The following is a 115,343-nucleotide window of genomic DNA, read 5'->3' as shown; positions in this document are numbered from 1 at the left end:
AGCTACTCGCTCCTCCAGCCCGCGTACCAGCTCGAACTGCTTGACGCGTTCGGCCGCCTCACCGACCTGCGCAAGAAGTACCTCGAGAAAGCGGAGAAGGTGCGCGAGCTGCGGTCGCAGTTCAAGAACCTGGCCGACGCGCGGGCGGCGCGCCAGCGCGAGCTGGCGCTGGTCCGGTTCGAGCGCGAAGACCTCAACGCCGCAAAGCTCACGCCGGGCGAGCTGCCGGCCCTCGTGAAAGAGCGCGAGCGGCTCGTTCACGCGCAGAGCCTCGCCCAGTTCACGAGCGGGGTCGCGGCCCGCCTCGTGGACAACGACGGGGCCGTTTCGGAAGTGGTGAGCCGCCTGATTAAAGAGGCGCACAAATGGGCGTCGTTCGACCCGAAGCTCGCGGAGGTGAGCGAGCGGCTCAACGCCCTGCGCCCGGAGATCGACGACCTCGCCGACACGTGCCGCGACCTCGCCGAGCGTTTCGAGGCCGACCCCGAGCGGCTGGGCGAGGTCGAAAAACGCATCGGACTGCTGAAGAAGCTCCAAACCCGCTACGGCAAGACGCCCGACGAGCTCCTCGCGTACCGCGACACCCTCGACGAAAAGGAAGCGGAACTTCAGGAGCAGGAAGACAACCTGAGCGGAATTGACGGCCACCTCCGCGCCGCCTACGCCGAAATGCGCGACGCCGCCAACGTCCTGAGTAAGGGACGGGCCAAGGTGGCGAAGAAGCTCGCGGGGGACGCACAAAAGCACCTCGCCGACCTCGGCATGCCCAAGGCCAAGCTCGACGCCGTCATTGAACTCATCAACCTGCCGGACGACCCGATGGCGGGCGACATCCCGGCGTTCGGCATCGATCAACTGGAACTGATCCTGATGGCGAACCCGGGCGAACCGGCCCGGCCGCTCCGGAAGGTGGCCAGCGGCGGTGAGCTGTCGCGCACCATGCTGGCGCTCAAAACGGTGCTGGCGGCGCACGACCCGGTGCGCACGCTGGTGGTGTTCGACGAGATCGACTCGAACGTCGGCGGCCGGCTCGGGGACATGCTCGGCCAGAAGCTCTCGACGCTGGGCCAGTCGCACCAGGTGCTGTGCGTGACACACTTGCCGCAAGTGGCGAGCTACGCCGGGTACCAGTGGACCATCCGTAAGGAGTCCACCACGAAGCGCACCGCCACCACGATCACCCCGTTGCTGACCGATGAATCCCGGGTGGAAGAGCTGGCGATCATGCTGCGGGGCGAGTCGCGCAGCGAAACGACCCGCAAGGAGGCGGCGGAGATGCTCAACGCGGCCAAGCTCTTGCGGGCAGGGTGAGAGGCGGGAAGAGATTGGCCGCAAAGACGACAGGAAGCAGAAGAGGTTTGGCCACAAAAAAGCACAAAGGGCACAAAAGAAAACCAATACAGAAGAGGGAGTTTAAAAGCACTTCTCTTTGTCTTCGGTTTTCTTTTGTGCCCTTTGTGCTTTTTTGTGGCCAAACCTCTTCTGCCTCTGTTGCTGATGCTCTTCAGCTTCTCGGCCTTACTCCGGCACGGTCAGCACTTTGATCTTCGGTTCGCCGTCGCACATCGGCACGACCGTCGCGAGAAGCGTTTGCGTGTGCTTCTCCTTCATGTGCGCTTCGATCCCGGGAATGCCCTTGAAGCTCTCGTACATGATGTACGTGGTCGGGTCTTCCGTATCGCGGTTCAGAACATAAGCCACGCACCCCGCCTCTTTGCGCGTGGCGGCCAGGCACGGAACGAACGCCTCTTCGAACTTCTTCTCGTTCCCGGCCTTGACCTTGAAGGTCACCAGGATCGCAAACGTCTTCTTCTCGTCCTTCAGCTTCGACTTGAGCATCTTCACGATGGGAAGCTCTTCGTCGGCCGCGTTCGTGCGGGTGCCGGCAGCGAGAAGAAGCGTAAAGGGGGCCGCAAACATCAAGGCGCGCAGCATGGGTAAAATCCTCCGTGTCAGAGAACCGGGCGCCGCTATCGAACCACACCGCGGCTCGCATTGCACGCCGAAAAACTGCGGTTGCGAGGGGCCGGCGGTTCGGAGACAATTCCTCCCCACAAGCTGGGAAGGGATTTCCGGATGCGCCGACTGAACATCGCCGTTCTCGACGAAGAACTACCGTTCCCGCTCACGTCCGGGAAACGGATCCGAACCTTCAACCTGCTCGCACGGCTCGCCCCACGCCACAACGTGACGGTGCTGTGCCACCGCAACCCCGACCGCGACGAGGCGCTGGCCGCGGAAGAAGCGTTCCGCGACGCGGGCATCGAAACCGTCGTCGTGGACCGCGCGGTCCCGTCGAAGTCCGGCCCGGGGTTCTACGCGCGGCTCGCGGGCAACTTGCTCTCCCCCCTGCCCTACTCCGTCAGCACGCACACCTCGCCCGCGCTCGCGGAAGCGGCCCGCGCGTTCGACGCGGAGCGAGACGTTGACGTGTGGCACTGCGAGTGGACCCCGTACGCCCAGGTGCTGCGCGCCGCCCTCGGCCCGAAGATGGAATCGGCCCGGTGGACCGTGATGGCCCACAACGTCGAATCGCTCATCTGGCGGCGGTACGCCGAAACCGCCGAGAACCCGATGAAGCGGTGGTACATCCGCCAGCAGTTGCGGAAGTTCGAGCGGTTCGAGCGGTGGGCCTACGCCGCCGCCACGACCGCCGTCGCGGTCAGCCGCGAGGACGCCGCACTCATGCGCGCGGAGTTCGGCGGTAGGCGGGTGCGGGTGGTGGAGAACGGCGTCGATGTCGCGTACTTCCGACCGCAGCGCGACGTCGAGCGCACCCCGGCACAGATGCTCTTCATGGGGAGCCTCGACTGGCGCCCCAACCAGGACGCCGCGGCCCAGTTGCTCACACACATCCTGCCGGCGGTCCGGGCGGAAGTGCCGCACGCGACGGCCGTTCTCGTGGGCCGGCGCCCGCCCGAATGGCTCCGGGCGCTGGCGGCCGACACGCCCGGGGCGGAACTGCACGCGGACGTTCCCGACGTGCGGCCCTTCCTCGCCCGGTGCGAGTTCCTCACCGTCCCGCTGCGGATCGGCGGGGGGTCGCGGCTCAAAATCCTCGAGGCGCTGGCCGCGGGCACGCCCGTCGTCAGCACCCGCGTCGGAGCGGAGGGGTTGGAACTCGAACCGAATCGCGACCTGCTCGTCGCGGAAACGCCAGAAGGAATGGTGAACGCGACGCTTGCCGCGATCCGCGCCGGTGACCAACTCCAGGACACCGCCGAGAGCGGTCGGCAGCGGGTGCTGGCGCGTTACTCGTGGGATTTGCTCGCCGAGCGGCTGGACGATGTCTGGACTTCGGCCGTCCGCCAGCCCGCCTACGTTGGGTCATAAGCCGCGATTTCATAAGAATCTGCCTGCCGATCCGAACGCCCGCGATTGTAACATTTCGATTCCGCACAACGCCCATACGGCCTCACTCGTCTAAATGGTGACATTCAACCCGCCCCGGACTTCGGGGCGCGTCGCGTTAATCTCCGTTCTCAAAGGAAGCTCCCATGTCTAAGGCGAAATGGCTGCTGTGGGCGGCGCCGGTGGCGGGCGCGGTGGGGCTGGGCGTGTGCGTGGACCAGTGGCTCAGCGCCGCCGGCGAGGCGAAGCAGGACTTGAAGCCGGCGGTGACGCTGCCGATCAGCCGGGTGGTGCTGTTCAACAGCGGGGTCGGGTACTTCTCGCGATCCGGCGAGGTGGAGGGTGACGCGCGGGTGGACCTGACGTTCCCGGAAGGGGACGTGAACGACCTGCTCAAGAGCATGGTGCTGGAGGACTTCAGCACCACCGGGCGGGTGAGCGCGGTGAGCTACGACAGCCGGGAGCCGATCGCCCGCACCCTGTCCAGCTTCGCCATCAACCTGACCGGGAGCCCGACGCTGGCGGGGATCCTGGGGCAGTTGCGCGGTGAGCGGGTGGAGGTGGCGGTGAGCGCCACCGCGGCGAACCAGCCGGGCAAGCTGTCCGGCACCATCGTGGGGATCGAGAAGCAGCGGGTGCCGGCGGGCACCCAGGTGCTCGACGCCGAGGTGCTGAACCTGTGGTGCGCGGAGGGGCTGCGGGCGGTGAAGCTGGGGGACGTGCAGACGCTGCGGTTCAGCAACCCGGTGATCGAGTCCGAGTTCCGCCGGGCGCTGGACGTGCTGGCGCTGTCGCACGACAGCCAGAAGAAGGCGGTGAGCCTGCACTTCGCGGGGGACGGGCGGCGGCGGGTGCAGGTGGGGTACGTGACCGAGGCCCCGATCTGGAAGACCAGCTACCGGCTCTTGCTGGACGCGGGCAACAAGGAGAAGCCGTACCTGCAGGGCTGGGCCATGGTGGAGAACCCGACCGACGAGGACTGGGCCGGGGTCAAGATGGCGCTCGTGTCGGGGCGCCCCATCAGCTTCAAGATGGACCTGTACAACCCGCTGTACGTCAACCGCCCCACCGTCGAGCCCGAGCTGTTCGCCTCGCTCCGGCCCGTTACGTACTCCGGCGGGTTCAAGGATAGCAACGGCCTCGCGTACAACGGCCCCGCGGATGCCAAGGCTGCCAAGCCGATGATCGCAGCCGCTCCGGCGGCCCCGCCCGGTTCCGGCGGGTTCGGTGGCGGTGGGTTCGGTGGTCCGGGCGGTGGACCTGAAAGCCGAATGCGACTGGCCGACACCGACGAAAAACGAGATGCCGCCGACCGCAAGCGATACGCCAACGACTTCGGCCGCGAACTCGCGAGCAAAATGAACCAGGGAGTGGTGGGCAACGCGGCCACGTCGGGCGCGCTGGGGGACTTCTTCCAGTACACGATCGACCACCCGGTGACGCTGCCGCGGCAGAAGAGCGCGCTGCTGCCGATCGTGGGCAAGGAGGTGGAGGGCGCGCGGGTGAGCATCTACAACCCGGCGGTGCAGGCCAAGCACCCGCTCCTGGGGCTGCGGTTCAAGAACACGTCGGGGGCGCACCTGAACCAGGGGCCGGTGACGGTGTTCGAGGGGAGCGTGTACGCGGGCGACACCCGGGTGCTGGACGTGCAGCCGAACGAGGAGCGGCTGGTGTCCTACGCCATCGACCTGGGCACCGAGGTGGACCCCACGGCCGGGGCCGGCAAGCAGCAGATCACCCGCGTCAAGGCGGTCAAGGGGATCGTCCACACGGTCACCCAGGTGACCGAGGAGAAGACGTACCGGATCGCCAACCGCAGCGCCACCGACCGCACCGTGCTGATCGAGCACCCGAACCGCACGGCCCAGCAGGTGAAGCTGGTGGACACCCCCAAGCCGGTCGACGACACCCCCGAGGTGCTCCGGTTCCAGGCCCCCGTGGCCGCCGGGCGGACGACCACGTTCACCGTCAAGGAGCAGCGCGACGTTGCCACCACCATCGCGCTGAGCAACGGGGCCGAGGACCAGATCCGGTACTTCTTGAGCCTCAACGAGGCCACCCCGGCGCTCAAGAAGAAGCTGGCCGAGGCGCTGCAGATCAAGGACGGGTGGGACGGGGCGGCGCGGGAGCTGCGGCAGGTGCAGGAGGAGTTGCGGCGGCTCACCGCGGACCAGGACCGGATTCGCAAGAACCTGCGCGAGACCCCGCGGGAGGCCGAGGTGTACGCCACGTACCTGAAGAAGCTGTCCGACCAGGAGAAGGAGATCGACGCGCTGACCGCCAAGGAGAAGCAGCACACCGCCGCCGAGTTCGCCGCCCGCAAGAAGTACGAGGACTACCTCGCCAACATCTCCGACTGACCGAGATGCGCGAATTTGTGTCGTTCGAGTTGTGGTTTTCAATGTGGCCCGCTCGCTCCGCGAGCGGTGCTCCTGGCTTGGTTACCGATGCCCGTCCTCAGCCGAGCCCGATTCAAGTGCCGGTGGACGAGCGGACCGTACCAAGAACCAGTGGTAAAGTGGGTGACTGGTAGTGACTTCCTTTCGGCCGATGCGGACCTCGTTTTATGAAGGCGAGTCTTGACGGGATCGACAGGATAAAAACAGATTATCTTGAAATCCTGTTTATCCTGTCGATCCCGTCAAAACTCGCCTTACTCCCTCCATCGAAACTCTATGCCACATTGCCCCGCCTCGGTCAGACCGCGCCCCGAGCCGGGCTGTTCCGCCGCGCGTTTTAAAAGTCCCAGCCACGCGCCCCAAAAACTACTCGTACAAAAACTCGAACCGTCGCAACAGGTACGTGACCACCGCGCGCCACGCCCGCACCGTGTACTGCGGGTCGTCGGCCAGCGCCCCGCCCTGTCGGCACCCGTAAGCCTCGCGCTTCTCGACACCCTTCGCGGCCTTTGCGTCGGAAACGACCGCCGCGAACAGCTTGAACGTGCGGCTCACTTCACTCGAATCGACGGCGTCGTCTCGGCCCAGGACGCGCCGGTGCAGGTACGCGATCGCGTGACGGATCTGCTGATCGCCTTCGGCCGACGCGCCCGGAACCACCCCGGGCTCGATCCCGGGGAACAGCACCCGCTCTTTCGCGGGGCGGGCGAAGTCGCGGGCCACGTTCTTGCACGCCACGTCGTTCGACATGATGCGCTGGATCGCGCCCATCGCCCCGCTCGGGTCCGCCGGACGGTCCGTCGTTTCCTTGGAGTCGATCGCACCGTATAGTGACGCGATTTCACCTTCGAGCCGGCTCCAGCGCGTGCCGAACACGGCGGCGATTTTTCGTTCGAGTTGCTCAGGCGTTAGCATTCGCACCACACCCACATCGTCCAGTTCGGTCCGGCGAGTCGGGTCCTTGGCAACAGTCGCGAGCCCGTCGGCCCGGTAGAAGTCCGATGCGATCCACTCCTTGAACGCCACTTTGAGGTTAAAGCCGCTCTTCGCGAGCTGCGCCGCGATCCGCTCCACCTCCTTGCGCTGCGTGAGGTACGCCCGCACGCGGGCCGGGTACAGCGGGTCTTCGATGTCCTTCGGTGCCAGAAGCGCCCGGCGCCCCGTCAGGACGTAGTACACGTGTTCCGTCATCGTGACCGCGAACCGCGGGTCCTTCGCGGTCCGCTCGCCGAGCCACTGAAGCGCCCGCCAGCGCTCGGGCGCGGGGAGGTCTTCGCCCTCGAACCCGGCGCCGAACATGTCCGTGAACCAGCCGCCCTTGCGCTTCCCGTACACGCCCCGTTCGGCGAACCGCCAGTAGTCCTGAAACAGCCCCGCGACCGGGTCCAACGTCTTGTGGCACACCGCGCACTCGGGCGCCTGCATCGTCGGCACCGCGAACTTCGTTTGCGCGGTCGCGGCGTCCGAGACGCGCGCCGCCAGTTCCAGCACATCCACCCCGAGGAAGTGCTGGTAGTACATCCTGGCCCGGAGGCGGTTGCGGTTGGTTTCAGTCGTGGGGTACCGGGCGAGGTACTGGAAGGTACTGAGCAGCCCGGCGTGCGGGTAATAGCCCGTCGCGGAGTCCTGGTTCTCGGCCTTGCTGCGCCCCACAAGCGCGTTCAACTTCACCGGCACGAACTCGAACGGGTCGTTGGGGTTCTTGAACTGCCCCTTGAGTTGCTCGAAGACCCCGTAGCCGCGCGCCGAGTACGGCGACACAATGATGTAATCGGCCGTCACAACTTCCGTAAACGGTCGGTTGTTACGGACGATGTACTCGACCAGTCGCATCGGCTCTTCGAGCAGCGACTTGCGGTAGTCGGCGGCCAGTTTGTAGCCCGCCTTGCGGCGCTCGGCCTCGTCCTTGATGTGGCCGAGATCGAACTTCTGATACCACAGTCGCGTCTTCTCGAAGTGCTCGTAAGAGAGGACCGACTGGTCCGGATTTCCGTCAACACCGGCCGTCAGGAATACGTCGTTGAAACCTTCGCGAAGCCGCAGATAGAACGCCTCTTCCTTCATCAGCGCGTCCAGAACCGCAGGCAGCGCTTTGCGGCCGTCTTTTGCGACCGCGGCGAGTTCCGCATCGGTCGGGAGGCGGCCCGCCAGTTGCAACGTGACGCGCCGGAGCAACCGGGCGTCGTCCAACATCACGACCCCCTCGAAGAACGGCGGCGCCTTGGGATCGAGGGCGAGTTCCGCGCCCTTCGGGTTGTTCACCCGGCGCACGAAGGCGCTCAGCACGCGGTACTCGGCCGAGTCGGCGGTAACGATTTCGCCGCCGCCGTGGTCGAGCTTCCCGAGCGGTTTCAGCAGTAGCCGCGACTGGCCCTTGGCGTCCTTCTCGGTCGTGGCCGCGAACCTGGCGAAGGCGTCACGGTTGTGCCGCAGCGCCTCATCTTGTGCGGCGCCTTCGGCTTTCCGAGGGTCTTTGAGTACGAACTTGCTGTCCGCCGCATCACCGCCAGGTTTGTGACACGTGAGGCACTTGCCCGCCCCGACCTTGGCCCACACCTCGTCCCGGAAGTACGAATCGGGTTCTGCCGCGCACGCGGCGCCGGTGTAAGGCTTTTTTTCGTCGGCGCAGATGGACGCGTAACCGAAGGCGGTCACGACAAGAGCGAGCAGACAGGCGCGGAGAGACATGGGATCGGCTCTCGGAGCGGGAACGGGCGCCGGGCCGTTCAATCGTAACCGACACGTCGGCACGACCGCAACGCGGGTCCGCTCGCGACGGAGACGATCGTTCTCTGTGCGGATCTCGTGCGAAGAGGTATTTTAACCGAAGCGGCCCGGCCGGTGAGGCGCTTCACAAGGGTTTGACGTGCAGATCGATCTGTCGGAAGTGGTGCGTATGGTAACGGCCGGCGCACTGGTCGCGGCCGGCGCGGTGCCGGTCGGTTTGGTGGCATACGCGTTCCGCCCCCGAAGCGAAGCGCTCCTCCCGCGCTGGAAACCCTTTCCGGTCCCGTGGAGCGGGTTCGAGGTGACCGTCATATTCCTGGCGATCGTCTTCGTAATACCGCCCACAGCTCTTCAGTTGCTCGACAGCGGCGGGTTCTTCCAGTTCGTGTACGGAGACGGGTTCCCGCCACTCAGGGCGAAGGATCTGCCGGCCGAACAGAAGGCCGAAGCGTGGACGCTGCGCGGGTTGTGGGCAGGCCTGTTCGCCCTCCCAATCGTTCTCGGGCTCCTTGCACTCGTGCGTTACTCGCTCCACGCGCGCTGGCGCCCCGCTGCCAACGGAAGCGTACCGAGCAAAATCACGCTGGCGGTCGCCGCGTGGCTCCTGGTCACCCCCGCCGTGCTGTTGTTGAACGCGGTCGTGAACGCGGTCGCGGTTTCCATCGGCGTGCCCCCCGAAACGCACTCGCTGACCAAACTGGGAGAGCGTCCGCCGCTCGATCAGATTCTGCTCGCGCTGGGGGCGTGTGTGGTCGCGCCGCTGAGCGAGGAGGTGCTGTTCCGCGGGATCATACTGTGGTGGGGCATGGGCCGAATCCGCTTCCCGGGGCTGGGCGTGAAGCCGGTGACGGGAATCCGCCCCTGGCTCGTGATCCTCGTGGCCGGGCTGGTCACCGCGGCCGGACCGGGCGGGGAATCGCTTGGCGGGAAGTGGCAGGCGGTGACGTTCGCGGCGGTGCTGGTGGTGGGGTTGGCCGTGCTGTACCGGGTCAAACGGACCGGGATACGGCGGGCGGGCGCGGTGTACGCAACGGCCGCGTTTTTCGCACTGGTCCACCCGACATGGCCCAACCCGATCGCGCTGTTCGCGCTCGGGCTGGCGCTCGGCTACCTCGCCGCCCGCACCAACGGGCTGCTCGTGCCGGTACTCGTCCACTCGCTGTTTAACGCGGTGTCCGTGGTGTACGTACTCCGCGGGTAAGCCCACGAGTAGCCGGGAAACCGATCCGGCCGACGGTGTCCGTTTTGATTCCTGTCTTTGTTGCACAGACATTCCACTCTGTGCAACAAGAGACAGATGCAACCAATCAGCGGATCGTGAATCAGGCGGCCCGGCGCGTCTCAACCGTCGGTTGCGGGAGCCCGAGCACCTTTCGGTACACGCCATACGTTACCCGCGCGCACTTTTCCCAGGTGAACGTGGCCGCGTGCGCGAGACCGCGGCGCCGGTAGTAGCTCAGGAACTCGCGGTCGTCCGCGATCCGCAACAGCGCGTCCCGCCACCCGTCCAGATTGCAGGGGTCGAGCGTGAGGGCGTTCGAGCCGACCACCTCGCGCACCGCGTCGGCCGTCGAGGTGACGGCGGCCGTCCCGCACGCCATCGCCTCCACCGGCGGCATCCCGAACCCCTCGTAAAAGGTCGGGTACAGCAGCGCCTCGGCCCCGGCGTACAGCGCCGGGAGGTCGGAATCCGGGACGTAGCCCAGGTGAATCGCCCCGCGCGGCTTCGCCTCCGAGTGGAACAGTTCGCGCTCGGCCTCCGCCTTCCACCCCCACCCGCCGGCCAGCACTAAAGGGCACGCGGCCCGAACCGGCGCGGGCAGATCGCTGAACGCCCGCAACAGAGTCGCGATGTTCTTCCGCGGCTCGATCGTGCCGACGTATAGAGTGTACCGCGGCGGCAACCCGTACTTCGCCCGGAGCGCGGCAACCGCTTCCGGCGTCTGCGGCCGGAACTGCGGCCCGACCCCGCACAGCATCGCCGTCACCCGGTCCGGCGACAGCCCCAGGTAGCGCTGCGCCTCCGCGCGAACCGCCTCGGTCCCGACCAGGACGTGGTTGGCGAGTTCGAGCCCGCGGGCGAACGCCTTCTCGTGCGCCTTCACCCGCTCCGCGGGGTGCCACTCCGGGTGCAACAGCACCGAGAGGTCGAAGACCGTAACGACCAGCGGCAGGCCGGTCTGGAAGGGGACGAAGTTGGGCTCGTGGTACAGGTCGAACCGGCCGGTTCGGGCGGCCCACTGAAAGTGGGTCGCGTAGCCCAATTTCGCCGCCGCGCCGGCGGTCCGCTTGGCGAACTGCTTGAGCGCGCTGGGTTCGCGGGCCGCGCCCCCCGGGGCGCCCCCGTCGGTGCGGAAGAAGCGCCCCGCGGCGCGCGAGACGCCGGCCCCGGGGTACAGCCAGAAGTTGTCCGCGGGGAACGTCGCGACCAGTGCGGCGTGCAGGTTCGCCGCCGCGTGCGCGATGCCGGTCTTCGGCTTGAGAGTCGTTACCCCGTTAAAGAGGACGCGCACACAAAACCCTCTGAGTTACGCGGCCTGGAGTTCTTCTTGCAGCACGCCGGCATTGGCCGCCGACGCCGCAATGTACTGCTCCACAACCACCCCCGGCGCCCCTTCGGCCCGGATCTGCCCGTGCTCCATCCAGATCACCCGAGTACACATGTCCAGAATCGCGTTGAGGTCGTGCGCCACGATCACCATCAGGCGCGAGGACTTCATCAGCTCCTTCATCCGCGCCTTGGCCTTGTTCTGGAACGCCAGGTCGCCGACCGCGAGCACCTCGTCGATCAGCAGCACCTCGGGCTCGATGGCCGTGGCGATGGAGAACGCCAGCCGCATCTGCATCCCGGCCGAGTAGTTCCGCACCGCGATGTTGAGGAAGTCCCCGAGTTCCGAGAACTCGGCGATCTGGTCCACCTTGTCGCGGACGCTGGTCGGGGTCTCGCCCTGGAGGTACGCGCGGTAGAGGATGTTGTCCCACCCGCTGGCCTCGAACTCGAACCCGAGGGTGATGTCGAACAACGAGCAGATCTTCCCCTCGACCTCGCGGGTGCCGCCCGTGGGGGGGTACACCCCGGCGAGCGTCTTGAGCAGCGTGGACTTGCCGGCCCCGTTGTGCCCGATCACGCCGATCCGGTCGCCGTCGCGGGCCGACAGGTTGATGCCTTCCAGCGCCCGCACCCGCAGGGCCGGGTTCCGGGAGCCGAAGAACAGTCCGCGGACGAGGTATTCCTTGAAGCTGACCCGCTTCTGCTGGTGCGCGGTGAACGTGACCGACACGTTCTCGAGTTCGATCTTCGCCATGGCGGCAGGTCTCAGGAGTCAGAGGGCAGAGCCACAGAGGTAAGAGAACAGAGCCGCAGCGGGGCGGCCCCGGCGTCCCGGTCCCCGGCCCCGACTTACAGGTGGAAAATCACCTTCTTCTGGAGCCAGCTCACGATGCCGACGGCCAGCGCCACCAGCACCGTGGTGAACGCCAGCGCCGCCAGGTACGCGCCGCCCCACTGGGCCAGTTGCGCCCCGGTCGGCACGCCGATCAGCAGCGGATCGCGGATCAGCGTCAGAAACATGTTCACCGGGTTGATGTCCGCGAGCCAGCCCAGCCCGCGGTCGTCCAGTACGCTGCGCCGGTACATGATCGGCGTGAGGTAGAACCCGATCTGCGCGCCCACCTCGAGCAGGTGCGCCACGTCGTGGAAGAACGCGGTGAGGAACGCGCCGATGGTGGCGACCGCCCACGCGGCGACGACCGCCAGGAGCAGCCCGGGGACCGCCAGCAGCACCCCCACCAGCACGCCCGCGTCCTGCTTCCAGACGGCCACCAGCGCCACCACCACCGTGAGCGCCAGGCACGCGTGCGTGACCTGCCCCAGGACGGTGCGGAGCGTGTAAATCGTGTACGGCATGGGGCTCTGCCGGATGTACGACTCGTTCAGCAGGAACGCCTTGCTGCCGAGCGTCGCGGCCTCCCGCAGGAACGCCCACACGGCCAGCCCCGCCAGCGCGTACGCGGCGTAGCCCACCGGGTCCCCGCCCCCGAACAGTTGGCTGAACACCACCGTGAACACCGCCGTCATGGCCAGCGGGTGCAGCAGCGACCAGCCGATGCCGAGCACCGACCGGCGGTAGCGGAGGCGCAGGTCCAGCTTCACCAGCGCGAGCAGGAAATGACGTGCGGTCCAGATGGCGGACAGGTGGCGGAACATCCGTGCTCCCACAGGCAACCGGTCGCGGCGGGCGAGGCGTATTGGGCGCGCCCGACCCGCTCGGGCTGGAGAGATTAGCGACCCCGCCCGCCCCCCGCTAGGCCAACTTCCCGGCACAGCCCACGCGACCGCTACAGGCTAACGCGACCGGTCACCTTTTCCCCGGCTCACGCGGCGAGTAAAGTGGCGCGGTTGTACGGGGCGTTCTAGCTGTATGGGTGGGCGAGACACTCGCGGTTGTGCCCGGAAGGGGTCTGGGATGCGGAAAGACGAATTTAACGACGTGGCCGAGGGCGACTGCGTTCAGGTGCTGAACACCTTACCCGCCGGGTGCGCGGACCTGGTGTTCGCCGACCCGCCGTTCAACATCGGCTACCAGTACGACGTGTACGACGACAAGCGGGCGAAGGCCGACTACCTCACCTGGACCGAAAAGTGGCTCGCCGCCGCGGTCCGGGTGCTGGCGCCGCACGGGTCGCTGTTCCTGGCCATTGGCGACGAGTTCGTGGCCGAGCACAAGGTGCGACTCGACGCGCTCGGACTCACCATGCGGAACTGGGTGGTGTGGCACTACACGTTCGGCGTGAACTGCTCGAAGAAGTTCAACCGGAGCCACGCACACATTCTGTATTACGTGCGCGACCCGAAGAACCATCAGTTCTTTCCGGACGAGGTGCGGGTGCCCTCCGCGCGCATGACCACTTACGCGGACAAGCGGGCGAACCCGGTCGGTAAGCTGCCGGACGACACCTGGGTGCTGCGGCCGCAGGAGTCCGACGCGCACTTCGCGCCGGACAGCGACACGTGGCACGTCCCGCGGATCTGCGGCACCTTCCACGAGCGGAACGAGGCCGGCCACAAGTGCCAGATGCCGGAGGCGGTGCTGGACCGCGTCATCCGGGTGGCATCGAAACCGGGTGACCTGGTGCTGGACCCTTTTGCGGGCAGTGGCACCACGCTGGCGGTCGCGAAGAAGTTGGGCCGCCGGTACTTCGGGGTGGAGCTGTCCGAACAGTACGCGGACGGCGTGCGGAAGCGGTTGCAGATGATCGAGTTCGGAGAGGCGTGTGCGCCGGCCCGCCCGGTCCCGGCTGTGGCGCCGGTGCGGAAGCGCCAGCCGTTGAAGCGGTAAGGAGTCAGGAATCGCCCGAGCGCTCGGACAGGAATTTTGCTGGCTGTAAGCGCCACCCGCCTGCTGACACAGGCGGGTTGGTGTGCGTTTACTGATCTTCGGGCGGCTTCGTGCCGCTGGCGGGCTTCACCTCGCCGGGCGCGACCGGTTTCGCCCGGTTCGCGTCGCTGTTCGGCCGCGGCACCTCGGTCCCGGGTTTGGGCTGTGCCCCTTCCAGCCGGGCCAGTTTCTCGCGGCAGTCCTGGAGCCCCTTCTGAAGCTCCTTAAGCGCCTCGTCCACCTGCTTGTGCTGCGAATCGCGCAGCGCCTTCCGCTCCAGGTCGGACAGCTTGTTCCGCTCCACGTCGGTGCTCAGCTTTTGCAGGTTGTCGTGTACGATTTTCAGGTCCGCGAGGGCGGTAGTGAGTTTTTCCTTGAGCGACTCCATCGCCGCGACGTCTTTTTTGACCCCCTCGACCAGTATCACGCGCTCTTTGAGCACCTCCAGCGCCGCCGCGTCCTTCTTCATGGCGTCCGCGTGGGCCGCCACTTCCTTACGCATGGCATCAAGGGCGGCGATGGTGTCGCGCTTCGACCCGTCCACCGTGGCGGTGTTGGTGTTCACCTTTTCCTTAACGCCCTCCAGTTCGACCTTGATCGTGTCGATGGCCCGCATCCGCTCGTACTGGGCCGTCGTGCGGGTGTTGAACTCGTCTTTTTTCACGAGTTCGGCCCGCGCCTCGCGCTCGCGACTCACTTCCCCGCGCAGCTCGATGATACTGGACGACGTGTTGTTGTAGAGCGTGACCGCGACCAGCGCCACGATGCTCAGGATGGTGCCGCCGAACACCCGCCAGAACACCGAGATGTGCTCCTCGTCCTTCTTGGGCGGCGCCTTGTCGCTGCTGGAGTCGGCCGCGGACCGGGTGGTCTCGTAGGCGGCCAGTTCGCCGGTCTGTTCAAGCGACTCGTCCGTCTGAACGCCGCGCTTGGTGCTCATCGCATCCCTTCCTTGGTTACTTCGGCGGCACGAGAGGGCCTGCCGCGTGTGCCAGAATGTGGACCGGCCGGTATAGCCGAGGTCCCCCCGCTTCGCAACCCGACCTCCGCCACCACCGACCGCCGGAACCGCGCCGCGGTCCGCCTTGACCGGGAGCCGCGCGCGGCGATACCCTGGGGTTTGACACACGTCACGACGCGCAACGGAGGCGCACCGGTGAGCGAATCAACTTCCCCGTGGGCCGGTCGGCGGGTGCTGGTGACCGGGTGCACCGGGCTCCTGGGCGCCGCGGTGTGCCACGAACTGTTCGACCGCGGGGCCGCGGTCGTCGGGTTGATCCACGAACGTTCCGGGGCGGACATTTTTGCGCCGGGACAGGGCGGCCGCGTCCACTTTGTTCGCGGCCGGGCGGACAACGTGTTCCGGTTGCACTCGGCGATGGCGGTTCACGAGGTGTCGGCGGTGTTCCACCTGGCCGCGGCCGAGCCGTTCGCCGCGGACCGGGGCACGCCCGCGGTGCTCGATGCCGTGCGGCTGTACTCGCGCCGGGTGCCGGTGGTGGCGGCCCGGCCGTTACAGCCGTTCACCCTGACCGGGCACGCGGAGCCGCTCGGCGGGCTGAGCGTCGCGCGGTTCGGGGCGGTGTTCGGCCCCGGCGACCGGAAGGTGTTCCGCACGGCCCCCGCAACCGCCCTGGCGCTCCACGGGGGCGAAGGGCTGCCGCCCCTCCTCGACGGGCCGGCGACCGACCACGTGTTCGTGCGCGACGCCGCGCGGGCGTGCCTGCGGGTCGCGGAAGATGTGGCGGTGCGCGGCCCCGGCGATTACCCCTTCCGGAGCGGCTGGGTGCTGAGCGACCGGCGCTTCGGGGCGGCCATGCGCGACGTGTTCAACGGCGCCGCGCCGACGCTGCCGGACGTGGCCCCGCCGGCGAACCCGCTCGGCTGGGCGCCCGAGACCTCATTTACCGAAGCGCTTCAAGAAACGCTCGACTGGTACGGCACACTCGCCCGCCCCGGCGGGCGGGCGCGCGCCGCCGCGTAGCCGGGCCCCGCCGGTCCGGGCGCGCACTTCCGGCCCGGCGGAACAGGCCGCTTCGTACAACATCCCCACGTCACCACCTCACCAGGGATGTTCGCGATGTCCTCCCCGACACTGGCCGCGCGGCTCGCCGGGTACGCCGCCGGCCTCACGTTCGAGTCGCTCACCCGGGAAGCCGTCCACGAGACCAAGCGGCGGTTCATCGACTCCTTCGCCACCGCCATCGGCGCGATGCCGGCCGAGGCCTACGCGATCGCCAAGAAGTGCGCCGCGCGGGTCAGCAGCACGCCGGGCGCGTCGCTTCTGGGGGGGGGGAAGTCGAGCATCGAGTGGGCCACGTTCGTCAACGGGCTGCTGATCCGCTACCTCGACTTCAACGACACCTACCTGAGCAAGGAGCCGGCGCACCCGAGCGACAACCTCGCCGCGGTGCTGGCCGTCGGCGAGGCGGTCGGGGCGGGGGGCAAGGACCTCATCACCGCCGCAGTGCTGGCCTACGAGATCCAGTGCCGGTTCTGCGACGCCGCGAGCCTGCGCAAGCACGGGGTCGATCACGTCACCTACGGCGCCATCTCGTCGGCCGTCGCCGCCGCCAAGTTGATGAAGCTCGATGTCACCAAGCTGACCCATACGGTCGGGCTGGCGGGCGTGTGCAACGTCGCGCTGCGGCAAACGCGGTCGGGCGAGCTGAGCATGTGGAAGGGGTGCGCGTTCGCCAACGCGGCCCGCAACGGGGTGTTCGCGGCCACCCTCGCGGCCGACGGCATGACCGGCCCGGCCCCGATCTTCGAGGGCGACCTGGGGTTCTTCAAGCTGGTGGCGCGTGAAGCGTTCACCCCCGCCCCGTTCGGCGGCGAGTCGGGCAACGCCGACGGGTTCATGATCAACAAGACGTACATCAAGTTCTGGCCCGCCGAATATCACTCGCAGAGCGCGATCGACGCGGCCCTTCAGATCCGCGTAGAACTCGGCGGCGACGTGTCGCAGGTGCAGCGGATCGACATCGCGACGTTCGAGGCCAGCTACAACATCATCGGCAAGTACCCCGAGGCGTGGGCGCCCAAGACCCGGGAGACGGCCGACCACTCGCTGCCGTACTGCACCGCGGCGGCGCTGTACGACGGCGACGTGTACCTCGAAACGTTCGACGAGCCGCACTTCACCGACGCCAAGCGGGTCGCGTTCACCGGCAAGGTGAAGGTGACGCACGACGGCACGCTCGACCCGCGGTACCCGCACGGCATCCCGAACCGAATCACCGTCACACTCAACGACGGCCGCACGCTCGTTCGGGAAGTGGAGTTCCCGCGCGGGCACGCCGGAAACCCGATGACCGACGCCGAGGTCGAGGCCAAGTTCCGGCGGGTCGCGGAACCGCGGTACGGGAAGGCGCGGGCCGACGAGATCCTGGCCCGGTGCTGGGAGCTGGAGACGCTCACCAGCGTGACGGACCTGATCGCCCTCGTCGATTGAATCGGCGGCGCCCGTGCCGGGCGCGGGCCGGTGAACCGAGATTGACCGTTGACAACGGGCTCCGGAAGTGTTCGTATCAGGCCTCCTGCCCGAACCACTCTTCCGGTTCCCGTGCCAATGAAGCCGCTCTGCGTTACCGCACTGCTCGCGTGCGTGGTCTCGGTCGGTCGGGCCGAGGACGTCAAGAAGCCCGCCCCGGCCGCGCCCGCAACGCGAACGATCGAGTTCAACCGCGACGTGCGCCCCATCTTCTCGGACGCCTGCTTCGCGTGCCACGGGTTCGACCCGAAGGCGCGCAAGGGCAAGCTCCGGCTCGACGTGCCCGACGGCGCGTTCGCGGAGCGCGACGGCGCGTTCCCCATCAAGCCCGGCGCCCCGAACGCGAGCGAGGTGTGGAAGCGGATCGTCACGGACGACGCCGACAGCGTGATGCCGCCGCCGCACACGAACAAGAAGCTCACCGCGACCCAGAAAGAAACGATCCGGCTCTGGATCGAGCAGGGGGCGAAATACCAGAAGCACTGGTCGTTCGAGCCCGTTGCCCGGCAGTCGGCTCCCGGCGCGGGGCACCCCGTGGACGCGTTCATCCGCGCGCGGCTCGAAAAGGAGGGGCTGAAGCCGACCGCCGAAGCCGACCGCGAGACGCTGATCCGCCGCGTGTCGTTCGCCCTCACCGGGCTCCCGCCGACCGTCGCCGAGGTCGACGCCTTCCTCGCGGACAAGGCCGGCAACGCTTATGAAAAGATGGTAGACCGCTACCTCGCCAACCCGCGGTTCGGCGAGGAGATGGCGCGCCACTGGCTCGACGTCGCCCGGTACGCCGACACCCACGGCCTCCACCTCGACAACGAGCGGCAGATGTGGAAGTACCGCGACTGGGTGGTGAAGGCGTTCAACGACAACCTGCCGTTCGACAAGTTCGCCACGTACCAGCTCGCCGGGGACCTGCTGCCGAACCCCACAAGCGAGCAGCTCACCGCGACCGGGTTCAGCCGGTGCAACGTGACGACCGGCGAGGGCGGGTCGATCGACGCCGAGTGGCGGTACCGCAACGCGGTGGACCGGGCGAGCACCGCGACGCAGGCGTTCCTCGGCCTGACCGCCGGGTGCGCCGTGTGCCACGACCACAAGTTCGACCCGATCTCGATCAAAGAGTACTACTCGCTCTACGCGTTCTTTTACTCCGGCGCGGACCCGGCGCTGGACAGCAACGTCAGCACCACCGGGCCGTTCGTGAAGGTGCCGACGCCGGCCCAGCAGGCCGCACTCGAGGCCGCCGCCAAGGCCGAAGCCGGCGCCCGCAAGGCGCTCGAAGAGGCCGCCGCAAAGGCGGAATACACGGACCCTGCGGCCACCCCGGACGCGCCGGCGGTGGCGGTGCGCGAGGTGCTGCTCGACGACACGTTCCCGGCCGGGGCGACCAGCAGCAACACCACCCGTAACGCCGCCGACTGGGTGACCGCCCCGGCGTTCGGCGCGAAGTCGGGCCGCCGCGTGCTGCGCCAGGCGAACACGTTCTTCCACCAGGACACGATCCAATTCCGGAACCCGCTCCGCGCCCCCGCGGGCGCCCGTTTCGAGGCGTGGGTGTACCTCGACCCGAAGCAGCCGCCCGGCGCCGTCACCGTCCAGTTCGCCGGCGGGAAGAAGGTGTGGTGGGGCCAGGAGCCGACCGCCGAGTCCCCTTACGCGCGAGGCGGGCTGGGCACACGTGTCGGCGACCTCCCGAAACCCGGCTCGTGGGCTCAGCTCGCTCTCAACGCTGAAGACCTGGGTTTGAAGGGAGAGCAGCCGGCCCCATCGCTAACGCTCCAGGAACACGGCGGGGTGGTGTACTGGGACGCGGTCGCGCTGACGGGCACGAGTAACCCCGCGACCGACCCGCGGACGTCGTTCCAGGTGTGGTGGAAGGGGCTGAACGGTAAAGCGCCGCCGGGCCTGCCCGCCGGTCTGAACGCTGTTGTTGCCGCCGGCCCGGCGAAGAACCCGAAGGCCGAGGACGTTGCGAAGCTGCGGGCCTATTATCTCGCGCATGTCGCCCGCGGCGCCACACCCGCACTCGCGAACCTTCAGCGAGAGTGGGAGGCGGCCCGCGCCGAACACGCCGTCGCCGCGGACGCGATCCCCGGGACGATGGTGTTCCGCGACCTGCCGGTCCCGCGCGACTCGTTCGTGATGCTCCGCGGGCAGTATGACAAGCCGGGCGACAAGGTGCAGCCCGGCGTGCCGGCGGCGCTCCCGCCGCTCAAGCTCGCCGACCCGTCGAAGCGCGCGACGCGGCTCGACCTCGCGAACTGGATCACGTCCCCCGAGAACCCGCTCGCGGCCCGCGTCGCGGCGAACCGCCTGTGGCAGCAGTTCTTCGGCGTCGGGCTGGTGAAGACCAGTTCCGACTTCGGCTCCCAGGGCGAACCGCCGAGCCACCCCGAACTGCTCGACTGGCTGGCCGGCGAGTACCGCTCATCCTGGGACACCAAGAAGTTCGTAAAACTACTCGTCACCTCGGACGCCTTCAAGCGCGACGCCGCCCAGCCGCCCGCGGTGCGCCTGAAGGACCCGGAGAACCGGCTCCTCAGCCGGGGGCCGCGGTTCCGGCTCGACGCCGAGCAGTTGCGCGACAACGCCCTGTTCGTGAGCGGGCTGATGAGCCACGAGATGGGCGGGCGCGGGGTGAACGTGTACCAGCCGCCCAACATCTGGGAGCCGGTGGGCTACGCCGACAGCAACACCCGCTACTACCTCCAGGACCACGGCGCGGCGCTGTACCGGCGCAGCCTCTACGTGTTCATCAAGCGCACGGCCCCGGCGCCGTTCCTGACGAACTTCGACGCGACCAACCGCGAGCAACTGTGCGCCGGCCGCGACCGCACCAACACGCCGCTCCAGGCCCTGCAACTGATGAACGACGTGCAGCACTTCGAGGCCGCACGGGCGCTGGCCGAACGGGTCCTCACCGAGGGCGGGAAGGAGGTCGAGGAGCGGATCGCGTTCCTGTACCGCACGGTGCTGAGCCGCCGCCCCGACGCCGAAGAGGTGAAGCTCGTCGCCGCCGCCCTGGAGCGACAGCGGGAACTGTTCGCGGCGAACCCGGTCGGCGCGAAGAAGGTGGTTCACGCGGGCGAGTCGAAGCCGAAGGGCGCCGCGGCCGACGCGGAAGTGGCGGCGTGGACGATGATCGCCAACCTCGTGCTGAACCTGGATGAAGCCGTGAGTCGGAACTGATCGGCGCCGGAGCGCGGCCCTCTGGCCCGCTTTGCTTCGCAGTTGTGGTCGCGTGTGACAATACCGCAAAGCGATACTACCGGAATCGCGAAGCGGGCCAGAGGCCCGCGCTCCGGCATCCCCTCCACCAAATGGCCGCCATGCACCTTCTCAACGAACAGCAAGTCGACCTCACCCGCCGGCAGTTCTTCGGTTCCACGGGCATCCGGCTCGGCGGCTTGGCGATGGCGCTGCTCGGCGCCGGCCGCGCCCGCGGCGCCGAAGCCGCGCCGCGCGTCCACCCGCCGCTGCCCGGGTTCCCGCACCACACGCCAAAAGCGAAAGCCGTCATCTACCTGCACCTGAACGGCGGCCCGAGCCAGCTTGACACCTGGGACTACAAGCCCAAGCTGGCCGAACAGTTCGACAAGGACCTGCCGGAGAGCGTCCGCAAGGGCCAGCGTATCACCACCATGACCAGCGGGCAGTCCCGGCTCCCGGTCGCGCCGTCCATGTTCAAGTTCGCGCAACACGGTCAGTGCGGGATGTGGGTCAGCGAACTGCTCCCGCACACCGCGAAGTGGGTGGACGAGATCGCGCTCGTGAAGAGCGTTCACACGAACGCGATCAACCACGACCCCGCCTGCACCTTCGTGATGACCGGGAGCGAAACGCCGGGCAAGCCGAGCGTGGGGTCGTGGCTCTCCTACGGGCTGGGGAGCGAGAGCAACGACCTGCCGGCGTTCGTGGTGTTCACGCCCTCTTGGAGTTCCGGCGCCGCGGCGCAGGCGCTGTTCTCGCGGATGTGGGCCAGCGGGTTCCTGCCGGGCAAGTTCAGCGGCGTCGCGCTCCGCAGCGTCGGCGATCCGGTCCTGTACGTCCAGAACCCGGACGGCGTGGGCGCGGGCAACCGGCGCGCGATGCTGGACGCGCTGGGCGCACTCAACGCACGCACGGCCGAGAAGTACGGCGACCCCGAGACGCTCACGCGGACGGCTCAATACGAAATGGCGTTCCGGATGCAAACGAGCGTCCCGGACCTGACGGACTTATCAAAAGAACCGGCAAAGACGCTCGAAATGTACGGCCCCGACGTGAAGAAGCCCGGCAGCTTCGCCGCCAGCGCGATCCTGGCGCGGCGGCTCGTGGAGCGCGGCGTTCGCGCGGTGCAGATCCTCCACCGCGGATGGGACCAGCACGGGAACCTGCCGGGCGAGATCCGTTCGCAGTGCAAAGACACCGACCAGCCCACCGCGGCACTGCTGGCCGACCTGAAGCAGAAAGGGCTGCTCGACAGCACGCTGGTGGTGTGCGGCGGCGAGTTCGGGCGGACGGTGTACAGTCAGGGCGGCCTGTCGAAGACGAACTACGGTCGGGACCACCACCCGCGGAACTTCTGCATGTGGCTGGCGGGCGGCGGGATCAAAGGCGGGCAGGTGTACGGCGAGACCGACGACTACAGTTACAACGTGACCGACAAACCGGCTCACGTGAACGACCTGAACGCGACCGTTCTGCACCTCATGGGCATCGATCACAAGAAGTTCACCTACAAGTTCCAGGGGCTCGATCAACGGCTCACGGGGGTGGAAGAGCAGCACGTCGTCACGGACCTGATCCGCTGACCGGACTTTCGGCGCGCGGGTTGCTGCGTATGCGGCACCAACTTCACGACGGCTGTCGTCGCGAACCGGCCCGCACGGGCACCCGCTTTCCGGATCGACCCGACCGATGACCACGCCGACCTCAACCCCGAGCGACGTTCTGCCCGCGCTGACCGAAAAGACTGCGGGTGCCGCTCTCCCGCCCCCGCCGGGCCTCCGCGTGCTGTGTGTGGACGACAACGTGGACGCCGCCGACTCGCTCGGGGCGATCCTCGAAATGGTCGGCTGCAAGGCCCTGGTGGCCCACGACGCCGCGTCCGCACTCGCTCAGGTCGAGCAGTTCAAACCACAAGTGTGTGTACTCGACATCTCGATGCCGGAGATTGACGGCTGCGAACTCGCCCGGCGGCTCCGCGAGTTGCCGGGGAGCGAGGAACAGCTCTTCATCGCTCTAACGGCGTTGGGCGACTACAGCTCACTCGAACGCATGGCGGAAGCCGGGTTCGACCTGCACTTCACGAAGCCGCTCCCGCCGGCCGAACTGTACGAGGTGCTGAACCGGTACGCCGAGAAGGGCCGCCCGGGAATGTAACGCGAACCGCGTGCGAGATCCGCCCCGATCGCGTTCCCATTCTTTTCGCCTTAAGATACGCTCGCACGGCCGGGAGATGTGCCCGAAGCACCCGCGTGCGTTTCCGGGGCGGGTTTGGTACGCTCGCAGCATGTCACACGCACCCCCGAACTGGGTCGCGGAAGCGGCCCGCCTGCCGATCGCGTTCGCTCAGGTGCGTGAAGACCCGCGCATCGATCAGCACGTCGTAAGCCGCGCCGGAGGCGGCGCGCGGGTGTGCATGGTTGCTTCCGGCGGCTGCACCGCGGCCGTACTCGCGACCATGCCCGGTGTCGCGCGGCTGCATCTCGTGGACGCGAGCCCGGCGCAACTCGCACTTGCACGGCTAAAATTGCGTCTGCTGGAACGGCACAGCGTTGTCGATCGGCTGGCGCTTCTGGGTCACGGAGAGATGCGGTTCGACGCCCGGCGCGAGATCCTCACCGCCGAGTTGGCCGCGCTCGGGTACGCGGCGGATGCACTCGGACTGCCCGAGCGGGTTCTGGCCTTCGGCCCGGACCGCGAAGGCCGCTACGAGCGGTGCTTTCAGGCCCTGAACGCCTCACTCTTGAACGTCCGTGACGAGCTCCGGGCCGCACTCGCGCTGTCCGCCCCTGACGAGCAGGCGCGGCGGACGGCTCCCGACACGGCACTCGGACAGGCGCTCGATGCCGCGCTCGGCTCCACCCTGAGTCTGCCGAACCTGGTCGCGCTGTTCGGTGAGGGCGCGACCCGTAACCCCGTGGAACCGTTTTCGAGACACTTCGCACGGCGCGTCCGCCACGCCCTCGCGACGCTGCCGGCCGCGAACAACCCGTTCCTCTGGCAGATGCTTCTCGACCAGTACCCGGCCGCAGGTCCTGCCGACTGGCTGCGGCTTCCGGCGCCCGCATACCCGCCCGAAATCACCTGGCGCCAAGCGATGATGGCCGACGCGCTCCGCGAATCCCCCGGCGCGTTCGACGTGGTCCACCTCTCGAACATTCTCGACTGGCTCTCACCCGAAGAAGCCACCGCAACCCTCGATGTGGCCGCGAACGCGCTGCGCCCCGGCGGTTGGGTCGTGATCCGGCAATTGAACTCGACGCTCGACATCCCGGCGTCGGGGCCGATGTTCGCCTGGGACGACACCGCCGAGTTGCACGCGCGCGACCGGAGTTTCTTCTACCGAGCCTTGCACATCGGGCGGAAGCGATGAACGTTCATCACCTGACCGCCGCACCGGGCGCCGACCTCGCCGCGGCACTCGCGCGGTTCGAGGAGCAGTTCACGTACCCGCTGGGCGCGGGGCGCTCGTTCCGCATCTCACACGGCGACGATTACCCGCGCTTCTTTCGCGCGATCGGGGACGCGGCGTGCTTCGTCGCCGAGCGCGCGGGCGAGGTGCTGGGCGTGATCGGACTCGCCCGGACGCGGGTTCGCGGCCCCGGCGGCGCAGAGCGCCCTGCGATTTACGTCGGTGATCTGAAGTTGGCGCCCGCGGCGCGGGGCGGCCGCGCCCTCCCGCGCCTGGCAGAAGCTGCCGCGGCATGCTGCGCGGGGAAAGCCGAGCGCGGGTTCGGGGTGGTCATGGACGGTACGCCGGTCACACCCGACCGCTACACGGGGCGGCTCGGCGTTCCGCCGTTCCGTGAAGTCGCCCGGGTCACGGTCTTGCGCATCCCCGCACACACGGCGCCGGGCGCGGCGTGGGAAACCGACGAGGCGAGCGGCCGCGGGCTCTTCGCGGAGCTTTCGTCGGGGCACACCGGTACCGCCGGCGGCGTGCCCGAAGCGCGTTCGCAAACCGACCCGACGTGGCTGGCGGCACCGGACGGGTCCGCCGTCGGGCGCCTCGAAGACACCCGGCTCGCGAAGCGTTTAATCGCGACCGACGGCGAGATGATAGCGGCCCACCTGTCCTGTACCGGGTACGCAAACCACCGCTCGCTCGCGGCCCTACTCCGAACCGCGTGCGGGGCGGCCGCGCGGCGCGGGTTCCCGGCGCTGTTCACCGCCGTCCCGGCAGACGAAGCGGACCCGGTGCTCGCGGTTCTGGACGAGCCCGGAACGGTCGTCGCCCCGGCGACCGTGTTCGCGTCGGGGTTCGAAACGGGGTGCCGGTGGCAGATCAACACCGCGGAGATTTAGCCCATGAGCGAAGTCAGCCGCGCACCGGGCGTCACGGCCCGTGCGACCGAGGTGCTGGAGCGGTCCGGGATCATGGCGAACCCGTACTTCCGCGACCTCCGGAGCGGAACGATGTCCCTGGACGCGTTCCGCCGGACCCAGGAACAGTTCTTCTTCGCGGTCACGTTTTTCCCGCGGCCGATGGCCGCGCTCGTGGGCCGCATCCCGGACCCGAAGCAGCGGCTCGACATCCTCCACAACCTGGTCGAGGAGCACGGCGAGTTCAACGAGAGCCAGTTCCACCACACCACGTTCCAGCAGTTCCTGCGCACCATCGGGGCGGCCCCGGAGCGGCTCGACGACCTCATGATCTGGCCCGAGGTGCGGGCGTTCAACAGCGTGCTCACCGCCGCCTGTGTGCTCGACGACCTCGACATCGGCGTGGCGTGTATGGGGGTGATCGAGCAGGCGTTCGCGGGCATTTCGGCCCTGATCGGCCGCGCGGTGGTCGATAACGGGTGGGTTGCGGCGGAACAACTCGTTCACTACAAGTTGCACGCGGAGATCGACGAGCGCCACGCCGAAGAGTTCTTCGCAGTGGTGGAGCCCGGGTGGCAGAACGGCACGCGCCGCTACTTCGTCGATCAGGGCCTGGAACTGGGCGCCTACATTTTCGACCGCATGTACCGCGACCTGCACGCCGCGACCGCCTTGCGCGAGCAACGGTATCACACCGGCCCGCACGACACGACCGGCTCCGGCCCGGCGCTCCGGGCCGGGTGATGGTAGCGCACAAGACGATAACATTGGCACATTCGCGATTCCCGCAAAGAAGAGCCGTATTGGCGCACCTCCGGAGTGCCGCTATCGTCCAATTACAATGCCAACCCTGGGTCAGCCGATTCGGCCGATCTTGATGGTGAAATTGCGCTGGGATTTGAAATGTCTGCTCTTCGCGCCCCGAACCTGCGTGCCCGACTCAGAGCCGAGGCGCTCGAAGACCGCCTGACGCCGTCATCAACCGTCACCTCGGCCGAACCGCCCACGGAAGTGCGCATTGAAGGCGAGGACGCATTCGCCTTTTACCCGCGCGCCTCGGTCCCTTCCTTCGCCCAAGTCTTTGCGGGCTACGACGGGGGAGGTGCGGTGGCCGCTAGCGCTGATGTCAGCGGGGACGGCGTTTGGGATTACGTTTTCATGGCCGGCATTAACGGGCACGTTAAAGTGTTCGACGGCCGGACCGGCGCGGAACTGCGCAGCTTCATCGCGTACCCCGGCTACACCGGCTCGGTCTCCCTCAGCGTTACCGCCACCAACGGTAATGGCCCCAGCGACATTGTGACCGCGGCCGGCACCAACGGACACGTCCGGGTGTTCGACGGCCGAACCGGGGAAGCAGTTCGCTCGTTCTTCGCGTACTCCGGCTACGTCGGGTCGGTCAACGTCCTGTCGGTCGATGTCAGCCGAGACGGTGTTGCCGACATCGTAACTGGCGCGGACGTTAACGGGCACGTCAAGGTGTTCGACGGCCGGACCGGCAAAGAGGTCACGAGCTACTTCGCGTATGCGGGGTTCACCGGCAGCATCGGCCTGGGTTACGAACCCGCACTCGATGGCGGCAACGACATCAGCACCTTCGCCATTGGATCGACGCACCGGAAGCTTTTCGACGGGATGACCGGAGCCGAGTTGCGCAGTTTCCTGGACGCGGACATGGACAACCGTCCGGACGACCACGTCTGACCGCTCAATGCACTTGCTCGCCAACCCTTCAATCGCGCTGCGGTTTGCAACGAAAGTACGCAAACCCGCTCCCGAACTGCGGTCGGCCGGATCGCGCCCGCCAACCCCTGCGCTCAACTTCTGGTAGACGATAGCCGCTGATGGCTCGGTTCACGTCATCAGCGACGTTCGAGCACGAACCGACGGTTTCGGTCCGAGACGTTGCCACAAGCGGTTACAAAATTAGACTTTACCGGCGTGGCAAATGGTGGCTCCGGCGGGCAAAAATATCAGGAGATCGTCCGAATGTCTTTTCTTCCTTCCCCTCTGCGTGCCCGGCTCAACTGCGAGCCGTTCGAGGACCGAACGGTGCCCGCGGCCGGGGTGATGGAGATCTCGTTCGCGGGTAATGCGTTTGAGACTCCCGGTGCCGCCGTCAACGTGACCGTCATTCGCACCGACGGGTCCGATGGCATAGTGTCGGCCACGCTTACCGCGACCGGCGGCACCGCGACTTCTGGAACCGACTTCGCCGCCGGGCCGTTCACCGTGACGTTCGCGCCCGGAGAGGTGACGAAGGTCGTTACCGTCCCGGTTACTGACGACACGCGCAAGGAGCCGACCGAAACCGCGACGTTCACCCTGTCGAACCCGACCGGCGGGGCGACGCTCGGCACGTCGGTGTCGGCCACCGCTACGATCTTCGACGACGACGGAACGCTGGTCGCATCGGCCCAGCCCCCCTCGCAGTTCGCCTCTCCCCAACAGACGACGGTGAACATTTCCGCTGCGAACGCGAGCGAGATCCTGCCGACCGGGTTCCGATCGTCGTTCGTCCCGTTCGCCGGGTTCAACGGAACGTTGTCGGTGGCCCTCGGGGACATCAACCGCGACGGCATCCGGGATGTGATCGTCGGCGCGTCGGTGAACGGGCACGTCAAGGTGCTGGACGGGGCGACGGGGGCCGAGCTTCGCTCGTTCCTGGCGTACCCCGGGTACCCCGGGGCGGTGCGCGTGGCCGCGGGTGATGTGAACGGTGATGGAGTCGCGGACATCATCACCGGGGCCGATATTAACGCGCACGTGAAGGTGTTCGACGGGGCGACGGGTGCCGAACTGCGCTCGTTCCTGGCGTACCCGGGCTTCCCGGGCGCGGTGGACGTGGCCGCGGCGGACGTGACCGGGGACGGAGTCGCGGACATCATCACCGGGGCCGGTATCAACGGTCACGTAAAGGTGTTCGATGGGAAAACCAACGCCGAGGTGCGCAGCTTCCTGGCTTACTCCGGGTACACCGGGCCGGCGCTGGTGGCTGCGGGGGACGTGAACGGGGACGGGTTCGCGGACATCATCACCGGCGCGCCCGCCGCCGGACACATCAAGGTGTTCGACGGCAAAACCAACGCCGAGTCGCTCAGCTTCCTCGACACCCGCACGACTCCGACCGTTGCGTTCGTCGCCCTGGCGGCCGTCGACGCCGACGGGGACGGACTGGCCGACATCATCGCCGGCGAGTCCTCGATCTACGGATCGTACAACGGGCGAACCGGTGTCAAGCTCCCGATCAGCGGGAGCATCGACCGGCTCAACACCAACTTCGTGTCCGTCGGCTGACCGGGCCGCGGCGCTACTCGCCACCCGCGGGTTTGATAGGCTTGCGCACCTTGCGGGTGGTGTAGCCGCCGTAGTTCTTCTTCAGGCTCCCTTCCTTGCTGATGCGCTCGGGCGTTACGTACACCGTGAACTCACCGCCCATCGCGCGGCTGCACGCCACACACACCTGCGTCTCGGGGAGCGCCTGAAGGCGCTCCGCCGGGATCTCGTTGCCGCACCGGGCGCACGGTTGAGGGGTCGTCATCGGTACCGTCCTCCGGAAGTCGAGATGCGGGCCGGCGCCCCGCGGCCGGTCCGCCAGTTCTGTAACGCCGAGCGCCGGCGATTTACTCCCCTCAAGCACCCGAAACGGGCCAAAAAGGCTGCGAACGAACCAAATCGTTCGCGGCGCTGTCTTCCGAATATCGGCGGTCGCTCCGGGCGCGCCGCCGGGACTCTAACCACGTACCCGTGGCTGGTTGTAACGTTTGAAAACGAGCCGCGACCGCCCGGGAGCGGGTGACGTATCCCGCTCCCGGGCGGTCGCGGCTCGTCAAGAAAGCGGCACCGCAGATGGGTTCATGTATCAGGCGTGTTCGATGATGGCCGGTTCGATACAACGATGCACGAAGTGCCATCGCGCCAACACTCATTATCCAAGACAAATCAATTTGCCTCTGACGTAATCTGCCGGGCGGTTAACGCGAACGCCAGCTTGCGCTACCGAACCAACGATAATGCGGTTTTAGAAGCGTTCGTCCGCGACGACCGGCGGTCCCCGTACCCGTGGAAGCGCCTCATCGCCGCCGAAGCGGCATTCCAGATGTATCGGGACCAGGCGGCGGGTGCCTCCGCATCGAAGTATGGTGCGAACCCGAAAGGAACCAGTCCTCGGCCCCACGAGATCGCGGGTCTCACCAGTTCAACGCCGACGGCTGTGGCCCCGGCCCACAAGCACCGCAACCCAATTGCCAGACGTATTTGCCACACTCGCGCCGGCGCCGTACTCGCCACACTCTCGCGCGAGGTTATGGCAAGCGTGCCCGCACTCTGCCCCGTGCAACAGGTCGAAGCTTCTGCCAGGTAAGCACCGGGCACGGAAAGCGACGCGGCCTCCGCGGGTTGTGGTTGCGCGACCGTCTTGCAATCACAACCCGCGGAGACGCAAACCTCACACTTAATGAAGGGTATCAGGCTTAGGTCTACCGGTCAGAAGTCGTCAGGTCAGCAAGTCATAAAGCCACAGGGCTTTTGCCCCTACTGAATTTGTGACGTTACGACATTCGACGAGCGAACTTTTGACCGGAAGTCCTTATAGGCGGTTCGACCGGATACGTTCCTACGGCAGCAGCTTCAGCGTGCGCGACTTCGCCACCGCTTCGAGCATGGCGACGAACTCCGCAGCCGGCTTGGCCCCGAGGTCGGTGCCGTCGCGCAGCCGCACCGCGACCGCGTTCGCTTCCATTTCCTTGTCGCCGATCACCAGGATGTACGGGATCTTCTGGAGCTGAGCGTCGCGAATCTTCGCCTGCATCCGCTTGTCGCCCAGGTCCACGTCCACGCGGTAATCCTTGTCGAGGAGTTCGTCGCCGAGCTTCTGCGCGAACGCGAAGTGGCGGTCCGCGATGGGCACGATCGCCACCTGCACCGGCGCCAGCCACACCGGGAACGCGCCCGCGTACAGCTCGATCAGGTACGACATCATCCGCTCCATGGTGGAGATCACGCCGCGGTGGATCATCACCGGGCGCTTCGGGGTGTCGTCGCTGTCCTTGTACTCCAGCTCGAACTTCGCCGGCAGGTGCTGGTCGGCCTGGATGGTGCTGAGGGTCTCCTCGCGCCCCATCACGTCCTTCACCTGCACGTCGATCTTCGGGCCGTAGAACGCGGCCTCGTTCCACGCCTCGAAGAACGGCATCCCGCTTTCCTGCAGCACCTCGCGCAGCATCTTGGTGCTGCTCTCCCACATGGCCGGGTTGTCGACGTACTTGTCCGACGGCGGGCCGTCCGGGTCCGCGTTCTTCGACAGCCGGAACCGGTACTCGGTGATGCCGAGGTCCGCATAGGCCTTCTTCATCAACTGAAGCACGCCGGCGATCTCGTGCTTCACCTGGTCCGGGCGCACGAACAGGTGCGCATCGTTGAGGGTCATGCACCGAACTCGTGACAGGCCGCCGACCACCCCGCTCCGCTCGAACCGGTACATGTTGCCCAGTTCCGCGATCCGGATCGGCAGGTCGCGGTAGCTCCGGGCCTTGCTCTTGTACACCTGGATGTGGTGCGGGCAGCACATCGGCCGCAGGCACAGCTCTTCGTCGTCGTTCCCGCCCTCCCCCATGTCCATCGGCGGGAACATGCTGTCCTTGTAGTGGTCCCAGTGGCCCGAGATCTTGTACAGTTCCTTCTTCGCGATGTCCGGGGTGAACACGTGCAGGTATCCGGCCCGGCGCTCGTAGTCGGTGATGAAGGTTTCGAGCAGCCGGCGGATGGTCGCGCCCTTCGGGAGCAGCATCGGGAAGCCCGAGCCGAACACCGGCTCGTTGGCGAACAGGTCCAGTTCGCGGCCCACTTTGCGGTGGTCGCGTTTGGCCGCCTCTTCGAGCCGCGCGAGGTGGGCTTTGAGGTCGTCGCCCGATGCCCACGCGGTCGCGTGGAACCGCTTGAGGGACTTATTCTTGCTGTCCCCGCGCCAGTACGAACCGGTCACCTGCTGGATCTTGAAGCCCTTCGGGTCCAGGTCGTTGGTGGCTTCGACGTGCGGGCCGCGGCACAGGTCGACGAAGGTGTCCTGCTGGTAGACGGTGAGCACCGGCGCGGCGGCGGAGGCGTTGCCGTACTCGTCCTGTCCCTTGGTGAGGCCGTCGATCAGTTCGAGCTTGTACGGGTTGTCCTTGAACAGTGCGCGCCCCTCGTCGGCGCTGATCTCGCGCACCTTGAAGGCGTGTTTGCCTTTGATGATCTGCTTCATCCGGTTGGCGATCCACTCCAGCTCGCCCTCGGTCGGGTTCACGTCGAGGTCGAAGTCGTAGTAGAAGCCGTACTCGTTGGGCGGCCCGATGGTGGGTTTGGCTTGCGGGAACTTCTCGACCACTGCCTGCGCCAGCACGTGCGCCAGCGAGTGCCGGAGCTTGTACAGCGCCGGGTCGTAGTCCTTGGGGATGTACTTTTCGCCCGCCGCCTTGAGTTCCGCTTCGGTCGCCATGATGGAGATGCCTTTTCGTGAGCGGCACCCGTGGCACCCGGACGTACAGCCGGAACCTCCCGGGCGCCGCAGAGAGCATGTTACGCCGAAAGGGACCGCCCGACAGGTAGGGCAGGTTCACGAGCCCGATGCACGAACCCACGAGTTCACGTTTCCGAAGCCGGAAGGCGTGCCTCGCACCGCCAGTGCCGCGGAGCTACCACAACTGATGGCAAAAAAGTGGCTTCGAAGTGGCACGTTGGCGGCGGTGCGGTGACGCCAAACAGGGCTCCAATTGTATCGGTTGCATCGGTTGAAATGGGCCAATCAGAACGTTGAGCGACATCTCGGGCGCGTGTTGCGTCCAAAGTTCAAATGGCACGGAGTGCCCGGCCGGGCGCAGCCGCGGCTGCAAACCAATGTGGGATATTGAGATGCGCCTTGGTTACGGTCGACAATTGGGACAGCCTCCCTCCGCACCGGTCGTCGCTGCCATCTGATGAGTAGGGAGCGGCGTTCCGCTCAAACCGCGCGGCACAGCTTCACGGCCAGTTTCACCGCCTGAATTAAACTGGAAACGTCCGCGACGCCCTGCCACGCGATGTCGAACGCCGTGCCGTGATCGACACTGGTGCGCACGATCGGAAGCCCGAGTGTCACGTTGACGGCATCCTCGAACGCGAGCGCCTTCAGCGGTATCAGCCCCTGGTCGTGGTACATGCACACGTAAGCGTCGCACCGCGCACGGTGCTTCGGCAAGAAGGCGGTGTCGGGCGGGAGCGGGCCGCTCACGTCGATGCCCTTCGCGCGTGACGCCTCGATCGCGGGCACGATGAGCCGCTCCTCCTCGCGGTCGCCGAACAGCCCGTGCTCGCCGGCGTGCGGGTTCAGCCCGCACACCAAGAGTCGCGGGTCGCGCCCGCGGATGCGGCGCATCGCGTCCGCGGTCAGTTCGATCGTGTCGCAGATGCGCTCGACGGTGAGGAGCCCGGGAACCTCACGGTAGCCAACGTGGACCGTAACGAGGCTGCACGTGATCGCTTCCGCGGTGAGCATCATGCACGACCGCTCGGCGGTCGTGCGGGTCGCGAGGATCTCAGTATGACCCGGGAACGGGAAGCCCGCCGCGTGCAACGCCTCCTTGTGCAGCGGCGCGGTCGCGATGGCGTCGATCCGACCGACCAGGGCGTCATCAATGGCGGTGGTAAAGTAGCGGTAGGCAGCGGCCCCGCACGCCGCGGACACGCGCCCGGGTACGATCGCGTCGCACCCGCCGTCAACCGTGGCGAGATCGCGAACGGCGGCCGGATCGGGTTCCGGCCAGTTCAAGTGAGTCGCAACGCGCCGCAACAAGCCGAGGGCGCCGTACACAACGGGCTCGCACAGCTCGCGAACCTCTTCGCTCCGGAGGAGCCGGAGGCACAGCTCCGGGCCGACCCCGGCCGGATCGCCCATGGTGACTGCGATTCGCGGACGTGCGGACATCGTGCTACCGTTTCTTGCGTGCGGATCGAACGCGGGCGTCGCACGCGTCATTGTACGGCCCGCCGCCTTCCCTTCCGGAGGCCCGCTGTGGCCGGTTCACTCATCCCGGCCTGCGCGACCGCCGCACTGCTCGCGCTCACTCTGGTGAGGTTGGCGTCAGCGGTTGCCGCGGCCGAAGCATCGCCCGCGCAAGGCGTCAGAGCCGTCGAGGTAAGCGGTGACGTGTTCAAAATGGCCGACGCATCGGCCGGAACGGATACCAAGGTGGAACCCGCGGACCGGCGCGGCGCCACCAGGTGGCACGGCGCAGTAACAGCGGTGACCACCGGCAACCAAAATCGGGTACCGACCGAACGCCTCAAGGAAATCGAGAAACAGAACCCGGACCTGTTCACACTCGCATTATCAGGGCACACAAGTGCAGTAGCGGCGGTGGCCGTCACGCCCGACGGCCGGACGCTCATCTCGGCGGGCAACGACCGCACGGTTCGCCTCTGGGACGCATCAACCGGGAAACCGCTCCGGGTGCTTGAAGGGCACACGGCGTGGGTCGGCAGCGCGGTGGTCACTCCCGACGGGTCGAAAGCGGTGACCGCGGGCGGCGACAGTACGATCCGCATCTGGGACCTGAAGACCGGCAAGGAGCTCGCCAAGCTCAACGGCCACGCGGCCGCTGTCCGGGGTCTGGCGCTGACCGCCGACGGTAAAACGCTGATCTCCGGGAGCAGCGACAAAACGTGCCGCGCGTGGGATCTGGTAGCGTGTCAAGAGGTAAAGCAGTACGGGGCCGCAAAGGCTTCGGTGGAAAGCGTGGCGGTAGCTCCGGACGGGACGCACGTGCTGGCCGGCAGCGGCCTGGGCGCCGTCACCGTATACGACGCGCAAACCGGCGACGTGGTCGGCGGGTTCGACAAGCACAACGGTACCGCGGTCAACACGATCGCGGTCACTGCCGACGGGGAGGCAGCGGTCTCGGGCGCGCGCGACAAAACCGTTTGCGTCTGGGACGTGGCTTCGGGGCGAGAACTGAAGCGACTCGAGGGGCACAAGGAACACGTGTACCACGTCGCGCTCAGCCCGGACGGCAAGCGGGTCGCGTCCGCGAGTTACGACAGAACGGTACGCATCTGGGATCTCGCATCCGGTCGGGAGTTGAAGCGGTTCGAGGGTCACAAGGACGGGGTTCAGGGCGTGTGTTTCACCCGGGACGGACGGTTCGTGTTCTCCGCGAGCTGGGACAAAACCGTGCGTCGGTGGCGAGTACCGCCCGGCGAGGCGGGCTCCAAAAAGGTCGATTGACGTGCCCGACGAGCCGGCGCGTGAACGCGAGGTGCCCTTCGGTCGGCACCCACGCGGACGCGAAAATCATCTACGGCCCGTGACGCCACGCCGAACGGAACGAAACGTTTGCGCCCGTCGGTCGCGACTCACGCCGGGGCGAACGATTTCGCGACCAGCGCAAATGGCGCGCCTGGTGTGCGAAAAACGCGCCCACGGGCACCGCCCTGCACCTGCTCCGTTCTCGCCCTGTTCTACGCTCGAAACGATCTCGCATTCACTCGGCCCTGCTCGACCCTGCTCGGCATCGCGGAGGCGTTTCCCATGACCACCCAATTCGGTGCCACCCTGGACGCCACCCCGTCACCCACTTTTGCCCCGAGCACCACGTCTGCGGTGTCGCACAACGCGCCCACGGTGCTGCTGGTCGACGACTCGTCCGTCCAGCGCCGCATCGTCCACTCGCTGCTCGACGCGGCCGGGACGTGGAACATCATCCAGGCCACCGACGGGCTCTCGGCGCTCAAGATGATCGAACAGGCGCCGCCCAGCCTTGTGCTCACCGACGTGTACATGCCCAAGATGGACGGGTTGGTGCTCGTCGAGCAGATTCGGGACCGGTTCCCGAGCGTGCCGGTGGTGCTGATGACCGGGCACGGGAGCGAGCAAACCGCGGTCGACGCGCTGAAAGCCGGGGCGTCCGACTACATCCCCAAGCGTGCGATGGTCACCGACCTCGGACGCATCCTCGAGCGCGTCCTCACCAACGCCCGCGCCGAATCGGACCGCGTGCGCCTGCTCTCCGGCATGACGAGCCAGATCAGCCGCTTCAAGCTCGAGAACGACGCCCGACTGGTCGGCCCGCTGGTGGCCCAGTTGCGAGACGACCTGCTCGCGGTGGGGGTGTGCAACCGGCACGGGCTCACCCGGATCGCCATCGCGCTTGAGGAAGCGCTACTCAACGCGATCTACCACGGGAACCTGGAAATGAGTTCCGACTTAAAGGAGAACGGGGACGAAGCGTTCCTGGCGCTCGCCCGCGAGCGCCGCACCCGGCCCCCCTACGCCGAACGGCGGGTACACGTGGTGGCCCGGATCAGCCCTGCCAAAGCAACGTTCGTGATCGAAGACGAGGGGTCCGGGTTCGACCCGGCCTCATTGCCCGACCCGACCTCGCCCGAGTGCGTCGACCGCCCGAGCGGGCGCGGGCTGTTGCTCATCCGCTCGTTTATGGACGACGTGAAACACAACGCAATCGGCAACCGCATTACGATTATCAAGCATCGTTCTGAATAAAAGCCGGGGGCTTTGGAACCGACCGTCCGGGGCTCACCCTCCCAAACGGTGAACCGTGATGCGGTTGTGCCCGACACTGGTAATCTGATCGCCTGCGGCCGAGAGGGCGAAGTCGTGGACGTGCATCGGCAACTTCTCCTGCCGCAGTACCTTCTTGGCGGCCGCGTCGAAGAAGCACAAGAACCCCTCACCGGCGCCACCGGCGCCGAGCAGCCACGAGCCGTCCGGCGCCCACGCGAGCCGGTTCACGAGCCCCACGAACTTGTCGCCCGGGAACTCCGCGGTCTGCTTCCCGGCCTTCCAGTCGAACACCTCCACCCGGGCCTTGCCTTCGAGGTGGTCGATGTTCCCAACTTTACCCATCCCGCCCACCGCGAGCGATCGGCCGTCGGGCGAAAACGCAAGGGACCGCACGCCGCCGATCGAGTGCAGCCGCTGCACCTTGTCCCACGTGTACATCACCGGCGCCTCGCACGAGCCGAGTCGCGTCCCGGTCTTCGCGTCCCACACGACCACGTGTCCGACCTTGTCGCCCGTCGCCAGCAGCGCCGAATCGTTCGAGAACGCGACGGCGTAGAGCATCGAGGCGAAGTCGTGCGGGGTCTTCTCCTTGTGCCCCTTCAGTGTGTGGACCAGTTGACCGGTTTTCGCGTCCCACACCTTACAGAGCATGTCGTCGGCAACGCTCGCGATCAGCTTCCCGTCCGGCGAGGCAACCACCTTGCGGACCCACTTCGCGTGAGCGTCGTGAGTGCGAACGATTTTGCCCGCGGCGGTGTCGAACCAGGTGAGCCGGCCGTCGTAGCCACCGCTGACGAGTGTGGCACCCGCGAGCGCGACACCGGTAACGTAGCTCTCGTGCGCGTACAGCTCCTTGGGCTCGAACTTTGGGGCCGCGAGATCGGCTCGATAGACCTTGAAATCCGACCCACCCAGGTACGCGACATCGGCCCCGTCGGCGCGGGCGACCGCGAAGGTGATGGTCGGTCGCGGGAGGTCCTTCACCTGCTTCAGCGTGTCCGGGTTGAGAGCGTTCATGTGAGGTCGGAGTTGTGTTAAGGTGGAGCGGGCCGCAACGACGGAGGGCGGCCCGCGGGTGACTCACTGAAGCACTTCTTCGATCGCGTGGACGCCGGGGTTCACTAGCGGCACCGGGCGGCTGCCCACGTAGTAATTCTTCTCAGGGTCGACGCCCAGAGCCGAGTAGATCGTGGCAAACAGGCGGCCGGCGTCCACTTCTTCTGCCGTCACCGTCTGCCCCTTCGGGTCGGTCTTGCCGTACACCGCGCCGCGCTTGATCCCGGCCCCTGAGATCGTACAGCTCCAGGCGCTCGCGAAGTGGTCGCGCCCGAGGCTCGCGTTGATCGCCGGCGTCCGCCCGAACTCCGCCAGGGTGACGACCATCACGTCGTCCAGCAGCCCGCGCTCGCCCAGGTCGTCGAGCAGCGTGGCCATCACGTGGTCGAGTTCCGGCACCATTTCCTGGTGCGTTTCGAAGTTCTGCCCGTGGCTGTCCCACCACGCGCGCCCCACCCGGACAAATGGCACGCCGGCCTCCACCAGCCGCCGGGCGATGAGCGTCTGCTCGGCGAACTGCGTCGGCCCGTACCGGTCGCGCACCTTTTGCGGCTCCTGCGTCACGTCGAACAGCTTCTCACTGGCCATGATCCCGCGGACCCGCTGGTACGCCTCGTTCTGGCTGCTCATCGTCTCCGAGCTGCGCCCCTGGCCGAACTGTTTGCCAAGGAGGTCACGGAGGGCGCCGCGCTCGACGTGGTCCAGGTCCGAGATGCCGTCGAGCTTCTTGATGAACTCGGGGTAGTTGTTGGTGGTCAGTTCCATCGGGGCGTAACGAGCGCCGAGGAACCCGGCGGTGCCCGGGGCCATCCCCCGGCCCTCGGTCTGGGTGTAGAATGTGACGTAATCCGGCACCTTGCTGTCCGCGCGGCCCATCTCGCGCGCCACCACGGCGCCGAGGTCCGGGTAGCGAACCGCGGCCTCGTCGCGGCGCCCCTTCATCATCGTCACGGCGGCCGACCCGTGGTCGCCGTTCTTGGTGTTCAGCCCGCGGATCACGCACGTGGTCTTCATCCGGGCGGCCATCTTCGGCATCAGTTCCGAGATGCGTAACCCGGGCACGTCCGTCTGGATGGAACGGAACGGCCCGCCGGTGCTCGCGCCGGGCTTCGGGTCCCAGGTCTCGAGCTGCGACGCGCCCCCCGCGAGCCACAGGAGGATGACCCGCTTCTGGGTCTTCTTCAGCGCCTTATTCACGTCGGCGGCGGCCAGCGCGTTGAGCTGAGTCATGTCCGCCGCAAGAGCAGCCCCGGCGGCCAATGCGCCGCCGATGAACGCGCGGCGGTCGACGGCGTGGTCGGCCGAGCGGCAGAAGGTGTTCCGGGCCATGCGAGGTGCTCCTGTGCGGGCGGGCGCCCGCCGGGTGAGTGTGTGCGGGCGGTCAGTAACTGAACCGGAACTCGGGGGCCGTTACGAGCGCCCATAAAATCTGCTTGTGGGCCTCGTGGGCTCGGTCCTTTCGCTTCTCGACGTATGCGACCAAGGCCCCTTCTTCTGCCTCGGTCGGCGCGCGGCCGTACGCGGCCTTCACCAGGAACGCGACCGCTTCTTTCGGCTCCGTCATCCCCTTCGTGCGCCCGAGCGCCGAGCCGCCGCCGTCGGTGAGCAGCTCCTTCATCACGCGCTCACCGTTGCTGAACAGCAGCGCCTCGCCCACGCCGATCTGGAAGTTGTCCGTCGGCTGCGCGAGCACGGCCGCGAAGCCGCGTGCGGACGATTCGATCTGCTCCAGCCGCTTTTCGAGTTCGTCCGGCTTCAGCCTGTCAAAGCTCGACGGGTCGGCGGCGGCGATTTTGAGCGAGGTCGCGAGTTGGAGCGGGGTCAACGGCTTGAGCCGGGCGACGGCATAGGTCTTGAACGGCGGTGCGCCCGCGGACTCTTCGTACTTGCTGCTCCGCGAGTAGGTTTTGCTCATCACGATGCCGCGGATCAGACGCTTGAGGTCGTAGTTGTGGGCCGCGGTGTCGCGGCTCAGCCACGCGAGCAGTTCCGGGTGACTCGGCGCGTTCTCGCTGTGCATCTGGTCCAACGGGGCCACCAGCCCGGTGCCGAGGAGCCGGTGCCACAGCCGGTTGCTGATCGACCGCGCGAAGAAGTCCGCGTTCTCACCCTTCAGCGCCACCTCGACCAGTTTGGCCCGCGCGCTGAATTTCGGTGCGGGCGGCGCGGTCTTGGCGGTCTTGGCTTTGTCGAGCGCCTCTTTCTCGACCTTCTGCTCGGCGGCGGTCGCCTCCTTGGCGGTCGGGTCGTCGACGGCGGCGCCCGTCAGGAACATCATCTTTGCGGTGCGCTCGGGACCCTTGGTGGGCTTGTACTTGACAACCCCGTACCCGCGTTCGGCCAGAAACCCGCCGTTATCGAAGGTGCGGGCGAGGAACGCCTTCATGCCGTAGAAGTGGTCCTGGGTCCACGCCTCGACGTTGGGGTGGTTGTGGCACTGCGCGCAGCTCACGTTCACGCCGAAGAACGCCACGCTCACGTCCGCGGTCAGCTTGTCCGCGTCGCCGAGCCGGCCGCGGAGGAACTCGGCCGCGCCCTTCAGCTTCGGGTCGGCTTCGTCGGGCAACATGACATCACGGAAGATCTGGTTCCAGGGCTTGTTCTCGTTGAGGGCGCTCGTGAGGTACGCCCGGAACGCGGCGCCCCCGCGGCGGTCCCCTTCGGGGCTCAGCATGACCTCGAACTGGGCCGCCTGGTGCCGCACGAACCCCGAAGACGCCATGAGCCGGTCCACGAGCTTCGCCCGCTTGTCGGCGTCGGTGGACTCGATGTAAGCGTCGACCTCGGCGGTCGTGGGAATGCGGCCGACGAGGTCGAGCGTGAGCCGGCGGATGGTGGTGGCGTCGTCCGCTTGCGGAGCGGGAGTGATCCCGGCCTCGGTAAGTGCGGCCCCGACGAGCAGGTCAATGACCTCCTCGATCGGTTTCGACGCCGGGGGCAAATCGCCCGCGCGAGCGAACGCAGGCGCGAGGGTACAGGCGGCCGCGAGTAGCAGCGAGCGGAGCCGCATAAAGAGTGCTCCAGGTTGAGGCGGGATCGGCAGTCGTGGCGGGAGTTCGGCGCACCGAACCTACGGAAGTATAACACCGGCGCAAACCAACGCCAGCGCAAACCAGAAAGGAGCGAGGTCACGCCACGGTTTGCAGTAGGCCTTGCGGTCCTCGGGGCACGGGATAGGAAAAGCGCGGGGCGATTTCGCCGCAACTCTCGTGCGGGGCGAGTCATGAGCACACCGCGTTTCACGGCCGAGGAACTCGACCGCCTTCGAGCACTGGCGGCGGAGTGGGGCAAAATCGTTTCCAAGCGGGCGTTCGGGGACGACGGGCCGGGATTGGACGTGGACTTCCGGACGATGGAGCAGATCGCCACCGCGGCGGCACAAGGGCTCACCGAAGGTGCCCTCCAGCAGATGCTCCACCAGCAGGCCCGGAAGGTGCCCGAACAGGTTCCGTGTCCGGTGTGTGGCGAGCCGTGCCCGACCCGACCACACACCCGCACCCTGGCGGCCCAAGGGGCCACGGTTCAACAGGCCGAACGGATCGCCCATTGTCCCGCCTGCCGGCGGGACTTTTTCCCCCCTGCGGCTGGCCCTCGGGCTGGATGAGCACGGGTACAGTTCCTCGGTCGTTCAACGCATCGTCACGGCCGCCGCCCGGTTCTCCTCGTTCCGGGATGCCGCCGAGGCGGTGCGGATGACCGGGGTCACGATCAGCGACAACCAGGTGCGCCGACTGGCTCACGAGGTCGGGCACGAGTTGATCGCGCGGCGCGATCGGAAGGCGGTCGAGCACCGGCGCCGCCAGTTAGAGCCGCGGACCGCGGTGGTGCCCGTGGCCGTGGTGGTCGAGGTCGATGGGGGGCGCATCCGCACCCGCGCCGCGGGCGCCGGCCCGGGTGTTCACGAGGCCCAGAACAAGGAGGACAAGGTGGCGTGCCTGGCCACCCTGAGTGGCCCCACGTTCGCCACGGACCCGTGCCCCGAGCCGCCCGAGTCGTTCCGCTGCCCGCGCCGGGTGCGGCGCCTGGTGCAGCAGATGAAGGGCCCGGCGGGCGAGGTCGCGCCCCCGGAAACCGTGGACGAATCGACGCCCCCGGTGCCGGCCGGGGAACCCGAAGGGGCCGAGCGGTGGTCCCCGACGCGGTTGGTGCGGACGTGCGTGGCGAGCCTGGAGGGGAGTACCGCGTTCGGCCCGATGATGGCCGCCGAGGCCCAGGAGCGGCGCTTCTATGAGGCCCCGCGTCGGGCGTTCGTAGCCGACGGTCAGGCGTACAACTGGACCATCTGGCGCGGGTACTTTGGTGCGTTCGAGCCGATCGTGGATTTCCTGCACGCGGTGTGTTACGTGTTCTCGTCGGCCGCGGCCGTGAGCCCCGATGAGGCGTCGGGTTGGTCCCAATACGTGGCCTGGATGCGCGCGTGCTGGCAGGGTCGCGTTGGAGAAGTGCTCACCGAACTGGATCAGTGGCAGGCGCGGCTGGGTGAGCCCCCACCGGGTGAGGCGGCGACGGCCGAGGAGCGCCGGGACCCGCGCCGGGTGGTGGCGCACGCGCGGACCTACTTGGGGAACAATCGGGATCGCATGGCGTACCCGCGATACCGGCGCAACGGGCTACCGACGACGAGTAGCTTGGTCGAGTCACTGGTGGGCGAGATCAACGCCCGGGTGAAGAGCACACAGAAGCATTGGACCCGGCCCGACGGTGCCGAATCGATCCTGCAACTGCGGGCCGCCGTGCTGAGCCAAGACGACCGGCTCCCACGGTTCTTCGCCGAACGGCCGGGCTCCTCGTTCCGCAAACGAGATACACTCTGCCACAAATCAGAGGGTGCCACAGCACAAACCGTGGCGTGACCTCGAAAGGAGCGGCGATCGTCCAACGGGCGGTGGCGCGCCCCCGCCCGCCGGGGTGAAAGGTCACGGCGCGGCGGCCGCGGCGGCGCGCGCCAGAACGTGATCCGGTGTGGCAGACTCGTCCGGGCTCGCCGGGAGGGTCACCCGGAACGTCGTGCCGACGCCCGGCTCGCTCTCCACCGTAATCGTCCCTTTCAACCGGGCCATGTACTCCTTCACGATCGCCAGCCCCAGCCCGGCGTGAACGCCGGTCGCGGTGCGCGAAGAGTCGGCCCGGTAGAACCGCTCGAAGATCCGCTCCCGCACGTCCGCGGCCATCCCGATGCCGGTGTCGCACACCTCGAAGACCGCCGCCGGGCCGTCGCGCCGGGCGACGAGTTCGATGGTGCCGTCGGGGCGGTTGTACTCCACCGCGTTGTGGAGCAGGTTCATTAGCACCTCGCGCAGCTTGCCCGCGTCGGTGTCGAGGCGCACCTCATCGTCGACGCGCACGGTCAGGGTCACGTCGTTCGCGGCGGCCAGCGGCCGGATCACCGCGGCGCACCCCCGCGCGAGCTCGCCCGCGTCCGTGCGCACCACTTGCGTGTGATCGTTGCCCGCGTCGAGCGAGGCCAGCGTCATGATCCGCTCGACCAACTGCCCGAGCTGGCGGGAGATCAGCCGGCACTCCTCAAGGGCGGTGCGGTACTGCTCCGGGCTGCGGGGCTTGCGCAGCGTGACGTCGATCGTGGCCAGCAGGGACGCGATGGGGGTGCGCAGCTCGTGTGAGATGTCGGCCACGGCCTGTTTCTCTCGTGCGAAGGCACGCTGTAAGAGGGTGAGGGTCTGGGTGATGCGGGCGTGGATCGGGGCCAGCTCGCGGCCCAGCTCCTCGGGCCCCACGGGGAGCCGGAAGTCCCTCTCGGATACCCGGCTAACGGCATCGGAGAGGGTGCGAAGCGGGGACAGCCCGCGGGCCACGATGAACCACCCGCCGAGCACCAGCGCGGCGAACGTGGCCGCCCCGATGGTGACCAGCCGGGCACGAAGCTGCGCCAGCTCGAGCTGCGTTTCCGACCGCACCCGGTCCAGCTCGGCGTCGTGGGCGGCGCGCGCCGCCGCGAGCCCGTCGTTCGGGATCACCGGGGCGCGGGCGAGCTGAACGACCACCCGCAGGGACAGGTGCGGCCCCCGCGGCACCGCGCGGAACTGCACCGGCGCGGCGGTCAGCACGGGGGGCGGCGCGAGCCACACGTCGAAGAGCATCGACCGCCCGTTCGGGCTGGTCGCGCTCGTCACCCGGCGCAGGGTGCCCTCCGGTGTCTCCACCTCGTCGATCTTCGGCTCGGTCTCCCGGTCCGCGTGGAGCCACTCGGGGTCGACCGGCAGTTCCACGCGCGCGTTCCCGATCCGGGCCGGGTACGCGACCGTCACGAACTGCGCGGGGCGCCGGAACGGGCCGCCCGCGAGCGCGATCTGGAACCCGCCGGGGTGGTCGTCGTCCTCGAACGCCTTGCCCAGAGCCTCCGCAATCCGGGCGAGGGCGCGCGGGCCGTCGTACTCGATCCACCCCGGGAACGGGTTGTACCGCCGCGGGTCGTTGAACACCCGCGGGTCGGAAGACGACGCGCCGCCCGCCGCGCGGGGCTCCAGGGCCGAAATCAGGACCCAGGTGGCGAGCGGGTCGGGGGCCGCCGCCGCTTCCAGGAGCGCGACCCGGAGCCGGAACGCGCGGGCCTCTTCTTCCGGCGCCTTCACCGGCGCCGGAGGGTCCACGAACCGCCCGCCGCCCCCGCCCCCGCCCCCGCCCCCGCCGAGCGGGCGCGGGCCGGCCCCCGGTCCCGGCCCGGGCCACGGGCCGAAGGTGGCCGCGGCGATCGACGCCCCGGCCTGAATCGCTTGCCACTCGGTCACGGTGAGCCGGCGCTCGTTCTGGCCCAGAATCGCCGCGAGTTTGTACTGCACTTCCTTCGAGAGCACCTTCGCTTCCGCGAGCAGGTCCGCGTCGAACTTCCGCCGCGCCTCCTCGGCCCGCCCCTTCGCCTTCTGCTCGCTCAGCTTGAACCCCTGCTCGATGCGCCCGGCCTCCGACGCCTCGCGGTTGCGCACCGCGGCGTTGGCGAACCGGTCCACGAGCCCGCCCACCGCGCTCAGCGCGAGCGCGAGCAGCACCAGCAGGTAGCCCAGCAGCGAGCGGCGGATGGAGCGCATGGGAGTCGGGTCGAAAGGTAAAAGGGGAAGGCACGGGAAGGCGCCCGCGATCGGTCCGGGGCGGCGACGGCCCGCCGCCCGCGGTTGCGCCCTTCCCTGTTGCCTGTTACTTCGCCGCCGCCGGCGGGTCGTCCTCCCCGCGGAGCATGTACCCCTCGCCCCAGCGGGTGAGGATCAGTTGCGGATCGAACTCCTTGTCCACCTTGTTGCGCAGGTAGCGAATGTACACGTCCACGACGTTCGACGTGTTCTCGTCGTACTCGTCGTACAGGTGCTCCCAGATCATGCTCCGGGTCACCACCTTGCCGCGGTGGAACGCCAGGAACTCCAGCAGCGCGTACTCGCGCGGCGTGAGGTGGATCGAGCGCCCGGCCCGGCGCACGGTGCGCGCCGCGGTGTCGATCTCGAGGTCGTAGCACCGCAGGACGGGGTCCTTCTGCTGGTGCCCGCGGCGGATCAGCGCCCGGATGCGAGCGAACAGCTCCTCCAGGTCCAGGTTCGCTTTGCTCAGGTAGTCGTCGGCGCCGGTGTCGAGGCCGGTCACCTTGTCGGCCGTCTCGGACTTCGCGGTCAGCATCAGCACGTGGGTGTTGACCCCGGACGCGCGCCACCGCTTGAGCAGCGACAGGCCGTCCACCTTGGGGAGCATCACGTCGAGCACGACCACGTCGTACGCGGTGCTGCGGCACTTGACGTCCGCCTCCTCGCCGTCGGTCGCGACATCAACGGCGAACCCCTCTTCCTCCATGCCCTGGCGCAGCGCCTTGGCAAGCGGCTGGTGGTCTTCAACGAGCAGCACACGCACGATTCGCCCTCGCGGTCCGGAGCAACCCACCCGGATATCTGAGTTTACCCGGTCGCAATGAGTTGGGTATGAGAAACGAAACGCGAAACCCGGTTCGACCTCACCCCCGAAAACCTGATGAGAAACCGGCCCCGCCGCTCAGAACACGCCCGCCGGAGCGGTTTTCAACGGTCCGCAAATCCGTGAACGGGTTGAGGATCGGACGGCCTCGCGCCGGCGGCGGGCGCCCGGCAATCGCCCCGCGCGAATCGATCAAAACGCCACGCAACCGAAAAGCCAGCTAATCCGCATTACTCATCCAATCACACAAATCCGATCGACAATCCGTCGCGAGGAATTACGATCCCGCCAACCAGTCAAACGATTGCAATTCGTCTTCCTTCGCGTCCTCAGCCCCAGTGTCAGTGATACCGGAGGTCCGAACTACCACGGCGATCATTCTGAACCGCGTGCCCGCCGTCTGTAACTCGGGCGAGAGGCAAATACCCCGCCCCAGACCTATTAACACAAACACCATGATAGCAAAACGTTACGACGCATTGCTCATGTATCTCCAAGACACGTTTCGGTTGCCATCGAAAGCGTCCGCGCGGGCCAGGGTGAGCGATTCGTGGGTAGCCCGGTACCAGTTCGTTGGTAGTTCGTGACCTGTCGGACGGCAGCGAATGTCCAGTCGATGCCCCATTGGGCGTTACCCGCGCAGCCTTTCAAGCACTGAGCTGGCGAGCACGTTAAAAGGCAAAAAAGTGCTGATCCGTTGCCTTTGAACGTGCTCCATTTGCCTTGTGTGTCCCGAAAGGGAGCGCCGGACGGAACACGGGGCGGAAGCGCGGTGCCCCCACGCCGCCCCTAACTCACAGATGGCACCGCCCAGAACGGCGATGCGTCGCCTCTGATACTAAACGGCGACCGGCCCGCCGAACGACGTACCGTAGCGAATCTCGTTGTTTCAAGCTGGGCCGATGTGACAGGTCAAAAGTGCGATGGGCGGTGTTCCTCTGGAACCGCGGACACCTCGTCCGCTGCTCCGAGGTGGCAACGCTCGGCGTGGATGTCCGCACCACGAAACGGCGTGCCGTCCGCGCTCTCGGAAGTGTGCCACTACCCGCGGCACAACCGCTACCCTCGCAACCCGAGGCACCCGGCGCCCGCGGCCACAATCAGGCACGCGACCAGCCGCCTCGAACCGAGCTGTTCGCCGAGGAAGAGCCAACCCAGGACGGCCGCGACCACGACGCTCGACTCCCGCAGCGCCGAAACCTGCCCCATCGGACTGATGCTCGCCGCCCAGATGACGATGGCGTAGGCCGCCAGCGACACCACCCCGCCCGCCGCCGAGCGCATCGAGCCGGAATCGAGCCGAACGGGTCCACGCGCCCAGACCGGCAGCATGGCCAAACCGTTGAAGATGAACAGCCATGCCGCATAAGACCAGGCGTTACCCGACGCCCGGCTCCCGAGGCCGTCAATAACCGTGTACGCCGCGATCGTCGCTCCCGCCAGGGCGGCGGGGACGATGCCACGGGTGAACCCGCCCTCTCGTCCCTCACGTGCCAGCCCGAGAATCCCCCCGCAAACCAGAGCGATGCCGAGGAGCGTGAAGGCGTCGAGTTGTTCACCCGCCACGACCGCCGCGCCGGCGGCCACCAGCATCGGCGAGGAGCCGCGGGCGACCGGGTACGAAACGCCCAGATCGCCGTGCCGGTACGCCAGCACCAGCAGGAAGTTGTAGGTGACGTGGAGAACGACCGAAAGGAACATGTGGCCCCAGCTCGCCGTGTGCGGGAGCGGCAGGAAGGCGGCCCACACCGCGGACGCCAACCCCGCCGTCGCGGCCATCACCGTGATCGAGCGCATCCGATCGCCCCGCCCTTTCAGCAGGGCGTTCCACGACGCGTGCAAGAAGGCCGAAAAGAGAACTAAACCGGCGACCCACGGGTTCACAGTTCAACGGCCCCCTCGGTTCCACTTTGCGTTGAGGCAGTTTACGGAAACCGCGCTCGGGGACGCGGCGGCTCGCGCCTCCTGACCTCGACGCGCCGAGCCGTTCTGCTTGCCCTCCCCAGGCTCTCCGCAAGCCGCACTCGGCGAACAACCATCCCGGAGAAGATCGTCATGGAGAAGGTGCAGGGTATCGGCGGGGTGTTCTTGAAGGCCCGCGATCCGAAGGCCCTCGCGGCCTGGTACCGGGAACATCTCGGGCTCCCGGTCGACGCGGACCAAACGTTCGGGGCGCTGACCTCGACCGGACCGGGCGAGATGACCGTCTGGGCCGTCCACCCCGCCGACACGCAATATTTCGGCCCCGGTGCGGCGACGTTCATGGTGAACTACCGCGTGAAGAACCTCGACGCCATGCTGACGCAACTCCGCGCCGCCGGCGTGAAGGTCGAAGAGAAGGTCGAGGACTACGACTACGGACGCTTCGGCTGGGCAACGGACCCGGAAGGGAACCGCTTCGAGTTGTGGGAGCCGAAATGACGCGACCCAAGAAGCGGCATCAGCTCACCGATCGGCCGTTCTGCCTCCTCCACCAACACGCGATAGCGCGGAATGTGCCGTTCGTAGGGCTCTGCGGCCGTCGCAGTGTGAACGGACCGGCTTACATGGAGGCAATGCGGGGCGTGGCGGCAAGCAGCGTGATGCGCGAGCGCGCGTGATGATCCCAACAAAATGAGCCGTGGCAACGAGTGGCCCCGGAAGTGCATAGAGGCTCGCTGACCGAGGTCAGTTACACTCTTATCACGTTCGAGGCCGTCATGGTTCGCTGGGCTATCCTGTTCTTCATCATCGCGCTGATCGCCGCCCTGTTCGGGTTCGGTGGAATCGCGGGCGATGCCGCGTGGATCGGAAAGATCCTGCTCGTGGTGTTCCTGATCCTGGCTGTGGTGTCGATGCTGTTCGGTCGTAAGGGTCCGCCGGTGTCGTGACGCGCCGACGTTCGGTTACAGCGCCGGTCGGCATCCGTGGGACCAGCTCCCGCGGGTGCCGACCGGTTTTTGCGCGCTCACCAGCGGCTGCGTTCCACCTCGATCCGGGCGTCCTGGCCCCGGCGTTCCAGCATCCGAACGACGCGCTGGGCGTCGTCCCGGTCCCGGTAGGTGCCGTAAGTGTCCCAGTGCCCGTGGTGCCGCACTTTCACCTCGAACCGCACGTCGCGGCGGTCGTGACGATCGAACACGTCAGGAGCGGCGTTCGCGGTCGAAGCCACGCCGGCGGTAGCCCCGGCGGCGAGCACGGCGGACAGGATCAGCTTGCGGATCATGGCTCTCTCCTCGTTGCGGGTCGGCTTCTGTCGGCCCTTGTGCGAGAAGAACGGTGTGCAGTTGAGGTGTTGCGCCCGGCGAGTGGCGCTCTCATTTCCAGTTCATGGCGGCGCTCGTCCCGGAGCCACTCGATGGGCGCCGCTGTGTTATTCATTCACGTTCCGGTTACCGGTGTCCGTTTTTGGTCTGGGTGTTTGTGGCGCCGACGTTCCGACCTGTGCGGCGCGTGATGGCCCAATAGCCCGAAGGGCGAACCGGTTCACTCGCCCGCCTCCGCCGGCACCTCCGGTTCCGGTTCCGCGACCGCTGGCGCGATCACGTTACCACCGGAGTCGAGGTGGATGACGGACTCCCGCCCGCCTTTGAGCACGTGAAGGTCGTAGACCCACACCCCGCCCTCGACGCGCTCCCGGAGCCAGTTCCCCTCGGCGCCTGCCGCCAGCGCCTCCACGGCGGGGCGGACAAGGGCGGGGATGCGGGCGGCCCGCTGCCGGTCGCCTTCCGCCCCGTACCCGCTCGGGAGCTGAAGCCGGGTCCGAACGTGATCCGCCACGGGGGGCGCGACCACCGAACAAACGAGGAGCAGGAAACCGAATCCGATGTATCGTTCGGGGTGGCGTGTCATGGCTGTTCTCCTGCGGCCGGCGGGGTCGCCGTGTACGACCGTCAGCCGACCTTCAAGGTGCAGGGTAACGCCGCGAACTAATGTGCCCGTGAAGTGCGGATAAAGTTCTCTTCATCTGCCAACGCGGGCAGGGCGACCCGGAACCGGGCGCCGCCGTCCGGTCGGTTCTCGGCCACCACCCGGCCCCCGAACGCCCCCGCGAGGCGGGCCACCACGGCCAGCCCGAGCCCCGAACCGGGGAGCGCGGTCGCACGCCCGGAGCGGAAGAACGGCTCGAACACGTGCGGCAGGTCCGCCGCATCGATTCCCGGCCCGCGGTCCTCGACGGCGATCACGGTGCTCGCGCCCTCGGCAAACGCGCGAACGACGACGGGCGTGCCCGGCGGGCTGTACTTGAGCGCGTTATCGATCAGGTTCCCGACCAGCTCGCGCAGCAGCGGGGGGTGCGCGGCCACGCGAAGCGCGGCTCGCGGTTCGGGCTCGAAGGAGATGTCCCCGTGCCGCGCCCGGGACGTGAGGCTGGCGAGGAACTCGGGCACCCACTGGCGGAGGTCAACGGGTTCGGTCCGGGGCGGCGGGGCGTCCGCGTCGGATCGGGCGAGGAACAGGAGCGCGTCGACGCTTCGGGTCAGTTCGGCGGCCTGGCGCCGGATCACGTCCAGCACGCGCTCGTACTCCTCCGGCGGCCGCGGACGCCGGAGGGCGACTTCGACCTGTCCGAGAATGGTCCCGAGCGGGGTGCGGAGCTGGTGGGAGGCTTCGGCCGTGAACCGGCGCTCGCGCTCCAGGGCCGAGCGCAGGCGGCCGAGCAGGTCGCTCATGGCCGCGTGCAGCTCCTCCAGTTCGCCCTTCGCGCCCGGCGGCGGGAGCCGCGCGCCGGTGTCCTCGGCGCGCATCGCCCGCGCGGCCCCGGCCATCTCGGTGAGGGGGCGCAGCGCCCTCCGACAGACCCACCGCCCGGCCGCCCACGCGCCGAGCCACACCGCCAGAGACACGACGGCGAGCCCGGCCGCCAGCGCGTTGAGCGCGGCGTGCAGCGGCCCGGTCCGCACCCCGGCCGTGAACACCAGGGCCGGGTACTCGCCCTTCTCGGTTTCTTCCTTCGTCCGGTCGCGCGTGAGGAGCCGGCCCGCCGCGCCCGGCGGGTGAACAAGCCTGCGCGACAGCACCCACCCCTCGGCGAAGGGCTCGTCCGTTCCCGGTCCGGATGCCGCAATCAGTTCAGCGGTACCGGGCGCCGGGCTCCGATCGACGGGCGCCCCGCGGGCGTCGGTGACGTACCAGTAAACCGTACCGCCGAGCGGCCCCGGGCCGAGGGACACGTCGCGGTCGGACGGCTCCCATTCGACCGCGTCCGCTTCGATGTCCACGGACGCCACCAGAGTGGCCGCCGACCGGTCCGCGGACGCTACGGCCGCGTGGTGCACGTACCCGTGCGCGACGGCGTAGAGCGCCGAGCAGAAGACCAGGAGGACGGCCGCGAGCGCCGCCTGCGAGAAGAGGAGCAGCCGGGTGGTGAGGCTCACGGCGCGTCCCCGTCGGTGGAGAACCGGTACCCGCGGTTGCGGAGCGTGTGAATCAGCCGGGGGCCGTGCCCCTCCAGCTTCCGGCGGAGGTCCTTGACGTGAACCTCGAGCGTGTTGGAGGTGCCGTCGTACCGCTCGTCCCAAACGTGTTCGTAGATGCGGGTGCGGGTGAGCACCTGGCCGGGGTGCCGCAGGAACAGCACCAGCAGCGCGTACTCCTTGGCGGTCAGGTCGAGCTTGTGCCCGGCCCGCTCGGCGCGCTGGGTAGCGAGATCGACTCGAACGTCGGCGTGGGACAGGGTCGTGCCGGTGACCGCGGCCGGTCTCCGTGCGAGCGCGCGGACGCGGGCCAGGAGTTCGTCGAACGCGAACGGCTTGGTGAGGTAGTCGTCGGCGCCGGCGTCGAGCCCGGCGACCCGGTCGGGCACGGCGTCCCGGGCGGTGAGCATCAGGACCGGGGTAAAGCGTCCCGCCGCGCGGAGCCGCTTCAGAAGAGACAAGCCGTCCTCGCCCGGCAGACCACGGTCGAGCAGCACCACGTCCCAGTCGGCGGTCGCGAGCGCGTGCCAGGCGGCGCGTGCGTCCGCGGCGCTCTCGACCGTAAACCCCTCTTCCCGGAGCCCGCGAACCACGAAATCCGCAAAGTCGGCCTGGTCCTCGACGACCAGAAGTTTCAGGCTCATGCGGCGCCTCACGCGGGTGCGGGCTGACGCGCATTATAGGGCCGCGCCCTTCACGCTACCGCTGGCTCGCTGATACGCGCCGGGAGTGAGCCTGACACCTCCGCGGAGCCGGACCAAACCGCCAACAGCAGGCGAGCCAGAAGCCCGCGCTGCGGCGCCGGCCACAACACCGACGCGCATCGGGTCACAAGCCCAAAGCAGCGACCGACCGGGCCGCAGATCAGCTCGCCACAACCGGCAGCTTGCGCCGCCCCAGGCCCTCGGCGTCGGTCGTTTTGGGAATGCGGTGCTGGTTCTCGCTCTCCCAGCGTGCGAGTTCTTCCATAAGTGCGTCCACGATCTCGGCCTCGGGCACCCGGCGCACCATCTCGCCGTTGCGGAAGATCATCCCCTGCCCGTTGCCGGCGGCGATGCCGATGTCCGCCTCGCGCGCCTCGCCCGGGCCGTTCACGATGCACCCCAGCACGCTGATCTTCACCGGCAGCCGCTTCCCGTTCAGCCGGGCCTCGAGCTTCGCGATGATGTCTTCCAGGTCGATCGCCAGCCGGCCGCAGGTCGGGCACGCGATCAGCTCGGGCCGGCGCACCCGCCGCTGGGTGGCCTGGAGGATGTCGAACGCCGCCGCGATCTCCGGCACCGGGTCGCCCAGCAGCGAAATGCGAATCGTGTCGCCGATGCCGTCGAGCAGGATCGGCGCGAGCCCCGCGGCGCTCTTGGTCACCGCGTACGGCGGCTTGCCGGCTTCCGTGATGCCGATGTGCGTGGGGTAGTCGCACATCTGCGCGAACAGCCGGTACGCCTCGACCGCGACCAGCACGTCGCTCGACTTCAGCGACACGATGATGTCGTGGTACCCCTCGCTCTCGGCCACCTCGATGTAGCGGAGCGCGCTCTCGACCATCGCCGGCGGGCACGGGAACCCGTACTTCAGGTTCACCTCGGTTTCCAGGCTCCCGGCGTTCACCCCGATCCGCATCGGGATGCCCTTCTGCTTGGCCTTGCGCACGATCTGCCGGAACCGGTCGTGGGTGGTGTCGCCGGCCTTGTTGATGTTCCCGGGGTTGATCCGGATCTTGTCCACCGGGTGGTCGAGGGCGGCCAGCGCCATCTTGTAGTCGAAGTGGATGTCACAGATCAGCGGGATGCCGACGCGCGCGCGGATCGCGCTGAGGGCGCCGGCGTCCTCGGGCTTGGGGACCGTCACCCGCACCAGCTCGCACCCCGCCTCTTCGAGGGCGTGGATCTGCTTCACCGTGGCGTCGACGTCGAAGGTGTCGGTGGTGGTCATGGACTGAACCCAAACCGGGTTCGAGCCGCCAAACACGCGGGTGCCGACTTTCACCTCGCGGGTCTTGTGCCGCGGCTTGCCCGGCACCCGCGGGGCAGCCTCGAGGCGCGAAATGTCGAAACGCGAGCTGGTGGCCATCTTCGGTCCTCGGAGTGGATCTCTCCCCTCATGCTAAGTGTGCAACCGCAAGCGCGGCAACGCCAACACCGGTCGGGCGTCCTTTTCGGCGGGACCGGGGTGACGACCGCCCGACCGGGCGACGGCCGTGCCGGCGGCGAACCGTGCCGGTACGGCCGGTGAGGGGAACGGATTCGGGGCCGCCCCCCCAACAACTTACGGCGATCCCGACGCGCGGACCGCGGCCCACGGGGCACCGTGAAGGGCGGGCACGTCTCGGGGCGCGGCGCGAAAATTCGGGCGGCGGCGGCGCGCGTCGGTAGCCGGAACGTCTATTCGTTTGACCCGACGAGCGGTTCGATCTACACCTGTAGAGCACCGATCACTTACAGTTCATGCACCGGCACGGCCGCTACCACCATGACCGATCAATCGCGCCGCGCGCTGCTTGTGACTCTATTCACCTCGGACCGGCTGCCGCCGATGCCGGCGGTGGCGATGCGCGTCTACCAGCTCGCCGAAGCGCCGGACTGCGACCCGGCCGAGCTGGCCGGCCTGCTGTCCACCGACCCGGCCCTCTGCGCCGGCCTGCTGCGGGCCGCCAACTCGTGCGTGTACGGCCTGGCCCGGCCCGTTTCCAGCGCCGCCCGCGCGATCCAGGTGCTCGGGCGCCGCGCCGTGCGCGCCCTGACCCTGTCGCTGTCGGCCCCCGGCCCGCGGGGCCGCGACCCCGGCGCGCGGGACTACTGGCTGACCTCCATCGGCGGCGCCCTCATCGCCCGGGAGCTGGCCGCCGCCGGTGACCGCCCGGCTCCGGACGAGGACATGGCCGCCGCGCTGCTCCGGGACGTGGGGGCGGAACTGTTGCGGCGCACGTTCCCGGCGAAGTGGATCGGCCTCCGCCGGGCCGGCGCCCACCCGCAGCTCGCCAACACCGCGGCCGAACAAGCGGTGTTCGGGGCGGACCACGCCGACATCGGGGCCGAGCTGCTCAGCCGGTGGGGGTTGCCGGCCGACGTGACCGAACCGATCCGCCACCACCACCACCCGAACCAACTCCCAGCCGGCCCGCTGGGGTCCCGCGCCGAGCTGCTCTGGCTGTCCGACTGCCTGATGCGGCTCGACGTGCTGGCCGACCACCCGAAGCTGATGGACCCGGTGCTCGAAGCGGCGCAACGCGACCACGGGCTCGATGTGCCCGCGCTGAGCGCGTTCCTGACCGCGATCGCGCCGAAGGTGGAAGCGTTCGCACAGGCGCTCGACGTCGGCGCGGTCCAGTGCCCGGACCTCGCGGTCGCGATCGCGTGACGCCCGGCCGGGTCATTCCGTTCGCGAGTGGGCGGCCGGTGGCGCGTCGTCGTTGCGACCGGGGGCGGCGCTTTCGTTGCTTCGGTGGCGCTGCTCGCGCGAGTTGTAAACCGCGGTCGCGCAGATCGCGCCGTACCCGAAGACAACGACGGCGAGCCCGACGGCGGTGAGCGCGGCCCACAGCAGAAGGGTCATCGCGACGTTCGCGGGGCTCGGGCGGGGCGTTTCACCGGTCGACATAAGGCTCTCCGATCGTCATTCGTAACCGTAATCCGGTCCTCACAATAAGAGCACGGCGCCGCAGTCCGCCGGGCACCAGCTTCGGCCTGGGCAAGCCGCTCAGCGGTGCGCCGAACGAAGCTCCGGGCGGAGCGGCTCGCGCGCGACGAACAGTCGTCGCTAATCCCGCCCCGGAACGACGGAAGTGAGCACCCTGGAGCAGCCCAGCGGAGGGAAAGCCCATTTCACCAACCCGACACCGTGGGCGTACCACGAGGTGGTCGTAACCAGACCGCACCTGTCGAAGTACTGCTCGTCCACCCGCACGGTCTCGAACGAACCGGCGGGTACGGTTATCGTCTCGACGCCGCGGACGACCCACCTGAACGCCCCGGCTGACGGATCTCGCCCCACACGTCGCCGACTTTGAACGGGGTCAGCACTTCCGGGACGGGATCTGGAAGCCGTACTCCTTCGGAGCTGATGCGTAGTACGCTGGCGGACGTGACGCGGCGTTCTTCGACGCCGGACGGGGAGCCTTTGTGCGTGCGCTTCGTCGTGACAATGAACGCAGCCCCCTGCGGCTCAACCTTCGTAACCGTAACCCGCTCTTCGTCTCCGTCGGAGTCGTATACGCACGTTGTACCGACCCAAATCGGAAAGTAATACCGCTGCGGTGCCGATTTCATCAAGTGCGCGGGTACCGGGGCGGCGGGGGCTACGGCTATCGGCGAGAGCGCGACCGGCAGGGACCAGGTCAGGGCGGCCCCGACCACCGACACAGTCAACGAGCGAAGCATGTCACGAGCTCCGTGAGCCTACGAACTCGAAGGTACCACTGTTCCAACCCAATGAGCAAGCGTTTCTCACGGTTGCTGGCGGGCGTTGTGCCGCAGAGATCGGCGTCGAAGGCGGGAGGCTGGACTTGGCACGGGCGGCGCATCAGCCATGCTGATCTGGTCTCATTCACGTTCCGGCCGGCACTTGCGGCACCGGATGGTGTGCACGGACCACCCCGGGTGCCGCGCCGGAACAGCGGCGGCACCGCCTTCCCGCGCCGCACCATCGGGATGATGAACCGGAGCTGGCGTCGGGCCAACGCGTTGGCCACCCGGGCCGAGTCGAACCCGCGGTCCAGGAGCACGTACCGGACCTTCACCCCGGCCCACCCGAGCTGGGCCCGGAGCCGCTCTCCCCGGGCGTCAGGTGTGTCCCCGGGGCGCATCCCGGTGAGCCCCAGGGTGTGCCGGTGACCGGGCACCAGGGCCACTGCCGTGGCGTACCCCCAGAACCACTTGGCCCCGTCCTTGGGCTTGCCCCCGACCACTCCGGGTGTGTTCTCGTAGTCCCCGTCGAACGGCCGCGCGTGGGTGCCGATGGCGATCGGGATCGGGTGCTCCCGGAACGACCGCGGGAGGTGCCGACGGAACCCGGCAGCCAGGTACCGTTCCAGGGTGTCCCGGTCCCGCGGCAGATCCCCGGCCCACGGCCGCGACCCGCCGGGCGACCGCCGAGAGGGCCACCCGCAGGGCCGACGCGACCCGCCGGCACCGGGCCACCGCCACCCGGGTCACCGACGCACCGTCGGTCCGGTGCAGCACGCCGGCCCCCCCCGGCCCAGGCGTGTTGGCTCCGCACCGCAACGGCGGTACATCGGGAACGGCGCATGGCAAACCCCGCTCAATGGGTTGGGCGCACAAACCATGGTCACGGAAACTCATGCGCCGCTCAACCACCGTGGCAACTACTGATTAATATCCGTGCGACCCTCACACGACTCACAGACATGAATGTCTGTGTACAAAAAACCAAAGCAGGCACTAGTAACCGGATCGTGTGTCTGTTCCCCGACCGCACCTGCTCGATCGCTGCCGTTCCGGTTTCTCAATTCGCTGTCGTGTATCCACGTGGCGCTGTAACGGGGGGTTACAGCGCCACGTGGATACACGAGGTGATCTACAACGGCCCCTAACAACAGAATGGCAGGCACACGGTTTTCGCACGTACAAGGGAGCCCACCGTTCTCAACAAATGCTGCCATATCAACGTTTTACAAACACTTTAACGTCACCTTCAGCGATCTTGTCCAAGTTAGTCCTTGCGCGAAGCTCCACCAACTCAGGCGAGTCGACGACGTACGAATTTGACACCTGTATCAGTAATGGCACGAGTCACGCGGAGTGGCTGGCCCCCAGCAGGTGACTACCTGTCCCCCCAGTCCGTGACCAGTCCGTGACCAGTCCGCGGTACTTCCGAGGGTAGCTCACCGCGGTCGGTGGCGACTGAGGTCTCCTGGCTCAACCGAACAGCGCCGCAATCGGCTTACCGTCGTCGGTGATCGGCACCGGCCGCGGGCCGCCCGCCAGCGCCTTCGCCGGGTCGATGCCGAGGACCGCGCAGATGGTCGCGTGGCAGTCCGGCACCGGGACCGGTCGTTCCACGATCTTCTTCGCCAGATCGTCCGTTACGCCGCAGGCGCCGCAGTGCTTCAGCCCGCCGCCCGCGAGTAGCAGTGAGAAACACGTGCCCTGGTGCCCGCGTCCCCTGCCGCCGTCGAACTCCGCCGGGCGGCCGAACTCCGTGCCCCGCACGCCGCGGGTCGGCCAGCAGGCGGTCGACCGCGTTCCTCGGCGTGCCGCCGCCGGTTCGCCGAGGAACGCGGCCACTTCTTCGGCCGTCGGAACAAAACCGACCGTGTCGAGCGTGACCCGGCGCAGGAACGTGAGGTCATCAGTCAACTCGGTGACGCGCCCCGGGCGCTCGGTATAGAAAGCACCCTCCGCGATCCACTGTTTGAGCAGTGTGACCTACGAATCGCTCAGGCGGCCAAGCTCTTGTCGAGCGACAGCCCCGCCTTCGCCTTACCCCTTGATGGCAGGAGAAGCACTTCGCTTCGAGGATGGGCCGCACGTCCCGCGCGTCGCTCACCGTACCCTCTTTACCGGTAACCGCGTTAGCAGCCGCGATTTTGGCGCCCATGAAGTGATCGATCGCGTTGTTCGCGGGGAGCCCCTTCGGCAGTTCCGGCACGTCCGGAGCAGGAGTCGTATCGAGCCACTTGTTCGCTGCGGCACGGCGCGCATCCCGTTGGGTTTTGGACTGCGCGAACGCGGTGATGCGGCGTTCGGCTTCCAACTTCGCCACGCGAGCCTATTGGGCCGCGGCAAATCGGCCCCACGCTTCGTCCGTGTACGGCACCGGTTTGCCGCTACTGAGCAGGAAAAAGAGCCGCTGACCGTCAGGCGAAATCGCGACGACCGTTTCGCCGAGTTCGGGCCGGCGGGCGCGCTTGCTCATCAGCCCGCCGACTACGGTTTTCAGCACAACGAGGTGTTCGGTGCTCGCAGACTTAAACGTGCGCCACGCTTCGCGGGTGCCGGGCGAAGCGAAGCGGAAGTCCGGGCCGAGGTCGAGGTACGGTTCCGGGCTCGGGTCGCGCCCGTCGGAGCCGTCGCCGAGGCAGGGCGGGAACGGCGTCGGGAGCACGAGTTTGCCGCCACGAACAGCCTCGCCGCCCCGCGCCCGCGCCCGCGCAGGAGCAGCCGGTGTGTCCCGGCGAGCAGCGTCACTCGCGCGACCGCGCGAACCAGAAACGGGTTCGGGCGATCCGCTCGAACGCCGGGCAGCCGTTGGCACAGGGCGGGTGCACTGTGCTACGTCCTAACGGCCCGAACGCAAGTTACCCGGGAAGCACCGCGACGACTTCGATCTCGACCAGCCAGTCGGCCACCGCCAGCGCCGCCACCCCCACCAGCGTGCTCGCCGGCGGGGTCTTCTGGTTCAGGTACTTGGCGCGGATCTCGCGGATGTGCGGCAGGTGCTCCGGCTTCAGCCCCACGACGTAGTAGGTCACCTTCACCACGTCGTCGAAGGTCGCGCCGGCGGCCCCGAGCGCCGCCTTGAGGTTCTGGAACACGTGCTCGACCTGCGCCCGCACGTCCCCCTTGCCGACCACCTCGGCCTTCTCATTCAGGCTCACCTGCCCGGACACGTAAATCGTTTTCCCGGCGGGCGCCACGACCACGTGGGAGTACCCGTTCGCGGGGTTCAGTTCGGGCGGGTTGATGTACTGCTTCTGCACGGCTCGGTTCCTTCGGAGAGATTAACGCCGCGGCTGATTCTACGAACGCGTCACGCGAGCGCCTCCTTGATGACCTTGCCGAACACGTCGGTGAGCCGGAAGTCGCGGCCCGCGTGCCGGTACGTCAGGCGCTCGTGGTCGAACCCGAGCGCGTGCAGGATCGTGGCCTGCACGTCGTGAACGTGAACGCCACCCTCGACCGGGTGGAACCCGAGGTCGTCGGTCCGCCCGAGCGTGACGCCGGGCTTGATACCGCCGCCGGCCATCCAGATCGTGAACGCCTGCGGGTGGTGGTCGCGGCCCTGGCTGCGGCCCAGCACTGGGTTCGATTCCACCATCGGGGTGCGGCCGAACTCGCCGCCCCACACCACCAGCGTGCTGTCCAGCATCCCGCGCCGCTTCAGGTCGGCGACCAGCGCCGCGGACGCCTGGTCGGTGGTTTTGCAGTTGTTGCGCGAGTTGCCGGCCACGTCCGAGTGCGCGTCCCAGCCCTCGTGGTAGATGTTGACGTACCGCACGCCGCGCTCGACCATCCGCCGCGCGAGCAGGCACGCGCGGGCGAAGCTCGGTTTGTCCGGATCGACGCCGTACAGCGCGAGCGTCTCCTTGTCTTCCTTCTTGAGGTCGGTCAGTTCAGGCGCGGCGGTCTGCAAGCGCCCGGCGGTCTCGTAGGCCGCCATCCGCGTCGCGATCTCCGGGTCGCCGACCGCACCGAGCCGCTTCCGGTTCAGATCGGCGACCAGATCGAGTGTGTCCTTCTGAAGGGCCGAATCGAAGCCGGCCGGCGGGTTCACGTTGAGGATCGGCTCGGCCCCGTTGCGGAACCGGGTGCCGGCGTACAGGCTCGGGAGGAACCCGCTGCCCCAGTTGGCGGCCCCGCCGCTGATCCCGGCGCCGGTCGAGAGCACCACGAACGCGGGCAGCTCCTTCGTCTCGCACCCGAGCGCGTACAGCGCCCACGAGCCGATCGACGGCCGGCCCGGCTGGCTGAACCCGGTGTTGAAAAAGATCTGCGCCGGGGCGTGGTTGAACTGGTCGGTGTGAACCGCCTTCAGGAGGCACACGTCGTCCACCACCTTCGCGAAGTGCGGCAGCACCTCCGACACCTCCGCGCCGCACGTCCCGTGCTTGGCGAACTTGAACCGCGGCCCCAGCACCGCGGCGTCGGGCCGGATGAACGCGTACCGCTGCCCCTTGATGACCTCCGCCGGCAGGGGCTTGCCTTCGAGCTTCGCCAGTTCCGGCTTGTGGTCGAACAGGTCGAGCTGGCTCGGCGCGCCGGCCATGAACAGGTGGATCACCGCCTTCGCCTTGCCCGCGAAGTGCGGCTTCTTGGGCGCGAGCGGGTCGTTCGCCGCGGGCCGCTCGGCCGCCCCCGCGCGGCCGCACAGCAGCGACGCCAGCGCCACCTTCCCCACCCCGTAACCGCAATCGCGGAAGAAGTGCCGGCGGGAGGTGTGGGCATTTCGGAGTGCGGAATCCGGAATGCGGAACGGACGCAACAGACTCATAGCATAGCCTCCGCTTGTTCTTTCTTTGGCCTCTGTTTTTATTCCGGATTCCGCATTCCGAAATGCCCCAATCACTCTCGCGTGATGAACTCGTCGAGGTTCAGAACGGCGCGGGCCGCCGCGGTCCACGCCGCCCGCTCCGCGGCGCGCTCCCCCGCCCCGGCCACGGCGGCGGCCCGCGTGGCGTCAGCCGCGAACCGCTCGCGCTGGGCCTCGTAGAACTTGCCGACCGAAGCCACCTCGTCAACGGTCGGCTCGCGCACCAGGCACAGCCGGAACAGGTGCGCGACGCGGTCGGCCGTCGTGCCCTCGCGGGCGGCGACCCGCTTCGCGAGGGCCTGGGACGCTTCGATCAGCACGGCGTCGTTGAGCATGGTGAGGGCCTGCAGCGCCGTGTTCGACACCTCGCGCCGCGCGGTACACGCCTCGCCGCTGGGGGCGTCGAAGGTGCCGAACATGGCGTAGGGCGCGGTCCGCTTGGCGAACGTGTACAGCCCGCGGCGGTAGCGGTCCTCGCCCGGGCTCACCTGCCAGTTCAGCCCGCCGTAGGTGCCCTCGGTGGTGATGCCCGGCGGTTGCGGCGGGAACACGCTCGGCCCGTACATCTTGGCGGACAGCAGCCCCGCCGCCTTCAGCGCCGAATCGCGGACCTGCTCGGCCTCGAGCCGCACCCGCGGCCCGCGCGCCAGGAGCCGGTTCTCCGCGTCGCGGGCGAGCAGGTCCGGTGCCACCTTCGAGGACTGCTTGTACGTCGCGGACGTTACGATCAGCCGGTGCAGGTGTTTGACGCTCCACGGCTTCTCGCCCGAACGGAACTCGACCGCGAGCCAGTCGAGCAGTTCGGGGTGGGTCGGCGCTTCGCCCTGGTAGCCGAAGTCGTCGAGCGTTCGCACCAGCCCGCGGCCGAACAGCGCGTGCCAGTGCCGGTTCACGGTCACCCGCGCGGTGAGCGGGTTCTGCGGGCTCATGAGCCACCGCGCCAGCGTGAGCCGGTCGGGTGCGGCCCCCTTCGGGAGCGGCGGCAGTACTGCAGGCACCCCGGGCTTGACCTCTTCTTTCGGCGCGAGGAACTCGCCGCGGTGGTGCCGGAACGTCCGGCGCGGGTGGTCCGCCGGCCGCTCCCGCATCACGAGCGTGGTTGGGTCCTGCGGGAGCTGCTTGCGCAGCGCCGCGATCTCGTCCCGCGCCGCCTTGAGTTCCGGGGCAACGGTCGACCAGTGCCGCAGCAGCGCGGCCCGACCGGCGCCGGTCAGTTCGGCCGCGGGTAACGCGAGGAGCGCCTCTACTTCCGCGGATAGGTCGCGTGCCTTCGCGCCGCCGGCGGTGGTCACCGACACGCGGAAGCGCCCGAGGCTGGCGGCGTAGTGCCGCTCGAACAGGAGTTCCAGTTTTGCGGCCTTCGCGGCGAGCGGTTCCGCCAAATTGAAGACTGCCACCGATCCGCCGCCGGCCACACCGCTCCCGCCCCACCCGGTGAACGGGTGACCGTCGAGCGCCGCTTTCGCGGTCAGGTTGCCGCGCGCGTGCGACTCCGACGCGGCCCCGACGCGGACCGGCTTCCCCTCAACCGACAGCGTGAACTCGCTGAGGAGGAAATCGCCCTTCGGGCCTTCGTAGTACGCGCGCCCCGGCCCGCCAGCCGGCAATCGCTCGTCCGGAAGCGCCTCAATGCGAACCGCCGTCACCCCCGCGGGTAATCCTTCGAGGGCCAGCGTGTAGAGGTCGCGTTTCTGCGCGTCCCCGCTCGCGAAGACGGAGCCGTCGGGCTGCGGGGTCAGCTTCGTGGGACCGGCGTCCATCTTGGTGGGCGTCACGATGGTCCACTTCACGGCCCGCTTACGCTCGGCGCCGAGCCACGCCGCGAACGCCGCGTCCCGCTTCTCCACGGGCAACTTATCGGGCAGCGCGGCTTCGAGCCGCTGGATTGCGGCTTCGAGTTCGCGCCGGCGCTTCGCCGATTCGGCCGACGGCACCGTAAAGTCCGGCTCGTCCGTGTTGTTCAGCAGCGCGAAGAAGCGGAAGTATTCGGTGTGCGTGACGGGGTCGAACTTGTGCGTGTGGCACTGGGCGCACCCGATCGTTAGCCCCAACCAGACGGCTCCGGTGACGGCGGTGCGGTCCGCGATCGCGTGGTAGCGGAACTCCAGCGGGTCGATGCCCCCCTCCTCGTTCAGCATCGTGTTCCGGTGGAACCCGGTGGCGATCATCTGCTCCGGGGTCGCGTTCGGCAGCATGTCCCCGGCGAGTTGGTACACCGTAAACTGATCGAACGGCAGGTCGGCGTTGAGCGCCCGGATGAGCCAGTCGCGGTACGGCCAGATGGAGCGGCGGCGGTCCTTCTCGTAGCCGTTCGTGTCGGCGTACCGGGCCAGGTCGAGCCACTTCCGCGCCCACCGCTCGCCGTACAACGGGGACGCGAGCAGCCGGTCCACCACCTTCTCGTAGGCGTCGGGGCTCTTGTCCGCCACGAACGTATCGGCCTCTTCCGGCGAGGGCGGGACGCCGATCAGGTCCAGGTACACCCGCCGAATCAGCGCGTGGCGGTCGGCCTCCGACGCCGGGGCCAGCCCCTCACGCTGAAGTCGCGCACGAACGAACGCGTCGATGGGGTTCGCGGGCTGGTCCTTGAGCTTCGGCACCGCGGGCCGGGTGGGGTTCACGAACGCCCAGTGCGGCGCGTACGTGGTGCCGGACGTGATCCACGCCTTAAGGGTGTTCCGCTCCTTCGGGGTGAGCGGGATCTTCGCCGACGGCGGGGGCATGACCGCATCGGCGTCGGTCGTCTCGATGCGGCGCAGGAACTCGCTGTCCTGCGGAGTTCCAACGGCCTCCTTCGCGCCGTCCGCCGTGTCCAGCCGCAGCCGGGCCTTGCGGGAGGCGTCGTCGGGGCCGTGGCACTTGAAGCACCGGGCCGCCAGAATGGGGCGCACGTCGCGGTTGAAGTCCGGGGCGTCCGCGGCGCGAACCGGAGTCGCGCCCGGGGCGAGCAGGAAAGCGAACAGGTACCCGCGAAGCGAACGCGGCATAGCGGACCTCGGGGGGAGCGGAAGGGCGGTCAGGCGGGAAGGGCATTGTAGCAAAGGAGCGCTCATCCCCGCTAAATCAGTCGTTGAACCACCCGCCCTTCGACCCGATACTGCACGCACTCGCCTTCGCGACAAATGAGGACCGGTCATGGCGCGGATCGTGTACTACTCGGGCGACGTTCAGGGGGTGGGGTTCCGGGCCACCGCCGCGCGGCTCGCCCGCTCGCACCCGGCGGTCCGCGGGTGGGTGCGGAACCTGAGCGACGGGCGCGTCGAGTTGCTCGCCGACGGCCCCGCGCACGCGGTCGAAGCGCTCCTGGCCGAGATCCGCGCCAGCATGGCCGACAACATCACCTCCGAAGAGGCCACCGACCGCGAGCCGGGCGAACCGCTCCACGGGTTCCGGATCGTCTACTGAGAACGGCTCGGGTGGTGGTGTCTGTTTCTTGTGGCACAGACATTCCTGTCTGTGCGGCCTTCTCGCGCCGCACAGACAGGAATGTCTGTGCCACAAGAAACAAAACCAAAGCAGGCACCAGTAGCCGGATCGTCTACTGATAGTGGATCGGGTCGAAGAGAACGGTCAGGCGCCGTGGCGTTTGCGGGCGGCGTGCGCCCGTCGGTACGTCCCAGCAAAGACGAGCGACCGGTCGGAGCAAGCGCAGCATGAGGCGACCACTCGGGGCTCGGGACACGGGCGCGCTTTTCGGGGCCGAGGTTTCGTACCCCGCCCAAACGTGGCGGCCGTACTCGGGCACGGTGAACGAATGGCTTCTCCTCCCAATCGCTCAGGTAGAATCTCAAGAGTGTGATAAATCCCTGAAATCCGCCGCGCCGCGCAGAGTGCTCTTGCGGACACAATCGCTCGAGCGCAGAATACTTCACAACATCTTCTTAATCAGGCGTCCCACGTTACTCTTTCTCCGGCATCGATCACCTTCGCAAGCGAGGTCTTATGACGACGCGCCGCGGGCACGGGTTCACGCTGATCGAGTTGCTGGTGGTGATCGCGATCATCGCGATCCTGATCGGGCTGCTGCTGCCGGCCGTCCAAAAGGTGCGCGAGGCCGCCGCACGGATGAAGTGCTCGAACAACCTCAAGCAACTGGGGCTGGCGCTCCACGGCTACCACGACGCCAACAACGTGTTGCCCCGGGTCGACGGGTTCGTGTTCGGGTGGGGCCACCTGCCGCGGCTGCTGCCGTACATCGAACAAGACAACCTGTACAAACAGATCCGGTTCGACGTGAACGTCTCGTGCGAGGCCATGGCGGCGATCCGCCAGGCCAAGATCCCCGTCCTCTTGTGCCCCAGCGACCCGCGGTCCGGGGCGGTGAGCGACAACCGCACGCTGCCGGTCGCCGGGTGCCCGCAGTTGGGCACGCCGGGGACCAGCGACGGGACCACGGGCACCACCTTCCGCGGGTGGCACAGCAACTACGTGGGCAGCTACGGCGACGGGTTCAACAACATCGCATCGGCCGCGACCGACCCGTTCGGCGGTGACGGGGCCAGGGTCGCGTACGGGTGCGGGGGCTGCGCGAGCAACAACACCGTCACCGCAACAACCGCGTGCCCGCAGCCGGGCCAGGGCTACGGCGGCGGCCCCAACCACCGCGGGCTGTTCGACTACACCGGCACCAGCGCGCCGGTCAACTTCTCGTCCATCACCGACGGGTTGAGCAACACCATCGCCTTCGGGCACACGGACTGGTCCACGTCGTCGAACAGTTCCATCTGGATGAGCAGCACCGGTTCGGCTCACGGCACCAGTTTGCCGCCCAACTGGAAGCTCCGGGTGTGCCAGTCCACGGCCGGGATGTCGGTGGACGCGTGCGGCGGGGTCACGTCGAGTTGGATGGGGCGCGGGTTCGCCAGCCGGCACACGGGCGGGATCACGGTTGCCCTCTCGGACGGGTCCGTGCGGTTCGTCCCGGACAGCATCAACCAGTTCACTTACAACGCGCTCGGCAGCCGCGCCGGCGGCGAGGTCGTCGGGAACTACTGACCCACACGAAGGTAACCCGCAATGAAATTGGGCAGACTGCGCGCCGGCGCGCTGTTGGGGCTCGCACTTCTCGCGGCCGGGTCGAGCGGCTGCGGCGGACCCAAGGGCGTGCCGGTGGCGAAGGTGCGCGGCACCGTCACGTACCGCGGGAAGCCGGTCGCCAAGGCGTCGGTGTCTTTCATCCCGGAAACACCGGGCACGGTTCCCGCGCTGGCGACGACCGACGAGAACGGCGCCTACTCACTGTCCACATACGGCACCGGGGACGGCGCCCCGGTCGGCCCGTGCCGCGTCGCGATCTCGCTCACCGGGCCGTCGCCACCGCTGCCGGAGCACCTGGCCAAGGCCGAAGCGGCGGCCGAAACGCTCCGGATGCCCGGCAAGCCGCTGATCCCGAAGGCGTACTTCTCGCCGGAAACGTCTCGGCTCAAGGCCGATGTCGTAGCCGGCAAGAACAACGTGTTCGACTTCGACCTCCAGGGCGACCTCGTACCGTAACGGGCGCCCGAACCGGGCCCGGACGATCTGCTCGTCGCGTGCGCCGCTGATCGCGTCCGCGAGCCGGCCGAATGCCACCTCCGCCCCACAGACGCGGTGCGATCGGACTTGGGATCAGTTCCATCCGTCGCACCGCCGCTGGGGAATAATCGTTCTGAACAAGATCGCCGTTTTGTGCCGGAACGATTTTCTTGCCCCCGGAAATCCGCCCCGCCAGCGCCTTGCGGTCCCGTTTGCGGTGGCGTACCCTCTGGGTCTCGCCTCGCCATCCCCGCCACGCAGGAGCCATTTCGGATGAGTCCGATCACCCGCCGCGCCGCGCTCAAAACCGCCGCCGCGACCTTCGCCGCGCCGTTCGTGTGGAGGGCGCACGCCCACGCCGCCCCGAGCGAAACCGTGCTGCACGCCAGCTTCGGCGCCGACGGCATGGCCGGAGCCGACATCAACTCCCTGACCGCCAGCAAGAACCTGAAACTGGTCGCGGTGTGCGAGGTGGACGACGCCCGCGTCGGCAACATCAAGAAGCGGTTCCCCAACTGCGTGATCTACAAGGACTACCGCAAGCTGCTCGACGCCGAGAAGAAGCTCGACTCGGTGAACGTGTCCACGCCGGACCACATGCACGCCCCCATCGGGATGATGGCGGTCAACCGCGGGCTCAACGTGTACGGGCAGAAGCCGCTCACCCAGACCATCTACGAGGCCCGTAAGCTCACCGAGGCCGCCGCGGCCAAGAAGATCGTCACCCAGATGGGCATCCAGATCCACTCGGCCCGCAAGCACAAGCTGGTGGTCAAGCTGGTGCAGGACGGCGTCATTGGGAAGGTGAAGGAGGTCCACTCGTGGAGCGGGAAGTCGTGGGGCGACACCGCGCCGAAGCCGGACAAAACGGACCCGGTGCCCGCGGGCCTCGACTGGAACCTGTGGCTGGGCGTGGCGGCCGACCGGCCGTTCATCGGCGGCGGGTACTACCACCCGGGCAACTGGCGCAAGCGGCTCGACTTCGGCACCGGCACGTTCGGCGACATGGGGTGCCACATCCTCGACCCGGTGTTCAACGCCCTGGGCGTCGGGAACCCGTCGTCGATCACGTCCGAACTCCCGGGGCCGAACGAATACAACTGGACGCTCGACGTGCAGGTGAAGTACGTGTTCCCGGGCTCGAAGTTCACCACCGATACGGTCGCCCTGACGTGGTACAACGGTAAGGTTCGCCCGCCGAAGGAGGTCGTCGAGAAGATCGGCGCGCACAAGCTCGACGGCCAGGGCTCGATCCTGATCGGCACCGAGGGCGTGCTGTACTCGCCGTACGATTCGGGCGGCCAGCCGATCCTGATCGGCGAGAAGTTCAAGGACTTCAAGCTGCCGGACGTGAAGTCCGACGACCACTACCTCCAGTACGTGGAGGCGGTGCGCGGCAACGGGCAGACCTCGGCGCCGTTCAGCTACAGCGGCCCGCTGACGGAGATGGTGCTGCTCGGGTGCCTCGCGACCCGGTTCCCGAAGACCGACCTGAAGTGGGACACGAAGGCCCTGAAGGTCACGAACAACGATAAGGCGAACGCGTTCGTGAAGCGCGAGTACCGCAAGGGGTTCGAGGTCGAAGGGCTGTAATCACAACGGTCCGGGCCGCCACAACGGACCGATGCGCGCCGAAGTCGTTCGCCGGACGCGCAGCGAGTCGACGGCCCGGACCCGACATATCTTGGGGCTCATGTTTCGTGCTGAGCGGCGTCGATCGTGTGGGATGCGTGCCGCGCAGCACACGAAGAACGTCGCCGGCGGCGGCATCGAGAACGCACATCGGAACATCGCTGCGTATTGCGAGCCGGAGCGCATGAGGGAAGTGCCGCGGGTCAGGCGCCCGGTGCCGTAATTCGTTCGGCGCCGGGGGCGGCCGGAAGCGCGATGGTGAACCTCGTGCCGTGCCCCGGGGCGCTCTGCGCCTCGATCGTGCCGCCGTGCGCGACGACGATCTTGCGGGTGGTGGCGAGCCCGAGCCCGTTTCCGTCGGGCTTGGTGGTGTGGAACGGGCGGAACAGCTTCGCCAGCGCCGCGGGCTCGATCCCCGCGCCCGTATCGATCACGTCGAGACAGACGGTGCGCGCGCCGGCGCCGCACCCCTCGTCGCCCTTCACACTCGCGTCGTCCGAGCGGCCCCCGGACCGGCCGATGAGCGTGAGCGTCCCGCCGTCGGGCATCGCGTCGAAGGCGTTCAGCCCGAGGTTCAGTAGCGCCTGCTCGAACAGGTCGCAGTCGAGGCACACCAGGGGGAGTTCGGGCGCGGAGAACCATTTGATTTCGACCCCGCGGGCCTTCGCGACCGGGCCGAGGAAGTCGATCACCGCGTCCACCACCGCGCCCAGCGCGGCGGGCCGGGTGTGCAGCTCGCGGAGCCGGGCGAACCGCAAAAAGTCGTTCGACAGGTCGAGCAGCTTGCGGCACTCGCCGGACAGGCGCGACACCCGCTCCAGCGCCTTGCGCTCGCGGGGGGACTGGGCGTCCTCGAAGTCCTCCGCGAGCAGTTGGAGGTTGAGCGAAAGGGTGCCGAGGTGGTTCTTGATCTCGTGGATGAACCCGGCGGCGAGCTCCGCGATGCCGCCCTCGTTCGCGGGCGGCGGGTCGGCGCACGGCCCCGGCGGTGCGGGATCGGTCATAGCGAGGTCTCCGCTGGTGGGGCTAATCTACGCGCCCGTGCGCCCTTGAAAACGCCCGACGGGTTCCAATCCTAAACAGCGTAACCGGCCCGACCCAGCCGTGCCCCCGGGCCTTCACCGGCGCCCCAGGACTCTCTACACATGGCGGATCCCACTCGCGGTAAGCTCGGCATCGTCGTCGGCGGCGGCCCGGCCCCGGGTATCAACGGCGTCATCAGCTCCGTGACCATCGAGGCCATCAACCGCGGGCTCGAGGTGGTGGGCGTCCGCGACGGCTTCAAGTACCTCGCGGCCGGCGACGTGTCGCAGGTGCGCCCGCTCACCATTCCGGACGTCGCGCCGTACTACCAGCGCGGCGGCGCGCTGCTGGGCACGAGCCGGACGAACCCGGCCAAGAACCCGGACCACCTGAACGCGGTCCTGAAGGGCCTGGAGCAGCTCGGGATCAAGTACCTCGTCACCATCGGCGGCGACGACACCGCGTACAGCGGGTCGCAGGTGTACGCCCACGCGAAGGGCGCCATCAAGGTGGCGCACGTGCCGAAGACCATCGACAACGACCTGCCGCTCCCCCCCGGAATCCCCACCTTCGGGTTCGAGACGGCGCGCCACTACGGGGTGCAGGTCGCGCGGAACCTGCACGAGGACGCGAAGACCACCACCCGGTGGTACATCCTCGTGAGCATGGGGCGGGCCGCCGGGCACCTCGCGCTGGGCATCGGCAAGGCCAGCGCCGCGACCGTCACCCTCATCGCAGAGGAGCTGAAGGGCAAGGACGTCTCGATCGAGCTGATCTGCGACATCGTCATCGGCGCGATGATCAAGCGCAAGGCGCAGGGCAAGGGTTACGGGGTCGCGGTCCTGGCCGAAGGGCTGCTGGAAGAGATCGGCGAGACGAAGCTCCGCGAGATGATGGAGAAGAACCCCGGCAAGTTCGGGTCCATCGAGCTCGACGCGTTCGGGCACCTGCGCCTGGGCGAGATCGAGTTCGGGCGGCTGATCCGCACCACGATCGCCTCGCGCCTCAAGGACCTCGGCGTCAAGCTGGACATGGTGGACAAGGACCTGGGGTACGAGCTGCGGTGCGCCGACCCGATCCCGTTCGACGCCGAGTACACCCGCAACCTCGGGTACGGCGCGGTCAAGTTCCTGCTGTCGCCGGAAGCCGAGAAGAACGGCGTGGTGGTAACGTTCGTGGGCGGGAACATGGTGCCGCGGCCGTTCCCGGAGATGATCGACCCCGCGACCAAGAAGATGCGCACCCGGCTGGTGGACATCGGCGGCGAGAACTACGAGGTCGCCCGCCGGTACATGATCCGGCTGGAGCAGAGCGACTTCGACGACGCCACCCGGCTGGAACGCCTCGCGGCGGTCGTGAAGATGACCCCGGAACAGTTCCGCGAGCGATTCGGCTACATCGTGCGCTGAGCAAGTCAGAAGTCGGGCCGGCCGCACCGAAGCGGGTGAAGGGAACCGGGAACCTCAAGGAGTTTGTTCTCCTTGGAGGTTCCCGGTTCCCTTCACCCGCTTCGGTGCGGCCGGCCCGACTTCTGGCTCAAACCTTCGGGCTTTCGGGCACGGGCACCGGTGTCACCGTCTCACCGGTCGCGGGAGGGGTTTCGGCGGGCGGAGACACCAGCACCGCTTGGACGAGCAACAGCGCCGCACCAACCACAAGACAGCAGTCGGCGACGTTGAACACCGGCCATTCGATCTTGTAGAAGTACAAGAAGTCGCGGACCCCGCCGAACACGAGGCGGTCGTACAAGTTGCCGACGGTGCCGCCGAGGATGAGGCCCAGCGCGGCCATCAGCCCGCGCTCGCGGGCCGTGTGCGGCCGCGTGCCCCAGACCAGGATCGCCAGCGCCGCCGCCACGCTGACCACCGCGAAGAAGCCGTTCGCGAGCCCCTTGCGCGACTGGCCGAGGCCGAACAGCGCGCCGTGGTTCACCCGCGGCATCACCGGGTCGCCGTTGGTGCTCCACGTCCGGAGGTCGCCGAAACCGTCGTCCGCGACCGCGACCTCGCGATCGAACTGCGCGATCAGCTTGAACCAGCCCGGGACCACGTCGTACTCGTTTCCCACGCCGTGCGCGAAGTTCCCGTCCTTATAGAGCCAGCGGAACACGCCGTACTTGCTCCCCAGGTCCGCGCCCAGCCCCACCACGGCCAGCGTGACGAGCAGCCAGCGGTACGTTCGATCGACCATTGGGTGGTTCCGTTTTGGCGGAAGGTTGATGCTGTCGGAACATTCACGATAGGCCGCCTTTTCGGACCCGTCAAGAACGCTCCGGACACAGGAGAACCGCTATATCCGCTCGTGCCGGCAGACTCAACACGAGCCCCGGTGCCGCACCCCCGCGGGTGGGCTTGACCGGTCGAGGGCGCGCGGGAATGATCCCAGGAGGGCCGTGTAAATCTTACGCGCCCCGCTGTTGGCCGTATCGTTCGCGGGGGCATCGGGTCACCATGAGGAGCGCCGGAGCCGGACTGATCGTCGCCGCGCTACTGGCGCTCGTCGGGTGTCGGTCCACGGACCAAAAGAACGCCGACAGGGGGCCGACGGGCCTCGGTGCCGGGCGCTCGAAAGGGGACGCCAAAGACGGGAAAGATGCGAAGGGCGGGGGGACCAAAACTCCGCCGTGGCTGGACGAGGTGAGCCGGACGCCGGGCGGCACGCTCCCGAAGGCCACACAACCGACCGACCCCAAGGACCGCAATTTCAACGCAAAGACCGCGTCACGCGAGGCCATTGCCGGGTACGTGTACGGCCCAGACGGGCAGCCGGCGCGGAACGTTCCGGTTCGTTTCAAGAAGCTCGGCGAGCCCGCCGACGCCGGTGCCCCCATCGACCTCGCCACGAACAATGAGGGCTACGTCTCCGCCAACGGCTTACGGACCGGCGACAGCTACGAGCTGAGCGTGAGCGTGGCGACCCAGGACGGCAAAACGTACGCCGGATCGGTCCAGACGGTCGTACCGAACGCAGCGCTCCGCATCGACCTGCGTGACGATCTACCACCCCGCGCGGACGCGGCGCCGCCCGGAGGAACGGTGCCGCCCGGCCCGGCCCGGAAGCCAGGCGACGCGTGGTCCCCGACCGGCCCGACCAACGCGGTGCCCCCGTCCTCAATCGGGAGCGGGACCGCACCCGCGGCGAGTGGCGCCGCACCGACGACCGGCAACACGCCCGAACCGGACCTGTTTTCGCCGCCTTCGCCGTCCCCCCGGCCCGTTCGCCCCGAGAATGTGGCGGACGACACGAAGACCCCGTTCCGGCCGCCCGTGACGACCGTTCCGAACCCGAACGGTCCGCCGCCGCTGCCGCCGCTGCCCAAGAGCCCGCCGGCGTTCTCCCCGTCGGGCAGCGGGGCACGGCCGGTCGGAGGTGCGGGTCGTACAGTCGGCAAGTTTACGCTCCTCGACACGCTCGAGCGCCCGTGGGAGTCCGACTCCGTTCGCCCTGGTTCGGTGGTGCTGGTCGAGTTCGCGACCACCGCCTGCGTCCACTGCCCGCGGGCGATCCCGATCCTGAAGGACCTCCAGTCGCGTTACGGAGCGAGTGGCCTTCAAGTGATGGGTGTTCTGTGCGACGACGTGTCGCAGAAGGACCGGGCGGCGGCGGCGTCGCGGTACGTGAGCGATCACAACCTGAACTACGCGATGTACGTCGAGCCGGTGAAGGCCGGGAGCATTCGCGACCAGTTCGATGTGGAGGTCTACCCGCACGCGGTGCTGCTCGACGCAACGGGCCAGGTGCTGTGGAAAGGGCACCCCCAGAAACGCGCCGAACTCGAAGCCGCCATTAAGCAGGCGCTCGGGAAGTAACGCGGGCAGTGACTCAAGACGGCCGAATGCGCGCCCTCAGTGCCAAAAGGGCGATCGGCCCAAATCGACCAATAATAAGAGCAATCAACGACATTCATTCGGTGCACTCGGCAACTTCGCAGTTCGCCGCTGCATCATCACGTTGCGCCCGGTTGCAAGCGTTGTCGAACGCCACCGCGACCGGACCGACCGACTCTCGGCGGCATGCCTGTGCCACAAGAATCAGCCACCTCACGCCGAATCTCTGGCGTGAGGACGATTTGCAGCGAGTATGTCAGTCCCGCGATTAAGTTCGATGCGGTCGATGTGTGGCTTCAGCGGCATCGGTGAAAGAGTTGCTTTTGCGGATCTGGTACCACGGTGTGAGGCGACCTCACACACAAAACCGCTCGGTTGCTGCGTGCCATCTTATTAGTGGGAGCTGATCGTTTCCCGACGCAGGAGAGCCAGAATGTGCCGAAGTGGCCCGAATGCCGGAAACGGTCTCTGCGCGGGTGACAGCAGCCCACCCGAACCAAGAGGAGCGTGGAAGCGCACTCTCGTTTGCCTCGCAACGCGAGAAGAGGTCCCGACACGAGTGCTACCCCATCGACTGGACGTTCGCTGGCGTTTGGCTGGTCATGAACTGGCAATTCGCTGGCGGATCACTACCCACGAATCACGTGCTTTAAGCCCAGATATTGACCCAACAACGGCCTGAGGCACGAACGATTCGCAACGATGCAATCGCCGCAACGTTCAGTTGCGACAACAGTTGCGATATCAATATGCGTAAGCGATTGCGGCCTTGGATGGGACCGGTGGCGAGCACTCACGCTCGCCGAACGCCGACCCGGAGAGACGAACTGCGATCGAATGCGTTCGGCCGAGGGCCAAACAATCCCTTGGCTGAGAATTGAGCGACATGCGACACGCAACAGGCAGAGTGGGCGGGGAAACAAAAGCGAGCCAGCCCGACGGCTTTGCTTCCGCTTACATCACCCATTCCGGTGGGACCAGCCAGCGGAGCCTGCCAGACGCTTTAGCGGGGGCGGTCCGGAATTCGATGCAGGCGATGGCCGCCTTGGCGAGCGGGATCGCACCGGCAGAGGCGCCGAGCAGCCACTCGGCGTACGCACCGAGGTCCGGCATGTGGCCCACTGCGACCATGAACTCGCCCGGCACCCCGCCCAGAAATTCGGACAGTTTGTTCGGTTTGAGCTTTTCCGGTGCCAGCGCGTCGTGTGTGATGGGACGGGAGTTCGGTTGCCAGACGCTCAGCATCCCGCTTGCGGTCTGGTACGCACGCACGAACGGGCTGGTCACGACCGCGTCCACCGGCAATTTGAGCCGGGTAAACGCCTGGGCCATTGCGAGCGTCTGGGCGCTGCCGTTCGGGGTCAGAAACCGGTCAAAATCACTTGCGGCGCCTGGGGAGCCGAGTTCGACCGCCTCCGCGTGCCGGACCAGATACAGAATCATCCCGCCCTCCGCGCCTGTCACGTGCTCGATGCGGGTTCACGGAATCCACATGCCATCTGCCCTTCCGCGCGGCCGCCTCAGCTTCTACATTACAAGGAGCGCTTGAAGTCACACAGACCACAGGAGAAGTTCCCGAAGCGCCGGCCCCGCAGCGCCCTCCCCCGCGGCACAACCGGACCGGGACACGCACCGAATCCATGAAGCGGAACGACATTCGGAACGTGGCCGTGATCGCCCACGTCGACCACGGCAAAACGACACTCGTTGACCAGATGCTCCGGCAGTCCGGGCTGTTCCGCTCGGAAGAGCTGGACAAACTGGTCGGGGGCCAGCACGGCCTCATCATGGACTCCAACGACCAAGAGCGCGAGCGCGGGATCACCATCCTCGCCAAGAACTGCGGGATCCGCATCGGCGACGTGAAGGTGAACCTGGTCGACACCCCCGGGCACGCCGACTTCGGGGGCGAGGTCGAGCGCATCCTGAAGATGGCGGACGGCGCGTTCGTGCTGGTGGACAGCGCCGAAGGGCCGCTCCCGCAGACCCGGTTCGTGCTCAAGAAGGCGTTCGCCGCCGGGCTGAAGCCGATCGTCATCATTAACAAGATCGACCGCCCGGACGCCCGCATCACGGACGTCCACGCGCTCATGTTCGACCTGTTCATCGAGTTGGGTGCCGACGACGATACGGCCAGCTTCCCGATCATCTACGCGAGCGGCCGGGCCGGGATCGCCACCACCGACATGAACGTCGAGCCGAAGGACCTGAGTCCGCTGTTCGACGCGATCCTGAACAACGTTCCCGCCCCGGATGTCGACCAGGAAGCGCCGCTCCAAATGCAGGTGATGGCGCTCCAGTACGACGAGTTCAAGGGCAAGATCGCCATCGGCCGCGTGTTCGCGGGCAAGATCCGGAAGAACCAGAAGGTCTCCGTCGTCAAACAAAAAGACGGGACCGTGTTCCCGGACACGATCGTCCAGGTGCTCGAGTTCGACCGGCTCGCGAAGCGCGAGGTCGAGGAGGTCCGCGCCGGCGACATCTGCGCCGTCGTGGGCATCGACGACGCGGACATCGGCGACACCATCTGCGAGTTCGACAAGCCGAAGGCCCTGCCGCCGCTCACGATTGACGAGCCGACGCTGGACATGGTGTTCCGCGTGAACGACTCGCCGTTCGCGAGCCGGGACGGCAAGCCGCTCACCAGCCGCGAGTTGCGCGACCGGCTCGAAAAAGAGCTCCAGCACAACGTCGCGCTGCGGGTGGCCCCGGGCGAGCGGGAGAGCGAGTTCATCGTGTCGGGCCGCGGGTTGCTGCACCTCGGGGTGCTACTCGAGACGATGCGCCGCGAGGGCTCCGAGGTGGCGGTGGGCAAGCCCCGCGTCATCATGAAGGAGATCGACGGCCAGAAGATGGAGCCGTACGAGCACCTCGTGGTGGAGGTGCCGGCGGAGCACCAGAACTCGATCATGCGGCTCGTGCTGGAGCGGTCCGGCGAGTTCCAGCGCATGGAGACGCACGGGAACACGATGCAGGTCGAGTTCCACATCCCGGCGCGGTCCCTGATCGGCCTGCGGACGCGGATGCTGACCGCGACGCAGGGCACCGCGATCATGCACCACAACTTCCTCGACTACCGGCCGGCGAAGGGGGCCGCACCCGGCCGCGCGACCGGCGTGTACCTGTCGAAGAACACCGCGAAGATCACGGCCTACGCGGTCGACGGCCTTTCGGGGACGCTGTTCGTGTCGCCCGGCGATGAGGTGTACGAGGGGCAGATCGTGGGCGAGCACGGCCGCGACAACGACCTCGTGGTGAACGTGACGGAAATGAAGCCGCTGACCAACATGCGGGCGTCCGGCAGCGACGCGAAGGCCTCGATCAAGCCCGCGGTCAACTTTTCGATGGAAATGGCCCTGGAGTACATTGAGGACGACGAGTTGGTCGAGATCACGCCGGCCGGAATTCGGATGCGGAAGATCCTGCTGAAGGAAGGCGACCGTAAGCGCTCGGGCCGCCAGAACAAGTGATGTGAAAACGGGTCGGGCGGATGCTACGGCAACCGCTCGACCCGAGTTCAGTGGTTGGGCGTGTTGGGAGCCGATACTCCCGATATGCTCAAGTCGCGGCTGGAACGTCGGTAGTGACCGGCTCTTTTTCGACCGATACGGATGCGGGTACGCTCCCAGTGATCTCGGTCGGAGTCGCGCTGCCGTTCGCGGACGGCGCCGTTTGCGCGGGCGACCGCTCAGCGAGCTTTGGGGCCTTTTCGGCTTTTGGCTTGCGCGGCTTCTTCTTCTTAACTTCCGCAACCTTTGCGGACTTCTTGACCTGCTCTTCCATGGTCTTGCCGGGCTGGAACGTCACCACGTTCTTCGCCTCAACTTCGACAGCGGCACCGGTGCGTGGGTTTCGCGCCTTACGCGGCTTACGCTGCTTCACTTCGAAAACACCGAAATTGCGAAGCTCGATTCGCCCCTCCGATACGAGCGTCTCGATGATCGCTTCGAAGGTCCACTGGACGATTTCTTTGGTGGCCAGTTGGGTCAGGTTGTGCTTCGGAATCAGGTTTTTCTTGTTGGCTCGGTCGCAGATCGTCTTGACGATTTCTTTCTTGGTCACGAGCGGTGCCCCTCGGTGGATCGACCCGTTTTCGTCAAGCGGGAACTGTCCTAAGTCTAGACAGCGCACAGAGTCGCGTCAAGGAAATAGGTCGCTAGTGGTGCCGTAAGACGACGGTGCGGAGGAGCAGCAGGGCGGCCAGTAGCACCAGCACCAGTTCCGGCACCGCCAGCAACAGTCGCCCAAGTTGTGCCATGCAGTTGCGACCGCGGCTCGGCCGCCGTGCGAGGTTTCGGAGGGCGGCGAGCTCGTGCTGGAGTAGCGTATAGCCACGGTGCCAGTCGTGGGCGACGGCCTTGCGCTGTGACGGGAGCAGGCCGCGGACAGTGCCGAGCACTGATGCCACCCGCACGAGAACGAGCACCAGCCCCCCCGGTTGCGGGGCAGGACCCAGCACGAATGACGCACCGGGAAACGCAGCTCGTGCGTCCGTGATCGCCTGAAGAAATTCGAACACCGCGACCGGCGTCGCGAGCGGCTCGCCGGGGGTGCCGAAGACCGGGCGAAGCCCCTCCCACGCGCGGCACGCCCGGCGGAGGGCCGCAAGCCGACGGTAGACCGTCCGCCGCTTCAACTTGGCGGGCTTTTGCTGCCGTCGCGGCCGTGCGGACGAGACTACGGACGATACCAGTATGACCGGCTCCGCAGCCGCCCGGTCGTCCGTCGAATCCGGTAAGACCTCATACGGCGGCTCGTCCGTTTCGATGACCTCGTAAGGCAGGTTCTGTTGCCGGGCTGCTGGGCGCGGCGCGGGGCCTGAAACCCGCTCGATCGGCTCGTCGTCGATAACCTCGAACGGCGCCGGCGCGATGCCCAGGTGCCGGTCGTAAGCGGCGCGGGTGAGCGGATCGGTCAGGCACACCAGCGCTTGAGCCAGGCGGTTCATGCCCTCGGTTACCACCTCGGGATGGCGGATCTGGTGAGGCCGTAGCAGTTCCATGCGGTCCAGCACGCGCTGCTCGATCTCACCCAGGTCCCCTTCCCCTGGAGCGAACCCGAGCAGCGCGTAGTGGTCCGGCGGCCATGGTCCGGGTGGAAGGCCGAGCCAGCCGCGTATTGAATCTCCGGGTTCCAAGTTTCCGAATTCCGGGATGGATCGGCGACCGAGGCACGCGCGGTTGGTCTAAATGGTGCTTCTATTGTGCGTCATCAGCTCGGCCGGTGGAAACCCGAAATCTGAGACCGCCGTTGTGAACGAGGCAAGCCGGCTTGTTCGGCGCGGCCGGGGAGGTTATAACGCCGCCCTTCAAACATCGAGTGCTTCGGAACGGTGGGAGAGCGGCAAACGATGCGGAACTTCCGGCGGAGCGTGTGGTTCTCGTGGCCGTACCGGTGGCGGTTGGTCACGTCGATCGTGTGCGCGCTGGTGGTCGCGGTACTCTGGAGCGTGAACCTCGGCGCGCTGTTCCCGATCCTCAAACTACTCAAGAGCGGGCAGACCCTGCACCAGTGGGTGGACGCGGAGATCGGGGAGCAAGAGCGGCTCCGCGCCGAATTCGCCCGTAAGGTAGACAAGCTGAACGTCGATTTGGCCAACCTGGCTCAGCAGCCGAGCACTGCCGAGAGCGAAAAAGCCAAACGGAACTGGTCCCGCAGCCTCGCCGAAGAAACCGACGCCCAGAACTACCACGCCGCCCAAGCCGTCGGTTACCGGTGGCTCCGTGATAAGGTGATCTACCAGCTCCCCCAGGACGCGTTCCAAACGTTCCTGTGCATCATTGCGTCGGTGCTCGTCTGCGTGGTCATCAAGGGCGGGTTCGAGTTCACGCACGAGGCGCTCGTCGGGTGGGTCTCCCACCGCACCCTCTTCGACCTCCGCAACGCGTTCTTCCGGCGTATGGTGCGCCAGGACGTGCGCCAGCTCTCGGCGGCGGGGACCAACGAGCTGATGGCTCGGTTCACCAACGACACCGAGCAGGTCGGCGGCGGTTTGAAGGTCCTTTACGGGCGGGTCGTCGCCGAGCCGCTGAAGGCCCTCACCTGCTTCATCGCCGCGTGCATCATCTCCTGGCAGCTCACGATCGCGTTCGTGGTCGTGGTGCCGCTCGCGATGTACGTGCTGGCGCGGGTGAGTAAGGCGATGCGCAAGGCGGCCAAGAAGGCGCTCCAGCGCATGTCCGCCATGTACAAGATCCTCAACGAGGCGTTCAGCGGCATCCGGGTGGTAAAGGGGTTCACCCGCGAGGCGCACGAGCGGCGGCGGTTCCGGATGGCGAACGCCGAGTTTTTCCGCAAGTCGCTCCGGCTGGTAAACATCGACGCGTTCACCAACCCGGCGATCGAGGTGCTCACGATTTTGGCGGTCGCCGTCGCGCTGGGCGCGGGCATTTACCTAGTGCTCACCCAGGGCACCAAGATATGGATCTTCACGATGTGCTCGCAGCCGCTCAGCCCGGAGACGCTGATCCAGTTCTACGTGTTCCTGGCGGCGATCGCGGACCCGGTGCGGAAGCTGTCCAGCGTGTACACCAAGATGCAGTCCGCGGAAGCTGCGGCGGCACGCATATTCGAGCTGTACGACCGCGAGCCGACCGTGCGCGGCAACTGGGACGGACCGCGACTCACCGGCGTGCAGAAGCAGATCGAGTTCCGGCACGTGTGCTTCGCGTACAACCCGACCGCCGAGCAACCGACGCTTGACAACGTGACGCTCACGGTGAAGGCCGGCGAAACGATCGCGTTGGTCGGCGGGAACGGGTGCGGCAAGACCACGCTCCTTGCGCTGCTGCCGCGGTTCTTCGACCCGGACTCCGGCGCGGTGCTGATCGACGGCGTTAACCTTCGTACCGCGCACCTGCGGTCACTGCGTAAGCTCATCGGCGTCGTCACGCAAGACACGCAACTGTTCGACGACACGGTGTTCGCCAACATCGCCTATGGGAAGCGCGGGGCAACGCTCGAACAGGTGATCGAGGCCGCCAAGAAGGCCGACGCGCACGGCTTCATCCTGGCGACACCGGGCGGGTACGACGCGCTGCTGGGCGAGGTCGGGGCCAAGTTCTCCGGCGGACAGCGTCAGAAGATTGCGCTCGCACGCGCGATCCTTAGCAACCCACAAATTCTCATCCTCGACGAGTTCACGAGTGCCGTGGATCAGCAGAGCGAGGCCGACATCCATGCGGCGATCAAGGAATTCGCCCGGGGCCGCACGACGTTCCTGATCACCCATAAGATGCACACGATCCCGGACCTGGCCGACCGGGTCGCGATGATGGACGCGGGGCGGGTGCTGGACGTAGGCACGCACGCGGAGTTGTACGCGCGGTGCGAGCCGTATCGCCGGCTGTGTGAGTCCGGGCATGTGCGCCGGCCGCTGTCCGAACAGACCCGCGACGCGGCATGAGCGCACTTCCGGCAGCTTCTGTTTCGGGCTCGCGGGCTTGGTCACCCGGGGCCTTCTGGCCCCGGATCGGCGCGTGCTGGCCATTTCTCCCCCTCGCGTTGTTCTTTTTTCAACTCGACGCACACGATCTGGTCCGCAGCCATGAGGCGCGGGCGGCACAGAACGCACAGCGGATGCTGGACACCGGCGAGTGGGGGTTGCCCACGCTCCTCGACGGTCAACGTGATCTCCAGAAGCCGCCGGCGTTCTATTGGCTGATGGCACTCGCCGGCGCGCTGAACGGCGGGGAGGTGACACCGTGGGTCGCCCGGCTGCCCGCGGCGCTGAGCGCGGTGTGTTGTGCGGCGCTCGTGTATGGGTTCCTCCGCCGTGAAGGGTACGGCACCGGTGCCGTGGTCGCGGCGGTCACGCTCGCGACCGCAAACCATTTCGTCGCGATCGGGCGAACGGCCCGCATCGACGTTCCGCTGACCTGTGCGGTCACGGTGTCGCTCCTCGCCTTCTACCGAGGCACGCAAGTGCGGGGCGCCGACTCGCTTGCGGGACGCGAGTCGGATTGCAACGGCTTTCCGAAGGCCGCCCGGAACCCGGGCTGGTTCCTTCTGTCCGCGGTGGCCGCCGGGTTCGCGGTGCTGCTGAAAGGGCCGGTCGGTCTCGCGCTGATCGGAACCACCGCGGTCACGTTCCTGATGGTCGAGTGGTTCGTTTGCCCCCACGGTGAGCGTCCCCGGCTGCCGCTGCGGTTCGCGGTGCTGGGTGTGTGTGCGGTTGCCGCGGTAGCCGTGCCGTGGTTCGTCTGGGCCGAGCACGCGACCGACGGCGAGTTCGCTCGGGTGTTCTTCTGGTATCACAACGTGGCCCGCTTCACGGGGGAGTCGGAGGCTCTTGCGTCTCACCCGTGGTGGTACTACGGCCCGCGGTTCGCGCTCGCGTTCGCACCCGGCACATTCCTACTTTTGCCTCTAGGCGTGTGGAGCGTGTGTTCGCGCTTGTGGAACAAGGACTGCACGTTCCGGTTCGGCGTGGTGTGGCTCGTTGTCATGGTCGCGGTGCTGTCCGCCGCGCGGTTCAAGCGGGCCGATTACCTGTTGCCGGCGTTCCCCGGGGCGGCGCTCGTGGTCGGCTGTGCGGCCGAACGGTGGCTCGCGCCCCGTACCGGTGGGCGGGTGGCGCGGCTCGCACGCGGCGCGTTCGTGCTTTTGACTGCGGCCGGCGTGGGCGCGTGGCCGGTGATGTGGTTCGTTGTCGAACCCGCCGAGGCGGCGCGACAGGAGAAGCGGCCGTTCGCGGCGGCCGTCCGGTCGGTGGCTCCGAAGCCCGAGGAGGTGTTGCTGTTTCGGACCGAGTCGCATTTGCTTGCCTTCCATCTCGGTGCGCCGCTACATACTCTGGTGGAGTGGGGTGAACTGAAGGAGGCGCTCGCGACCGGCCCGCGCGTGGTCGTGATGCCGCCGGAATGGGTCCCGGACGCCGAGCGCATCACCGGCCGCAAGCTGGTGGTGGTTGCATCCCTGGCGGACCTCACTTCGGCTCGACCGCCCCGCCCGCTGGTGTGCCTCCGCACCGCGGAGTGACGCCGGCACCACCGACCCGCGTTCCCCTATGGCCAAGACCGCAGCACCCCAGCGCGACGGCGTCACCGTCGTGATCCCGGCTCACAACGTGGCCGCGCAGCTCGAAAAGGCGCTGCCCGCGTGGGGCCAACTGCTCGGGACGCTCAACCGGCCGTTCCAGATCCTCGTCGTGAACGACGGCAGCACGGACGAAACCGCGGCGGTGCTCCAAAAGCTCGCAGGCAAGGTGCAGCACTTCCGGGCGCTCGCGCACGACACGCGGCGCGGCTTCGGCGCCTGCCTTCGTACCGCGCTGGCCGAAACCACCCAGCCGCTGCTCCTGTACACCGGCACCGACGCGCAGTACACGCCGAGTGACATCCGGCCCATGTTGGAGCGGGTCGAGCTGCGCGACGAGATTTTCGGCAAGCAACCCGACCTCATCAGCGGGGCCCGGGCCGGCTCACCCCGACCAGCCGTTATGAAGTGGCTCGGCTGGACGTGGAAGCTGTTCTGGCGCGTGTTCGCCGGGCTGCCGATGAACGACGCCCCGCCGTGGTACGGGTGGGGCGAGTGGTGGTACCGCACTCGAGTAGGTTGGGTGTTCGGGGTGCCTCTCGCGGACATCAACAGCGCGTTCAAACTGTACCGCACCACGTTCCTGAAGCGGTTCCCGATTCAATCCGACGGCGATTTCGTCCACGCCGAACTGGTCGCGAAGGCGACGTTCCTCACGAGCATCATGGACGAGGTGCCGCTCACGCCGAAGAGCGAGCCGCACCCGCCGCTGGGGCCGGTGTCCGCGGACCGCGCGAAGGTGTTCCGGAACCCGGCGTTTGCGTTCCCGCCGGAGCCGCAACCGAGCCCGCCGGAGCCGCCCGCACAACCGGAGCCGGCGCTGGACGCCGGCTCGACCGTTCCCACGCCATGAGCCCGCCGCGCGTCCTGTTCATCACCGGGAAGCTCGCGGAGCCGTCGCTCCGCCGCACCTTGGCGGAACTGGCGCCGCGGGGGGGCTTCGAGCCGCACATCGCGGTGCTGCCCATCACCGTCGCGGCCCTGATGACCACCAACTGGGTGTCTCGACACCTTCCCCCGTTGCCCGAACAGATCCAGCGCGTCATTTTGCCCGGGTTCTGCCGCGGCGAAGTGGAGGAGGTCTCGCGCGCGGCCGGCGCGCCCGCCGAGCGCGGGCCGGCGGATTTGCGCGACCTCCCGGAGTTCTTCGGCAAAAAGGCGCGGCCCGTCGATTACGGCCGGTACGACATCGAGATCCTCGCCGAGATCAACCACGCCCCGCGCAAACCGCTCGAAACGATACTCCGCGAGGCGCGGCGCTACCGCGCCAGCGGGTCCGACCTGATCGACCTCGGGTGCGACCCCGGGCCGACCTGGGACGGGGTCGGCGCCGCGGTGCGAGCGCTCCGGGCCGACGGCTTTCGCGTTTCCATCGATAGCTTCAACCCCGACGAGGTGACCGCGGCCCTGAACGAAGGCGCCGAACTGGTGCTGAGCGTGAACGGCACCAACCTCGAACACGCGCGGCGGTGGCACGTCCAGTTCCCCGATGTCGAGGTGGTCGCGATTCCGGACACGCCGGACGACCTCGACAGCCTCTCGCAGACCGTTGGGGCGCTCCGCGAAATCGGCATTCGGCACCGGCTCGACCCGATCCTGGAACCGATCGGGTTCGGGTTCGCAGCGTCTTTGGGGCGGTACATCGAAACGCGGCGGCGGTTTCCGGACGCCGAGATGATGATGGGCGTCGGCAACCTGACCGAACTCACCGACTCCGACTCCGCAGGGCTGAACGTGGTACTCGCCGGGTTTTGCCAGGAACTCGGCATCCGCAGCGTGCTTGCCACGGAAGTGATCAACTGGGCGCGGTCGGCGGTGAAGGAGTTCGACCTCGCCCGGCGGCTGGTGTTCCACGCTGTCCGCGAAAAAGTCCTCCCGAAGCGGCTCGAATCGAATCTGGTGCTGCTCCGCGACCCCAAGCTGTACGAGCAGGGCGCGGAAGTGCTCGAAGAACTGGCCCGCCGGGTGACCGACCGCAACTACCGGATCTTTGCCGAGCGCGGGGAACTGCACGTGTTGAACGGCAGCGTGTACCTGCGCGGCACCGACCCATTCGAAGTGTTCGAGCGGTTAGCCGCTGCCGACTCGAAGTTGGACGTGCCTCACGCGTTCTATCTGGGCTACGAGTTCGCTAAAGCCATTACCGCTCTCACCCTGGGAAAGAACTACACCCAGGACCAAGCGCTGCGGTGGGGCTTCTTGACGATCCCGGAAACTCCTCACCGCGAGCAGAGCAAACCGACCTGACTGAAACAACATCCGCCGTGTGCCAGCTTACCGGCACACGGCAGTAATGCCGTGAATCGCGCCTCGCCAGTCAGTCAAGACAATAAAATCAATTGAATTCAATATTTAGCAATCACCTCTGACCTCACGCTCGGCTCTTTCGTTCGCTCGCCCCCCCCTCCAAATAGGTGAGCAAGACCGGGCTTCACTTCAGAGTTGGTGGGGTATCTGGTTTGAACCGCAAATGGGCCTTGAACTCTCGCGCCGCAGGAAAGAGCCGAACGCGCTATTAGTCGAGCCGCAAATCAACCGGTGCCCCCGATTTGGTGAGTTCCGCGGTCAGCCCGGACGCCAGCGGGTCAGCGTACTTGCCGGGCAATCGGAACCATTTACCTTTCGGCGGCTTCGGCGGGATCGGAATCCCTGATGCGCGGCGCGCCTCCTCGTGCCGCGCCTTCTCGGCCGCCGAGATCGGCGGCTCGAAGTACGGGTCGGGGCTGAACACCCCCAGTTTCACCGGCCCGACCGGCACGCCGGACACGGTGAACGCGCCACTCTCCTGAATCGTCCCGTAATACGTCACCTGATCCGAGCCGACCACGCTGACGGTGCCGTACACCACCGGCTTGCCTTTGTAAGAGACCGTGCCGGCCACGTCCGTGCGGGCCGGGCCGCACCCGGGCACGGCGACCGACATTACCACCGCCGCGCCGAGCGACACGAGAAAGCCGCGCATGCGTCATCTCCGTGGGTTCTGGGGGGGGGTTACTCCGTCACCACTTCGCCGCCGTTGATGGTGACCATTAACGGCAGCGTGGTCGTCCCGGCGGTGAACGCGAACGACCGCACACTGCCGTCGCCCAGCAGCCAGTTACCCCCGCCCGGGTGCGGGCTGTTAAACCGGTCCTGGCTGCATAGGTCGCTCGGGCTGAACGGCGCGTACCGGCCGGGCAGCGACCCGGGGCACGCGGCCGGGGTATACGCCCCGTTCGGCCCGAACCCGCCGACCACGTTCTGGTTGGGGAACGCGAGCAGCGTGTGGTAGTCCGCCGCGGCCCACGTGGTCCCGCGCTGGGTCGCGTGCCGCTCGCCGACGGCAACCGTGTTGCTCAGCCCGTCGGTCACGTCCGTGAGGCGGGTGTTCGGGCGGAGGCTCAGGCCCGGGGCCATGGAGGAGAACTTCACCGGGAACATGCCGTTCGTCGCGTTCATCCCGATGCTCCCGGTGGCCGGATCCGAGTTCTCGTTGCTGCCCGTCACCCCGACGTAGCTCACCAGGCCGACGGGTGCCGGCGGCGCCACCCCGCCGGTCGGCTCGACGGCGGACGGGCAGACGTACATGGCTACCTTAGCCGCCGCCATGGTGGCGTACCCCGCGCTGATGTCCGCCGCGGTGGACTTGCCGACCACCTGCCGCAGCACCGCGTCTTGCTCGATGTAGGGCAGCACGCGCACCATCCACCCGCCGACGTGTTCCGCGCCGACGGGCGGTTGGTCGCTCTGCTGGAACGGCACGAACGCGGGCACGAGCAGGCCCCCGAAATTGGGGTCCAGGCTCGTCGGGAAGATCGCCCGGGCCGCCGGGAACTTCTGGTTCGCGTCGTGGTAGTTATGGAGCCCCAGGCCGATCTGCTTGAGGTTGTTCTGGCACTTCATGCGTGCCGCGGCCTCGCGCACCTTCTGCACCGCCGGCAGCAGGAGCCCGATCAGGATCGCGATGATCGCGATCACGACTAACAACTCGATCAGGGTGAAGGCGCCATGGCGCCCGGTCCGCTGGGACGGGGTCACGAGAATGTCTCCGTTACAGGATGAACGTCGCAAGAGCCGGAGAGGGTTTTGCGTGATGAACGCCGCGGCCGGCAGCGATGCACAAAGTCGGGCGGCGTGGACACGATCAGCGGCGCAGCGTGCCGCGCCAGTCGTCGCTCAATTTGCTGAGCGGTTTGCCAGTCAACTCAGCCCACATGGCGTCAGTGTATTGACCGTCACGCAGCGCAGCGTTCAACCGGCGCACAAGAGCCGGGTCGTATGTCGCAACGAGGTATGCGAGGAACGCCGCCGTCTGCTGCGAATCGCCATCGTGGCGGGCGATATCGGGGTCGAGAGGCGTCAGTACGCCCGGCTCGAACTTGAAGAACCGCACGTAATCGGCGATCCCTTGAACCAGCCAAGTCGGCACCGCCCTCGCCCTGTAATCCTGCACCACAAGCGAGGTCGAGTGGATCAGCGCGCCGACGTCGTTCGGGTTCGCTTCAAAGTACCCAGCGGACGCGATTACCCGCCCAGCGGTCGCAGCGGAGAGCGCCCGGGCGTCTCGGCGCACCAAGAGCGGAACTCGGTGCGGCGGGCGGAACCCGTCGGCCGCCAGTTCGTCGCAAACCATCGGGTAGGCCCGTTCGCACACCCGAGCCGCCCGCTCGGCCCATGCGGTCATCTCCGGCGCGTGGCTCGCATCGACCGCGAACTCGACCGGGTGACGAAAAATCGCGAGCGGCGGCTCGGAGCGTATTTGCACCTCTCGCACCAGAAGTCGGTGCGGCCGTTCCCCCGGGCGGATGCGAACGGCCCGCACGTGTCGCCCCTTTGCGTCGCCACGCGCCACTCCGTTCGCAAACGCCGTCAGCGGTTCGAACACGGCGCCGTCCGGAGAAACGTCCAGCCAGCCGGATGTCAGGCACTCGGGCTCGTTGGGCGATCCGGTGTGCGCCTCAACCGATGTCACCGCTACCGGCCGATCGAACACCAGGGTGAAGTGATCCGCGGCGCCGGCGTTTTCGACCGACGCGAAGAACGTGTCCGGCTTACCGTCAAAAGCGAACTGACGGATCGAATCGCCCCGCGTGCGGAGCGTCGTTTCGACAGTGACGCCGACCCCCGGGGCAGGCAAAGCGCCCGTAGTCACCACGAGAGGCGGCAGAGGGGGTTCGGGGTGTGGGCGGTTACGGTCCAACCCGGCCAAGGCAATCACCGCAGCCAGACCGCTCACTACAAGAAGCCCGATTGCCAGTTTCACCTTGGCCGAAACGGCCGGAAGCAGATGCCGCGTGAGTTCCAGCGCACGGGCCGACACGACACCGGGAACCAAAGCCGTTCCAGCGCCCACGGCCAGCGCGGCTTGGGTCGTAGCCGCGGCGAGCCCCGGGGGCAGGCCGGCGGCGGCGGTGCCGGCTGCAAGCAGCGCAAGAAAACCGGCGGCCGGCAGCGCGATCCCGCGCCGCGAAAGCCGCTCTTGAAGCAACTCACGGGCGTGACGCAATCGGCGCTTCAGTGTGCTCTCCGAGCACCCCAGGTGCCGGGCCGCCTCGTCACCGCTCATGCCCTCCATACAGCACAAAATCAGCGGCCCGCGGTTCTCTTCGGGCAGGGCGGCGAGTTCCTCATCCAAAATGGCCAGCAATTCGCGGCTGCTCACCTCGGCGAGCGCGTCGCCTTCGGTCGGCGGGGTCGGAAACGTGCGGCGGGACTCGCGGGTGTGGCGACGAACGGCCGCCCGCCGGGCTTCACACGACAGCCGATGGGCAGCGGAATGCAACCACGTCCCGATCGATTCGTGCCAAGCAACTTCGCCCGCTTTTCGGGCAAGGACCAAGAATGTGGCTTGAAAAGCGTCTTCGGCGTCTTCGGGCCGTTCCAATACACGTCGGCAGACGCGCAACACCATCGTCCCGTGGCGCCTCAACAGCGCCGCGAACGCCGATTCGTGACCGGCCCGGAACCGCCGGAGCAGTTCACGGTCGGACAGCGCATCATCTGCCGCTTCCGCGGTTTCGGTCAAGCGTTCCACCGCCATATTGTGGCCCGACCGTGGGCATACCCAGCTCGGCGCGTCCGCCCGCATGCGCGGAGACTCCGCGACGATTCAAATAAGATGGTCGCCGCGCGAAATCGGGGGTCAAAATTCTCGATCTTTTCTTCGACACACCATCGCAGACGTTGCGCGAGCCGCAACCGGCCGGCGCCCACAGACCTTTCGTCCGAAGAGTTACCCCAGAAACCGCACACGTCTAACAGTCCGGCCCGCGCTCCCGCCCGGGCCGATCTGCGGTCACGCCTTTAGCGACGCCATGTCGATCACGAACCGGTACTTCACGTCCCCTTTCAGGAGGCGGTCGTACGCCTCGTTGATCTTCTGAATCGGGATCACCTCCACATCGCTGGTGATCCCGCGTTCGGCGCAGAAATCGAGCATCTCTTGCGTTTCCGCGATCCCGCCGATGCCGGAACCCGCGAAGCTGCGCCGCGGCATGAGCAGGTTGAACGCGGCAACCGGCAGCGGTTTCTCCGGGGCACCCACGAGACACAGCGTGCCGTCCAGTTTCAACAGCGAGAGGTAGGCGTTGATGTCGTGCTCGGCCGACACGGCATCAAGAACGAAATCGAAGCTCGACGCGTGCGTCTTCATCTCGTCGGCGTTCTTCGACACCACCACTTCGTGCGCCCCGAGCCGCTTGCCGTCCTCGATTTTGCCCGGCGATGTCGTGAACAGCACGACGTGCGCGCCCAGCGCCCGAGCGAACTTCACCCCCATGTGCCCCAACCCGCCGAGGCCCACGATCCCAACCTTCTTCCCGGGGCCAGCGCCCCAGTGCTTCAACGGCGAGTAGGTGGTGATCCCGGCGCACAGCAGCGGCGCGGTCGCTGCCAGGTTCAACTTGTCGGACACCTTCAGGCTGAAGGCTTCATCCACCACGATCCGCTCGGAGTACCCGCCGTAGGTGACGCCACCGGAGATCTTGTCCTGGCCGTTGTAGGTGAGCGTCGGGAAGCTCGTGCAGTACTGTTCGAGCCCCTTCGCGCAGCTTGAGCAAGTGCGGCACGAATCGACCATGCACCCGACGGCGGCGAGGTCGCCGACCTTGAACTTGGTCACGTCCTTGCCGACCTTCGACACCCGGCCGACGATCTCGTGGCCCGGAACGCACGGGTATGCGGTCGGAGCGAAGTCGTGCCATTCGTCGCGGGCCTGGTGCAGGTCCGAGTGGCAAACCCCGCAGTACAGGATGTCGATTTCGACATCGGTTGCGAGCGGGTCGCGGCGCTTGCAGGTGAACGGCCCGAGCGGACTTTTCGCGTTCTGAGCGGCGTAGGCGCGTGTGCTCACGGTGACCGGCTCCTTTGAAGTTTACAGGCGTCGGGGCGGAAGAACGGTTGGGATACCGTCGAGGGACCCGGTGTTGTTCGATCCTGCACACCGGTTTCGCTCCGGTAACCAACCGACCCGCCCGACAAGAAGCATAGTAAGCCGGTGTCGCGGCCGGCGGTAACCTGATCGTGGCCGATCCTTGCCCGATCCTGCACCGAACCGAACGCCAGCCCAGCTCCGTAACACACTCAGGCCGTAAACTGATACCGAACGCAGAATCGCGAGGGCCACCCGTGATCGAACCGAAGGTGTCGGACCTGGCCCGCCTGATCGAGCGGTTCACCGGGCTCGACGGCATTCACCCCACGGACGTGACCGGGCTCACCTTGTTCCGCTCCTCCACGCGGTCCGAGCTGGTGGCGTCGCTGTACGAGCCGTCCCTGTGTCTGATCGCACAGGGGAGCAAAGAGGTCCACCTGGCCGACGAGGTCCACCGGTACGACCCGGCGCACTTCTTACTCGTGTCCGTCGACCTGCCGGTCGCGGGGTGCGTAACGGTCGCCTCGCCGGAAGAACCGTACCTCGCCTTGCGCCTCTCGCTCGACCCCGGCGTGGTCGGGGAACTGGTCGCCGACGGGGCGAATACCGACGCACAAGCCGCCCCGGCGCGGGGGCTGGCGGTGAGCCCCATGGAGCCGCCGCTGCTCGACGCGGTCACGCGCCTGGTCGGGCTCTTGGACGACCCGCGCCACGTTCCCCCGCTCGCACCACTGGTGCTGCGCGAAATCACCTACCGGCTGCTGACCGGTCCGCAGGGCAACCGGTTGCGGCAGATCGTCGCCGTCGGGGCGCCAGCCCAGCGGATCGCCCGAGCGATCCGCTGGTTGATGGACCACTTCGCCAAACCGCTCCGCGTCGAGGCCCTGGCGCGGCAGGTGCGGATGAGCCCGTCGGCGTTCCACCACCACTTCAAAACGGTGACCGCGCTCAGCCCGCTCCAGTACCAGAAGCGACTCCGGCTCCAGGAGGCCCGGCGTCTCATGCTCGGCGACGGCCTTGATGCGGCAGCCGCGGCGTACCGGGTCGGGTACGAGAGCCCGTCGCAGTTCAGCCGAGAATACCGGCGCCTATACGGCGCCCCGCCCCGGGCCGATGTCGATGCAGTCCGGTCACAAAGCACGGCTCGCACGTGAGACGGACCCTTCAACACAGGATTTCCGCCCAATTCCGGCGGTTCCCCGAGCCGCCACGTGAGTCCGCCCCAGCCAATCGGAATCGTACAACTGGACCGGGCGCGGCCATTAATTCTACACAAACTACTATTTCGCATGACGTTACAAACCCGGCACTGGCACCGCTGGAACGACATCGCGCCCCACTGCCCGAATCGCATCTGCGGATTATGCGGATGATTCGCGGGTAGCGAGCGGGGAGCGAATCGGTAGCGAATCGCCACTTTTCCGCCCGCGAATGTCCAGTCGGCACCCCATGGCGTTCGCTGCAACCTCTGTACACACCCCCCGGCCTGCTGTAACCCCCGTTACACCCACCAGAGAGCCGCACCGCCCGCCCCCGATGGCTGAAACGGGGCCGTTCGAGGGGAGCGGGCGGGTAGCGAACTGCCAGTTCCCCGCCCCGGCGGGCTGCTGCGGTGTGTCATCGCGGGTAGCCCGTGGGTAGCGAACGGCAGCGAACAGCCCAACGTTACTGGCAAACTCCAGCCTTGGACCGGCCGCCCACGGCCCTGCGATCGGATGCACGCGAGCCGTGGGGCCAGGGCCGCCGGTACACCATCACCGCCCGGCCGCACAACGGTCCCTACGGTACCGATGGCACGAGCCGCCGTCCGGCATGGATTCGGCATCACCCGTCCAGTTGCGGAGCCGCCCCCTCGGTGATGCCGACCCCGCTGCGCCCGGCCGCGCGGAACTGCTCGGCCAGCGCGAACACGCGCGCGACCGCGTCGGCCGGGCCGACACCACGGCCGTGGATGTTCGAGATCAGGTTGCGGTCGGCGTCGGTGTGCCCGGGGCGCGGGCGGAACGCCAGATACGCCGACAGGCTTTCCGCGGTCGCCAGACCGGGCCGCTCGCCGACCAGCAGCACCACCACTGCCGGTGACAGCAGCGCGCCGACATCGTTCATCACGCCAACCCGACAATGCCGAACGAAAAACGGCCGGCCGAACGACCACCCGCGCGCCGCGGCGCCGTCCTGAAGGAGCGCCAGGAGCGCCGGCACTTGAACCGCAACGGCGGTTGCCGATAACCCGTCGCCGACCACGACCTGAACGTCGCACCCGGCCGGGCACTGCGCCCGGATCACGTCACGGGCCGCTTCGGACAGCTTCCGCCCCAGATCGGGCCGGCGCAGGTACTCCGCTTTGGAGGCGGCCTGCGTCTGTACCGCGAACAACTGGAGCCGGGCGACCAGTTCCGCGCCGAAGTCGCGCACCAGATCGACCTCGGCGTGAACGGCGTCGCGCGCGGCCGCGTGGTCCTCGCGCAACTTCAGTAGCGTCGCCGTGCGGTACGCCGGCCCGGCGCGGCCCGCCAGCACCCGGGCCGGGGTCTGGGCCAGTGCGGCCTCGACGGGATCGAGCGGAACCGGGAGTTGGTCGCTCACGCCTTCGGCTCCTCGCGCTCGTGAACGGCGGTCTCGGCCGCCACAATCGCGTCCAGTTGTTCGCGGCTCATGAGCCCCTGCGGCGGCCCGGGGAACGTGTGCCGCGCGACCGCGAACCACCCGACCAGCAGCGCCAGGCTCATCGCACCGACCGCGTAGAGCGCCTTCTCGGCCGGGGGCTGAACCCCGACCACCACGAGGCCGATACACCCGACCACACTCACCGCCGCGAGCGGCCGGAACCACCGCCCGAGGCTCCACGGCCCCATCTGCGTCCACGTTCGCCCGTAGGCACGTACGCCCAGCGCGGTCGGTAGCACGTAGGAGATGTAGAGCAGCACCGCGGCGGCGGCGGCGATCGTCGCGTAGGCTTCGGCGTAAGCCGTGAAAAGCACCGCGGCGGTCGCGACCAGCCACACCGCGACCGGCGGCGTGCGGAACCGCGGCGACACGTACCGCACCCACCGCGACAGCGGCACCCCGCCGTCCCGCGCGAACGCGAACGCCATCCGCGACGCCGATGTCACCGTCGCCAGCCCGCACAGGTACTGCGCGATTCCGATCCCGCCGCACAGCACCAGCGCAAACCACTGCGGCAGCACGTCGGCCATGGTGAACACGAACGCGGTGTCCCCCTTCTCCGCGACCGCAGCGGGGTCGCGCATCGCGAGCACCGCCGCGCACAGCATCAGCCAGCCGAACAGGGCGGACACCCACACCGACCGGACGATCCCGCGCGGCACGTTTCGGGCCGCGTCGGTCGTCTCTTCGGACACGTGCGCCGAGGCGTCAAAGCCGGTGATCGTGTACGCGGGCAGCAGCAGCCCGAGCGCGAACAGCCACGCGAGTGACTCGGTCCGCGGCCATACGGGGTCACCCTCGCCCGGCAGCCCGCTGAAGTTGGTGAACGTCCACAGGCGCGAAAAATCGTACCCCGGTGCGGCCGCGACAAGCGCGACCGTCACCACCGCCGCGACGAACAGAATCCAGTACCCGCTGAAGTCGGTCAGCACCCGTGTCACCCGAATGCCCAGGTGGTTGATGACCGCGTGCGACGCCGTAATCAGCGCCACCGCCACGAACTGGAGTTCGGCCGTCGGCTTTACGTCCGGGGCGAACGCGCCCATCACGAACCGGAACGTGCCCACGTTAATCGCCGCCAGCACCGCAACGAGCCCCGCGAGGTTGAACCACGCGGTCGCCCACCCCCACCCGCGCCCGCCGAGCGTCGCGGCCCAGTGATAAAGCCCGCCGGCGGTCGGGAACGCGGACGCGATTTGCCCCATCGTGGCCGCAACGCACAGCGCGAACAGTCCCGCCAGCGGCCACCCGATCCCGATGGCGGCGCCGCCGACCGAACAGAACCCGACGTGGAACGAGGTCACCCCGCCCGCCAGGATGCAGATGATCGACAGCGAGATGGCGAAGTTCGAGAACCCGCCGAGCACCCGCGCCAGTTCCTGCGCGTACCCGAGCTTGTGCAGGGTGCGAACGTCGTCGGGCTCGGCTCCGGGGGCGCTCATGCGTACCTCTCATCCGAATTCGTGGCAGCAAGAACCTTCGCGGCCGTCCCAAGCAGCGCCGGGCGCTCGGCACTCGTGAGCTTACCCGCCCGGGTGATCCCATTCGCTTCGAGCCAGTCCCGGAACTCGGGGGCCGGTGCCAGCCCGAACAGGTCGCGCACGGTCGCGGCGTCGTGGTAGCTGGTGGACTGGTAGTTGAGCATCACGTCGTCGGCACACGGCACGCCCATGACGTAGTTGCACCCGGCCGCGGCCAGCAGCAGCAAGAGGTTGTCGGCCGAGTTCTGGTCCGCGTCCGCGTGGTTGGTGTAACACACGTCCACGCCCATCGGCAGGCCGAGCAGTTTTCCGACGAAGTGGTCTTCGAGCCCCGCCCGCGTGATCTGCCGCTCGTCCGCGAGGTACTCCGGGCCGATGAACCCGACCACCGTGTTCACCAGGAACGGGTCGAACGCCCGGGCCACCGCCTGCGCCCGCGCTTCGAGCGTGAGCTGATCGACGCCGTGATGCGCCTCGGCCGATAGGGCGCTCCCCTGCCCCGTCTCGAAGTACATCACCTGATCGCCGGCCCAGGTCACCGGCCGCGCCCGGTGCGACGCCAGCACCCGCTCCCGGCCCTCTTTCAGCATCGCCAGCGTAACGCCGAAGCTGGCGTTAGCGGCTTGCGTCCCCGCGACCGACTGGAACAGCAGATCGACCGGCGCGCCGCGTTCGAGTGCCGCGAGCTGGGTCGTGATGTGCGCCAGGCAGCACGCCTGCGTCGGCGCGCCGAGTTCGGTGATGAGCCGGTCGAGCAGGCGGAGGATCGCGCCGACCGTTTCGACCGAGTCGGTCGCGGGGTTCACCCCGATGACGGCGTCGCCGCACCCGTAAGCGAGCCCGTCGAGCGCGCTCACGAGGATGCCGGCGAGGTCGTCCGTGGGGTGGTTGGGCTGCACCCGCACCCCGAACACGCCCCGCTGGCCCAGCGTGTTGCGGCACCGGGTCACGTTGCGCACCTTCGCCGCCGCGTACACGAGTTCCTTGTTGCCCATCAACTTGGCGACCGCCGCAGCCGCCTCGGGTGTGATCCCCCACTTTAGTTCCCGGAGCGTGTCGCCGGTTGTCGCATCGCTCAACAGGAATTCGCGGAACTCCCCCACCGTCAATGAACGGATGCGGGCGAACGCCTTGTGATCGAGCGAATCCAGTACGAGTCGGGACACGTCGTCCGTATCAGGATCGACGACCGGCTCACCGACCAGTTGCCGTAAGGGCACGTCGGCGAGCGCGCATTTCGCCGCCACGCGCTCGCGCTCGGACCCGGCCGCGAGCCCGGCGAGCGCGTCGCCGGACTTCGGCTCGTTGGCCCTGGCGAGCAACTCGCGCAGGTCGGCGAACACGAACCGCTCGCCGCGGACGGTGTGCGTGAAGGGCATAGGGTGGGTGCCGGTACGGCCGGAGAGGTCTGAGCTACTGTAGGTGCGGTTCCGCGCGCGGCGAGCGGGCGTGGCCCTGAATGGCCTTCCGCCGCTTCCCGTTCGCTCGCGCCGTCGGCCGGTTGATCCGCACATTGGGCATTGTCCCACCGCATTTCTCCCTCGCCGCACTTCCAGAAGTCCGTGTCGAACCCTGTGGAGCGAACAACACCGGTTACGGTCCGAGCGGAGAGAAATCGCACGCACGAGTCAAAACGGCCATAAGATTCGCCCTAAAAACGCTTTGCGCGACAACAGTCGAGCGACACCGGGACTCGTCTCTGCTCTCTCTGGTGCCCTCGTTCGACGGCTCGGCCGCGAAATTCGTGGGTAGCGACCACCCAGCGAATCGCCAGCTCGTGACCAGTCTTGATACCAGCGGTTGTCCACTGATCGACCCGTCAACGCCTCGCAGGTGCCTTACCGGCCACCGTTACCACACGATCCCGGAACCGCGGAACCACTCCGCAGGTTCTCGGTTGCCACACGTGGAGGGAACGGACCATCGGCGCGAACGGGTCGCCCATTCAACAGATGGCACCGCGCCCAACGAACGGATGCCGGACTGCATTTCTCCGATGGCGCTCCTGAAAGACGGAACGGCGCCTGCCCTCACACACGAACCCGGTAATACTGCCGCTTTCTTGACGAGCCGCGACCGCCAGGGAGCGGTACTGCGTATCCCGCTCCCTGGCGGTCGCGGCTCGTCAAGACCGCGACACCGCAGGTGGGTTCATGTATCAGCGTCCAAGAGCGACAGCGTCGCAATTTTCGAGCAATCTCGCGAACTGCCGGGTTGACATCGGGCACCAGTCGAGTACCATTTCCCTTGTCTTGATGAGATTCATTCTCAACAAGACAACCATAGCGAGTCGCTAGCCTCCGCAGGCTTTCCGGTTCGAGCACCGAACCGACCCACGTCCAGCGACGCGTCTCGCGGCCATCCACTCACACTCGAGGAGGGTGCCGCGTCATGCGCCGCACACGTGTTCCCCGTCGCGCCTTTACGCTGATCGAACTGTTGGTGGTGATGGCGATCATTGCCATCCTCATCGGCCTCCTGTTGCCGGCCGTGCAGAAGGTGCGCGTCGCGGCGGCGCGCTTGAAGTGTTCGAACAATTTGAAGCAGATCGCGCTCGCGTGCCACAACTACCACGACGCGAACCAGAAGTTCCCGTACAGTTCGCTCGACCGCCAGCCGGGCGAAGCGGCGAGCACCTACGTGACCGGGTTCATCCTCATCATGCCGTACCTGGAGCAGGACAACGTGGCCCGGCGGTGGAACCCGAAGCTGCCGCGCAACAGCACCGACGACAGTGACGGCGACGGCTACACCAACGCGATGCTCCAGCAGACGCAGATCCCGACGTACACGTGCCCGGCGATGACCCCGCCCAGCGGCCCGCTGGGGGGAGCCGAGAACCGGGCCTACTGCAGTTACCTGTTCAACGCCGGCTCACCCGACTGCGTCACGTACGCCTACTGGGAATACCTCGGCTTGCCACAGGAACCCGTCTGGAACGGGACGGTGATCCCGATCAAAAACCCCGACCCGGTGAAACCAACAGACCCACCGAAACCGCGGCCCACGAACACGGCGCCGATCACGATCACGGCGATCACGGACGGCACGTCGAACACGTTCCTCGTCGGCGAGACGGACTTTAAGCCACAGGGTGTGCCTTCAACGAAACTGGGTGGCATCTGGGCGTACGGGTACATCGGGTATAGTTTCGGGTCCACGTTCCACCCGTTCAACAAGCATAACTGGACCGACGCCGAGTGGTCGGGGCTCAACAAAGTCGGCGTCTACGGGGCGTTCCGCAGCGAGCACACCGGCGGGGCCAACTTCGCCTTCGCCGACGGTTCGGTGTCCTTCATCCGGGACGGGATCAACCAGCAAACCTTCCAGTGGATGTCCACCCGCGCCGGCGGCGAAGTGGTCCCCGCGAACTGATTCTGACGGAGCCCCGATGCGACCGTTCGGTTTGTTTCTGGTCACCGCTCTCGGCGCCGGCCCCGCCGGGTGCGGCGGCCCGCCCGCACCGGCGCCCGAAGAGGCGCCCCTGACCGTCGAGCAGTGGAAGGCGCTGCCGGCGCAAAAGAAGTACGAGGTCGAGACGCTGGAACGGGTGAAGCACGGCAGCCCGAAGTTCCAGGACCAGCAGGCGTGGGACAAGTTCATCCGCGAGGTGATGGTTCCCGCGCGCAAGAAGGACGGCCTCGACCCCAAGAAGTAACGGCCGCGCCCCGCGGCCCCGAGCCCCCGGCGACGGACCGCCGGATCGGCCGGGCGGGTAGACCGTCTGCCCGCCCGGCCCGCGTACAAGACACGACCGTTTCCCCGATTACGGAGCCCTCATGTTCCGCGCCGCTCTCGCCTCCCTGACCGCCCTCTGCGCCCTGACGGCCGCACACGCGCACTTCGTGTTCGTGGTGCCCGACCCGAAGGACCCGGCCAGGGCCCTGGTCGTGTTCAGCGAAGACCTGGACCCGGACGAACACGTCGGGGCCGACAAGATGGCCGCGCTCAAGCTCACCTGCCGCGACACGGCCGGCAAGGACACGGCCGTCGAACACAAAGCCGGCAAGCACGAACTCACCGCGGCCCTGCCGGGGAGCGGCCCGCGGCTCGTGTTCGGCACCCTCAACTACGGCGTGATGCAGAAGGGCGACGCGAAGCCGTACCTGCTCGCGTACCACCCGAAGGCCGTCGTCGGCGCCGTGCCCGCGGACAAGCTCGTGCTCGGCGAAAAAACGCTCCCCGCCGAACTGGTGCCGGTCGCCAGCGGGTCGGAGGTGCGGTTCAAACTGCTCGCGGCCGGCAAGCCGGTGGCCGGCGCCGAGGTGACGGTGCTCAAGCCGGGCGGCGGGAAGGCCAAGGCGACGACCGACAAGGACGGGCTGACCGAAGCGTACCCGGCGAAGGGCCGGTACGGGGCTTGGGCGCGGGCCACCGAGGCGAAGGCCGGCGAACTCAACGGCAAAAAGTACGAAGAGGCCCGCCACTACGCGACCCTGGTGACCGCGTTCCCCGAGTAAGGAGCCGCGTCATGACCGCGACCGAACGGGGGCGGGGCGACAACCCGCGGTGGCTGGCGGCCCTTGCGACCGCCGCCCCGGTCGCCCTCGCGGCCGTGTTCGTGCTGTGGGCCTCCGAGCCCGACCCGCGCCGCTCGCCCCCGGCCCGGCCCCCGGGCCTGACGGGTCCGGCGCACCCGATTGACCCGAACTGGCACACGAGCGTAGCGAGGGCACGATGACGAGCGCCGACTGTCTGTACCGGATCGCGGCCGAGCGGTTCGACGAGGGCGAGTTCGCGAACGCGCTGCGGGTGGCCCACGACGGGCTGCGGCGGGACCGGTACCACCCGGGCCTGCTTCAGGTGTACGGGCTGGCCTCGTTCCGCCTCGGGAACCCGCCGGTCGCGCTCGAGGCGCTGGAAACCGCCAGCGCGGTGGCCCCGCTGGACCCGCTCGCGCGGCTGGCCCTGGCCGAGCTGCACCTGCTCGGCGGCTGGCGCCGCAGCGCCGCGGCCGCCCTGCGGTTCCTGGCCGAACCGGGGCGGTGCCCGACCCCGCTGCTCGCCGACCTCGCCCGGCTGTGCGGCGCGCTCGGGGCGCACCGGGCGGCGTTCAAGGTGTGCCGCCGGCTCGCCCGGCTCCGGCCGTGGTACCACCCGGCACACTACGGAATGGCGTATTATTCGGCAAAACTGAAACGTCCGCCCGCTCGAGTGATTCGCCACCTGCGGGTGGCTCATACACTGGCTCCTGGGGTCATTCCGTACCGAGTCGCCCTGGCCGGCGCGCTGGCCGATACCGGCCGCGCGACCGAGGCGTGTGACCTCGTCCGCCCGGTCCCCGCGGAGGCACTTGGGTGCCCCGGTTGCCTGGGGCGGTTGCTCCGGGCGGCGACGGCCGCCGGGGACGCGGACCTGGAAGCCCGGCTCCGTGCCCGGCTCGACGACGTGCGGGACCGCCGCTGTGGCGGCCCCAGTGAGTGTTTTGAAGCGTAACGACTTTAACTCGAGTGGAGGACGTTCCGATGGCACCGAAGACCAACCCGAGCGGGCTGAAGATCGTGAAGTCGAAGGGGCGGCGGCAGTTGGCCCACGCCCCGAAGGGGTACGAGCCGCGGCCCGCGTTCATCGACTACAAGGACGTGAACGGGCTGCGCAAGTTCCTCACCTCCCAGGCCAAGCTCATGTCCCGCAAGCGGAGCGGGCTGAGCGCCGGGGCGCAGCGGGCGCTCGCCGCTGCCGTCAAACGGGCCCGTTTCATGGGGCTCCTGCCGTACGTCGGCGAGTGACCGCCGCCCACCGAAGCGACGAGGCGGTGTGGGCAGTCGCGATTCGCCTTCGACGGACATTATGAATCCGCCTGACGCAGTGTTACAAAGACGGCCGGGAACCTAGTCATCGCAACTCCTTGCTAGGAATCGGCTTGCGAATTGACTATCCACCCGGCCGGGGAGTACCGAACGATGAGCCGGCATTCGCAACCCAAGGGCAAAGTGAACCGGGCCCTGGGGATGGTGATTTACGAGAAGCGCGGCGCGGTCAAGGCGTTGGAGCGCCGCGAGTACCGGCCCGGGATGCACGGGCAGCGCAAGGGCAAGGTGTCCGAGTACGGCCTGGCGCTCCGCGAGAAGAAGAAGATCAAGCACTACTACGGGCTGCACGAGCGCCAACTGGTGCGGTTCTACCAGCTCGCCACCAAGTCCCCCGAGAACACCGGCACGGAGCTGCTGGTGCTGTGCGAGCGGCGGCTCGACAACGTGGTGCGGCGGGCCGGCTTCGCCCGCACCCGGGACGAGGCCCGGCAGGGCGTCAACCACGGGCACTTCCAGGTCAACGGGCGCAAGGTGGACGTGGCGTCGTACCTGGTGAAGGCCGGCGACGTGGTGGCCGTGAAGGCCCGCCCGAACCTGCAAAAGAAGTACCGCGAGCGGCTCACCGAGGGGCTGCACAGCGCCGACTGGCTGGTGAGCGACGCGGAGGCCCTGTCGTTCACCGTCACGCGGCTGCCCGCGGACGGGGACGTGAGCCTGCCGGTCGATATCCAGCGGGTCATTGAAATCCTCAGCCGCTGACGCGGCGCCGGACGGTTTTACCTACCAGGAGTCCCTTTCGTGGCTGTGTCGAGGCGCGGGTTCACGCTGATCGAGCTTCTTGTGGTGATCGCGATCATCGCGATTCTCATCGGGCTGCTGCTGCCGGCCGTGCAGAAAGTGCGCGAGGCCGCGGCCCGGATGAAGTGCCAGAACAACCTCAAGCAGTTGGTGCTGGGGCTGCACAACTACGAGTCCGCCAACGGCGCGTTCCCGACCTCGGTCAGCGGCACCCCGACGGGCGGCGTCGCGGTGAACCACTTCTGGGGCGCGCAGATCCTCCCGTACATGGAGCAGAACCCGCTCGCGAACGTATACAACTACAACGTCAAGTTCAGCGACATCGCGAACCGCGAGGCGGTCCAGTACCACCTGCCGTTCATGCGGTGCCCGAGCACCCCGGGCGCCCCGCGGATGCACACCAAGTTCGGCGCCGTCGTTCCGGCCGGCGAAACCAAATGGCCGGCCGCCGCGTGCGACTACGCCGGCAGCGCCGGCCCGGACACGAAGCTGTGGACCGTCAAGCCCCCGGTGGTGAGCTACGCGCAGCCGAACACCGACGGGTTCTTCTCCGGGAGCGTTAAGCCGGGCGAGCGGGGCCGTCAGTACCGCGACATCACCGACGGCGCGTCCAACACCGTCGTACTGGTGGAATCGGCCGCGCGTCCCGAGGTGTGGCAAGCGGGCCAATTGCTGGCGGGGTCCGGGCAAGAGACGTCGGCGTCGGCGGCTTACGTGACAATCTGCTCGTGGGCCGAGGGGAACCTGTTCAAGGTCCGCGGGTACTCGCAAGACGGGGTCACCAACGGCGGCCCGTGTCTGGTGAACTGCACGAACAACTACTCCATGTACAGTTTCCACTCGGGCCTGGTGAACACCGGGCGGGTGGACGGGTCGGTGCGGACGATTCGACAGGGTGTGAGCGCCGACGTGATCGCCGCGCTGCTCACGATTCAAGGTGGGGAGGTGGTGAGTGACGAGTGATCGCGTCGCCGTCGGGGTGCTGGCGCTTCTGATGTCCGTGCCGGTTGCAGCGCTCCCGACGGCCCCCGCCCCGCGCCCTTCGCCCCGTTTTCCCGTTGGACACGCACTTGAAGGTCTCCCGACATCCGAGACGCCGGGGGCCGTCTACTCCCGCGACCCGGCCCACCCGTTAAACGAACTCCACGCGCTGCTGTTCACCCAAGACCAAGTGCCGGAGGAGATCGCGGCCGTACTACCCGCTGAGCGAGCGGATCGACGCGATGTCGATTTCTTCGTGAAGGGCTGGCAGTTCGGTAAGCGGAAAGGCACGACCGCCGACCGGGTCGTATTCGGCGGCGACGTGCGCGTGTCGGCGCTCACGTCCGTCGGGACGGAGCGCCGCAAACGGCTGCTGGAACTGCTCGGCACCGTTTCGACCGCCGAGCAAGTTGCGGCCATGCCGGAGCTAAAAGCGCCGGTTGTCCGTATACTATTTCAGTGGGACGTGCTGAGTGTCTGGTGGCGTCTGGAAACGAGCCGCAAGTGGGGCCGTAGCGACGACACCGAACTGCTGACCGCACTGGCCAAAACGGTGCGATCGCTGGCCCTGCCGCGAAACGAACTAACCGCCCTGCCCGCCGGTACCGCCGAACTGACGAAGCAGTTCGCGCACCATAACAAGCCGAAAGACGGCGCGACGCCGTACCTCCCCGCCCTGCCGTTCGACGGCCCTCCGACTTCCGCGTGGGTGGAAGTGGACCGCAAAGCCGGCAAACTGTTCCGCGGAGACCAGGCGCTGCGAGCCAGTCGAATCTTCCTGAACGCCGGCGATCGCGCGTCGTCCGCCGGACTCGTCACCACCGCGGCCCAACAGGCGGGCCGGGTCGAGGTGCCGGACGGGACCGAGGTGGCGCTGGTGCTGTCACTGGTCGCGTTCGACCCGGACCTGAACCCGGTGGCGACGCCGGTGGTGGACGAGGTGCGGGTGCGGCGGCTGAGCGGCCCGTTTAAGCTCGCGGCCGACAACCCGACGAGTTCGAAGGACGGCGTGGACCACTGGGTGTACTTCCGGTCGCGCACCGGCTCGGCCCTCGGCGGGGAGGCGTTCCGGTTCGTCCCGGACACCACGCAGGGGCTGTTCCTGGAGTACGGATCGGCCAAACACACCACGTTCGCCGCACAGTGCGCGCTGTGCCACCGGACCGACACCAACACGCCCTCGCTGCCGCGCGGCGTGAGCGTGCTGAACCCGATCAACCGGCCGCGCGTCGCCGACGCGGCGACGAACCGGTTTCGTGTCGCGGAGGACGAGATGCGGCCGGTGGCCGACCGGCTCCGCGACCGGTTGAACCCGAAGGGCGAGTGACCGTTTCCCGTACCGAGGTTTCCCATGCGCGTGCGATTCGTGCTGACCGCCTGCGTCGTTCTGGCCCTGTCCGCCAGCGGCCGCACCGACGACCCGAAGCCGGCCGGCAAGCAGGTGTTCTGCCCGGTGATGACGAAGGACGAGATCACCGATCCGGTGTACGTCGACTGGAAGGGCGTCAAGATCGGGCTGTGCTGCGACACCTGCGTGAGCAAGTTCAAGGCCGAGCCCGAGGCGTACCTGCTGCCGGACCTGCTGCCGCAGCTCAAGGGCAAGGAGCTGCCCAAGCGGAAGATCGAGCAGATCCACTGCCCGGTGAACCGCGACAAGGTGGTGAGCAGCAAGGACCCGTCCGTCGAGTACAAGGGCGTGAAGGTCTACTTCTGGAACGCCACCGCCAAGAAGAAGTTCGAGGCTGATCCGGCGAAGTACGCCGACCCCGCCGTGCTGCCGCAGCTCAAGAACGCGAAGAAGTGACCGCCCCGGCAACCGGCGTCGGTCTGATTCACGGTCCGGTTGTTGGTATCCGTTTTGGCTGTTGTCTTTGTGGCACAGACATTCCTGTCTGTGCAGCGCGATAAGGCCGCACAGACAGGAATGTCTGTGCCACAAGAATCAGACACTACCAGCCGGGTTATGATGATTCCTCCTAAACCTCCCGAAGACATGACGGACGCCGGTCGTGCGACGGCGTGCGGCACGCGATAGCAATCACTTCACCGGCACGAACTGGACCGCGTCCAGAATCACGTACCCGTCGGCGCCGACGTTCGTGATGGTGACGCTGCCGCCCTTCCCCTTGGCAAACTCGAACGTCCCGAGCGACACCCACAGCCCGTCGATCGGCGGCTTCTTCTTCTGGTCCACCGTCTTTTCGGTCGCGCCGCCGGCGTGGGTCACCGTCACCGCCGCGTTCGACGCGCGGTTCGCGTTGGCGGAGTACGCCACCCGCACCTCGTACTTACCGGCCGCCGGGAGATCGGGCACGAACTTGGCCGTCTGCTTGCCCCGGTCCGCGTTGCCGTCGTGCCGGTAGCCGAAGCCGACGAACGGCCCGATGGTCGAGCTGACCGTTTCAAAGCCCGTGCGCTCCGCGTCGGCGTCGTCCACCACCACGCCCGCCAGCTTCTTCGGGTCCACGGCGCCGGCCGACGGCGGCGCGGCGGACTCCAGCACCTGGCCGTCGGCCAGCAGCCGCTTCCGCAGCGCGTCGTAGTCCAGTTTCTGCGCGTCCACCTTGGTGTCGATGGCCAGGCACGCGGCGGTCGCGGCGCTCTGGCCGAGCACCATGAACACCGGCTCCATCCGGACCGACCCGTAAGCGATGTGGGAGCAGCTCAGGCACACCGGCACGAACAGGTTGGGGCACTCGCCGGTTTGCGGCACGATCGACTTGTAGCTGATGCGGTACGGCCCGCCGGGGGACACCTGCACGTCCCCCTCGTTCTGAACGAACCCGTCGGCCGTGACGTACCGGCAGCAGTTGTGCGAGTCCATGTTGTACGACCCCATCCCGACGGACATCGGGGTGTCCCGCCGGCGCCGGCAGTCCTGTTCGGTGACGACGTAGTCCGCCACCATGCGCCGGGCCTCGCGCACGTAGATCTGGTGCGGCCAGTGCCCGGTGTCGGTGAACTCGTCCTTCGCCAGCCCCCACTTCGCGAACTGGTCGCGCACCTTCTGGGGCACCCGGCGGTGGTTCTGGAGCGCCCACATGAGCCCCTTCTGGTAACTCAGGTGCGCGGCAACGATCTTCTCGCGCTCCGCGTACCCGGCCTCGGGGTACTTGTAGTTCTGGCCGATGAAGTCGGTGCTCACGGCGAAGTTGTTGTTGGTGTCGGTCTTACCGTTGGGCATCCGGTCCGGCTTGATAGGCACCCGCAGGTCCCCGGCCTCGAAGTTCCGGAACAGCAGCTCGTACTTCGCCTCGTCGAAGTCCTGCGGCTTCTCGAACGGCACGCGGTTCTCGGGCACGTCGGTCATGCACATGCGGAAGCAGTACGCCTGGACCCGCTTGTCCCCCTCGCCGTCGGCCGGGAGCGGGTCGGCGTCGATGCCGAACAGGAGCCCGCTTTTGGGGTCGCCGGGCTTGACATACGGGTCCACCTTCGCGGTGAACCGGTGGGTGTGCTGGTTCCACTTGCGGGCCACGCCGTTGAGCGCCTCGTCGTAGCGCGAGTTCGGCTCGCGCCCCACGGCGAACGAGACGCCCGCCGCAGCCATCAGGTCGCCCTCGTAGGTGGCGTCGATGAACATCTTGCCCGCGAACGTCTTCCCGCCCTCGGTGCTGAGCGAGGTGATGCGCTTGCCGTCGAGCGCCACGCCCTTCGCGCGGTCGAGCCGCTGCCCGAACACGACCTCCACCTTGGCCTCTTTGAGGAAGTCCCGCAGGATCTGCTCGGCCACCTTGGGCTCGAACGTCCACATGGCGTCCTCGTCCTTGCGGTAGAACGGGTACCCCTCGCGCTTCTGGTGGGTCCACGCCTCTGGGGCGTCGTAGTGCTTTTTGACCCGCTGGTAGAACGCCCGCGCGAGCCCGCCGATGACGCGCTTGTCGCCGCTGTCGGTCCACCCGAGCCCGCCGCTGGTGAGCCCGCCGATGTGCGCGCCCGGTTCCACCAGCACGACCGTTTTACCCATCCGCGCGGCCTGCACGGCCGCCATCGCGCCGCCGGCCGTTCCGCCGTACACCACGACATCGTACTCGGCGGCGCGGGCCGCCGCGGGGAGCGAGAGAAGGGCCACCGCAACCAGGTAGCGCATGACAGGACTCGGGATCGGGGAAGAGGAGCCGCACGTGTGCCGCGCGGCTCCGGGTGTTGTACGGCCCCGGGCGCGGAGGTTACACCCGCATACGGACGGTAGCAACCGTCACGCCGCCGCCGCTCGACTCGAAGGCGCCTTGACTCCCAAAACGGCGGCAGGTTAAGTTTTGCCGAATTGTCCCGCACAGCCGACCCACGGACGGGTTGCAGATGATGAACCGCCCGCCCCTAGCGATCCAAACAGACAGCGTGCCGGCGCCCGCGCGCGCGTCCGCCGTCGCGTGGGACGAGTCGCCGTGCCCGCTGTGCGGGTCCGACGCGGACCCGGGGCCGCCCGTGCTCGAAGCCCCGGACCCGCTCCCGCCGCCGAAAACCGGCCTGATGTTCGCGGTCGTCAGGTGCCGCCGGTGCGCGCTGGTCTTCACGAACCCGCGGCCGAGCGAGCGCGCCATCACCCGCTTCTACCCGCCGGACTACGAGCCGCACCGCCGCCCCCGGCAGCCGCGCCGCACCCGCCGGGCGCGCCCGCTCCTCGCGCGACTGTTCGGCCGCCCGTGCGCCGAGCGGCGGGGCGCGTTGCCCTGGCCCGGGCCGGGGCGGCTGCTCGACTTCGGGTGCGGCACCGGCGGGTTCCTCAAAACGATGGCCGATCGCGGCTGGGCGGTCACCGGGCTGGACTCTTGCCCCGGTGTGATCGACGCCGTCCGCACGGGCTACGGGCTGCCCGCCCTGGTGGGCTCGCTGCCCCACCCGGACCTCGCCCCGGGCTCGTTCGATGTGGTGACCATGTGGCACTCGCTCGAGCACATCCACCGGCCCCTCGAGCTGCTGCGGGAGGCGTTCAAGCTCCTGATACCGGGGGGCAAGCTGGTCGTCGCGACCCCGAACATCGAGAGCGCCCCGTACCGGCTGTTCGGCCCGGCGTGGTTCGGGCTGGACCTGCCGCGGCACCTCACGCACTTCGCCCCCGGCACGCTCACGGCCATGCTCCAGGCGGCCGGGTTCCGCGCGGCCCCGGTGCGACAGTTCCGGCACAGCGACTGGCTCCGCATGAGCGCGCGGCGCGCGGCCGCGGTCGGCGCCGCGGGCCCGTTCGCCCGGCTCCTCCAGTGGAAGCCGGCGGCGCGCCTGGCGGCCTGGGCGTGCTACCTCGCCGGCTCATCGGACTGTATGGTGTGTGTCGCCGAGCGCCCGGCCTGACGGCCCTTCGTCCGAACGCCGCTCCTCTTCAAGCGAACCGCAGCGCGACGACCGGTCGCGTGCCGCGGCCCGCGCGGCCGCAGGCGGCGCGCTTTACAACCCAAACACCGAGCATCACATTCACGCAAATTGCCGCGCGTGCGTCTGGCGGAACTGAGGCGGCCGCGTCGAGGCGCGGCGGCGCGTGACGCGATACGCTCGAAGACGGGAAACGTGTTCCGCCGCCGCGGGCGCGGGCAACCGGCGGCGGAACCGCTCGATAACCTCTGTGGGAGCCGCGAACTACCGCAGGAGACGCCGCCGTGACGCCCACCGAAGCCGTACTCGAAGCCGCTCCCGACGCCCCGATCACGTTCGAGATCTGGCGGTGCTACCGGGCGAACAACTCCTGGGTCAGCGCCGGCCGGTTCCCGACCTACGCCGCGGCCCTCCGCGCGGTGCCGAACCGCGGGCGCGCCCCGGGGTGGGTCGTGCTACCGGTCTGGGCGCGGCCCGCGTCCACAACACCGTTGGAGTGAGCGCCGCCGGACATGCGTGGGGTGGCGATTCGGGGAGGGGCGGCCGAAGCGCCGGTCCCTGAACGCGGCGGGCCGGCGCCGTTGAGTGTGTTGGTCCTGGCAGTTGGGTCAGGTTCGGGCGTTCGCTCGCGGCCATTGTCCTCGTCGGCCGGTGTGGAAGCCGGGCGGAGCCTCTAACTTCGCGGGCATCACAAAGGCCGCACTTCAAGCCGAGCGCCGCGCACCATCGACCAGGGCGGTCCGCCTCATCAAACCTGTCAATATCTAAAAATACCAAGATTATACATGCGGTCATGGAAGACGTGCCAGCCGAGGTACCGGCGCACCGCGGCCTTGATCTCCAGAGGGTCCGGCACGCGCCCGAGTGAGCGCTCGCGCAGCCGGGCCATTTCCAACTCGCCCTGCGTGCTGACCACGGTCATGGTCTTGGAGTTCCCGTGGATGCGAAACGCCCCGAGGAACCGCGGGTAACGGTAGAACTTGGCCCCGGCGGCCTGGAACCGCAGCAGCAGGTCCCAATCCATCGCGAACCGAAAGCTCTCGTCGATCCCGCCCACCTTATCCCATATGCGGCGCCGCCAGAACATGGTTTCCTGGGGCACGTAATCGGCCCACCGGAGCACCTCGTCGTCGTGGTGCGGGATCACCCACCGCCCGATCTCCTGGCCCTCGCCGTTGATCAGCACGCGGTGCCCGTAAACCACGTCGACGTCCGGGTGGTCCTGAAAAAACCGGGCGACGGTGTGCAGCGCGCCCGGCAGCAGCAGGTCGTCGGAGTTGAGGTAGGCCATGATCTCGCCGGTGGTCCCCGCGAGCCCGAGGTTGATGGCGTGGGACTGGCCGTTGTCCTTGCGCGACTCGCACCGGGACAGGCGCGTGCGGTACCGGTTCAGCACCTCGTGGGTGCTGTCGGTCGATCCCCCGTCCTGGACCACGTACTCGAGCCGGGGGTAGTCCTGGTCGAGCACGCTGCGGATGGTCTGCTCGAGGAACCGCCCCTGGTTGAACGACGGGGTGGCGATCGAGATGGTGGGCGGGTTCGTGAGGCGCGGCACGCGGTGGTACCGGCGCGGCACCCACACCTCCTTCGGCTCGTTGGCGAACTCCAGTTTGCCGAGCCGCACCTTCAGCTTGAGCAGCTCCTTGGTGTGGTGCCGGATCCAAATCTTCCAGGGCAGTTTGGGCCGCGGCGGGGACACGAGCGCGCGCAACCGGGTGACCTCGGTGTGCATCCGGGCCACCTCCTGCCGCATGCTGTACGCCTGCTCGACCATGGCCGCGAGCCGCGTCTCCATGACCTGGAGCCGCTCCGGGGCGCTGTGGCCGAGGACCGGCTCGACGGGCGTCGCGTTGGTGTCGGGCTCGGGTGTCGCGTCCACAGTTCTCTCCTGGTGCGGTGAGCGGTCAAGCCGCGGCGCGGCTCGTCGTCGCGTGGTGGGCGCGGTACCACGAGACCGTCTCCGCGAGCCCGCGGTCCAGCGTGGTGGTGGCTTCGAACCCGATCAGCTCCTTCGCGCGGCTGGTGTCGAGGCACCGGCGCGGCTGGCCGTCGGGCTGGGTCGGGTCGAACTTCAGCGCGCCGCGGTAGCCGACGTGGTCGGCGATCCGCTGGGCGAGGTCGCGGATGGCGATCTCGTGCCCGGACCCGAGGTTCACCGGGTCCGGCGTTTCGAGCCGCTCGGCGGCGAGCCGGATGCCGCGGGCGGCGTCGCCCACGTAGAGGAACTCGCGGGTGGCCTTCCCCGTCCCCCACACCGGCACCTCCGGCAGGTTCAGCTCCTGCGCGGCGACGCACTTGCGGATCAGCGCCGGGATCACGTGCGAGGTCTGGAGGTCGAAGTTGTCCCACGGGCCGTACAGGTTCACCGGCAGCACGTACACCCCGGGGAAGTCGAACTCCTGCTTGTACGCCTGGAGCTGCGCGAGCAGCATCTTCTTGGCCAGCCCGTACGGCGCGTTGGTCTCTTCCGGGTACCCGTTCCAGAGGTCCGCCTCCTTGAACGGCACCGGGGTGAACTTCGGGTACGCGCAGATGGTGCCCGCGCAGACGAACTTCTCCAGCCCGCGGCGGCGGCACTGTTCGATGAGCTGCACGCCCATCATCAGGTTGTCGTAAAGGAACGTGCCGGGGTGCTTGCGGTTGGCCCCGATCCCGCCGACCACCGCGGCGAGGTGGATCACCACATCCGGGCGGCTCCACTCGAGCACCGCACGCACCGCGTCAGCGTCCGTCAGGTCGTACTCGGCGCGCCGCGGCGCGAACAGGCAGGTGCAGCCCACCTGCCGCAGTTCGGTGACCACATGGCGGCCCAAAAAGCCGCCCCCGCCGGTCACCAGGATTCGCTTGTTCCGCAGGTCCATCGGGTGCCCTTCCCTGAGCCTCGATCGCTTCGCTTCGCGCCCTGTGAGGCGGTACGAACGGTATTATCGACCGAGTCCGCCGATGCGATTTACACAATCTGCTCACACCACACAACCGCAACTACCAAAGCGCCAGGAACCGGCCAGTGCCGGTCCGCGTTCCACACGGCGGCGGGCGTTCGGGATCAGCCCCGGCCGTCTGACGCCGGCCGGGTTGCCACACCGCCAGACATGAAACACGGAGTGGTCCTGGGTAACCGACAGGATTGGGGGGTGTGGAATGCCGCATCAAGGGCGGATGAACGAGTACTGGTCCCGGAACCGCACGGGGTTACCAGATCGCGCGCGACACTCCGCGGGCAACAGACGCACCGCCGAGTTTCGCAAACGCGCCAGTACCGGCGGAACAATCCCACTCGTTACTCCAGATTCGCCCGGCGTCACATCAACAGCGTGATGCCGGGCGGGTCAGAACTGAAATTGTGAGAAAACGATTGACACCGAGCGATTTCATGTGAATTATATTTACTTAGCGGGGTGAACTCATCCCGGTTGCTGATTGGTGTGATGCCTCTCTCGCTTTAGCATCGCATTAGGCAACCGGTCTATTTTCACTCACCTTGCTCGCTCTCGTAATCTCCTGATTGTCCGTTCATTCGTATTGCCGGTCTGCCGGCCAAGCCTGGGCACGCGCTCGTCAGGGAACGTCTCTCTGTTCCCGCGCTGAGTCAGCGCGCTCGTTGAGGGAGTATTCTCATGTCCGTTGCTCGTTCGGGGCGAAAACGTTCCGGCTTCACCCTCATTGAGTTGTTGGTTGTGATCGCGATCATTGCGATCCTCATCGGGCTTCTGCTGCCCGCAGTCCAGAAGGTGCGCGAAGCCGCCGCGCGGATGAGCTGCCAGAACAACCTCAAGCAGATCGGGCTGGCTTCTCACAATTACGAATCGGCCAACGGCGTCCTGCCTCCGGGCTTTTTGGGCGGCAACGCCAGCGGCGGTTTTTGGGGCGGCCAGATCGCCAGTTCGCTGTTCTTCATGCTGCCGTACCTCGAACAGGATAACTTGTTCAAGCAGTACAGGGGCACGTACACCGTGACGACGTTCACGGCGGCGAACGGCACGTTCACGGCCGCACAGTGGTGGGGCGGAAACCCTGATTACAGCTTGTCCACCACGAAGATCAAAATGTTCCGCTGCCCGGCCGACCCGAACCCGGGTGCGACCTCGTCCACCAACGGCGCGATTGTTAACCTGGGTCCGGACCCCGCGGTATCGGGCACCAACGCATGCACCTGGGGATGGTTCACGAACGGCAACCAGTACGACATCGGAATCACGAACTACACCGGCGTTGCCGGCGCGCTGGGTGACAACGTCTCGACCAGTTCCGCGTCCGACGGTCCGGGCATCAGCCTGCAAAAGTACCGCGGCATTTACTACAACCGGTCGCAAACGAAAATCACCGCGATCACCGATGGCACGTCGAACACACTGGCTTTCGGCGAGACGCTGGGTAAGAACCCGTCCGACCCGAACCTCTTCGGTGGTATCTCGTGGATGGGTGTCGGAGCGATGCCGACCAAATTCGGGTTGCACAACGGTCTGAGCACCACCGGCACCGGCGGTTCGTCGGGCGCCCTCCCGCTCTGCTTCGGCAGCATGCACACGGGCGGCGTCATCAACTTCTCCTTGGGCGACGGGTCGGTGCGGACGCTGCGCCCGGGTTCGGCCGGTGTTCGGAACCCGCTCCCCAGTGGCGGCGACTGGCTGATCCTCCAGCAGTTGTCCGGTGCGGCCGACGGCGACACGTTTAACGCCGGCCAGTTGATGAACTAACGACGTCGGCTTGAGATCGCAGCCGCGCCCCCGGATTGCTTGTGCTCGGGGAACGCGGCTACGACCACACGCTTTTTGCCACGACATTCAACTCAGAGCAATCGAAATGTTGCGAACAAGTTTCAAAGTAATGATTCTGCTCGGTGTGAGCACTGCTATCGGCTGTGGGTCGAAAGCGGAGCCGATACCGACGAACCTGAACCAGTCCCTGCCGAAGGGGGTAGCCGGAAGCGGCGGACCGGGACCGAAAGACGGAGGAAAGGCGAAGGCCCCACAGGGTGGAGCGTCTGAGCAGTAGAAGCTACCGTGGGCCGCGTGTCGCACGACGTTGCCGGTTACCGTGTCGCGGCTCACGCCCCGACACGGCCACACAGGGGTGACCCGAATTGGCGCCGGTGATCGAACGCACCGGCGCCAATTGCGATCGACATTTTTGACTGTGCGATTACCGCGATGGGCGTCGCTCTCAAAGCGTCGTTTCCATCGCTTTATTACCTTTGCAAAATCCACCCGACACAGGGTTGCACGTCCCGTGTAGCGAGCCGACCGTTCCCGGTTTCGACTTCGCCGTTGTCCTACTCCGCGGTGTCCGGTTGCTCGTCAGCAACGGACGGCGGTCGTTCGGGGATGTACGGGATCAGCCCCTTGCGAAGCGCCTCCTCCTGAACCTCCCGCTTCAGATACCGGGCGTCGATGATGAACCCGTTGATCTGAATCATCCAGGCCGTCGGGTTGCGGTCCATTCGACTGCGGAGCGTCCAGGCCGGGTCCATCGACCTGATCTTGAACATCTTGCGGATCAGCACGGACTTCCCCTGGCCCGTACTTTCGCCGACCCCGAACGCCTTGTCGATGGCGGTCAGCTTCATGTGGGGCGTCTGGTCCCGGTCGTCTAAATAGTTCACCCACCCGACCGTGCGCACGATGCCACAGGCCCAGGTGGTCGGCTTGCCGCCGAGGAGCGGCGACGGACGCTTGCGGGCCAGTTTCTCGGTCAGGCGTCGGCAGAGTTCGGCGTACTCTTCGTTCAGGTGTTTCTGGCAGAACGTCTCAACCAGCCGGGCGATCTCCTCAAACGCGGGCCGCACGTCCTCGGTGATCCCGGCGCCGGGCTTCTTTCGCTTCGCCACTCGTGCCTCCCGTGATTGGCTCTGATGTCCGCTACTGCATCCCCAACTCGGCGACGACCGCCTTCACTTTGCGTTCCGCCTCCCGGCGGGCCATCTGGCGAGTCTCGCGCAAGTACCGGATCGCCTGTGTCCGCTCGCCCGTTCACACCAGACCGTAGAGTTTGAACTCCCAGATCGAATCGGTGCCGGGTGCGGCGGAGAGCAACTCCACCCGCACCTTGCCGTCCGGGATGCCGCAGACAAGAATCCGCCGCCGGTCGTCCGGGTACTGAGTCTTCTTGTACTCGACCAAGCCGTCGGTCATGGCGTCAACGTCATTCCAGTAGTTTCAAATTCCAGGTTCCAAGTTCCAAGTGGAAACCGGCTCCAGTCGTTCCAAGTTGGTCACGTGCGTGCGCCACCGGCCTGCGGATGCCGACGGTTCGACGAGCCACGGTCGAACCGTCGGCGTCCGCAGGCCGGTGTAACTTCGGCGTGCTCTGGGCTCCCGGCCGATCGCCACGGCCGCGCGAACTTGAAACGATGGGACTCGGTACCCGCTCCGGACCGCCCGTGTGCCGTTTGGCTTGACGTGGAACTTGGAACCTGGAACTTGAAACTACTGGATTCGGTTTTGAGCCACCTGAGCGGTTCGGATCGAAGTTGCTTTTCGGCGATCATACCGCGTCCCCTGACTCCAGTCATTCGGGATGACCGGCCCCGGCGGGGCGGATGGCCCGGAGCATCGCCGCCGCCGAGTGCCGCCCGAACCGCTTCTGCTTGCGCCGCACCACGGGGTAGCCGATGCGGGCCAAGACGTGCTTCGGGCGGGAGAACGCCAGGATGTCGTACCACACGCCGCCGCTTGCCCGGTCCCACTCGATCAGGAACCGCTCCTCCCCGCGCTCGACGTGGCCCGGCAGCGTCCCGTAGGCGAACCCGAACCTCGACACCGGCCCCGCCTCGTCCACGGTGTACACGATCCGGCAGGCGTTGAGCCACCACAGCCCGACGGCCCGGCCCATCACCGCCACCACCGCGCCGGTTCGGATGGGCGTGTCCGGCGACCAGGCCTCGACCCAGCCCAGCCGGAACTGCTCCCACCGCCGCAGTGCGTCGACCGCCGAGCGGAACACCGGTTCGCCCTCCCCCAGTTTGGTGCGGGTGCGGTCCACGTCGAACCCGTCGGGCGGGGTGCCGGCGGTTGCGCCCACCGCCGCATAGGTGAACGGCAGGTCCGACTGCGCCGCCAGGAACGGGCGCAGCGTGTCGGCCGACGGCTTTCGCAACGACAGCATTCGCACCTTCGATCTCGCCCGAAACGATTCGGGATTACGGTACAACTATTGCGATAGAGACGGGCGCGGGTACCGCCCGTGAGGAATGATACCCGCAGAACGAACCACTTCCCAACCGAGAGCCGGGCCGAAGATGCAACCGGAGCCGAATCGTTCCGAAGACCCGAACACCGCTGTCACCCTCGTGGCCGGGGCATCCGGTTACGTCGGCGGGCGGCTGATCCCGCTCCTCGAAGCGCAACCGGGGGTTGTTCGGTGCCTGGCCCGGAACCCGGACAAGTTGCGCCCGCACGTTCGGGCGACCACGGAGGTCGTTCCGGGCGACGTGCTCACCCCGCACTCGCTGGACGGGGCGCTGCAGGGCGTTCGGACGGCCTACTACCTCGTTCACCTGATGTCCGGCCCCGGCGACTTCGAGAAGGACGACCGTGAGGGGGCGACCAACTTCGCCCGGGCGGCAACGCGGGCCGGGGTGCGGCGGATCATTTACCTCGGCGGGTTGGGGGACGACGCCGACCCGGACCTCTCGCCCCACCTGCGGAGCCGCCACGAGGTCGGCGACATCCTGCGGGCGTCGGGCGTGGAAACCGTCGAGTTCCGGGCGTCCCTGGTGATCGGCACCGGGAGCCTGTCGTTCGACCTGGTGAAGAAGTTGACCGACCGGTTGCCGGTGATGCTGTGCCCGCGCTGGCTGAACACGCCGACCCAGCCCGTCGCCGTGGACGACGTGCTGGCCTACCTGCTGGCGGCGAAAGACCTGCCGCCGGGCGGGAGCCGGACCTTCGAGATCGGGTGCCCGGAGGCAACCAGCTACGGCGGGATGATCCGGGAGTACGCCCGGCAGACGGGGCGGCGCCGGTGGCTGATCTCGGTGCCCGTGCTGACCCCGTACCTGTCCGGGCTGTGGCTGGCGCTGGTGACGCCCGCGGCGTTCGAGGTCGGCCGCCACCTGATCGAGGGGCTGAAGAACCCCACCGTGGTGCGGGACAAGGCGGCGCTGGACGTGTTCCCGATCAGGCCGATGAGCGTTCGCGCAGCGATCCAGAAGGCGCTCGGCGACACGACCGGCTGACCGCCGCGGCCCCGCGTGCTCGGGATGGCGGAATCACGACTTCGCCTACGTCGAGAAGGAGGACAACGAAAGCGGCTTCACCCAAAGCAGGTGAAGCCGCCCAAGCCGTTCGCCCCCGACCGTGCAGAAGGTGAAGGGGATGGTCCTTAATGAGTTGATCCCGAAGTTGAAGCCGATGGCCCTGCTCACCGGTCCTTCTTTGGGTCGGCACGTTTGAACATCCCCGCACAGCACCCGTCGTCCTGCTCGGTGAAGAAAGCCTGCGGGCGTGGGTACTTGGCGGCATCACAGGTGTTCCAACACAGCGAGTCGCCATCGAGCATGAAGATGCCGTGGATGGTCTTGCCCTTAACTTCTTCGGCTTCGGCAAAAGTAATTACCCACTCGATCTGCCTGGGGCTGGCGTCGAGATCGACCAACTTGAACGTCCCGGACTGGAAGACCTTGCCATCCAGCTTGGTTTCCCAGGTGTTCCCCTTGATCGTGTTGATGATGTCAAGCTCGCTCTTCGTGCCATTGCTGTGCATGGCCACGAGCTTCCATGTCCCCTGAAGACGCTCCTGCATCGCCTTGACAGCGGCTTCCTTCGCCGCTGCTTGCTTCGCATCGGGTGCATCCGACCCGGCCTTCGTTGGTGCGTGGTCCTGCTTCGCCAGAACGACAGTTACGCCGACTCCGATGAGGCACGTCGCCAGCATCAGGACTCCCGCCAACGCTTTGAGTTTGCTCATGAACATGGCTTTCAGCACTCCTTCCGTGAGAGCGGCGACCTTGACCGATATCACCCCCGTTGTCGCCCGCCCCGCCGCCGTGAGGCTTGTGACCTTGATCGTGTTCGACACCACCAACGCCGGGACGCCCGCCGACGCCACGTTCTGCGACAGGACCGCCGCCAACGACCCACCGGACAGCGTGACACCCCGTTGAGTGAGTCGCTTCGCCAACATTGCCCTCGCCCTCGCCAGCCGACTCGCCACGCTCCCTTCGGGGATGTCGAGTTGCCTGGCCGCCTCCCTGCGGGTCATGCCCTCAAGGTCGCACAGGACGACGACGACCCGGTAGTGGTCGGGCAGGCGGCTCAACTCCTTGTCCACGACGCTCTGCAAGTCGGAGACACGGACTTCCGCCACGGTCGGTTCGGGCATAATCACCACCTGCGTCTCACGTCGTCCCCGCTTCGCCGCCAACGCCCTCACCCGCCCCGCCGTCTGCCGGGCCACGCCGTAGAGCCAGTTGGCGACAGCATGCCTCGGCACGTCCGCTGCCTTGCGGACGAGGACAAGGAACGTGGCCTGAAACGCATCCTCGGCATCGTGGTGGTCGAGGAGGCGGCGACAGACGCCCCACACCATCGGGGCGTGACGCCGCACAAGGGCTGCAAGGACGTCTTCATCCCGGCTTCTCACGAAGCGGGCCAAGAGTTCCCCATCGGTCACGCCGTCACCGTCCGGCCTGACATCAGCCCGAAGGTGCTGGATGACCACGCTTATCTGGCCCGTCGGCATCGTCTTCAGCCTCACCGCCATCGTCGCCTCTTCTTCATTATCCTCGATGCGGCCTGTTTTGATCCACCAGTTTGGCATCGCCCACCGAAATGACTTGCCGAAGGAGCGACGACCGCCGCCGACCACCCACGAGATCGAGAAACGGCTCGCCGTCGCCCAAAGCATGGCATCGAGATCAAGCGGCGCATTGAATCAATCAGCGGGAGAGTCGCGGGATGAAGCCGGGGCTTACCGCAGCACGAGGACGGCCTCTTCGCACTCCGGGTACCGGTCGCTGGCGGGCGCGAGGTGAACCCGCTCGACGACGAACCCGCACTTCTGGAGCACCCGCAGGGACGCACCGTTACTCGTGGCGGCGGTGGCGACCAGCGGGCGCTTCGTGACTTCGCCCAGCAACAGGTGCAGCGCCCGGCCGGCGATCCGCATGCCCCAAAACGCCCGGTCGATCCAGTACCCGACGTGGTCCTCGCCGTCCATCGGGAAGCAAGAAATGTACCCGACCATCTCCCCGTCGAACAGAACGGCCCTGGTGGTGTTCACCGGGTCGGCCAGCGCCTTCGTCCAGTGTGCGTCGAACGCCTCACGGCTCCGGGGGTTCGTGACCGCCATGCGGTTCGACTCCGGGTCGAGTTGCATCTCGAACATGCGGGGAAGATCGCCCGGTTGAACGGCACGAAGCCGCACGGGACCACCCGTCGTTGGGTTGGCGTTCGCCGGTTTCTGAGCGATGAAGTAGACGTGGTCTTCAGGGTGCTGGTCGTACTCCAGGTGGCGGCAGACGCAGCCCGCTGCGGCCAGGATTCGCAACGTCCTGGGGATGCCGAGTGTGGCGTGGTACATGGGTGGTCCCATGAACGTGTTCTGCCGCTCGTCCGGCCCGTCCGTGCCGCCCGTCGAGAAGACCAGAACGCCACCCGCCGCCAGCCCCCGACAGAGCTTCGTCAGGACCGGCCCCTGGCGGTCCAGCGGGACGTGCCACACGCTGTCCCAGGCCACGATCAGGTCATATGGCTGGGGCTGTTCCCACCCGCAGATGTCGGCGTGAAACAGCCGGGCGTTCGGGTGACGGTCGCGTGCGAGGGCGATCATGGCCGGGGACACGTCGAGGCCGTCCGTGCGGAACCCGTGCTTGTCCAACAGTCCCATCAGTCGCCCGGTGCCGCACCCCACGTCGAGGGCCGTGCCTTTGCGTTTTACGAAGGCGACGGCCCGCTCGATTTGGGCGAACCCGTAGGTCGAGAGGTCGAGCCACTGATGGGCGATCTGGTCGTAGCTGGCGGCGACGTGTTCAGGGGTCATGCCTGGATTCCCGG

96 protein-coding genes and 1 pseudogene (1 of these 97 only partly in view) are annotated in these 115,343 nt (G+C 67.6%); 48 read left to right on the top strand and 49 right to left on the bottom strand.

Translation table 11 applies throughout. The features are described from left to right. Positions 1–1,311: the 3' portion of a DNA repair protein RecN gene (gene recN / locus GobsT_RS11940; protein WP_010043115.1), read on the top strand. 399 nt of this gene lie to the left of the window's left edge; 1,311 of the gene's 1,710 nt are visible here — the last part of the coding sequence; the start codon falls outside the window, past its left edge; the stop codon is at positions 1,309–1,311. A 207-nt stretch (positions 1,312–1,518) separates the two neighbouring features. On the opposite strand, the gene GobsT_RS11935 is transcribed toward recN, so the two are convergent. Next, positions 1,519–1,935, bottom strand: a complete 417-nt coding sequence (locus GobsT_RS11935; protein ID WP_010050889.1) for a putative quinol monooxygenase — start codon at positions 1,933–1,935, stop codon at positions 1,519–1,521. Between the two features lie 141 nt (positions 1,936–2,076). Between GobsT_RS11935 and GobsT_RS11930 the strand changes: the two genes are divergently transcribed. Both GobsT_RS11930 and GobsT_RS11925 read left to right on the top strand, forming a co-directional pair. Continuing rightward, positions 2,077–3,333, top strand: coding sequence for a glycosyltransferase family 4 protein (locus tag GobsT_RS11930; protein ID WP_010050892.1), 1,257 nt, complete (start codon positions 2,077–2,079; stop codon positions 3,331–3,333). 164 nt (positions 3,334–3,497) lie between these two features. Beyond that, positions 3,498–5,711, top strand: coding sequence for a DUF4139 domain-containing protein (locus GobsT_RS11925; RefSeq protein WP_010050895.1), 2,214 nt, complete (start codon positions 3,498–3,500; stop codon positions 5,709–5,711). Between the two features lie 405 nt (positions 5,712–6,116). Here GobsT_RS11925 and GobsT_RS11920 read toward each other — a convergent pair whose 3' ends face one another. Further along, positions 6,117–8,438: a hypothetical protein gene (locus GobsT_RS11920; RefSeq protein WP_109571134.1), complete on the bottom strand. Its 2,322-nt coding sequence runs from the start codon at positions 8,436–8,438 to the stop codon at positions 6,117–6,119. A gap of 178 nt (positions 8,439–8,616) precedes the next feature. On the opposite strand from GobsT_RS11920, the gene GobsT_RS11915 reads away from it, so the two are divergent. Beyond that, complete coding sequence (locus GobsT_RS11915) at positions 8,617–9,678, top strand: CPBP family intramembrane glutamic endopeptidase (RefSeq protein WP_148087705.1); 1,062 nt, start codon at positions 8,617–8,619, stop codon at positions 9,676–9,678. Between the two features lie 121 nt (positions 9,679–9,799). On the opposite strand, the gene GobsT_RS11910 is transcribed toward GobsT_RS11915, so the two are convergent. From GobsT_RS11910 to GobsT_RS11900, 3 genes are all read right to left on the bottom strand, one after another. Beyond that, positions 9,800–10,990, bottom strand: coding sequence for a glycosyltransferase family 4 protein (locus tag GobsT_RS11910; RefSeq protein WP_010046340.1), 1,191 nt, complete (start codon positions 10,988–10,990; stop codon positions 9,800–9,802). 15 nt (positions 10,991–11,005) lie between these two features. Continuing rightward, entirely contained in the window at positions 11,006–11,782 is a 777-nt protein-coding gene (locus GobsT_RS11905; RefSeq protein WP_010046338.1) for an ABC transporter ATP-binding protein, read from the bottom strand. A gap of 95 nt (positions 11,783–11,877) precedes the next feature. Continuing rightward, positions 11,878–12,684 (bottom strand): ABC transporter permease, encoded by an 807-nt coding sequence (locus tag GobsT_RS11900; protein WP_010046336.1) that lies wholly within the window; start codon positions 12,682–12,684, stop codon positions 11,878–11,880. 259 nt (positions 12,685–12,943) lie between these two features. On the opposite strand from GobsT_RS11900, the gene GobsT_RS11895 reads away from it, so the two are divergent. Continuing rightward, positions 12,944–13,816 (top strand): DNA-methyltransferase, encoded by an 873-nt coding sequence (locus GobsT_RS11895; protein ID WP_010046334.1) that lies wholly within the window; start codon positions 12,944–12,946, stop codon positions 13,814–13,816. A gap of 88 nt (positions 13,817–13,904) precedes the next feature. On the opposite strand, the gene GobsT_RS37700 is transcribed toward GobsT_RS11895, so the two are convergent. Continuing rightward, the gene (locus tag GobsT_RS37700; RefSeq protein ID WP_010046332.1) at positions 13,905–14,795 is read right to left on the bottom strand and encodes a hypothetical protein; all 891 of its coding nucleotides are present in this window, start codon (positions 14,793–14,795) and stop codon (positions 13,905–13,907) included. Between the two features lie 216 nt (positions 14,796–15,011). On the opposite strand from GobsT_RS37700, the gene GobsT_RS37695 reads away from it, so the two are divergent. From GobsT_RS37695 to GobsT_RS11845, 10 genes are all read left to right on the top strand, one after another. Further along, complete coding sequence (locus GobsT_RS37695; protein ID WP_010046330.1) at positions 15,012–15,839, top strand: NAD-dependent epimerase/dehydratase family protein; 828 nt, start codon at positions 15,012–15,014, stop codon at positions 15,837–15,839. A 96-nt stretch (positions 15,840–15,935) separates the two neighbouring features. Then, positions 15,936–17,309 carry an MmgE/PrpD family protein gene (locus tag GobsT_RS11885; protein WP_010046327.1) on the top strand — a complete coding sequence of 458 codons (1,374 nt, stop codon included), beginning with the start codon at positions 15,936–15,938 and terminating at the stop codon, positions 17,307–17,309. Positions 17,310–17,426: 117 nt separating this feature from the next. Continuing rightward, entirely contained in the window at positions 17,427–20,531 is a 3,105-nt protein-coding gene (locus GobsT_RS11880) for a PSD1 and planctomycete cytochrome C domain-containing protein (protein WP_010046324.1), read from the top strand. Positions 20,532–20,671: 140 nt separating this feature from the next. Continuing rightward, positions 20,672–22,135, top strand: coding sequence for a DUF1501 domain-containing protein (locus GobsT_RS11875; RefSeq protein WP_109571526.1), 1,464 nt, complete (start codon positions 20,672–20,674; stop codon positions 22,133–22,135). A gap of 106 nt (positions 22,136–22,241) precedes the next feature. Then, positions 22,242–22,706 carry a response regulator gene (locus tag GobsT_RS11870; RefSeq protein ID WP_010049040.1) on the top strand — a complete coding sequence of 155 codons (465 nt, stop codon included), beginning with the start codon at positions 22,242–22,244 and terminating at the stop codon, positions 22,704–22,706. Positions 22,707–22,836: 130 nt separating this feature from the next. Continuing rightward, on the top strand, positions 22,837–23,922 hold the full coding sequence (locus GobsT_RS11865; protein ID WP_157507032.1) for a DUF3419 family protein: 1,086 nt from the start codon (positions 22,837–22,839) through the stop codon (positions 23,920–23,922). Beyond that, positions 23,919–24,854, top strand: a complete 936-nt coding sequence (locus GobsT_RS11860) for a hypothetical protein (RefSeq protein ID WP_010049036.1) — start codon at positions 23,919–23,921, stop codon at positions 24,852–24,854. The genes GobsT_RS11865 and GobsT_RS11860 overlap by 4 nt, the downstream gene beginning before the upstream one ends. Before the next feature lie 3 nt (positions 24,855–24,857). Beyond that, positions 24,858–25,616, top strand: a complete 759-nt coding sequence (locus tag GobsT_RS11855) for an iron-containing redox enzyme family protein (protein WP_010049035.1) — start codon at positions 24,858–24,860, stop codon at positions 25,614–25,616. 159 nt (positions 25,617–25,775) lie between these two features. Further along, positions 25,776–26,576, top strand: coding sequence for a WD40 repeat domain-containing protein (locus GobsT_RS11850; protein WP_148087704.1), 801 nt, complete (start codon positions 25,776–25,778; stop codon positions 26,574–26,576). 285 nt (positions 26,577–26,861) lie between these two features. Continuing rightward, entirely contained in the window at positions 26,862–28,169 is a 1,308-nt protein-coding gene (locus GobsT_RS11845; RefSeq protein WP_010049031.1) for an FG-GAP-like repeat-containing protein, read from the top strand. A gap of 13 nt (positions 28,170–28,182) precedes the next feature. Here GobsT_RS11845 and GobsT_RS11840 read toward each other — a convergent pair whose 3' ends face one another. The 3 genes from GobsT_RS11840 to pdxA form a co-directional block, all read right to left on the bottom strand. Further along, positions 28,183–28,413, bottom strand: a complete 231-nt coding sequence (locus GobsT_RS11840; protein ID WP_010049029.1) for a TraR/DksA family transcriptional regulator — start codon at positions 28,411–28,413, stop codon at positions 28,183–28,185. Between the two features lie 1,074 nt (positions 28,414–29,487). After that, entirely contained in the window at positions 29,488–31,350 is a 1,863-nt protein-coding gene (gene thrS / locus GobsT_RS11835; RefSeq protein WP_010044138.1) for a threonine--tRNA ligase, read from the bottom strand. Positions 31,351–31,851: 501 nt separating this feature from the next. Further along, complete coding sequence (pdxA, locus tag GobsT_RS11830) at positions 31,852–32,814, bottom strand: 4-hydroxythreonine-4-phosphate dehydrogenase PdxA (protein WP_033198936.1); 963 nt, start codon at positions 32,812–32,814, stop codon at positions 31,852–31,854. A gap of 87 nt (positions 32,815–32,901) precedes the next feature. On the opposite strand from pdxA, the gene GobsT_RS11825 reads away from it, so the two are divergent. Then, positions 32,902–34,113 (top strand): WD40 repeat domain-containing protein, encoded by a 1,212-nt coding sequence (locus GobsT_RS11825; RefSeq protein ID WP_010044140.1) that lies wholly within the window; start codon positions 32,902–32,904, stop codon positions 34,111–34,113. Between the two features lie 303 nt (positions 34,114–34,416). Beyond that, the gene (locus GobsT_RS11820; protein ID WP_010044141.1) at positions 34,417–35,388 is read left to right on the top strand and encodes an ATP-binding response regulator; all 972 of its coding nucleotides are present in this window, start codon (positions 34,417–34,419) and stop codon (positions 35,386–35,388) included. Between the two features lie 33 nt (positions 35,389–35,421). Here GobsT_RS11820 and GobsT_RS11815 read toward each other — a convergent pair whose 3' ends face one another. The 3 genes from GobsT_RS11815 to GobsT_RS11805 form a co-directional block, all read right to left on the bottom strand. After that, positions 35,422–36,426, bottom strand: a complete 1,005-nt coding sequence (locus tag GobsT_RS11815; protein ID WP_010044142.1) for a WD40 repeat domain-containing protein — start codon at positions 36,424–36,426, stop codon at positions 35,422–35,424. A 63-nt stretch (positions 36,427–36,489) separates the two neighbouring features. Beyond that, positions 36,490–37,794: a DUF1501 domain-containing protein gene (locus GobsT_RS11810; RefSeq protein ID WP_109571135.1), complete on the bottom strand. Its 1,305-nt coding sequence runs from the start codon at positions 37,792–37,794 to the stop codon at positions 36,490–36,492. A 52-nt stretch (positions 37,795–37,846) separates the two neighbouring features. After that, positions 37,847–39,475 carry a DUF1549 domain-containing protein gene (locus tag GobsT_RS11805; protein ID WP_010044146.1) on the bottom strand — a complete coding sequence of 543 codons (1,629 nt, stop codon included), beginning with the start codon at positions 39,473–39,475 and terminating at the stop codon, positions 37,847–37,849. Positions 39,476–39,688: 213 nt separating this feature from the next. On the opposite strand from GobsT_RS11805, the gene GobsT_RS11800 reads away from it, so the two are divergent. Both GobsT_RS11800 and GobsT_RS11795 read left to right on the top strand, forming a co-directional pair. Beyond that, positions 39,689–40,069 (top strand): hypothetical protein, encoded by a 381-nt coding sequence (locus GobsT_RS11800; protein ID WP_010035721.1) that lies wholly within the window; start codon positions 39,689–39,691, stop codon positions 40,067–40,069. An 88-nt stretch (positions 40,070–40,157) separates the two neighbouring features. After that, the gene (locus GobsT_RS11795) at positions 40,158–41,318 is read left to right on the top strand and encodes a hypothetical protein (protein ID WP_010035719.1); all 1,161 of its coding nucleotides are present in this window, start codon (positions 40,158–40,160) and stop codon (positions 41,316–41,318) included. A gap of 63 nt (positions 41,319–41,381) precedes the next feature. Here the strand turns inward: GobsT_RS11795 and GobsT_RS11790 are convergent, their stop codons facing one another. The 3 genes from GobsT_RS11790 to GobsT_RS11780 all read right to left on the bottom strand — a co-directional run bounded on the left by GobsT_RS11790 (position 41,382) and on the right by GobsT_RS11780 (position 46,170). Further along, a complete protein-coding gene (locus GobsT_RS11790) occupies positions 41,382–43,508 on the bottom strand; it encodes a sensor histidine kinase (protein ID WP_010044147.1) in 2,127 nt (708 codons plus the stop codon). 106 nt (positions 43,509–43,614) lie between these two features. Further along, positions 43,615–44,313 (bottom strand): response regulator transcription factor, encoded by a 699-nt coding sequence (locus tag GobsT_RS11785; protein ID WP_029601073.1) that lies wholly within the window; start codon positions 44,311–44,313, stop codon positions 43,615–43,617. A 1,119-nt stretch (positions 44,314–45,432) separates the two neighbouring features. Further along, positions 45,433–46,170, bottom strand: a complete 738-nt coding sequence (locus GobsT_RS11780; RefSeq protein WP_085948074.1) for an EamA family transporter — start codon at positions 46,168–46,170, stop codon at positions 45,433–45,435. 258 nt (positions 46,171–46,428) lie between these two features. On the opposite strand from GobsT_RS11780, the gene GobsT_RS11775 reads away from it, so the two are divergent. Together GobsT_RS11775 and GobsT_RS11770 are read left to right on the top strand one after the other, a co-directional pair. Further along, positions 46,429–46,794 (top strand): VOC family protein, encoded by a 366-nt coding sequence (locus tag GobsT_RS11775; protein WP_010044156.1) that lies wholly within the window; start codon positions 46,429–46,431, stop codon positions 46,792–46,794. Positions 46,795–47,072: 278 nt separating this feature from the next. Beyond that, complete coding sequence (locus GobsT_RS11770; protein ID WP_010044159.1) at positions 47,073–47,243, top strand: DUF1328 domain-containing protein; 171 nt, start codon at positions 47,073–47,075, stop codon at positions 47,241–47,243. Positions 47,244–47,320: 77 nt separating this feature from the next. Here the strand turns inward: GobsT_RS11770 and GobsT_RS11765 are convergent, their stop codons facing one another. From GobsT_RS11765 to ispG, 5 genes are all read right to left on the bottom strand, one after another. After that, on the bottom strand, positions 47,321–47,578 hold the full coding sequence (locus GobsT_RS11765) for a hypothetical protein (RefSeq protein ID WP_010044161.1): 258 nt from the start codon (positions 47,576–47,578) through the stop codon (positions 47,321–47,323). Between the two features lie 260 nt (positions 47,579–47,838). Then, positions 47,839–48,204, bottom strand: coding sequence for a hypothetical protein (locus GobsT_RS11760; protein WP_010049446.1), 366 nt, complete (start codon positions 48,202–48,204; stop codon positions 47,839–47,841). 77 nt (positions 48,205–48,281) lie between these two features. After that, positions 48,282–49,730: a sensor histidine kinase gene (locus GobsT_RS11755; RefSeq protein ID WP_010049450.1), complete on the bottom strand. Its 1,449-nt coding sequence runs from the start codon at positions 49,728–49,730 to the stop codon at positions 48,282–48,284. Next, a complete protein-coding gene (locus GobsT_RS11750) occupies positions 49,727–50,413 on the bottom strand; it encodes a response regulator transcription factor (protein ID WP_109571136.1) in 687 nt (228 codons plus the stop codon). The genes GobsT_RS11755 and GobsT_RS11750 overlap by 4 nt, the downstream gene beginning before the upstream one ends. 220 nt (positions 50,414–50,633) lie before the next feature. Beyond that, entirely contained in the window at positions 50,634–51,839 is a 1,206-nt protein-coding gene (gene ispG / locus GobsT_RS11745; protein ID WP_010049453.1) for a flavodoxin-dependent (E)-4-hydroxy-3-methylbut-2-enyl-diphosphate synthase, read from the bottom strand. A gap of 399 nt (positions 51,840–52,238) precedes the next feature. Between ispG and GobsT_RS11740 the strand changes: the two genes are divergently transcribed. Continuing rightward, positions 52,239–53,126: an HDOD domain-containing protein gene (locus tag GobsT_RS11740; RefSeq protein WP_010049455.1), complete on the top strand. Its 888-nt coding sequence runs from the start codon at positions 52,239–52,241 to the stop codon at positions 53,124–53,126. A gap of 12 nt (positions 53,127–53,138) precedes the next feature. Here the strand turns inward: GobsT_RS11740 and GobsT_RS11735 are convergent, their stop codons facing one another. The 9 genes and pseudogenes from GobsT_RS11735 to GobsT_RS11700 form a co-directional block, all read right to left on the bottom strand. Continuing rightward, on the bottom strand, positions 53,139–53,366 hold the full coding sequence (locus tag GobsT_RS11735; RefSeq protein ID WP_010049457.1) for a hypothetical protein: 228 nt from the start codon (positions 53,364–53,366) through the stop codon (positions 53,139–53,141). 159 nt (positions 53,367–53,525) lie between these two features. After that, a complete protein-coding gene (locus GobsT_RS41005; protein ID WP_417936338.1) occupies positions 53,526–53,666 on the bottom strand; it encodes a hypothetical protein in 141 nt (46 codons plus the stop codon). Between the two features lie 32 nt (positions 53,667–53,698). Continuing rightward, a complete protein-coding gene (locus GobsT_RS11730) occupies positions 53,699–54,145 on the bottom strand; it encodes a hypothetical protein (protein WP_010049458.1) in 447 nt (148 codons plus the stop codon). Next, complete coding sequence (locus tag GobsT_RS11725; RefSeq protein ID WP_109571137.1) at positions 54,130–54,672, bottom strand: hypothetical protein; 543 nt, start codon at positions 54,670–54,672, stop codon at positions 54,130–54,132. The genes GobsT_RS11730 and GobsT_RS11725 overlap by 16 nt, the downstream gene beginning before the upstream one ends. A gap of 970 nt (positions 54,673–55,642) precedes the next feature. Further along, positions 55,643–55,936 (bottom strand): annotated as a pseudogene (locus tag GobsT_RS11720) (DUF1501 domain-containing protein); the annotation flags it as partial. Between the two features lie 559 nt (positions 55,937–56,495). Beyond that, complete coding sequence (locus GobsT_RS11715; protein WP_010038160.1) at positions 56,496–56,831, bottom strand: hypothetical protein; 336 nt, start codon at positions 56,829–56,831, stop codon at positions 56,496–56,498. Positions 56,832–57,024: 193 nt separating this feature from the next. Then, a complete protein-coding gene (locus GobsT_RS11710; RefSeq protein ID WP_010038162.1) occupies positions 57,025–57,426 on the bottom strand; it encodes a RidA family protein in 402 nt (133 codons plus the stop codon). Positions 57,427–57,476: 50 nt separating this feature from the next. Next, positions 57,477–58,937, bottom strand: a complete 1,461-nt coding sequence (locus GobsT_RS11705; RefSeq protein WP_109571138.1) for a DUF1501 domain-containing protein — start codon at positions 58,935–58,937, stop codon at positions 57,477–57,479. Between the two features lie 71 nt (positions 58,938–59,008). Continuing rightward, positions 59,009–61,963, bottom strand: a complete 2,955-nt coding sequence (locus tag GobsT_RS11700; protein ID WP_232068347.1) for a PSD1 and planctomycete cytochrome C domain-containing protein — start codon at positions 61,961–61,963, stop codon at positions 59,009–59,011. 148 nt (positions 61,964–62,111) lie between these two features. Between GobsT_RS11700 and GobsT_RS11695 the strand changes: the two genes are divergently transcribed. The 4 genes from GobsT_RS11695 (at position 62,112) to GobsT_RS11680 (ending at position 66,083) form a co-directional block, all read left to right on the top strand. After that, complete coding sequence (locus GobsT_RS11695; RefSeq protein WP_010038170.1) at positions 62,112–62,381, top strand: acylphosphatase; 270 nt, start codon at positions 62,112–62,114, stop codon at positions 62,379–62,381. Between the two features lie 537 nt (positions 62,382–62,918). After that, positions 62,919–63,971 (top strand): DUF1559 domain-containing protein, encoded by a 1,053-nt coding sequence (locus GobsT_RS11690; protein WP_010038172.1) that lies wholly within the window; start codon positions 62,919–62,921, stop codon positions 63,969–63,971. 21 nt (positions 63,972–63,992) lie between these two features. Further along, positions 63,993–64,469 (top strand): carboxypeptidase-like regulatory domain-containing protein, encoded by a 477-nt coding sequence (locus GobsT_RS11685; RefSeq protein ID WP_010038175.1) that lies wholly within the window; start codon positions 63,993–63,995, stop codon positions 64,467–64,469. Positions 64,470–64,763: 294 nt separating this feature from the next. After that, positions 64,764–66,083 (top strand): Gfo/Idh/MocA family protein, encoded by a 1,320-nt coding sequence (locus GobsT_RS11680; RefSeq protein WP_010038176.1) that lies wholly within the window; start codon positions 64,764–64,766, stop codon positions 66,081–66,083. A 242-nt stretch (positions 66,084–66,325) separates the two neighbouring features. Here GobsT_RS11680 and GobsT_RS11675 read toward each other — a convergent pair whose 3' ends face one another. Beyond that, on the bottom strand, positions 66,326–67,126 hold the full coding sequence (locus GobsT_RS11675; RefSeq protein WP_010038178.1) for a two-component system sensor histidine kinase NtrB: 801 nt from the start codon (positions 67,124–67,126) through the stop codon (positions 66,326–66,328). A gap of 141 nt (positions 67,127–67,267) precedes the next feature. Here GobsT_RS11675 and pfp point away from each other — a divergent pair, with 141 nt between their 5' ends. Continuing rightward, entirely contained in the window at positions 67,268–68,554 is a 1,287-nt protein-coding gene (gene pfp, locus GobsT_RS11670; RefSeq protein ID WP_010038180.1) for a diphosphate--fructose-6-phosphate 1-phosphotransferase, read from the top strand. A 127-nt stretch (positions 68,555–68,681) separates the two neighbouring features. Here the strand turns inward: pfp and lspA are convergent, their stop codons facing one another. After that, the gene (gene lspA, locus GobsT_RS11665; RefSeq protein WP_109571139.1) at positions 68,682–69,335 is read right to left on the bottom strand and encodes a signal peptidase II; all 654 of its coding nucleotides are present in this window, start codon (positions 69,333–69,335) and stop codon (positions 68,682–68,684) included. 260 nt (positions 69,336–69,595) lie between these two features. Between lspA and GobsT_RS11660 the strand changes: the two genes are divergently transcribed. Continuing rightward, a complete protein-coding gene (locus GobsT_RS11660) occupies positions 69,596–70,954 on the top strand; it encodes a TlpA family protein disulfide reductase (protein ID WP_010038184.1) in 1,359 nt (452 codons plus the stop codon). Positions 70,955–71,926: 972 nt separating this feature from the next. Here GobsT_RS11660 and GobsT_RS11655 read toward each other — a convergent pair. Beyond that, the gene (locus tag GobsT_RS11655; RefSeq protein WP_010038186.1) at positions 71,927–72,415 is read right to left on the bottom strand and encodes a SixA phosphatase family protein; all 489 of its coding nucleotides are present in this window, start codon (positions 72,413–72,415) and stop codon (positions 71,927–71,929) included. A 197-nt stretch (positions 72,416–72,612) separates the two neighbouring features. On the opposite strand from GobsT_RS11655, the gene typA reads away from it, so the two are divergent. After that, entirely contained in the window at positions 72,613–74,442 is a 1,830-nt protein-coding gene (gene typA / locus GobsT_RS11650; RefSeq protein ID WP_010038188.1) for a translational GTPase TypA, read from the top strand. An 88-nt stretch (positions 74,443–74,530) separates the two neighbouring features. Here the strand turns inward: typA and GobsT_RS11645 are convergent, their stop codons facing one another. After that, positions 74,531–75,034, bottom strand: coding sequence for an HU family DNA-binding protein (locus GobsT_RS11645; protein ID WP_010038198.1), 504 nt, complete (start codon positions 75,032–75,034; stop codon positions 74,531–74,533). A gap of 94 nt (positions 75,035–75,128) precedes the next feature. After that, entirely contained in the window at positions 75,129–76,109 is a 981-nt protein-coding gene (locus tag GobsT_RS11640) for a hypothetical protein (protein WP_148087703.1), read from the bottom strand. 213 nt (positions 76,110–76,322) lie between these two features. On the opposite strand from GobsT_RS11640, the gene GobsT_RS11635 reads away from it, so the two are divergent. From GobsT_RS11635 to GobsT_RS11620, 4 genes are read left to right on the top strand one after another with little or no spacing between them, the layout of a single operon-like run. Then, complete coding sequence (locus tag GobsT_RS11635; protein ID WP_010038201.1) at positions 76,323–78,377, top strand: ABC transporter ATP-binding protein; 2,055 nt, start codon at positions 76,323–76,325, stop codon at positions 78,375–78,377. Next, entirely contained in the window at positions 78,374–79,951 is a 1,578-nt protein-coding gene (locus GobsT_RS11630; protein WP_081471574.1) for an ArnT family glycosyltransferase, read from the top strand. Before GobsT_RS11635 ends, GobsT_RS11630 begins: the two co-directional genes overlap by 4 nt. A gap of 28 nt (positions 79,952–79,979) precedes the next feature. Continuing rightward, positions 79,980–80,861, top strand: a complete 882-nt coding sequence (locus GobsT_RS11625) for a glycosyltransferase family 2 protein (protein ID WP_010038205.1) — start codon at positions 79,980–79,982, stop codon at positions 80,859–80,861. Next, complete coding sequence (locus GobsT_RS11620; protein ID WP_010038206.1) at positions 80,858–82,255, top strand: DUF6513 domain-containing protein; 1,398 nt, start codon at positions 80,858–80,860, stop codon at positions 82,253–82,255. Before GobsT_RS11625 ends, GobsT_RS11620 begins: the two co-directional genes overlap by 4 nt. A 268-nt stretch (positions 82,256–82,523) precedes the next feature. On the opposite strand, the gene GobsT_RS11615 is transcribed toward GobsT_RS11620, so the two are convergent. The 4 genes from GobsT_RS11615 to GobsT_RS11600 form a co-directional block, all read right to left on the bottom strand. After that, positions 82,524–82,970, bottom strand: a complete 447-nt coding sequence (locus tag GobsT_RS11615; RefSeq protein ID WP_010038213.1) for a hypothetical protein — start codon at positions 82,968–82,970, stop codon at positions 82,524–82,526. A 29-nt stretch (positions 82,971–82,999) separates the two neighbouring features. Then, positions 83,000–84,025, bottom strand: a complete 1,026-nt coding sequence (locus GobsT_RS11610) for a DUF1559 domain-containing protein (protein ID WP_010038215.1) — start codon at positions 84,023–84,025, stop codon at positions 83,000–83,002. Positions 84,026–84,131: 106 nt separating this feature from the next. Next, positions 84,132–86,012, bottom strand: a complete 1,881-nt coding sequence (locus GobsT_RS11605; RefSeq protein ID WP_162097352.1) for a sigma-70 family RNA polymerase sigma factor — start codon at positions 86,010–86,012, stop codon at positions 84,132–84,134. A gap of 270 nt (positions 86,013–86,282) precedes the next feature. After that, positions 86,283–87,338, bottom strand: coding sequence for an NAD(P)-dependent alcohol dehydrogenase (locus GobsT_RS11600; RefSeq protein WP_010038220.1), 1,056 nt, complete (start codon positions 87,336–87,338; stop codon positions 86,283–86,285). A gap of 275 nt (positions 87,339–87,613) precedes the next feature. Here GobsT_RS11600 and GobsT_RS11595 point away from each other — a divergent pair, with 275 nt between their 5' ends. After that, on the top strand, positions 87,614–88,513 hold the full coding sequence (locus tag GobsT_RS11595) for an AraC family transcriptional regulator (protein WP_010038223.1): 900 nt from the start codon (positions 87,614–87,616) through the stop codon (positions 88,511–88,513). A 670-nt stretch (positions 88,514–89,183) separates the two neighbouring features. On the opposite strand, the gene eutC is transcribed toward GobsT_RS11595, so the two are convergent. Genes eutC through GobsT_RS11580 form a run of 3 tightly spaced genes read right to left on the bottom strand, consistent with a single transcriptional unit; the run spans position 89,184 to position 92,886 of the window. Continuing rightward, on the bottom strand, positions 89,184–89,945 hold the full coding sequence (gene eutC, locus GobsT_RS11590) for an ethanolamine ammonia-lyase subunit EutC (RefSeq protein ID WP_010038226.1): 762 nt from the start codon (positions 89,943–89,945) through the stop codon (positions 89,184–89,186). Then, positions 89,942–91,468, bottom strand: coding sequence for an amino acid permease (locus GobsT_RS11585; RefSeq protein ID WP_010038228.1), 1,527 nt, complete (start codon positions 91,466–91,468; stop codon positions 89,942–89,944). Before GobsT_RS11585 ends, eutC begins: the two co-directional genes overlap by 4 nt. Then, positions 91,465–92,886, bottom strand: a complete 1,422-nt coding sequence (locus GobsT_RS11580) for an ethanolamine ammonia-lyase subunit EutB (RefSeq protein WP_010038234.1) — start codon at positions 92,884–92,886, stop codon at positions 91,465–91,467. The genes GobsT_RS11585 and GobsT_RS11580 overlap by 4 nt, the downstream gene beginning before the upstream one ends. 1,012 nt (positions 92,887–93,898) lie before the next feature. Here GobsT_RS11580 and GobsT_RS11575 point away from each other — a divergent pair. From GobsT_RS11575 to GobsT_RS11530, 10 genes are all read left to right on the top strand, one after another. Next, positions 93,899–94,882 carry a DUF1559 domain-containing protein gene (locus tag GobsT_RS11575; protein WP_010049426.1) on the top strand — a complete coding sequence of 328 codons (984 nt, stop codon included), beginning with the start codon at positions 93,899–93,901 and terminating at the stop codon, positions 94,880–94,882. Between the two features lie 16 nt (positions 94,883–94,898). Then, positions 94,899–95,165: a hypothetical protein gene (locus GobsT_RS37690; protein ID WP_010049425.1), complete on the top strand. Its 267-nt coding sequence runs from the start codon at positions 94,899–94,901 to the stop codon at positions 95,163–95,165. Between the two features lie 121 nt (positions 95,166–95,286). After that, positions 95,287–95,967 (top strand): DUF4198 domain-containing protein, encoded by a 681-nt coding sequence (locus tag GobsT_RS11565; protein WP_010049424.1) that lies wholly within the window; start codon positions 95,287–95,289, stop codon positions 95,965–95,967. A gap of 11 nt (positions 95,968–95,978) precedes the next feature. Beyond that, positions 95,979–96,188, top strand: a complete 210-nt coding sequence (locus tag GobsT_RS11560; protein WP_010049420.1) for a hypothetical protein — start codon at positions 95,979–95,981, stop codon at positions 96,186–96,188. Next, positions 96,185–96,943, top strand: a complete 759-nt coding sequence (locus GobsT_RS11555) for a tetratricopeptide repeat protein (RefSeq protein ID WP_010049419.1) — start codon at positions 96,185–96,187, stop codon at positions 96,941–96,943. Before GobsT_RS11560 ends, GobsT_RS11555 begins: the two co-directional genes overlap by 4 nt. A gap of 29 nt (positions 96,944–96,972) precedes the next feature. Then, positions 96,973–97,236 (top strand): 30S ribosomal protein S18, encoded by a 264-nt coding sequence (gene rpsR / locus GobsT_RS11550; protein ID WP_010049418.1) that lies wholly within the window; start codon positions 96,973–96,975, stop codon positions 97,234–97,236. Between the two features lie 174 nt (positions 97,237–97,410). Beyond that, entirely contained in the window at positions 97,411–98,019 is a 609-nt protein-coding gene (rpsD, locus tag GobsT_RS11545) for a 30S ribosomal protein S4 (protein WP_010049417.1), read from the top strand. 39 nt (positions 98,020–98,058) lie between these two features. Beyond that, positions 98,059–99,021 carry a DUF1559 domain-containing protein gene (locus GobsT_RS11540; RefSeq protein ID WP_010049416.1) on the top strand — a complete coding sequence of 321 codons (963 nt, stop codon included), beginning with the start codon at positions 98,059–98,061 and terminating at the stop codon, positions 99,019–99,021. Then, positions 99,011–100,366, top strand: coding sequence for a hypothetical protein (locus GobsT_RS11535; protein WP_010049412.1), 1,356 nt, complete (start codon positions 99,011–99,013; stop codon positions 100,364–100,366). Before GobsT_RS11540 ends, GobsT_RS11535 begins: the two co-directional genes overlap by 11 nt. Before the next feature lie 24 nt (positions 100,367–100,390). After that, positions 100,391–100,843 (top strand): hypothetical protein, encoded by a 453-nt coding sequence (locus GobsT_RS11530; RefSeq protein ID WP_010049411.1) that lies wholly within the window; start codon positions 100,391–100,393, stop codon positions 100,841–100,843. 234 nt (positions 100,844–101,077) lie between these two features. Here GobsT_RS11530 and GobsT_RS11525 read toward each other — a convergent pair whose 3' ends face one another. Beyond that, positions 101,078–103,129 carry an FAD-dependent oxidoreductase gene (locus GobsT_RS11525; protein ID WP_010048220.1) on the bottom strand — a complete coding sequence of 684 codons (2,052 nt, stop codon included), beginning with the start codon at positions 103,127–103,129 and terminating at the stop codon, positions 101,078–101,080. A 212-nt stretch (positions 103,130–103,341) separates the two neighbouring features. Here GobsT_RS11525 and GobsT_RS11520 point away from each other — a divergent pair, with 212 nt between their 5' ends. Further along, positions 103,342–104,331, top strand: coding sequence for a class I SAM-dependent methyltransferase (locus tag GobsT_RS11520; RefSeq protein ID WP_010048219.1), 990 nt, complete (start codon positions 103,342–103,344; stop codon positions 104,329–104,331). A 302-nt stretch (positions 104,332–104,633) separates the two neighbouring features. Beyond that, on the top strand, positions 104,634–104,849 hold the full coding sequence (locus GobsT_RS11515; protein WP_010048218.1) for a hypothetical protein: 216 nt from the start codon (positions 104,634–104,636) through the stop codon (positions 104,847–104,849). A 257-nt stretch (positions 104,850–105,106) separates the two neighbouring features. On the opposite strand, the gene GobsT_RS11510 is transcribed toward GobsT_RS11515, so the two are convergent. Together GobsT_RS11510 and GobsT_RS11505 are read right to left on the bottom strand one after the other, a co-directional pair. After that, complete coding sequence (locus tag GobsT_RS11510; RefSeq protein ID WP_010048216.1) at positions 105,107–106,228, bottom strand: glycosyltransferase family 2 protein; 1,122 nt, start codon at positions 106,226–106,228, stop codon at positions 105,107–105,109. A gap of 25 nt (positions 106,229–106,253) precedes the next feature. Then, positions 106,254–107,210, bottom strand: a complete 957-nt coding sequence (locus tag GobsT_RS11505; protein WP_010048214.1) for a GDP-L-fucose synthase family protein — start codon at positions 107,208–107,210, stop codon at positions 106,254–106,256. Positions 107,211–107,966: 756 nt separating this feature from the next. On the opposite strand from GobsT_RS11505, the gene GobsT_RS38735 reads away from it, so the two are divergent. Further along, positions 107,967–109,046, top strand: coding sequence for a DUF1559 domain-containing protein (locus GobsT_RS38735; RefSeq protein WP_010048213.1), 1,080 nt, complete (start codon positions 107,967–107,969; stop codon positions 109,044–109,046). 575 nt (positions 109,047–109,621) lie between these two features. Here GobsT_RS38735 and GobsT_RS11495 read toward each other — a convergent pair. The 3 genes from GobsT_RS11495 to GobsT_RS11490 form a co-directional block, all read right to left on the bottom strand. Beyond that, positions 109,622–110,176, bottom strand: a complete 555-nt coding sequence (locus GobsT_RS11495; protein WP_010048212.1) for a DUF6398 domain-containing protein — start codon at positions 110,174–110,176, stop codon at positions 109,622–109,624. 142 nt (positions 110,177–110,318) lie between these two features. Further along, positions 110,319–110,480, bottom strand: a complete 162-nt coding sequence (locus tag GobsT_RS37680; RefSeq protein WP_010048210.1) for a hypothetical protein — start codon at positions 110,478–110,480, stop codon at positions 110,319–110,321. 376 nt (positions 110,481–110,856) lie between these two features. Beyond that, positions 110,857–111,453 carry a DUF1990 family protein gene (locus tag GobsT_RS11490; RefSeq protein WP_010047466.1) on the bottom strand — a complete coding sequence of 199 codons (597 nt, stop codon included), beginning with the start codon at positions 111,451–111,453 and terminating at the stop codon, positions 110,857–110,859. A gap of 133 nt (positions 111,454–111,586) precedes the next feature. Here GobsT_RS11490 and GobsT_RS11485 point away from each other — a divergent pair, with 133 nt between their 5' ends. Continuing rightward, a complete protein-coding gene (locus tag GobsT_RS11485; RefSeq protein ID WP_010047465.1) occupies positions 111,587–112,525 on the top strand; it encodes an NAD(P)H-binding protein in 939 nt (312 codons plus the stop codon). 185 nt (positions 112,526–112,710) lie between these two features. Here the strand turns inward: GobsT_RS11485 and GobsT_RS11480 are convergent, their stop codons facing one another. Both GobsT_RS11480 and GobsT_RS38730 read right to left on the bottom strand, forming a co-directional pair. Next, on the bottom strand, positions 112,711–114,195 hold the full coding sequence (locus GobsT_RS11480; protein ID WP_010047462.1) for a sigma-70 family RNA polymerase sigma factor: 1,485 nt from the start codon (positions 114,193–114,195) through the stop codon (positions 112,711–112,713). 63 nt (positions 114,196–114,258) lie between these two features. After that, a complete protein-coding gene (locus GobsT_RS38730) occupies positions 114,259–115,329 on the bottom strand; it encodes a GNAT family N-acetyltransferase (protein WP_010047460.1) in 1,071 nt (356 codons plus the stop codon). Positions 115,330–115,343 lie beyond the last annotated feature (14 nt).

This window comes from Gemmata obscuriglobus, assembly GCF_008065095.1.
In the GTDB taxonomy this organism is placed as follows: Bacteria; Planctomycetota; Planctomycetia; order Gemmatales; family Gemmataceae; genus Gemmata; species Gemmata obscuriglobus.
This window is presented reverse-complemented; position numbering and strand designations above follow the sequence as displayed.

Excerpts from the sequence above, each read along its gene's own strand:
- GobsT_RS11625 (WP_010038205.1), top strand. The coding sequence starts at position 79,980 with ATGGCCAAGACCGCAGCACCCCAGCGCGACGGCGTCACCGTCGTGATC.
- GobsT_RS11675 (WP_010038178.1), bottom strand. The coding sequence starts at position 67,126 with ATGACCGATCCCGCACCGCCGGGGCCGTGCGCCGACCCGCCGCCCGCG.
- lspA (WP_109571139.1), bottom strand. The coding sequence starts at position 69,335 with ATGGTCGATCGAACGTACCGCTGGCTGCTCGTCACGCTGGCCGTGGTG.
- GobsT_RS11750 (WP_109571136.1), bottom strand. The coding sequence starts at position 50,413 with ATGAGCCTGAAACTTCTGGTCGTCGAGGACCAGGCCGACTTTGCGGAT.
- GobsT_RS37700 (WP_010046332.1), bottom strand. The coding sequence starts at position 14,795 with ATGAGCACCAAGCGCGGCGTTCAGACGGACGAGTCGCTTGAACAGACC.
- GobsT_RS11525 (WP_010048220.1), bottom strand. The coding sequence starts at position 103,129 with ATGCGCTACCTGGTTGCGGTGGCCCTTCTCTCGCTCCCCGCGGCGGCC.
- pdxA (WP_033198936.1), bottom strand. The coding sequence starts at position 32,814 with ATGTCCGCACGTCCGCGAATCGCAGTCACCATGGGCGATCCGGCCGGG.
- GobsT_RS11930 (WP_010050892.1), top strand. The coding sequence starts at position 2,077 with ATGCGCCGACTGAACATCGCCGTTCTCGACGAAGAACTACCGTTCCCG.
- GobsT_RS11480 (WP_010047462.1), bottom strand. The coding sequence starts at position 114,195 with ATGCTTTGGGCGACGGCGAGCCGTTTCTCGATCTCGTGGGTGGTCGGC.
- GobsT_RS11820 (WP_010044141.1), top strand. The coding sequence starts at position 34,417 with ATGACCACCCAATTCGGTGCCACCCTGGACGCCACCCCGTCACCCACT.
- GobsT_RS11925 (WP_010050895.1), top strand. The coding sequence starts at position 3,498 with ATGTCTAAGGCGAAATGGCTGCTGTGGGCGGCGCCGGTGGCGGGCGCG.
- GobsT_RS38730 (WP_010047460.1), bottom strand. The coding sequence starts at position 115,329 with ATGACCCCTGAACACGTCGCCGCCAGCTACGACCAGATCGCCCATCAG.
- GobsT_RS11775 (WP_010044156.1), top strand. The coding sequence starts at position 46,429 with ATGGAGAAGGTGCAGGGTATCGGCGGGGTGTTCTTGAAGGCCCGCGAT.
- GobsT_RS11770 (WP_010044159.1), top strand. The coding sequence starts at position 47,073 with ATGGTTCGCTGGGCTATCCTGTTCTTCATCATCGCGCTGATCGCCGCC.
- GobsT_RS11845 (WP_010049031.1), top strand. The coding sequence starts at position 26,862 with ATGTCTTTTCTTCCTTCCCCTCTGCGTGCCCGGCTCAACTGCGAGCCG.
- GobsT_RS11655 (WP_010038186.1), bottom strand. The coding sequence starts at position 72,415 with ATGATTCTGTATCTGGTCCGGCACGCGGAGGCGGTCGAACTCGGCTCC.
- GobsT_RS11840 (WP_010049029.1), bottom strand. The coding sequence starts at position 28,413 with ATGACGACCCCTCAACCGTGCGCCCGGTGCGGCAACGAGATCCCGGCG.
- GobsT_RS38735 (WP_010048213.1), top strand. The coding sequence starts at position 107,967 with ATGTCCGTTGCTCGTTCGGGGCGAAAACGTTCCGGCTTCACCCTCATT.
- GobsT_RS11765 (WP_010044161.1), bottom strand. The coding sequence starts at position 47,578 with ATGATCCGCAAGCTGATCCTGTCCGCCGTGCTCGCCGCCGGGGCTACC.
- GobsT_RS11490 (WP_010047466.1), bottom strand. The coding sequence starts at position 111,453 with ATGCTGTCGTTGCGAAAGCCGTCGGCCGACACGCTGCGCCCGTTCCTG.
- GobsT_RS11705 (WP_109571138.1), bottom strand. The coding sequence starts at position 58,937 with ATGAGTCTGTTGCGTCCGTTCCGCATTCCGGATTCCGCACTCCGAAAT.
- GobsT_RS11560 (WP_010049420.1), top strand. The coding sequence starts at position 95,979 with ATGACCGCGACCGAACGGGGGCGGGGCGACAACCCGCGGTGGCTGGCG.
- GobsT_RS37690 (WP_010049425.1), top strand. The coding sequence starts at position 94,899 with ATGCGACCGTTCGGTTTGTTTCTGGTCACCGCTCTCGGCGCCGGCCCC.
- GobsT_RS11815 (WP_010044142.1), bottom strand. The coding sequence starts at position 36,426 with ATGAACGCTCTCAACCCGGACACGCTGAAGCAGGTGAAGGACCTCCCG.
- GobsT_RS11690 (WP_010038172.1), top strand. The coding sequence starts at position 62,919 with ATGACGACGCGCCGCGGGCACGGGTTCACGCTGATCGAGTTGCTGGTG.
- GobsT_RS11520 (WP_010048219.1), top strand. The coding sequence starts at position 103,342 with ATGATGAACCGCCCGCCCCTAGCGATCCAAACAGACAGCGTGCCGGCG.
- GobsT_RS11635 (WP_010038201.1), top strand. The coding sequence starts at position 76,323 with ATGCGGAACTTCCGGCGGAGCGTGTGGTTCTCGTGGCCGTACCGGTGG.
- GobsT_RS11530 (WP_010049411.1), top strand. The coding sequence starts at position 100,391 with ATGCGCGTGCGATTCGTGCTGACCGCCTGCGTCGTTCTGGCCCTGTCC.
- GobsT_RS11905 (WP_010046338.1), bottom strand. The coding sequence starts at position 11,782 with ATGGCGAAGATCGAACTCGAGAACGTGTCGGTCACGTTCACCGCGCAC.
- GobsT_RS11790 (WP_010044147.1), bottom strand. The coding sequence starts at position 43,508 with ATGCGCTCCATCCGCCGCTCGCTGCTGGGCTACCTGCTGGTGCTGCTC.
- GobsT_RS11685 (WP_010038175.1), top strand. The coding sequence starts at position 63,993 with ATGAAATTGGGCAGACTGCGCGCCGGCGCGCTGTTGGGGCTCGCACTT.
- rpsR (WP_010049418.1), top strand. The coding sequence starts at position 96,973 with ATGGCACCGAAGACCAACCCGAGCGGGCTGAAGATCGTGAAGTCGAAG.
- GobsT_RS11860 (WP_010049036.1), top strand. The coding sequence starts at position 23,919 with ATGAACGTTCATCACCTGACCGCCGCACCGGGCGCCGACCTCGCCGCG.
- GobsT_RS11870 (WP_010049040.1), top strand. The coding sequence starts at position 22,242 with ATGACCACGCCGACCTCAACCCCGAGCGACGTTCTGCCCGCGCTGACC.
- ispG (WP_010049453.1), bottom strand. The coding sequence starts at position 51,839 with ATGGCCACCAGCTCGCGTTTCGACATTTCGCGCCTCGAGGCTGCCCCG.
- GobsT_RS11935 (WP_010050889.1), bottom strand. The coding sequence starts at position 1,935 with ATGCTGCGCGCCTTGATGTTTGCGGCCCCCTTTACGCTTCTTCTCGCT.
- GobsT_RS11730 (WP_010049458.1), bottom strand. The coding sequence starts at position 54,145 with ATGCTTCGCTCGTTGACTGTGTCGGTGGTCGGGGCCGCCCTGACCTGG.
- GobsT_RS11780 (WP_085948074.1), bottom strand. The coding sequence starts at position 46,170 with ATGCGCTCGATCACGGTGATGGCCGCGACGGCGGGGTTGGCGTCCGCG.
- GobsT_RS11920 (WP_109571134.1), bottom strand. The coding sequence starts at position 8,438 with ATGTCTCTCCGCGCCTGTCTGCTCGCTCTTGTCGTGACCGCCTTCGGT.
- GobsT_RS11895 (WP_010046334.1), top strand. The coding sequence starts at position 12,944 with ATGCGGAAAGACGAATTTAACGACGTGGCCGAGGGCGACTGCGTTCAG.
- GobsT_RS11805 (WP_010044146.1), bottom strand. The coding sequence starts at position 39,475 with ATGCGGCTCCGCTCGCTGCTACTCGCGGCCGCCTGTACCCTCGCGCCT.
- pfp (WP_010038180.1), top strand. The coding sequence starts at position 67,268 with ATGGCGGATCCCACTCGCGGTAAGCTCGGCATCGTCGTCGGCGGCGGC.
- GobsT_RS11485 (WP_010047465.1), top strand. The coding sequence starts at position 111,587 with ATGCAACCGGAGCCGAATCGTTCCGAAGACCCGAACACCGCTGTCACC.
- GobsT_RS11565 (WP_010049424.1), top strand. The coding sequence starts at position 95,287 with ATGTTCCGCGCCGCTCTCGCCTCCCTGACCGCCCTCTGCGCCCTGACG.
- GobsT_RS11850 (WP_148087704.1), top strand. The coding sequence starts at position 25,776 with ATGTCTGCTCTTCGCGCCCCGAACCTGCGTGCCCGACTCAGAGCCGAG.
- GobsT_RS11630 (WP_081471574.1), top strand. The coding sequence starts at position 78,374 with ATGAGCGCACTTCCGGCAGCTTCTGTTTCGGGCTCGCGGGCTTGGTCA.
- GobsT_RS11555 (WP_010049419.1), top strand. The coding sequence starts at position 96,185 with ATGACGAGCGCCGACTGTCTGTACCGGATCGCGGCCGAGCGGTTCGAC.
- GobsT_RS11505 (WP_010048214.1), bottom strand. The coding sequence starts at position 107,210 with ATGGACCTGCGGAACAAGCGAATCCTGGTGACCGGCGGGGGCGGCTTT.
- GobsT_RS11880 (WP_010046324.1), top strand. The coding sequence starts at position 17,427 with ATGAAGCCGCTCTGCGTTACCGCACTGCTCGCGTGCGTGGTCTCGGTC.
- GobsT_RS11795 (WP_010035719.1), top strand. The coding sequence starts at position 40,158 with ATGACCGGGGTCACGATCAGCGACAACCAGGTGCGCCGACTGGCTCAC.
- GobsT_RS11585 (WP_010038228.1), bottom strand. The coding sequence starts at position 91,468 with ATGAGCGCCCCCGGAGCCGAGCCCGACGACGTTCGCACCCTGCACAAG.
- GobsT_RS11800 (WP_010035721.1), top strand. The coding sequence starts at position 39,689 with ATGAGCACACCGCGTTTCACGGCCGAGGAACTCGACCGCCTTCGAGCA.
- rpsD (WP_010049417.1), top strand. The coding sequence starts at position 97,411 with ATGAGCCGGCATTCGCAACCCAAGGGCAAAGTGAACCGGGCCCTGGGG.
- GobsT_RS11735 (WP_010049457.1), bottom strand. The coding sequence starts at position 53,366 with ATGTCGACCGGTGAAACGCCCCGCCCGAGCCCCGCGAACGTCGCGATG.
- GobsT_RS11885 (WP_010046327.1), top strand. The coding sequence starts at position 15,936 with ATGTCCTCCCCGACACTGGCCGCGCGGCTCGCCGGGTACGCCGCCGGC.
- GobsT_RS11700 (WP_232068347.1), bottom strand. The coding sequence starts at position 61,963 with ATGCCGCGTTCGCTTCGCGGGTACCTGTTCGCTTTCCTGCTCGCCCCG.
- GobsT_RS11740 (WP_010049455.1), top strand. The coding sequence starts at position 52,239 with ATGACCGATCAATCGCGCCGCGCGCTGCTTGTGACTCTATTCACCTCG.
- typA (WP_010038188.1), top strand. The coding sequence starts at position 72,613 with ATGAAGCGGAACGACATTCGGAACGTGGCCGTGATCGCCCACGTCGAC.
- GobsT_RS11875 (WP_109571526.1), top strand. The coding sequence starts at position 20,672 with ATGCACCTTCTCAACGAACAGCAAGTCGACCTCACCCGCCGGCAGTTC.
- GobsT_RS11900 (WP_010046336.1), bottom strand. The coding sequence starts at position 12,684 with ATGTTCCGCCACCTGTCCGCCATCTGGACCGCACGTCATTTCCTGCTC.
- GobsT_RS11855 (WP_010049035.1), top strand. The coding sequence starts at position 24,858 with ATGAGCGAAGTCAGCCGCGCACCGGGCGTCACGGCCCGTGCGACCGAG.
- GobsT_RS11580 (WP_010038234.1), bottom strand. The coding sequence starts at position 92,886 with ATGCCCTTCACGCACACCGTCCGCGGCGAGCGGTTCGTGTTCGCCGAC.
- GobsT_RS11680 (WP_010038176.1), top strand. The coding sequence starts at position 64,764 with ATGAGTCCGATCACCCGCCGCGCCGCGCTCAAAACCGCCGCCGCGACC.
- GobsT_RS37680 (WP_010048210.1), bottom strand. The coding sequence starts at position 110,480 with ATGACCGACGGCTTGGTCGAGTACAAGAAGACTCAGTACCCGGACGAC.
- thrS (WP_010044138.1), bottom strand. The coding sequence starts at position 31,350 with ATGGCGACCGAAGCGGAACTCAAGGCGGCGGGCGAAAAGTACATCCCC.
- GobsT_RS11760 (WP_010049446.1), bottom strand. The coding sequence starts at position 48,204 with ATGACACGCCACCCCGAACGATACATCGGATTCGGTTTCCTGCTCCTC.
- GobsT_RS11620 (WP_010038206.1), top strand. The coding sequence starts at position 80,858 with ATGAGCCCGCCGCGCGTCCTGTTCATCACCGGGAAGCTCGCGGAGCCG.
- GobsT_RS11615 (WP_010038213.1), bottom strand. The coding sequence starts at position 82,970 with ATGCGCGGCTTTCTCGTGTCGCTCGGCGCGGCGGTGGTAATGTCGGTC.
- GobsT_RS11695 (WP_010038170.1), top strand. The coding sequence starts at position 62,112 with ATGGCGCGGATCGTGTACTACTCGGGCGACGTTCAGGGGGTGGGGTTC.
- GobsT_RS11810 (WP_109571135.1), bottom strand. The coding sequence starts at position 37,794 with ATGGCCCGGAACACCTTCTGCCGCTCGGCCGACCACGCCGTCGACCGC.
- GobsT_RS11660 (WP_010038184.1), top strand. The coding sequence starts at position 69,596 with ATGAGGAGCGCCGGAGCCGGACTGATCGTCGCCGCGCTACTGGCGCTC.
- GobsT_RS11865 (WP_157507032.1), top strand. The coding sequence starts at position 22,837 with ATGTCACACGCACCCCCGAACTGGGTCGCGGAAGCGGCCCGCCTGCCG.
- GobsT_RS11575 (WP_010049426.1), top strand. The coding sequence starts at position 93,899 with ATGCGCCGCACACGTGTTCCCCGTCGCGCCTTTACGCTGATCGAACTG.